Here is a 110,575-nt window from a genome sequence, read left to right as displayed (position 1 = left end):
CCACGGCCAAGCAATGCGCAGACCGCCACGCCGCACCTGGATCCCTTTCTCGACCCGTTGCCGATCCCGCCGATCGCGCGGCCGACCGTCCTGTCGCCGCCGCCGGGACGCCTGCCGGTCGCGGGCGAAGCGGGACGCGCCGAACATCAGCGCTTCGAAGAGTTTTATCCCGAAGTGCAGTACGAGATCCACGTGAAGGAGACGAAATACCGCTACCACAGCCAGTTGCCGGAGGAAACGGTATGGGCCTACAACGGCTCGATACCCGGACCGACCTTCATCGCCCGTGCCGGGGTGCCGGGGGTGGTGCGCTTTCGCAACGCGCTGCCGCAAACCCACGTGGGCTACGGCTCGCCCGAGATCAGCATCCACCTGCACAGCGGCCACGTCGGCCCGGCCTCGGACGGCTTCGCTTCCGACTACTACAGCGCCTACAAGGCGGGACCGACGCTGAGCCGTCCCGGCGCCTTCCTCGACTACCATTACCCGAACACTCCGCCCAACAAGGATGCGCGCGAAGTCACCGGCACCCTGTGGTACCACGACCACCGCGAGGACTACACGGCGGCCAATGTCTATCGCGGCCTGGCCGGCTTCTACCTGGGCTTCGACGATCTCGACACGGGTGACGAGACCACCGGCCTGAAGCTGCCGGCCGGCGTGGGACGCTACGACATTCCTCTGCTGCTGCAGGATAAGCGCTTTGATTCCGGCGGCAACCTGTTTTTCGACCAGCTCAGCCCGGAAGGCTTTTTGGGCAACCATTTTCTCGTCAACGGCAAGGTCCAGCCCTATTTCAAGGTCGAAGGCCGCAAATACCGTTTCCGCCTGCTGAACGGCAGCATGGCACGCTACTTCGAGATGGTGCTGGCCGATGCGGGCGACCGCGACCAGCCCTTCACCTTCATCGGCAGCGACGGCAACCTGCTCGAGCGTCCCTTGACGCTGAAGAAAATCCTGCTGGGGATGGCCGAACGGGCCGACATCATCGTCGACTTCTCGCGCTTCGCTCCCGGCACCAGGCTGTATCTGGTGAACCGGATGCTGCAGACCGATCCGCGCAGGCCCGAGCTGCAGCAGCTGCGCCCGGGCATCCGCATGCTGCGTTTCGAAGTGGGCGAAAAGACCGAGGACAGGAGCGTCATCCCCGCCTTCCTGCGCCCGCTCTCGCCCGCTCCCTTCAACGGCTCGACCAGGAGACGCTCGTGGGTATTCGAACGCACGAACGGGCAATGGGCGATCAACGGCAAGTTCTTCGACCATGACCGGATCGACGCGAAGCCCCGGCAGGACGTGGCCGAGATCTGGCGCCTGGAGACGAAAGGCGGCTGGGCGCATCCGATCCACGTCCACCTCGACGATTTCCGCATCCTGTCCTACAACGGCAAGCCGCCGCCGCCCGAGTGGGCCGGCCGTAAGGACACGATCTCGCTGCTGCCTGGCGTAACGGCGGAGATCCTGGTCGAGTTCCGCGACTTCAACGGCAGATACATGATGCACTGCCATCATCACATGCACGAAGACCATGCGATGATGATCCGCTTCGACATCCAGCCGCCCAACCCATGACGCAGGGGAGCCGACATGAACGCCAAACGCATGCTGTTGAAAACGACGCTGGCCGGCGCCCTGCTACCCGTCGCCACCGCGGCACAGGCGCGCCCGGCGCGCAGCGGACAGGCCGCCAGCGCCTTTCCGAACGCGGCGCTGCAAACCCACCAGGGCAGAACGATCCATTTCTACGATGACGCGGTGCGTGGAAACAGGGTCGTCGTCTTCAACATGATGTACACCAGTTGCCTGAACATCTGTCCGCCGAATACGGCCAACCTGATGCAGGTGCAGCGCCTGCTGGGCGAGCGGATGGGGCGCGACGTGTTCTTCTACTCGCTGACGCTGCAGCCCGAGATCGACCGCCCGCCGGCCCTGCAGGCCTATGCCAGGCGCTATGGCCTCGCGCCCGGCTGGACCCTGCTGACCGGGCAGCGCCGGGATGTCGACGCCATCCGCCGTACGCTGGGATTCTTCGATCCCGATCCCGCGGTCGATGCGGATCTCGCCCAGCACACGGGCATGGTCCGCATCGGCAACCAGGCACTCGATCGCTGGTCGATGATGCCCTCGCTGCTGTCGCCGGCAAAGCTGGCCAGGTCGATCGCCGAGCTTGCCGGATAAGGCCGGCCGCGCACGCGGGACGGCCCCGCGTGCGCATTAGCGTTCGCGCACCAGCTTGAACTCGACGGCGCGCTTGTTATAGTCAGCCACGGATTGCCGCACATAGCGCGTCAGCGCATCGCCACTCAAGGCGAAGGGATACAGGCCGGCCTCGACGCGCATCCTGGCGAAGGCGGGCTGCGCCCCGATGCCGTCGAAGGCGGCGACCCAGCGCCGGTAGTCGGCCTCCGGCACGTCCTTGCCCATGTAGACGCCGCGGATCACCGGCCACACGGCGTCAAAACCCTGCTCGCGCGCGGTGGGAACATTGGCCAGCGCGCCGGGGAGGCGGTGCTCCGACAGCACCGCCAGCACCCGCACCTTGCCCGAGCCGGCATTCAGCAGGGCTTCCGAGGTGTCGCCCGAGATGGCCTGCACATGGCCCGCATCCATCGCCACGAACTGCTCGCCGCCTCCCTCCAATGCCACGAAGCGCATCTTTCTCGGGTCGAAGCCGGCCTGGCGCACCAGCAGCGCCATCTTCATCCAGTCCTGGCTGCCGATGGTGCCCGACATGCCGATCAGCACCCGCTTCGGATCGCGCCTGATCGCATCGATCAGCTCGCGCAGCGTGCGGTAGGGGGAGTTGGCGGGCACGGCGACCATGCCGTAGTCGGTGGCGAAGGCCGCGACCCAGCGCACGTCGTCGACGCTGGCCTTGCCGAATTTTCCGCGCGCGAGGTTCAGCACCGAGCCGCCGGAAAACGCGACCAGGGTGTCGGCTTCGGCGCGGCGCTGCGACACCAGGGTATGCCAGGCCACGGCGCCGACGCCGCCCGGCAGGTAGCGCAGCGTCAGGTCCGCCGCGGGAAAAGCGTGTTGCCGCGTCTTGCCAGGCAGGTCGTGCACGGCGTGCTGCGCCAGCTTGCAGGTCAGGTCCATGGCGCCGCCCGGCTTGGAGGGCACCAGGCATTGCGCCTCGTTGGCTTGCATGGCGGCGGCTTGCAGGCAGGCCAGCGCCAGCATCGGCATCAGGAAGGGACGCAGGAGGGATCGCGGGATGTTCACGGTGCCATGATAGCCCCTGCCCCGCTCCGGCGCACGGCGCACCCGAAGCGTGCGTTGTACGGCTGTTTTGAAAGCTGATTGAAAGCTCCGCGCGCATATAGTTCGCGCTGATAAGAGCAATACACATCCGTGATAACGCTGCGTTTTGTAGTACGCCCGCCTGTCCTCGCAAGGGGAAGGCGCCGTCCCTGAGGAGAAGACAATGTTGACCGCCCTGGCCTATTCCATGATCGTCGTGTTCATGTTCCTGATCATGACCAAGCGCCTGCCGGCCCTGGTCGCGCTGATCGTCGTCCCGATCGCCTTCGGGCTGATCGGCGGCTTCGGCGCGGAACTCGGACCGATGATGCTTACCGGGATCAAGAACCTGGCGCCGACCGGCGTCATGCTGATGTTCGCCATCCTGTACTTCGGCGTCATGATCGACGCCGGCCTGTTCGATCCCGTCGTGCGCCGCATCCTGGCACTGGTGAAGGGCGACCCGATGAAGATCGTGGTCGGCACGGCGGCACTGGCGATGTGCATCTCGCTCGACGGCGACGGCGCCACCACCTACATGATCACGGTCGCCGCCATGCTGCCGCTGTACCAGCGCCTCGGCATGAGCCGCCTGATCCTCGCCTGCGTCATCATGCTGGCGGGCGGCGTGTTCAACATCCTGCCCTGGGGCGGCCCGACGGCGCGCGCCGCCAGTGCGCTCGGCGTGGACGTGGGCGAGATCTTCGTGCCGATGATCCTGCCGATGGCCGTCACCGCGGGCTGGGTCCTGTTCGTCGCCTACGTGCTGGGCAAGCGCGAACGCAAGCGCCTCGGCGTGCTGGAGCTCGATGCGCCGCAGGCTGCCAACGACAGCGTCCTCAATCCGGCGCTGGTCGAGGTGGAAGCCGCCGGCCAGAAGGACGGCACCACCGGCCAGTGGATTGCGCAGGCCGGCGCCGCGGGCGCACCTGTCGCCGGCATGGCTGCAACTGGCGGCTTCGTCGAGCGCCGCGCATCGGCCCCGGCGCCGCATGTGGCGGGCAGCATTTCCACGGGCGGCGTTGACGCCGGCATCAGCGCATCGAAATCGGCAACCGCACGTCCGAAACTGATCTGGGTGAACTTCGCCCTGACCGTTCTGCTCCTGGGCTTGCTGATCAAGGGCGCCCTACCCCTGCCGGCCCTGTTCATGATCTTCTTCGCGGTCGCCATCATGATCAACTATCCGAAGCTGGAAGACCAGAAGGAGCGCATCGCGGAACACGCCGCCAACGTGGTGCCGGTGGTCTCGCTGATCTTCGCGGCAGGTATTTTCGTCGGCATCCTGCAGGGTACGAAGATGGTGGACGCGATCGCCACCAGCGTCATCGCCGCCGTGCCGGCCTGGATGGGCCCCTACATGGCGATCGTCACCGGCGTGCTGAGCATCCCGTTCACCTTCTTCATCTCGAACGACGCGTTTTACTTCGGCGTGGTGCCGATCCTGGCCAAGGCGGCCGCCGTCTATGGCATCAGCGCCGCCGAAATCGGCCGCGCCTCGATCATCGGCCAGCCGGTGCACCTGCTCAGCCCATTGGTGGCCTCGACCTATCTGCTGGTCGGCATGTCGAAGATCGAGTTCGGCGATCACCAGCGCTATACGCTGATCTGGTCGATCTCGGCCTCGCTGGTCATGCTGGTCGCGGCGCTCGTGTTCGGCGTGATTCCTTTCGTGGGCGGCTGAACACCGCATCGTCCCATTCCGGGTGCTCGCCGAGCTTCTCGACGAGATAATCGATGAATACCCGGACCTTCGGCGGCAGGAAGCGGTTCTCCAGCCAGACCGCATACAGCCGGCCGCCGAAGCTTCCTTCCACCAGCCACTCCGGCAGCAGCCGCACGGCCTCGCCGCGGCGGATATCCTCTCCCACCACATAGCTCGGCAACAAGGCGATGCCGCCGCCGCGCAGCATCGCCAGGCGCAGCGCCGGGCTGCTGTTGGCACACAGCGCGCTGGCCACGTTCACGCTTTGCTTGATCCCTTCCCGTTCGAACTGCCACTGCGCCGGCGCGCCCGAGGTGCCGAAGGTCAGGCAGCGATGCTTGCCCAGGTCTGCGATATCGGCCGGGGTGCCGTGCTGTTCCAGGTAGGCGGGCGAGGCGGCCAGCACGTAGCGGATCGGCGCGATCGGCCGCGCGACCGCGCTTTGCAGGTCGATACGCGCCGCCATGCGCAGGGCGACGTCGATGTTTTCTTCGACCAGGTCGACATACCGGTCGGTCATCGACAGCACGACGCGGATGTCCGGATAGCGCGCCATGAAGTCGGGCAGCAGGCCGGCAAGATAGGTGTTGCCGAAGGCGAGCGAGGCGCTCACGCGCAGCACACCGCTCGGCCCCGACTGCAGGCCGGCTGCCGTGGCCTCCAGCGCGCGCGCTTCTTCCAGCATGCGCTGCGCGTTCTGGTAGATGGCGGCGCCGGCTTCGGTGAGGCCGAGCTTGCGCGTGGAGCGATTCAGGAGCTTGGCGTGCAGCGTCTTTTCCAGGCGCGCCACCTGCTTGCTGATGTTGGCCTTGGTCGTACCCATCTGGCGCGCGGCCTCGGAAAAGGATCCAAGCTCGACGACCCGGACGAAGGCCCATATGTCGGTGAAGTCGCGTGGCTGCATCTCGCTCATCGTATCGCCCCTGGAAACAATCTGTCATCGATTTGGTGGATTGTATCCCACCAGTATCCGGCCTACTCTGGACAGACCAATTACCGGAGAAACCGATGACGACGACGATCAGGCTGTCCGCCCCCGTGGCCCTTGGCGCAGGAACGCTTGCGCTGCCCCTGCTGTTCATTGCGATGTGGAGTTCGGGCTATGTGATGGGCAAGCTCGCCGTGCCCTATGCCGCGCCGTTCACGCTGCTGACCCTGCGCTTCGGCCTGGGCGCCGCCCTGCTCCTGTTGATCGCCCTCGCTTCGCGCGCACCCTGGCCCGGCAGCTGGAAAGCGCTTGGGCACCTGGTCGTGGTCGGCCTGTTGATCCAGGCGCTGCAGTTCTCGGGACTGTACACGGCGTTGAAGCTGGGCGTGTCGGCCGGCGAATCGGCCCTGATCGTCGGCACCATGCCGGTGTTCACGGCACTGGGCGCGGCGCTGATGCTGGGCGAGCGCACGGGCATAAAGCAGTGGCTCGGCATGGCGGGCGGCATGCTGGGCGTGCTGCTGGTGGTGTGGCCCAAACTCGGGCTTGGGGGCGCGGGCGTCGGTGCCTATGCCGCGGCGATCGTTGCGCTGATCGGCATCACGCTCGGGACCCTGTACCAGAAAAAATACTGCGCCGCGATGGACCTGCGCACCGGCGGCTTCGTGCAGCTGTTCGTCGCGACGCTGGTCGCGCTGCCGCTCTCGCTCGGCCTCGAAGGTTTCGACGTGCGCTGGACGCCGACAATGGTGTTCGCATCCGGCTGGCTCTCGATCGTGAATTCGATCGGCGCCACCAGCCTGCTGTTCATCTTGATACGCAAAGGTGAGGCGAGCAAGGTCGCCAGCCTGTTCTACCTGATTCCGGGCGTGACGGCGCTGCTGGCCTTTGCGGTGCTGGGCGAAACCCTGAACGCGCTGTCGCTGGCGGGCTTCGCCGCCACCGCCGGCGCGGTCTGGTTCTGCACCAGGGCGCGCTAGTTCGCCGCGCCGCGCGCCTTCTTCTGCTCTTCCCGGTACTCGTGATAACGCTCGATCCGCACGGCGCGGCGCAGGATCTTCGACTGCGGATCGAGCGTGTAGTCCGCGCCTTCAAGCGCACCGGCCGGCAGCTCGACGCTGCCGCGTCCGTCCTGCATCGGCACCGTCACGATCCTGCTGCCGACCCGCACCTCGACCGGCATCGGGAACGGCGTGTTCTTTTCCGTCTTCCAGGCCAGCTGCAGGGTATTGCCGCTGCGGGTGGCCTGCAGCTCGGGCAGCGCGGCCTGGTACAGGTAGACCTGGAAGAACCAGTCCAGGTCGCGGCCGCTGGCGCGCTTGACGATGGCGATGTATTCCGGCGTGGTGCCGTAGCGCGGAGACAATGCGCCCGGACGCGGCGTGTCGGTGCCGTAGACGATCTCGCGCACCGAACGGAAGAAGGCCTCGTCGCCGACCAGGCCGCGCAGCGTGTGCAGGATCAGCGCGCCCTTGTTGTAGATGTCCTGGCCGGGGCCGCCGCGCTTGGTGTCGTACACGTCTTCTTCGGTCTTCGGCTTGCCCGACACGACCGGCGCCTTGTTCTCGATGCTCGAGCGCAGCGCCATCAGCGATGCATAGTATTCCTGGTTCCCGTGCAGGTGCTGCACGTAGAGCGGCTGCATGTAGGTGCCGAAGCCTTCGTGCAGCCACATGTCGTCCCAATTGGCATTGGTGAGCTGGTTGCCGAACCACTCATGGGCGAATTCGTGCTGCAGCAGCTCGTCGTAGCCGTAGGCCGTCTTGGCGTACTTGTTGCCATAGGCGTTGACGGTCTGGTGCTCCATGCCTTTATGCGGCGTCTCGACCACGCCCATCTTTTCGTCGCCGAAGGGATAGGGGCCGATCACGCTCTCGAAGAAGTCCAGCATCTGCGGGAATTCGGCGAACAGCTCCTTTGCGCCCTTCTCGCTCTGCGGCAGGTACCACAGGTGTAGCGGGATCGTGTTGCCGTAACGGCTGCGATAGCTGCCGGTCAGTTCCTTGTAGGGGCCGACGTTGACCGAGATGCCGTAGGTGCTCGGGTTCTTCGTGCGCCAATGATAGGTACGCCAGCCATCGCGTTCGTCCATGCCCATCGCGATGCCATTGCCCGCGACGACCAGCGGCGCCGGCACGCTGATGTGCTCGTCGACGACCTTCGCCTTGCCGGTCGGGTGATCGATGCAGGGCCAGAACAGGTCGCAGCCTTCGCCTTGCACGGCGCTGGCCACCCAGGGCTGGCCATCGGGCGTCTGCGACCAGACGAAGCCGCCGTCCCAAGGGGCTTTCTTCGCCACGTGCGGCCGGCCCTGGTAGCGCACCCGCACTGCCACCTGCTTGCCCGGCGCGAGGACGCGCGGCAGAGTGATCGTCAGCTTGCCGTCCGGATTGCGCCAGTCGGCGGCGCCCAGCTTTTCGCCATCGACCTCGATTGCTTCGATCGCGAAATTGCGGTCCAGGTCCAGTTCGATGCGCTGCAGCGGCGCGCGGGTGCCGAAAGTCAGCAGCACGTCGCCGCGGATGCGCTTGTCGGCCGGTTCGATGCGCAGCTTGAGGTCGGCCTTTTCGAATTCGAGCGCCTGCTGTTCAAGGCTGCGTTCGGCGCCGCTGCCTTCGGTGTAGGGCGTCAGCGCTGGCTGGCTGGCACAGGCCGCCAGCAGGAGGGAGAGGCTGACGGTGGCGATTCTTTTCATGGTGTGCGCGGCCGGTATGTTGTGGGATGATCCCGCAGAATTTAGCACAGGGGCAACAATTACGCAGTATTGACGGGCCCGCAAAACGGCTGCGTAGGCTGTACGGGATGTCCTACACCAACGACAGTGAACATCTTATATTCGCCACCTGGTTACCCATCCATGATGACTCTTCCTACCATAAGGAGATGATCATGAAACGACTTCAAGGTATTCTCATCGGTAGCATGACGGCACTCGCCCTGACAGCATGCAGCAACATGGGGATGGGCGGCAGCGACACGAGCGGCAGCTCGGCTGCGGGAGCGGCAACAGGCGGTTCCGCGACGAGCGGCACCATGGAAGGCAGGTCGGGTTCCACTGGCGATGCCCGGACCGGTTCCGGCAGCCCGGGCACCACGGGTGCGTCGGGCCAAGGGGCCGGGGCGACCTCGACGACGCCGCCGACGACCACGGGGACCTCCCCAACGGGACAGTAGCATGAGGTTTTGCTGAGGCCTGGTCGCCCGGTGGACACTGCCGGGCGGCGTAATCACGCCTTTTTCAATCACTCCTTCGCGAGCAAGCTTATGCCGCACCGCCGGCAAGCTTCTCCAGCAGCAGCACATCGCTCGATTCGATGCACTCGGGTACCTGCTCGGACAGCCTTTGCAGATGCGGCGCTGCCAGATGCCTGTCGAGATCGGCCCGGCTCCGCCACTCCTCGGTAAACACGAAGCGGCGTGGATTGGCGATGTCGCGGTTCACCTGATAGCTGATGCACCCTTCCTCGCGCAGCGTCGTCTCGACAACGCTCCGGAAAAGTGTTTCCAGTTTCTCTTCAAAGCCGGGTTTGGCAACGAAAATAGCGACAACGGGCAAGGTCATAATGGTGGTCCCTTCAAGTGAGCACCCAACAAGATTATCACAGCGGTCAGCACGGATCGAACGGGACAGCCCGCAAAATGCCGGGCCCGCCAGCACGTTTCCCGCCTTCCTTCTATACTGGCCGCCCGCCGCGGCGCAGACCGCGGCTGACCTTCACGTTCCGAATACGAAAGATTTATGTCAGCCTTATTTACACCGTTCACACTGAAAGACGTCACCCTGCGCAACCGCATCGCGGTGCCGCCGATGTGCCAGTACACCGCCAACGATGGTTTCGTCAACGAATGGCACCAGACGCATTACGCCGGCATGGCCCGCGGCGGCGCCGGCCTGGTGATCGTGGAAGCGACCGCGGTCTCGCCGGAAGGCCGTATCACCCCTGGCTGCGCCGGCCTGTGGAATGATGCACAAGTCGAGGGCATGGCCCACATCGCCACCCGGATCAAGGCCGCCGGCGCCGTCGCCGGCATCCAGATCGGCCACGCCGGCCGCAAGGCCAGCGCCAACCGTCCCTGGGAAGGCGACGACCACATTCCATCGGAAGATGCCTACGGTTGGGACACCATCGCACCGTCGGCGATCGCCTTCGGCAAGAACCTGCCGAAAGTGCCGAAGGAAATGACCCTCGATGACATCGCGCGCGTCAAGGCCGATTTCGTCGACGCCGCCCGTCGTGCACGCGATGCCGGCTTCGAATGGCTCGAACTGCACTTTGCGCACGGTTACCTGGGCCAGAGCTTCTTTTCGCCGCACTCGAACAAGCGCACCGACCAGTACGGCGGCGATTTCACCGGCCGCAGCCGATTCCTGCTCGAGACCCTGGAAGCCGTGCGCGCAGTCTGGCCGGCGAACCTGCCGCTGACCGCGCGCCTCGGCGTCATCGAATACGACGGCAAGGACGAAGAGACCCTGAACGAGTCGATCGAACTGATTCGCATGATGCGCCAGCGCGGCCTCGACATGCTGAGCGTCAGCGTCAACTTCACCATTCCGGACGTGAATATTCCCTGGGGGCCGGCCTTCCTGGGTCCGGTGGCGAAGCGCGTGCGTGAACAGGCCGGCATTCCGGTCGCGTCGGCCTGGGGCTTCGACGGCCCGAACCTGGCGGAACGCGCCGTGGCCGAGGGACAGCTGGACCTGGTCATGGTAGGCCGCGCCCACCTGGCCAATCCGCACTACCCGCTGCAGGCAGCCACGGAGCTGGGCGTGGAGCGTCCGACCTGGGTGCTGCCGGCCTCGTACGCGCACTGGCTCGAGCGTTACAGCATGCAGAAGTAAGACCCGTGTCGGCCGGGAGGGATCACGATCCCGCCTGGCCGACACATCAGCGTAAAAAATGACGCATCTTTAATTTTGAAAGAACATCACATGGATTTGCTCGACAAACTGAAATGGCGCTATGCCACCAAGGCAATGGACCCGACGCGCAAGCTGCCGCAGGATAAGCTCGACCGCATCATCGAAGCCGCGCGCCTGGCGCCGACCTCGTCCGGCCTGCAGCCCTATGAAATCCTGATCGTGAACAATCCGGCGCTGCGCGCCCAGATCCGCAAGGTCGCCTGGAACCAGGCGCAGGTGGTCGACGCCTCGCACCTGCTGGTGTTCGCCGCCTGGGACGACTACACGCCCGAGCGCATCAACCACATGTTCGACCTCACCAACGAGGTGCGCGGTTTCCGCAACGAAGGCTGGGAAGCCTACCGCCAGCAACTGCTGTCGACCTACCCGGGCCGCGGCGCGCAGCTGAACTTCGAGCACGCTGCGCGCCAGGCCTACATCGGCTTCGGTGCGGCGATCATCGCGGCCGCCTTCGAGGAAGTCGATTGCACGCCGATGGAAGGCTTCGATCCGGCCGCCGTCGACCGCATCCTGAACCTGGGCGAGCGCGGCCTGCGCAGCGCGGTCATGCTGCCGCTGGGCTACCGCAAGGCCGAGCAGGATTGGCTGGTCGACCTGCCGAAGGTGCGCCGCCCGCTCGGGCAGTTCGTGAGCGAGATCGACTGATTGTAGTTCTGCCATAAGCGCTGGCCGGGATCGGCGGTGCGCACGCGCCGCGCCATGATCTCCGGCCGCATCCCGAGCACCAGCTCGAACCTGGTTCCGTCGACAAGCGTACGCCGGCGCCCGTCGCGGTACACTAGCGCTCGCATCCCAAGCACAACGCGACCACACCGGACAGGATCGATCTTGAACGACTTCATCGGCATCTACGACAACGCCCTCACGCCCCAGCAATGCGACGCCATCGCCGCGCGCTTCGACGCCAGCGACAAAGTCGTGCGCGGGCGTACCGGCAACGGCGTCGACACCAGCAAGAAGGACAGCTGGGACTTGACCATCGGCCCGCACAAGGAATGGCACGACGTCGGCAACCTCATGATGTCGGCCGTGGCGCAGCACCTGGCCGCCTACATCGACCAGTACCGCGCCCTGGTGCTGGGCGCGCTGGCGCCGATGGTGGCGCATCCGACAACCGGCGAGCCGGTGGCGCTGTCGCTGGATAACTTCGACGAATGCGGCCGGCCGCACCTGCCCGCCCTGCTGCAGTCGATGTACCGCTGCGGTGCGATCAACCTGCAGAAGTATTTGAAGGGGACGGGGGGCTACCACCACTGGCATTCGGAGATCTATCCGCAAAATGCCTCGTGCGAGACGCTGCACCGGGTGCTGCTGTTCCAGTTCTATTTGAACGACGTAGCCGAGGGTGGCGAGACCGAGTTCCTGTACCAGGGCCGCAAGGTGGAGGCGCGCAAGGGTCGCCTGATCATCGCGCCGGCCGGGTTCACGCATACGCACAAGGGGCATGTGCCGGTCAGTGGCGACAAGCTCATCGCCACCTCGTGGATTTTGTTCCGGCGCGCCGAAGAGTTGTTCGGCAAGGCGGGCTGAGGGACGGTTCGCACTGATCTGCCGCTTGGTGGGCACGGGGCGCCCACCCTACAGAAGGCGCGGACGGCGGCAGATGTAGGGTGGGCGCCCCGTGCCCACGCAGTACAGCCCAAAAGCACCACAAAAAAAGCGGCGCCTCGGCGCCGCTTCTTCGTCCAACACCTGAATTCAGGAGTTGTTCACCACCAGCCGCGTCCCGCCCGCCGCGCCGAAGCGCGTGCGGATCGAGGCTGCGATACCCTTCGCATCCAGGCCGACGGATGCCAGCAGCGCCGCCGGATCGCCCTGGTCGATGAACTTGTCCGGCAGGCCCAGGATCAGCAGCGGCTTGACGATACCGGCAGCAGCCATCGCCTCGGCCACAGCGGAACCGGCACCGCCCATGGTCGCGCCCTCTTCCACCGTCACCAGCACGTCGTGATCAAGAGCGAGCTGCTTGACCAGCTCGACGTCGAGCGGCTTCACGAAGCGCATGTTGGCGACCGTCGCGTTCAATTCGTTGGCCGCACCGACACTCGGCGCCACCATCGAACCGAAGGCCAGGATGGCGATCTTCTCGCCCTTCCTCTTGATTTCGCCCTTGCCGATCTCGATGGAAGTCAGCTCCTGCGCAATCGCCGCGCCGACGCCGGCGCCGCGCGGATAGCGCACCGCGGCCGGACCCGGATAGTGGTAAGCGGTGGTCAGCATCTGCCGGCACTCGTTCTCGTCCGACGGCGCCATCACGACCATGTTCGGGATGCAGCGCAAATACGGCAGGTCGTAGTTGCCGGCGTGGGTCGCGCCATCGGCGCCGACCAGGCCGGCCCTGTCGAGCGCGAAGGTCACGTCCAGGTTCTGCAGGGCCACGTCGTGGATCAGCTGGTCGTAGGCGCGCTGCAGGAAGGTCGAGTAGATCGCGACCACCGGCTTCAGGCCTTCGGTGGCAAGACCGGCGCCGAAGGTCACCGAGTGCTGCTCGGCGATGCCGACGTCGAAATAGCGCTCCGGGTATTGCGCGTGGAAGCGCACCATGCCCGAACCCTCGCGCATCGCCGGCGTGATGCCGACCAGGCGCGCATCGACTGCCGCCATGTCGCACAGCCAGTTGCCGAAGACTTCGGTGTAGGTGATTTTAGAAGGCGCGGTGGCCGGCTTGATGCCCTCGGTCGGATTGAACTTGCCGGTGCCGTGGTACAGGATAGGCTCGGCCTCGGCCAGCTTGTAGCCCTGCCCCTTCTTGGTCACCACGTGCAGGAACTGCGGGCCCTTGAGCTTCTTGATGTTTTCCAGGGTCGGGATCAGCGAGTCGAGGTCGTGGCCGTCGATCGGGCCGATGTAATTGAAGCCGAATTCCTCGAACATCGTGGCCGGGACCACCATGCCCTTCGCGTGCTCTTCCAGCTTGCGCGCCAGGCCCAGCACCGGGGCCGGCAGCACGGTCTTGCCGACGCTCTTGGCGGCGGCGTAGAACTGGCCGGACATCAAACGCGCCAGGTAGCGGTTCAGCGCGCCCACCGGCGGCGAGATCGACATGTCGTTGTCGTTCAGGACCACCAGCAGGTTGCAGTCTTCCTCGACGCCGGCATTGTTCAGGGCTTCGAAGGCCATACCGGCCGTCATCGAGCCGTCGCCGATCACGGCGATCGCGTGGCGGTGCTCGCCCTTGATCTTCGCGGCCGCGGCCATGCCGAGTGCCGCCGAGATCGAGGTCGACGAGTGGGCGGTGCCGAAGGTGTCGTATTCGCTTTCGTCGCGCTTCGGGAAGCCCGACAGGCCGTGCAGCTGGCGCAGCGTGTTCATGCGCTCGCGGCGGCCGGTCAGGATTTTATGGGAATAGGTCTGGTGGCCGACGTCCCAGACGATGCGGTCGTGCGGGGTCTCGAAGACATAGTGCAGCGCGATGGTCAGTTCCACCGTGCCCAGGTTCGAGGACAGGTGGCCGCCGGTTTTCGAGACCGAGTCGAGCAGGAACTGGCGCAGCTCGTTGGCGAGCGGGGTCAGTTGCGTGCGCGGCAGCTGGCGCAGGTCCGACGGGTCGTTGATGGTTTCTAGCAGTTTCATTTAGGCCTTCCGCTGCACGATCAGGTCCGCGAGTTCGCGCAGCCGCAGTGCTTGTTCTCCAAATGGCGCCAGCGCATGGTGTGCGTCGCGCCGCAATTGCTCCGCCAATGCCTTCGATTCCTCGAGGCCGAGGATCGACACATAGGTCGGCTTGTTGTCGGCCGCATCCTTGCCGGCGGTTTTACCCAGCGTGGCCGAATCGGCCGTCGCGTCGAGGATGTCGTCCACGACCTGGAAGGCCAGGCCGACCGCCTGCGAATACGCGCCCAGCGCCTCGCGTTCGGTCTCGCTCAAGTCCTTGCCGCACAGGGCGCCCAACAGCACCGAGGCGCGCAGCAGCGCACCGGTTTTCAATTGATGCATGCGCTCGAGCTGTTCGCGCGTCAGGGACAGGCCGACGCTGTCGAGGTCGATCGCCTGGCCGCCGCACATGCCGCTCGAACCGGCCGCTTGCGCCAGCAGGCGCAGCATGCCATTCAAACGCGCCGGGGGCAGCGACTCGGTCGAGGCCAGCACCTCGAAAGCCTGGGCCTGCAGCGCATCGCCGACCAGTAGCGCGGTTGCCTCGTCATAGGCGATGTGCACCGTCGGCTTGCCGCGGCGCAGTTCGTCGTCGTCCATGCAGGGCATGTCGTCGTGCACCAGCGAATAGGCGTGGATCATCTCCAGCGCGCAGGCGGCACGCGCCAGCGCGGCGGGATCGGCGTCGAACAGCGCGCCACTGGCGTACACCAGCAGCGGACGCACGCGCTTGCCGCCGCCGAGGACGGTGTAGCGCATCGCCTCGTGCAGCTTGGTCGGGACCAGGTGCGCGGCCGGGAGGAAATCCGACAGGGCATCCTCGACCTGGGCTTGCACGCCCGCCATCCATTGGCTGAAGGCGAGTTCCATCATTGCTCGCCGGCGCCGTCGGCGCTGAAGGGTTTGAGCATGTCGCCCTCGAGTACCTTGACCTGGGCTTCGACCTTTTCCAGCTGGGCCGCGCAATACTTCACCAGCTCGGAGCCGCGCGCATAGGCTGCGACCGAGGCTTCCAGCGGCAACTGGCCGCCTTCCATCTGGCTGACGAGCTGGGCCAGCTCGGCCATTGCTTCTTCAAAGGAGGCTGGGGCGGTCGTCGCTCCCGCGTTTGCATTGATTGCCATAATGTCTTCTTGTTGGGGCCGGCGATCCCGGCATGCGCATCGGGTGCGCCGCACGGGAGTTGAATCGCGTATTTTAAAACAATACACACCCTAGAGGTGGTCCGGCGCGATTGCCGAGTTCTCGTCTAGAGGGCTTCGTCGGACGCGCCACCGCCTTCACATCATGAAAACCATGCCATTTCGGCACCATCTGTGCCATTGCGCACCACAATCCCGCGACGGACCTCATCTGTAGAAGACGGCTGGGCTTGTTACCAGCTATAATCTCCGGTTCTGTCCGAAATACCGTATTTCCTCAGCATAAATACTGGTCTTTGGATTCTTTCTCTTCTTTGGCGGTGATTTTATAAGGGGGGTTGGGATGTCCGATCTGGCTACCCACGCCAAGCTGGCGCGCTCCTGCGCTCAGCTTCCGGTAAATGTATATTTTGACAATGATCTGCTACAGCGCGAGATCCAGCAGCTGTTCCAGAAGGGCCCGCGCTACGTCGGCCATGAGCTGATGGTGCCGGAACTCGGCGATTTCGCGACCCTGCCTGCCGAGAACGAAGGCCGCATGCTGGTGCGCAACGCCAACGGCATCGAGGTGCTGTCCAACGTCTGCCGCCATCGCCAGGCGCTGATGTTCAATGGCCGCGGCAACGCCAACACCATCGTCTGCCCGCTGCACCGCTGGACCTACGACCTGAAGGGCGAACTGATCGGTGCTCCGCACTTTGCGGAAACGCCCTGCCTGAACCTGTCCAAGTCAACGCTGCAAAGCTGGAACGGCCTGCTGTTCGAGCAGAACGGCTACGACGTGATGGACAAGCTCAAGCACATGTCGGTCTCGAAGGACCTCGATTTCTCGGGCTACCTGTTCGACCACGTCGAGATCCACGACGTCGACTACAACTGGAAGACCTTCATCGAGGTCTACCTGGAGGACTACCACGTCGAGCCCTTCCACCCGGGCCTGGGCAATTTCGTTTCCTGCGACGACCTGAAGTGGGAATTCGGCCGCGACTTCAGCGTGCAGACCGTGGGCGTGAACCGCGGCCTGCAGAAGGCCGGCTCGCCGACCTATAAGAAGTGGCAGGAAGCAGTCCTGAAGTTCAACGGCGGCAAGGAGCCCAAGCAAGGCGCGATCTGGCTGACCCTGTACCCGAACATCATGGTCGAGTGGTACCCGAACGTGCTGGTCGTGTCGACCCTGTGGCCGCTGGGCCCGCAGAAGACGCGTAACGTGGTCGAGTTCTACTATCCTGAAGAGATCGCCCTGTTCGAGCGCGAGCTGGTCGAGGCCGAGCGCGCCGCCTACATGGAAACCTGCATCGAGGACGACGAGATCGCCCAGCGCATGGATGCGGGCCGCAAGATCCTGGTGGAGCGCGGCGTCAACGAAGTCGGCCCCTACCAGTCGCCGATGGAAGACGGCATGCAGCACTTCCATGAGTGGTACCGCAGCAAGATCGAGTTGTAATACCTGCTGGCCGGCGCACGCGACCGTGCGCCGGCCCTCCTCTCCTGGCAAGCCCATGCCAAGCGCAAGTGCGCCGTCTGCTGTATCGTCTACCTGATTTCGTCTTCACAGGACCGTAATGCCTTCTCTCTGGATGCTGTTCGCCAGCTTCGCATTTGCCGCCATGGGCGCCGGCGTCAAGCTCGCTTCCGAGTTCTACACCACCTCCGAACTCCTCTTCTACCGCGGCCTGATCGGCTCCGTCATCCTGTTCGCCATCGTGCGCCACCAGGGCCACAGCTTCCGCACTCCCTTCCCGAAAGAGCATCTGTTTCGCAGCGCGGTCGGCGTGACTTCGCTCTGGCTCTGGTTCTTCGCGATCTCGAAGCTGCCGCTGGCCACCGCCATGACCCTGAACTACATGGCGCCGATCTGGATCGCGGCCGGCTTGTTCCTGGCCGGCTGGTGGTCGAAGACGAATACCGTCGAATGGCCGCTGATCGTCGCGGTGGGCGCCAGTTTCTTCGGCGTGACGCTCGTGCTGCAGCCCGCGATCGAATCGCACCAGTGGCTGGGCGGCCTGGCCGGCGTGTGCTCCTCGGTGATCTCGGCGATGGCCTATATGCAGGTGCGCAAATTGGGCCAGATGGGCGAGCCGGAATACCGGGTCGTCTTCTACTTCTCGCTCACGACCACGCTGGCGGGCCTGGGCGGCGTGCTGGCCGGCGACGGCGCCCCGACCGGCTTCCCTTTCCACGGCCATACTGTAGGCGGCGCCGTGCTGCTGCTCGGGATCGGCGCGGCCGCCCTGATGGCGCAGATGGCCATGACGCGCGCCTACCGCGTCGGCAAGGTGCTGGTAGTGGCAAACCTGCAGTACACCGGCATCGTGTTCTCCAGCCTGTGGGGCCTGGCCCTGTGGGGCGACCGCTTCGACTGGCACGTGTGGCTGGGGATCGGCGTGATTCTCGCCTCCGGCATCGCCGCGACGTTCTACAATACGAAGAGCACGCCGAAAGGCGCCGCCATCAAGAAGACCGATCCGATCGCCAGCGAACTGTGAGGAGCCCAGCATCATGTTCACGACCCTGATTTCCGCGACCGACCTGGCTGCACATATCTCCGATCCCAACTGGGTCGTCGTCGACTGCCGCCACGACCTGATGAACCTGTCCGCCGGCCGCGAAGCCTACAACGCCGGCCACCTGCCGGGCGCCGTGTTCGCGGACATGGAGACCGAGCTGTCGGGAGCGAAGCGCGATGAGGACGGCGTATTCCGCGGCCGCCATCCGCTGCCTTCCAAGGACGCGCTGGTCGAGACCCTGCGCCGCTGGGGCATCGACGACGATACGCAAGTCATCGCCTACGATGCCCACGGCGGCATGTACGCGGCGAGATTATGGTGGCTGCTGCGCTGGATCGGCCACGAGCCCTCGGCCGTGCTCGACGGCGGCCTGCCGGCCTGGCAGGCGCTGGGCCAGCCGGTGGTCACCGAGGTTCCGGTGAAGCCACTTGGTGCGATCACCCTGCAGGCGCCTTTCGTGCCGACCGTGACGGTGGCCGAGGTGCTGGAGAACATCGAAAGCGAACGCCGCACCGTGGTCGACGCGCGCGCGGCGGACCGCTTCCGCGGCGAGAACGAGACCATCGATCCGGTGGGCGGCCACATCCCCGGCGCGAAGAACCGCTTCTTCAAGGACAATCTGCACAACGACGGGCGCTTCAAGGCGCCGGAGCAGCTGCGCGAGGAGTTCGCTTCCGTGATCGATGATCCCGCAAACGCGATCATGCAATGCGGCTCGGGCGTGACGGCCTGCCACAACCTGCTGGCGCTGGAAGTGGCTGGCATGCCGGGCGCGGCCCTGTATCCGGGTTCATGGAGCGAGTGGACTGCGGACCCGGCACGGCCGGTGGCGAAAGGCGCCTGAGGCGGAAGAGGAATCATGGAACGCAATACCAAGCAGCGCACGGCCATCCAGCACTGCATCGCCGACGCCGGACGCCCGCTCTCCCCGCAGGAAATCCTGGAACACGCGCAAGGCGTGGTGCCGGGCATCGGCATGGCCACCATCTACCGCAACATCAAGGCCATGCTGGAAGCGGGCGACATCACGACCGTCTCGCTGCCGGGCGGCGGCGACCGCTACGAAGTGGCCGGCCACGGGCATCACCATCACTTTCACTGCCGCAGCTGCGACCGGGTGTATGAGGTGCATGCCTGCCCCGGAGACATGCAGAAGCTGACGCCCGAGGGCTTCGTCCTCGAATCGCACGAGCTGACCCTCTATGGGGTGTGCAGTCACTGCCGCTGAAGTTTAATTCGTTTGGCAAGATTCCTGGCTTGGCACGTCGGCCGCGATGAAAACGTGTGGAAAGCAACAATGAGAAGCATTTTACGTATCTGTTCAAGACCAGGGCTGGTAGCTATGTTGGCGCTGTCCCTTGCAGCCTGTTCGACACCAAAGGTTCAGCCAACGAAAGCGGGTGGGCGCTATTACCTCAACGATGGTCCACCAAAAGGCATCACGCAGGCGCAGATCGATGCAGTCAAGGAGCCAGTACCCAGGGCAGAGCGGCTTGTCTCCGGTACGCTCAAGCCTTATGTTGCTATGGGAAATAGCTACCGGCCGATGAACAAGTTAATGCCCTACCAGGCGCGTGGCATGGCAAGCTGGTACGGAACCCGTTACCACGGGGCGCCGACGGCAAGTGGTGAACTCTATGACGTGATGAAGCTCACGGCTGCGCATCCGATCCTTCCCATCCCCTCTTATGTCAGGGTGACCAACGTCGAGAACGGTCGAACCCTCATCGTTCGCGTGAACGACCGCGGCCCGTTCCTCTCTGACAGGATCATTGATCTATCGTACGCGGCCGCAGCCAAGCTCGGCTATGCGGCGAAAGGCAGTGCGTTGGTGGAGATCCAAGTCGTCCTGCCATAAAGGCCCTTGCGCCTTTGAGACACGCCCCGCCTGGGGCGTGAGTGTCACAACGCGCGGGTGTCAACCGTCTTCAGCTGGGATAGGGCACTCCTGCCCGTCGCAACGTGAAAGGATTGAACACCATGAATCGCGCAAACTGGTTTGCCGTCTCCCCCGAGGGCGCAAAGGCAATCGGCGTCCTGCATCACTATGTCGTCAACGACACGAAGCTGCCCAGCACGCTCATTCACCTTGTCTTCCTGCGTGTATCGCAGATCAACGGATGCGCGCATTGCATCGACATCCACACCCGCGACCTGATCAAGGAGGGGGTATCGGTCGACAAGGCCGTGCTGGTTCCGGTCTGGCACGAAGCCGCGCATCTGTTCACCGAGCAGGAGCGTGCCGCGCTGGCATGGTCGGAGGAAGTCACACGCGTGAGCGAAACGCACGCATCCGACGACGCCTACGCGGCCGCGCTGGCCGTGTTCGGCGAGAAGGACCTGGTGGACTTGACCTTGACCATTGCGGCCATGAACGCGATCAACCGGCTCGGTGTCAGCTTCCGCTTGAAGCCTCGCGCAAGGAGCTGAAAGCCAGTTTGGGCGTGATTTCATGTCTGCCGTGGTTGTTGGCGCACGCTACGATAGGTCTGCTGTCGGGCCCAGGAGCGGACATCCATAACCGTGAGATTTAGCTTAGGCCATGGATTTCCGCTGCTGTGCTGATCTACTCGGATGTTACATGGTCCACTTCAACATTAAGCTTGGCGAATGTCGGGAGTAGTTCTGACCGTTGACCTTGTAGCGATGCATTTCAGCGCGCAAGCCCAACTGCCAAGCACCTTTGTCATCAAGCTCCCACAACAGCTCAGGTCTCAGGAAGACTTCGGTACCGTTGGCGCCAGTACCGTTGACGAGCGACAGCAAATTGAAGTGAAACTTCTGACTGCCAACGGGGAGCGCGCTCGACATCAAGACGGAGCGCCAAAGCCACTTGCCATGATAGAAATTCGTGTTCCGGCGCAGTATGCCTGATTCAAAGTAAGCGAAGCCCGGTACCTTGAAGTTGAACGAGACACCATGGTTATAGGAACGGAAGTCAGCATAGCTAGCGCGCTCATAGCGGGCAATCAGCGAAATATCGCTGATTGGTCCGAAGGATAAGTCGCGACCACTTAATTTTCCAAGACTTAAACGTGGATTGAAAACCATCAGCTGCTGAAAACTGCTGTTCCCGGCGAACGAACCAGCGCCGGCCCCACCAACATTCTTGCCGTGGAATACTTCAGCGTCGACGTAGACGTCGCCGTACTTGAAACCGCCGAAATATTCGAACTGGTAGGTGGACAGGTGTTCGTTGTCAGTACCGGTGCCCAGCACCGGGTCGGCCTTGGCGTCCTTGGTATAAAGCGCACTGACGCTGGCCACCTGGAAGTCGGCTGCCGCGACCGTTCCTGCTCCGCCCAGCAGGCAGGCGGCGATTGCGGCGCACGCCGCATAACGCATCGTACTCATATTGTCTCCATTTTGGCTCGGCCTGTCGGCCGGCCTGTGTTGTGATGTCGATGGCCCGGGCTGCGATACAGTCCCGGGCAAAAACGATTACGCCGGCACAGCTTCCTGCACACCCCGGTCAAGCAAGGGATTCTCGCTCTGAGGCAGGTGAAGGGCAGCGTCGGCTGGAGCCGGGTCGCGCAACTGTTTATGCACGGTGCCGTCCTGCATCACCATGGCAATACGAGACGGCTCCGTCAGGATGCTCAGGTCCTGCAGGGGATCGCCATCGACCATCACTAGGTCAGCGAGGTAGCCGGGCTTGATCTGGCCGAGTTCATGGCCGCGCATCATGATCTCGCCGCCCAGCCGCGTTGCGGAAACCAGCGCTTCGGTCGGGGTCATGCCGATGTAGTCGACGAAATACTGCAGGTCGTTGGCATTGGTCCCGTGCGGCATCCAAGCGAATCCGTAGTCGCCGCCGGGCAGCACGCGAATGCCGCGCCTGTGCATCTTGCTCAGAGATTCGGAGGCGGCTTCCAGCTCCCGCTTGTAGCCCATCTTCTCGGCGACGGCAGGCGTGATGCCATATTCGGAGGCGTGGAAACTGGTCCGTACCAGCCAGCCGATGCCCGGGGCAACGAAGTGCTTGTCTTTATTGGCCTCCAACATGTCGAGCGCTTCTTCATCGGCGAAACTGGCATGGAACACCATTTCGATGCCATGGCGTACGCACTGCTTGACCGATTCGCTCGAGCGCGCGTGTGCTGCAACCCGTTTGCCGTAACGCCGAGCCTCGGTCGTGAGCATCGCGATTTCTTCCTCGGAGATGGGAGAAAGTTCTGCGGGAATACCGGCAATGTATTCACCCGACAGATTGATCTTCAAATGGTCGACGCCATATTTGCAGAACATGCGCACGGCCTTGCGCACCTCCTCCGGCCCGCTGACGATGTGCCCGAAGCTGAGCTCCTGGAACGGCAGGTGAGGCAGTGAGTTGTCGCCCAGCCCGCCGAGGGTCGTGATTTCCTGGCTGCCGGCCAGGTAGCGCGGGCCGACGCATTGTCCGGCGCTGATGGCATTACGCAGTACCACATCCAGGCGTGCCTTGGCGGCGGCGGCGCCGATGGCCGACGTCCATCCCATGTCGAGGTAACGCTTGGCGACTTCGACGCACCAGAGAATGTGCTCTTCGGGCGGCATCATCTGGATGGCAGCAAGCGTCGGCTGGTCATTCCAGGAAAAGTGTGTATGGGCTTCGGTCATGCCCGGCATCAGGAATTTTCCCTTGCCGTCGATAATCTGGTCCGCTTGTCCGCTGGTCTTGTTTGGAAAGCGTGCGACTTCGACGATGCGGTTTCCTTCTACGAGGACTTCGCCCTTGAATACCGCGCCACCGCTGCCATCGAAAATCGCAACGTTGGTGATTGCTGTCTTTTTCATGTCTGTCTCCTCGATTCCTCGAATGGCCCTAGTTGGCCGGACGTAAAAACTGATTCAGCTCCTGTGTGCATTCCATCGGCCGCTCAAAGGTGGTCCAGTGGCCGCAACCCGCGAGCACGGCTACCCGACTTCCAGCGATGCGCGCGGCCATGGCTTCGACGGCGGCTACCGGTGCAACCCCATCCTGATCTCCGGTGACGAGCAGCGTGGGCACTGCAATTTCCTCGACTGCAGCAGCCTGCGCACGGGCCAGTGCAATGCAGCTTTGCCCATACCCTTCCGGCGTCTGGCGCATCACGCTTTCACGTACCAGGGCCAGCACGGCAGGCTGGGTTTCCTTCGTTTCGCGCGAGGTGGCGCCGGCCACGATGGCATCGGCGATCTCCTGCATTGCGGCGCTGCCGCCAGTGGCAGCCTTGTCGGCGCGGGCCAGGATGCCGGGACGCCCCGCATTCGGGGGGCACAGGAGTGGCCCGAACAAGGCAAGCGACTTCACCAGCGACGGCTTACGGGTCGCGATGTGCTGGCAGACGATGGTGCCCATCGAATGGCCGAGGAAGACGGCTTCGCTCACATCCAGGTGGCGACACACGGTTTCCACTGCATCCACCATGTCCTTGATGCTGAGTTCCGCTGTGTAGCGAACGGAACGGCCGGAGCCCGGCAAATCGATGCGGATGATCCTGTGGCCCTGCAGGGCCGGCATCAGCGGCGTCCAGGTGTTGCTGGTGCCGCCCAAGCCGTGAACGCAGACGACGGCTGGACCTTCGCCTTCGACTTCGACGGCCAATCCTTCAATGAAGTGAGTACTCATGGCCGCTCCTTACGCGAACTTGTTTTCGATCGTGCCGATGCCGTCGATCTTGATCTTGACCACGTCCCCGGCGCCCAGGAAGCGCGGGGGCTTCATGCCAAGGCCAACGCCAGCCGGCGTGCCGGTCGCGATCACGTCGCCCGGGTAGAGGGTGATGCCGCGCGAGATGGTTTCGATCAGGGTCGGGATATCGAAGATCAGGTTTTCGGTCGGTCCGTCCTGGCGCAGCTCGCCGTTGACCCAGCAGCGTACGCGGGTGCGGGTACCGTCAAGCTGGTCGGCGGTGACGATCCACGGTCCCATCGGGCAGAAGGTGTCGAAGGATTTGCCCATGTCCCACTGCTGGTGGCGCATCTGGACGTCACGTGCGGTGATGTCGTTGACCACGGTATAGCCGAACACATGTTCCATTGCGCTGTCGCGGCTGATGTTCTTTCCGCCCTTGCCGATAACGACCGCCAGTTCGGCTTCATAGTCGATCTGCTCGGAGATCGCCGCGCCCGGCAGGCTGATGTCGTCGTAGGGGCCGACGACGCATTCCGGCACTTTGGTGAAGACGATCGGCCAGGATTCCGGGTTAGCGTCGTTGTCCTTGAACACCGAGGTCTGCAATTCCTTGGCGTGGGCATGGTAGTTGCGCCCGACGCACCAGAGATTACGGCGCGGCCGAGGCAACGGCGCTTCGAGCCGGACCGAGGCCAGCGGGAGTGCCGGACCCGCAGCCGCCGGCAGCGCTTCGCCTTTTTCCAGCAATTCGATCACGGCCAGGGCGCCGGTAACAGCCACGCTCTGCGGCAGGTTCAGCGGAGTGACCGACTGTTGATCATCACTGACGAGCCCGACAAAACGGCGACCGTCCAATTGGTATGTTGCGATTTGCATCTTTTCCTCCGAAGGGTGTTCTGCTCCGCCTCATGCGCAGCAGGGGACCGGGGAAAGTGTAGGAAGGGTGAGGAAAGAGCGCTTATCGCCGAATGAGCAGGCTTATCACTGTGTTCGGAGGCTTATCAATGCGTCTGATATATTTTCAATGAATGCCCGTCATTACCATCGGCACGACTAAAATCGAGCTACAAAATGACCGGAAAGACCGGCAAGGAGACATTCAATGGCAGAGGCATACGCATTCCGCGAAGGAGCGTTCGGCCAAGCAATTGTGCTGGAGGCCAGCAGCGATCTGGTCGCGCACTCGCATTCCGAATCGCAGATCGTTTTCTGGCTGGGCGGCGCCAAAGCAAAAGCGACCGTCGGGACCGAAACCGTACAGTACGACGAGAACACCGGCCTGGGCACGAACGCCAACGAATCGCATGACATGGTGTTGCTGGACGATAGCGGCCCGGCCGTCTTTCTGGTGTTCATGATCTCGCGAACATGGTTAAACGAGCGCCGCCGGGCAACCGGCAGGCCCTTTGTTTTCCCATCGTCCCGAATCCCGATCGACGCCGCCTTGCGGCAGGCATGCTGGCAGGTGCTCGACCTGATATTTTCGGGAAATGAAACGCAGAAAACGCTCGACGAACTGGTGGAACAACTCATCATTGCTGCCATCGACGCGGTCATTGCCGCACAGGCGGCCGATGCTAAGCGTCTTCTTCCTCCTCTGCTGGATCATCGCCTGCGGGCCGCAGTTGGGCTCATGCGCACGCACGTCAGCGAAAAATTCGCAATTGACGAAATCGCGGCGCGCGTCGGCCTGTCGCGGGCGCATCTCTTCACGCTATTTCGCGACCAGCTCAATACGACGCCGCAGGTATTCTGGAGTGCGGTCAGAGTGGAAGAAGCCATGCGCCGCCTCATTTGCGAACGCGAATCACTGACCGACGTCGCACTCGATCTCGGTTTCTCCGCGCCGAGCAACTTCTCGCGCTTTTTCAAGGAACACACGGGCGTGTCGCCCTCGACTTTCCGCAAGGCCGCCACGGGGGCCGTGCCGTCGACGGTAACCGGGCTGGCGGTATAGCGCGTTCGCACCTTGACCACAAGTGGTAAGCTGGCATGTCTGCTTTGGGTCGCAAGCGGACGCTACGATAGGTCTGCAACCGGCCAGAAGCGGCCGTTTACCGTACCTGATTTAATGATTTAGCCTTGATAGGAGTCTCGTGGAAACTCAACAGGAAGTGTGTGTCAGACTCGGCGTAGCAGCTGAGCCGCCAAGTGCAGGCGAGAAGCTTGGCATCGCACTCTTGACGAGTGGAGCGATCCCGATTAATGGGTTAAGGATTCGCGTTGAGGGAACGTGCAGGTGGTTTATCTGGGCTGGTGGGGAGGCGTCGGTCGATCCCGACTTTTATCAGTCGCTTCATGTCGAGCACATCGCTGAATACCTGCCATCGGTCGAGCCCTACTTGTCACTGCCGCCGGGGTACAGATTTCAGATCGCAGATGGGCACGAGGACGTTTGGTTCGATCCAGCACTCTTATCGGCAACATGAACGGCTGCAGTGGGTCGATGGCGGACGCTACAACAGGTCTCCAACCGGCCGAAAGCAGCCACCTCCCCCTCGTCAAACGTCTTGGCAACCTATCTTTGCCATCATCAGAAGCTCAAATCCATCCCGAGCTTCCTGCCAAGAGCAAAGGTCAGGAACACCAGGACCACGAGCGCCAGCACGAAGATGACGGCCACCTTGCCGGCCGCGCGCAGCACCTCCTGCCGCTCCTTCACCCTCCCCTTCTTCCCCTGGTCGTAATGCCACTTGATGGCAAAGAACATGCCGATGCCTAGCACGAGAACCTTGAACGTAACGGCGACTACGGGGAACCATTCCATGATCTTGAGTATTTCCAGGTGATTTGCCGGATGCGGATGAGAGATAGAGCGGCCATGCAACGATGGTCTTGCTGCTCGTTCTAAGGCATTCTACGCAAAAGCAAAATCCATACATGGAGACAAATTGTCCCAGTTGAAAACCATACAAGATCGCACTCTGCCCATCTGGTTGCCGCGATTGGCCGGCAACAAAGGGCCGCGTTTCCTGCAGATTGCGGATGCCCTGCAGGCGGCGGTGGCGGATGGATCGCTGAAACCGGGCGACCGCCTGCCTCCGCAGCGGCAGCTGGCGGCACAGCTGGACGTCGACCTGACGACGGTCACGCGCGCCTACGACGAAGCCAGGCGCCGCAACTTGCTGGAGGGCCGCGGCGCGCGAGGAACGTATGTCGCGGCGCCGAAAGTCGAGTTGAGCCCCATTCTCGACCTGAGCATGAATACCCCGCCACCGCCGGATGGCGTGGATTTCGACGACATGCTGAAACAAGGCCTGTCCCAGGTACTGATGCGGGCGGATAACGCATCGCTGATGACCTACCACCTGGGCGGGGGTTCCGACGCCGACCGCAAGGCTGGCGCCGCATGGCTCGCACCGATGTTCGGGCAGCTGGATCCCGGGCAGGTCCTTGTCTGTCCGGGTGCGCAAGCGGCGATCGCCGCCTTGATCCTGGCGCTGACGGAGCCTGGCGACGTGATCCTGGCCGAGCCGATGACGTATCCCGGCCTGCGTGCCGCGGCGACCCAGTTCGGCCGGCGCATTGTCGCGGTGGCAGCGGACGAGAATGGAATGGTGCCCGCGATGCTCGAGGAAGCGTGCCGCCGGCACCAGCCCGGGCTGGTCTACCTGAATCCGACCTTGCAGAACCCGACCGCCATCACCATGCCGGAAGGCCGGCGCAAGGAGCTCGCCGCCATCGCGCAGCGCTGCAAGGTGCGCATCGTCGAGGACGATCCCTACTGGCTCCTGGCCGATGCTCCCCCACCACCGATTGCCGCGCTTGCCCCGGAACAGGCGGTCTACATCTCGACCCTGTCGAAATGCCTGACGCCCGGCTTGCGTGTCGCCTTCGTGCTCCTGCGCGACCCGCAGGAACGCGAACGTTTCCTGGTCGCGCTCAGGTCGTTTGCGCTGATGGCCGCTCCCTTGAGCGCCGCACTGGCCACGCAGTGGATCCTCGACGGTTCGGCTGGCGGCTTATTGGCGGGCGTAGGCAAGGAAACGCGCCTGCGCCACCGGATGGCGCGGGACATCCTTGCGGGGAGGTATGGCGGCGCTGGCGACGGCCTGCACGTATGGCTCGCGTTGCCGGCGTACTGGCACTCCGCGCAGCTTGCGGGTGCCGCCGCCAGCTACGGCATCGCGGTCACGCCGGCGGAGGCATTCGCCACAACGGATGGCGAATCCGTGAATGCGATCCGGATCTCGCTGGGGAGTATCCAGGACCGTGGACGCCTGCAGGCGGGCCTTCAACGGCTCTCCGATCTGCTTGCGCGCAGGCCCGAGCCGTTCAGCGCCGCCGTGGTTTAACAGGTCTTGCAGAAGCGGTGATTGCGCCGGTGCGCCGCGATCAGCAGCACGCTGCTGCCCACCGCCAACGCCGTCTCCGCGCCCTGCCCGAAAGCCGGGCCGACGAACAGCACCGCCACCAGGAAGGCGCCCAGGCCTGCGAACCCCAGCAGCAGCGGCGCCGGATCGCGGTGCGCCAGCCAGCCGGGCACCAGCGCCAGCAGTACCGGTACGGTCACGCCCAGCAGCAGCGCGTCGTGCAGGCCGTGATGCTCACCGCCGAGTCCCAATAGCGGAAACACGGCCAGCAGCAGTGGCATCGCCAGGCAGTGCACCAGGCACAAAGCCGAGGCGGCGATGCCCGCGTAGTCGGCCAGGCGGATCAGCTTTTTCATCAGAAGACGAAGCGCACGCCTGCCGTGAGGTTACGGCCAGGCAGCGGCGCGGCCGCCTTGATGAAGGAAGTATGGCTGAAGGCCAGTTCGTCCGTCAGGTTGTTGATGCGCGCGTAGAGCTGGGCCGGCACGCCGCCGATGCGGGTCGTGTAGTGCGTGCCGAGGTTGATCATGGTGTAGCCGCCGGTCGGGCTTTCGAAGTCCGCGACCCGGTCCTGCGTGCCGACCCGCGACAGTTCAACCATGCCGTGCCAGGCCTGCCAGTCCGCGTTCAGGCGTACACCGATGCGGTGCGCCGGAATGCGCGGAATATGTCGATTACCCTCGCCGTCATCGAAGCGGGCGCGTACCAGATCGCCGAACAGGGTGACGTCGAACATCGGCGAGAGCTTCTGGCGCACCTCCCCTTCCAGGCCCGTGAAGACGGCGTCACGCTGGGCGTATTCGACCAGCTGGAAGCCTTCATGGCTGTCCAGCGTGTGGGCGTAAATGTAGTTATCGACGCGGTTGCGGTAGGCGCTCAGCGAGAAGGTCGTGTCACCGGCAAACTTGCGCAGCGTGAGATCGAGGTTGTTCGAGGTTTCCTTGCTCAGGTCCTGGTTGCCGATCTCGTAGGTCGCGGTGGCCAGGTGCACGCCGCCGGCGTACAGTTCCTCGGCGCTCGGCAGGCGGTGACTGCGTGCGACCGATGCGCGCAGCGAGTACTCGGGCGCGAACTTCCACACGGCGCCGGCGGCGAGCGAGGTGCCGCTGGATTTGCTGTCGCGCTGGGTGGGACTGTCGACGTCGACCTTCTGGCGCTCGTGGCGCAGGCCCGCTTCGAAGCGCCAGTCGCCCATCTTGTATTCCTCGGTGGCGAACAGCGCGTGCTTGGTGGTGACGGTCGGCGGCACGTAGGCCTCCTCGCCTTCGGTACTAAAATCGCGCCGCGTGGTCTGCAGGCCGAGCACGCCGCGCCAGCCGCCCACGGGTACGTGTTCGAGTTCGACACGCGCATCGTGCGCCTTGTTGAAGAAGCTGGTGGCGATGACGCCGTCTTCGAGTTCGTCGTGGCGGTAATCGGTGAAGGAGGCGCGCAGGCGGGCCTTGGTGAAACCGGCCAGCGGATTGCGGTACTCGCCGCGCACATCCCAGCGGTCGCTGTCGAGCTTTACCACCGGGACGTCTTCGGCGCCATGCTCATCATGCTCGTGCTCGTGCTCGTGGTCCTCGTGATCCTCGTGGCCGCCGCAATGCAGGTGGTCGCCGTGCGGGTGGCAGCTGCCGAATTCATGATTGTGGCCTGGGATGCCGTATTCGGTACGCTCCTTGGTATAGGCCGCGCCCAGGTAGCCGCGTGTGCCTATCCAGGAAAGGCCAACCGTGCCGGACTCGCTGTCCTTGAAACTGCCGCCCACCTTGCGGCCTTCGCTCCAGCCTTCGCCCACGCGGTAGGCATCGGCATTGCGTTTGACGCCTTCGATGTGGATGGCGACATTGCCGGCGCCGCCCGTGACTTCGACCGCGCCGGTCTTCTCGCGCGCCGCCGAGTTGGCGCGCAGTTCGGCGCTGCCTTCTACTGCTTTCTCCGGCATCGCGGTCGGGATCTTGCGGTCGAGGATGTTGACGACGCCGCCCACGGCGCCGCCGCCGTAGGCCAGCGCCGACGGGCCGCGCAGCACCTCGATGCGCTCGGCCAGGACCGGCTCGAAGCCGACGGCGTGGTCGGGGCTGATGGTCGAGGCGTCCTGGATCTCCGCGCCGTCCGACAGGATCTTGACGCGCGGGCCGTCCATGCCGCGGATCACCGGACGGCTGGCGCCGGCGCCGAAGTGGCTCGAGCTGATGCCGGGCTGGTTGGCCAGGGTCTCGCCCAGCGTCGATTCGCGGGCGCGCACCAGGGCGCCGCCGCCGAGCGAAGTCACCGGCGTGATCATGTCGTCGCCCAGCACGCCCAGCGCGCTGGCCGAGACCACCACCGTCGGGATGCTGTCCGGATCGGCATGCAGGCGCTCTGCCCCGCTCTGGGCGTAGGCGCCAGATTGTGCGCCGAAGGCAAGCAGGATCGCCAGGGCGAGCGGGGTACGGTGACAGGTCGGGTGGGACATGGACTGCTTCCTTTCAGATGATTGAGCGTGCGCAGGCGTCCGGATGGGCTCGCCTCTTTCGGTAATGATAAGTCATTATCATTAAAAGCTCAACCGGCGGCGTGAACGGGGCGCGGCCTCTCAATCGGTGCCGTGGAACAGGCCGGGATAATCGACGACGAGTCCTTCGTCGTCGACCGTCAGGTCGGCCATGAAGCCGCTGCCGAGGCTTTCGAAGCGGACCAGGTGCGGGCCGAGCCGGGTATAGGCCTGGCGCGCCGGTTCGACGGTCAAGGCAGGAAGATGAACCCAGGCCACGAGGATCTCCTGGCGCGAGGCGAGCGCGGCGCCCAGGCGCCGGATCGGCAGGGTGTTGGTGAAGCAGCTGGCGGTGAGGTCGATATCGATACAGCCGGCCAGCGCGGGAATGGATACGCCCTGCCCGTCCTGCCAATGGCCGGCGCCGTCGGCATGGAGTTCGAGGCGCGCGCCGCCGGCCACCTCGACGAGGGCATGACGCACGCGCCAGGCGCTGTCGCAACGGATGGTGTAGAACGCGCCGAAGTCGTCACCGATCACCGCGCCTTGCGCAAACAGGCCGGCGCCATCGCTGCGCAGCGTGAGGTGTTCGGTTCCGTTTCCGGCCTCGGGTATCCAGCGGCATGTCTCCATGCGCCGATGATACGCCGACTCGCTACGATCAGCGCGCCGTCAGGAACAGGACAATGATGACGCCGAGCCCGATCAGCAGCACCTGCGGAATCGATTCCTTGACGGTTGCGCGGCGCTGCATCTGCGGCATCAAATCGCTCACGGCGATGTAAATAAAACCCGAGGAAGCGAACACCAGCACGTAGGGAATCAGGCCGGTGACGCGGTCCAGCGTGTAGTAGCCAAGCAGGCCGCCCGCCACCGACAACAGGCTGCACAGCAGGTTGAAGATGTAGGCGCGCATGCGCGAGAAGCCGGCGTTCAGGAGGACGATGAAGTCGCCGATCTCGGTCGGGATCTCGTGGGCGACGATGGCGAGTGCCGTGACCAGGCCCAGCTCCGGGTTGGCGAGGAAGGCGGCCGCGATCAGGATCCCGTCCGTGAAGTTGTGCATGCCGTCGCCGACCAGGATCATCCAGCCCGATTTACCCGCCGCGTGCGCGTCGTGCCCGTGCGCGTGGTGGTGGCCGTCGCCCTCGTGGTGGTGCGAGTGGCGTAGCAGCGCCAGCTTCTCGAGCAGGAAGAAGGCGAACAGGCCCGCCAACAGGGTCGCGAACAGTTTATAGATGTCGGTCCCGGACGCGAAGGCTTCGGGCAGCGCGTGCAGGAACGAGGTCGAAAGCATGATGCCGACCGACAGGCTGACCAGCCGCTCCACCATTTTGGAGAGCAGCGTGAACGAAAATACCGCGGCGGCCGAGATGCTGACGACGCCGGCGATCAGGGTCGCCAGCAGGATGGATACGAGAATCGGGTCGATTTGAAGCCTCTTGTTCTGGACTTGCTTATGGCAAGCCGGGCATTGTACCGCTCCCGGCTTGCGAGCGCTTCAAATCAGACCACGCCGTGTTTGCGGAACCAGTCCAATGCGCGGCGCCAGCCATCCTTCGCATCGGCCTCGTTGAAGCTTGGACGGTAGTCCGCGTGGAAGGCGTGGCCCGCATCCGGATAGACCACGAACTCCGACTTGCTGTTGCCCTTGGCGAGTTCCGCCTTCATGCGGTTCACCGTATCGAGCGGGATGCCGGTGTCCTTGCCACCGTACAGGCCGAGCACCGGCGTCTTGAGGTTCTGTGCGATGTCGACCGGGTGCTTCGGCGAATTGGCCGTCGCGTCGCCCACCAGGCGGCCGTACCAGGCCACGCCGGCCTTCACTTTCGGGTTGTGCGCCGCGTACAGCCAGGTGATGCGCCCGCCCCAGCAGAAGCCCGTGATGCCGAGACGCTCGGTATCGCCGCCGCGCTGCGCGGCCCAGTTGACGACGGTGTCGAGGTCCGACATGACCTGCGCATCCGGGGTTTTACCCACGATGTCCTTCATCAGGTCGGCGATGTTGGGCACACTGCCGGCGTCGCCCGCGCGCACGAACAGATCGGGCGCCACGGCCATGTAACCCTGCTTGGCGAAGCGGCGCGCGACGTCCTTGATGTGTTCATGGACGCCGAAGATTTCGGAGATGACGAGGATGATCGGAGGATTGGTCTTGCCCTCGGGCTGGGCGCGGTAGACCGGCACTTCCTGGCCGTTGATGACGATCAGGTGGTCGCCTGTGGAGAGGCCGGTGATGTCGGTCTTGATCAGGGTTTGCGCTGCTACAGGCAGGGTCGCGGCAGCAAACCCGCTGCCGACGGCCGCTTTCAGGAACACGCGGCGATCGACGCCCTCTTCAAAGGTGCTGGCGCCCACCAGGCTGTCGCCGTCTTGTACGAGATCCTTCATGTGCATCCCTCCGGTGCTTGGTTGTAAGATTGGCTATCTTACAGCGACACGGAGGGATGCGCATGCGCGCGACGCTGCAGATTACGGCGTCAGGGTGAAGTTCACGCCGGTGGCGTTGGCGGTGGCGATGTTCACGCCATCGACTGACTTGGCCGTGTAGCCGGTGGCCGAGGCGTCGACGCGGTAGCTGCCGGCGCTGAGGCCTGCGCTGGCCGCGAAGCTCAAAGGCAGCGTCGCGCTGTAGACGGCGTACTGCGGCGCCGCGACCGGCAGGTTGGCGATGGTGTAGGCGCCGGTCGCCAGGTCCGCGCCCTGGTACTTGATGGTCACGGTCGGACCCGAGGCGAAGGACTGTTTGGCGGCGACGTAGGCTGCTTCGGTGGTGCTCGGCGGGGTCATGGTGACCGTGCCGCCGATCGAACCGGTGGTGCTGGCAGCCAGCGTGATCGGGGCGGCCGCGGTGCTCAGGGCCGTGTTGCTGGTGGTCGACGCGACCGGCACGGCACCGACGACGACGGCGGCGCTGTTGTTGGCGGTGATGACGACGTCGTAGTTGCCCGGTGCGAGGCGCGAGAGCAGGAATTCGCCGGTGCTCGCGTTCGGGGTAGTGGCACTGACGATGTTGCCGTTCTGCTGGGCCGAGACGGTCACGCCGTTGGCCAGCAGTGCCGGCGCGACGAAGCCGGAGATGCCGTTGATGGCGGCCGGGATCATTTTCACCACCGGCTTCAGGGCATAGGCGCTCTTGCCGCGTGCGACCACCGACTTGCAGGCGTCGAAGTCGATCACGACGTCCGACTTGGCGCCCGCTTCCACCGTGAAGTTACCCACCAGTTTGATGCCGCTCTGGAGCGCGCTGGGGGTCTCGAGCGCCTGCTCGGTCTTGGTCGCGCTCGGCACGACGGTGTTGGCGTTCGCGCCGCCGTCCAGCACCAGGCGGATCTGGTTGTACTGGCCGGCTTCGAGCGAGGTTTGGCCTAGGGTTTCGAGCACGCCGTTGGTGAGATCGAGCAGGTTGACCTTCTTCGGCGCGGCCAGGGTGATGTCGGTCCAGCCGGAATCGGTCTCGCTGGCGGTCGCGCTCTTGTTGACGCGGACCTTGGCGACGGTGACGTTGACGGCGTCGAAGCCGCAGGCCGGGGCGTCGGTCATGGCCACCGACAGGGTACCCAGGGTCGAGCTCGGCGTTGCCGCCGGCGTGCCGCCTCCGCCTCCTCCACCGCCGCCGCAGGCGCTCAGGCTTGCCGCGACGGCGAGGCCGCCAAGAATAAGAGGGGTACGGAGGGAAGTCGAACGCATGGAATACCTTTCAAAAAAGACTCGCCTAAACGGCGCTGAAAGGACAATAACATTCCATACGGCAACATTTGTGTTACACACCGTACACTGAAACGTTTCATTACAACTGAAACATCTTTACGTTGTCTTTACGCAACTTTACATTGCGTGGCATGCTTCAGTCCCCGGCCTTGACCGAGCCGAGTCCCTGCACCGACTTGTTGACCGTACGCGGCTTGCCGTAATAGGTGAGGCTGCCCATGCCCTGCACCTTCACGTCCAGCCGGTCCTTGGCATACACCTTGACGTCGCCGATGCCCTGGAAGCGGATGTCGACGTCGTTGGCGGCCAGGGCCTTGGTGTCGACTTCGCCCACGCCTTCGGCGCTCATCTTGAACAGCTTGACCTGGCCGTTGATCGCCATGCTGCCGGCGCCGCGGTAGTTGACGTCGAGGCGTTCGCCGCGCACGTTGTTCAGCTTGATTTCGCCCGCGCCTTCGGCGTTGAAGGCGCGCAGCTGGGGCATGGCGACGACGATGCGCTGGTCGCCGTTGACGTTGTTGATCTTCTTGTCGCGCATGCGCACGCGCAGCTCGCCGTTCACGACCTCGGTCGTTACTTCGTTGAGGAAGGCGTTGTCGCCGCGTACCAGCAGCGACTGCTTGGTGTTGCTGGCGTCGACGGTGACGCTGATCGGGCCCTGCACGCTGATCGAGGTAAACGGCGCGGCGTTGCGCACCTGGTCGGCGGCCGAAGCGGCGGTTGCGATGAGGGAGAGAGCGAGGACGAGTGGAAGACGGCGCATGATGATTTCCCTTTCTTATTGAAGTGAAATCATTCTAGATCGGGCATTGTCGCCAAGCACCTATTTTGCGACGAACTGCACGATTCGCCGGATGCGCCGCGCAGGCGCATCCGGTTAGCTGCCAGCGATCAGGCCTGCGTGCGCAGGTACTCCGCGATCGCTTCGCCGACTTGCGTCGTGTTGGCCGTGCCGCCCATGTCCGGCGTGCGCGGGCCTTCGGTGAGGCAGGTTTCCATGGCGCGCACGATGGCGTCGTGGGCCTGCGTGTATTTCGGATCGCCCTGCCCCAGGAACTCGAACATCATCGCGCCGGACCAGATCATCGCGATCGGATTGGCGATGTTCTTGCCGTAGATGTCGGGCGCGGAACCGTGGACCGGCTCGAACAGCGAAGGGAAAGTGCGGTCCGGATTCAGGTTGGCCGACGGCGCGATGCCGATCGTGCCGGCGCAGGCCGGGCCGAGGTCGGACAGGATGTCGCCGAACAGGTTCGAGGCGACGACCACGTCGAAGCGCTCGGGCGAGAGCACGAAGCGGGCAGCCAGGATGTCGACGTGGTACTTGTCCCACTTGACGTCGCCGTACTGCTCGCCCATGGCGGCCACGCGCTCGTCCCAGTAAGGCATCGAGATCGCGATGCCGTTCGACTTGGTGGCGGCGGTCAGGTGTTTCTTAGGACGGCGCTGGGCCAGGTCGAAGGCATACTTCAGGATACGGTCGGTGCCATGGCGCGTGAACACGGCTTCCTGCAGCACCAGTTCGCGCTCGGTGCCTTCGAACATGCGGCCGCCTACCGAGGAGTACTCGCCTTCGGTGTTTTCGCGCACCACATAGAAATCGATGTCGCCCGGCTTCTTGTTCGCCAGCGGGCACGGCACGCCCGGCATCAGGCGCACCGGACGCAGGTTCACGTACTGGTCGAACTCGCGGCGGAATTTCAAGAGCGAACCCCACAGCGAGATGTGGTCGGGCACCTTGTCGGGCCAGCCGACGGCGCCAAAGTAGATCGCCTCGAAGCCGGACAGCTGCTCCTTCCAGTCGTCCGGCATCATCTTGCCGTGCTGGAGGTAGTAGTCGCAATCGGCCCATTCGAAGGTCGTGAACTCGAGCTTGATGTCGAAGCGCTTGGCGGTCGCCTCCAGGGCGCGCAGGCCTTCCGGCATCACTTCCTTGCCGATGCCGTCACCGGCGATCACGGCGATCTTGTGGGTTTTCATGTCTCTCTCCTGGATAGGGATGGTAAGCGGATGAACGTCAGGATAACGCATTACGGAGCGTTTATAATCCTTGTTAGTGTGAAGCTAAAGGAAACGATCCGTGAATAATCTGCAGAACGAGGACTTGCACGTCTTCGCCACCGTGGTACGCAAGGGCAGCTTCGCGGCGGCGGCCGAGGAGCTCGGCATGTCGCCGGCCTACGTGAGCAAGCGCATCGGCGTATTGGAAGGCATCCTCGGCGTGCGCCTGTTCCAGCGCACCACGCGCCGCGTCGTCGTCACCCTCGAGGGCGAGCAGGTCTATGCGCGGGCCCAGGCCATCCTCGCGCAGCTGGACGACCTGGTCGACGAGCTGGCAGAGGGACGGCGCGAACCGAGCGGCCAGCTGCGCATCTGCAGCAGCTTCGGCTTCGGACGCAACCTGGTGGCGCCGGCGATCGCGCAACTGGCCGCAAGCTATCCCGGCCTGCAGATCCGCTTCGAAGTCTTCGACCGCCTGGTCGACATCGTCGCCGAAGGTTTCGATCTCGACGTGCGCGTGGGCGACGAGATCCCGCCGCAGCTGATCGCGCGGCGCCTGCGCACGAACGGCCGCATCCTGTGCGCCTCCCCCGCCTACCTGGCGCGCCACGGCACGCCGAGGAATTTGCAGGACCTGGCCGGCCACCAATGCCTGCCGATCAAGGAGCGCGATCACCCCTTCGGTGTCTGGCGCCTGCGCGGGAAAAACGGCGAGGAAACCGTCAAGGTGTCGGGCGCACTCTCGACCAACCATGGCGAGATCGCGCTGCGCTGGGCGCTCGACGGCGCCGGCATCGTGCTGCGCTCGCGCTGGGATGCGCAACCCTACCTCGATGCCGGCCAGCTCGTCGTCGTGCTGCCCGAGTACACGCAGGAGGCGAACGTGTGGGCGGTGTATCCGCAGCGCCTGGCGGGATCGGCCAGGCTGCGCGTCTGCGTGGAATTCCTTGAAGCGCAGCTGGCGTTGCCGCGCCAGGAAGGCTGAGCTTTGCGTATCCCGTGCGCGGCCAAACGCGGCGCCGGTTCATAGTGCTGTTTTAGCCGTCTTCGGTGAAGGAGGCCGCACATGGTCTCGAGTCAAACCGGATTCATTTTTGCCACCGGCATAGAAAACAGCATCCCGACCATCGAAGGCGGCCGGGTCCGCATGGACGAGATGGAAAAATGCGGCCACTACCGTCACTGGCGGCGCGACTTCGACCTGGTCGAAGAGATCGGCATCCGCTTCCTGCGCTACGGCCCGCCGCTGCACACCACCCTGCTCGGCGCGCGGCGCTACGACTGGTCGTTTGCCGACGAAGTCTTCCCCGAGCTGCATAAACGGAACCTGGTGGCCATCGTCGACCTCTGCCATTTCGGCCTCCCCGACTTCCTCGGCGACTTCCAGAATCCGGACTTCCCCGCCCTCTTCGCCGACTACGCGCGTGCCTTCGCCGAGCGCTATCCCTGGATCCAGCTCTACACCCCGGTCAACGAGATGTCGATCTGCGCGCTGTTTTCCGCCCTCTACGGCTGGTGGAACGAGCAGCTGCGCGACGACCGGGCCTTTGTGACGGCCTTAAAACACATCGTGAAAGCCAACCTGCTCGCCATGCGCGCCATCCTGCAGGTGCGCCCGGATGCGCTGTTCATCCAGAGCGAATCGTCCGAGTATTTTCACGCCCAGAACCCGAAGGCGATCGGCCCGGCGGAGACGATGAACGCGCGCCGCTTCCTGTCGCTCGACCTGAACTACGGCCGCCGCGTCGACTCCACCATGTACGAGTACCTGCTCGACAACGGCATGACGCGCGACGAGTACCACTTCTTCTTGAATAACAACCTGAAGCACCACTGCATGATGGGGAACGATTACTACCAGACCAACGAGCACCACGTGGCGGCCGACGGCACGACCAAGGCGTCCGGCGAGATCTTCGGCTACGCCGTCATCACGCACCAGTACTACAACCGCTACCGCCTGCCCGTGATGCACACCGAGACGAACCTGTGCCAGGGACCGTGCGGCGACGAGGCGGTGCGCTGGCTGAGAAAAGAATGGGCCAACGTGCTCCGCGTGCGTAACAACGGCGTGCCCATCGTCGGCTTCACCTGGTATTCGCTGACCGACCAGGTGGACTGGGACACGGGCCTGCGCGAGAACAATGGGCGCGTCAACGCCCTCGGCCTGGCGGATCTCGATCGCAATCTGCGTCCGGTCGGGCAGGCCTACCGCGAGCTGATCCGCGACTGGACCGAAGTCCTGCCGACCCAGAGCGTCTGCCTGCAGGTGCCGATCGCGCTGAGCCAGGACTATCCCGGCATCGACGCGTCGGTGCCGCCACCTGCGCAGGAATCGACTGCGGCCACCGGCGCGCCGAGGAATACCGAATAAGGAGAGCACCATGCGCTTCACCGACAAAGTCGTCATCGTCACCGGCGCCGCCAGCGGCATCGGCCTGGCGGCAAGCCTGCGTTTTGGCGCCGAGGGCGCGCACGTGGTGCTGGTGGACCGTGATGCGGGCGCCTTGCCGGCGGCATCCGGCAAGGTCGACGAACAGGGCGCGGGCGAGACGATGCAGGTGGAGTGCGACGTCAGCGCCGAGCAGAACGTCGCGCATGCGGTCGAACAGGTGATGGCGCGCTTCGGCCGGCTCGACGCCGTCGTCAACAACGCCGGCCTGATGATCTTCAAGCCGATCGAGGAACTCACCGGCAGCGACTGGATCCACGTACTGCAGGTGGATTTGCTGGGCGCCTTCTTCTTCACCAAGCAGGCCTTCCTGCACATGCGGCCCGGCGGCGCGATCGTCAACGTGTCCAGCGTCCATGCCTTGAAAACGGAGCCGAACGTGGCGCCCTACGCCGCCGCCAAGGCCGCGCTGCTGTCGCTGACCCGTTCGGCCGCGCTGGAAGGCCGGCCGAAGGGCATCCGGGTCAACGCCCTCCTTCCCGGCGCCATCGACACGCCGATGTTGTGGAACAACCCGCAGGTCAAATCCGGCGCCGAGCACATCGATCCGGCGGAGGTGGGCAAGCCCGAGGATGTCGCCGCCGCCATCGCCTTTCTGGCGTCCAGCGAAGCGGCCTTCATCCAGGGCGCTTCGCTACTGGTCGATGGCGGGCGGCTGTGCGAACTCTAGGCTTTATTTAACGCGGTACATCGCGCACAGCTTGTTGCCGTCCGGGTCGCGCACATAGGCCAGGTGCAGCGCGCCCATCGGGCCCTCGCGCAGGCCGGGCGGTTCTTCGATCGAGGTGCCGCCGTGGGCGACGGCGACATCGTGGAACTCCTTCACCTGTTCGGGCGAGCTGCACTTGAAGCCGACGGTGCCGCCGTTCGCACAGGTCGCAGCTTCGCCGTTGATCGGTTCCGTGATGCCGAGGGCGGCGCCGTCGTGGCGGTAGAACAGGCGATTGTGGCCGCTGGGCGCCTGGCCGCGGTACGGTTCCCCGGCGCCGAGCACGCCGAGGACGGCATCGTAGAAGCGCTTGGAACGTTCGAGGTCGTTCGAACCGATGACGATGTGACTGAACATGGGTAGGTCTCCTTGGCTTTTTTGGAGCTGACGAGTGTACCATCGAGCTGGACCATGATCGGGAGCCAAGCATGCATGCATTCAGGGAGTACACCGTTCTCGCCAACGGCATCCGCCAGCACGTGCTGGAGGCCGGCAGCGGCCCCGCCGTCCTGCTGTGCCACGGCTTTCCCGAACTGGGCTACTCGTGGCGCCACCAGATCCGCGCGCTCGCGGACGCCGGCTACCGCGCCATCGCACCCGACATGCGTGGCTACGGAGGCACCGAAGCGCCGGCCGCGATCGACCGCTACACCATCCTGCACCTGGTGGGCGACATGGTCGGTCTATTGGGCGCGCTGGAGATCGCGCAGGCCGACATCGTCGGCCACGACTGGGGCGCGCCCGTCGCCTGGACCGCGGCGCAGCTGCGGCCCGACCTGTTCACCAGCGTGCTGGGCATGTCGGTCCCCTTCGCCCCGCGTGGACCGATGAGCGGCCTCGACTCCCTGCGCCGCGCCGGCAAGCACGCCTACTACCAGCTCTACTTCCAGGAGCCCGGCGTGGCCGAGGCCGATTTTCACGCGGACATCGAGGCGACCATCCGCAGGATGATGTGGTCGCTGTCAGCCGGGCCATCCAGACCCTGGAACGGCATGGTCGGCCCCGAGGGCGCGCTCGCCGCGCTGGCCGAGCCGCCGGGTCCGATGGACTGGCTGAGCGCCGAGGAGCTGGCGGTGTACACGGCCGCCTTCCGCGATTCTAGCTTGAGCGGCGCCCTGAACTGGTACCGCAACATGGACCGCAACTGGGAACTGACGGCGCCATTTCAGCATGCGCGCATCCGCCAGCCGGCCTGGTTCCTCAGCGGCGAACGCGATCCGATCTATCCGGCGCTGAAGTCGCTGGTCGAGGCCCTGCCGCAGAACGTACCCGGCCACCTGGGCACGACCATCGTTCCCGGCGCCGGGCACTGGGTGCAGCAGGAAGCGCCGGAGGCCGTGAACCGGGTGCTGCTCGATTTCCTGGGGCGGGTGCAGCGTTAGGCGCCTGCCGGCCTGTCGGCCGCACAAGCCAGCATCGCATCCCCGATCGCGTGCTCGCCCTGCGCCTTCAATACTTCGCCGGCATGTCGCAGGTCACGCAGCTCCTTGTTCTGGCTGAGCTTTGATTTACCGGCCAGGCGCGTGATCTCGATCTCCAGCCCGACGATCTTCTCCAGCAGCCCGTCGATGAATTCCGGCGCGCTGTCGCCCATCTTCCAGGGCACCGGCTGCGTCGCCTCGTGGGTGCGCGTCAGGCGCGCCACCAGGCCGCGCACGAATCGTTCGTCGTCGCGGATCGTGACGCGGCCGTGGGCGTGGGCTACTACGTAGTTCCAGGTCGGCACCTGCCTGTGTGCTTCGTGCTTCGAGGGATACCAGTTGGGCGAGATATAGGCGTCGCCGGCGCGGAAGATGACCAGCACCTCGGCGCCGTCGGTGAGTTCCCGCCAGACCGGATTGGCACGCGCCACGTGGGCGCGCAGCGTACCTATTGCGCCTTCAGGGGCGAGCTCGAACGGCAGGTGGTTCGCATCCAGTCCGTCCGCGCCGTGCGTGACCAGGGTGCCGAAAGGATGCTGGCGGATCAGCTCGTGCAGCACCTCGGTGCGCGGCTCGTCGAAATGGGGTGGGATGTACATCGTGCGCTCCTCTGCTTCGCTGGCAGAAATCCGGAGCCTATTCTAATCGAGCTGCGGCAGGTGCCCGGTCTTGAGATAAAACGTGGCGCCCTGCTGCGCAGCGGCCAGCGCAGGATAGCGGCCGGCCGGCAGGCGGATCCAGGTACCGCGCGTGCAGGCCTGACCGTCGAGCACCAGCGCGCCTTCCAGCACCAGCAGCTCGGCGCCGTCGACCGCGTCCGGAAACAGCACGGTACCCGGCGCCACCTGCTGCAGGCACACCTGCTCGTGGACACTGGCATATAGCGGACAGACGGCGCGCTCGCCCTGGCGCCGCCAGGCGGCGGGATCGCGCGTGTCGATGCGCACCGGCTGCGTCTCGTCGCTTGCCATCTGGCGCAGCTTCACGAAGATGAGGGCACCTTCCCGGCTCGCCGGCGTGTGCGCGGAATCGGGCGGATTGCGCAGGTACCAGCCTTCGGGGAAGTCGCGGCTCTCGTCCGAGAACATCCCCGACAGCACCAGGATCTCTTCTCCGCCCGGGTGCGCATGGCGCGGGAACACCGAGCCGGGTGCATAGCGCACGATGCTGGTGGCACGCGCCTGCTCGGCGCCGATCCGGTCGAGCATGACGCGCTCGACGCCGGGCTGTGGCGACGCCACCCACGCGTACTGGTGCGGGGAGACGACGACGACACGCGAGAAATCGGCGTTGATCAGCATGAGGGTCCAGCGAAGCAGCGGAAACTCAAGCGAACTTGGTAGCCGGCGCGACGCGCTTTGCGGTGACTTTGACGACCGCCATTTTACCGCTGTCGCTCGACACCAGCGAATCGGCCCGCACTTGCGCCTTGTAGCTTTCGGCACTGGCATAGGTGGTGCCGACGACGGCCAGGGCGGCGACCAGGAACAGCGTTTCCATGTGTTTGAGGACGTTCATTTCAGGCTCCCTTCGGTTGGCTTGTTGGCCCTGCGCTTCAGTGCGTTCGGGCTTTCGATGGGAGTAGATTAGCAAGGGGTTTCGCGCGACTCCATCGGTGTGCGACGAAGTGCAAAAAACGCGTGATGAAGCGCGCGCAGCGACGATGCGCGTGCGCTCAGGAGCGTGCGGGAACACGCTCCCCGTCGAGGTACTGACGGTAGAAATCGATGAAGCTGCGCACCTTGGCCGGCACCTGTTTCGCGGCAGGGTACACGGCATGGATGCCCCCGGCCGGCAGCGACCACTCGGGCAGGACACGGACCAGGCGTCCCGTATCGATGGCGAGTTGCGCATTGAACTGGTCGAGGACAGTGATCCCGGCATCCTGCTCGAGCAGGCTGCGCAGCGCCGTCGGCGAATCGACCCGCAGGCGCGAAGCAACGTGGATCGTCGTCTGCCCGTCCACTGCCGAGAACTTCCAGGTCAGGGGCGCCGGCAGCAGCGTCAGCGCGATCCAGTCGAGCGCTTCCAGCTCCCGCGGCGTCGCCGGTATCCCGACGCGGCGCAGGTAGGCCGGCGAGGCGACCACGTACTGCTCGAACTGGCCGAGCTTGACGGCCCGGTGCGAGGAATCGCGCAGCCAGCCGAGACGGATCGTCAGATCGATGCCTTCGTCGATCAGGTCGACCACGCGGTCGCTCGTGCGCAGGTCGATGGCGAGATGCGGATGCTGCCGGGCGAAGCCGGCCAGTGCCGGCGCCAGGGACAGGCTGGCGTGGTCGACCGTCGTACTGATCCGCAGCGTGCCGGCGAGCCTGTCCTTGCCGGAGCTGGCGCGTTCGATGGCTTCGTCGAGTCCTTCCAGCAGGGGCCGGCACTCCTCGTACAAGGTCTGCCCTGCATCGGTCAGCACCACCTTGCGCGTCGTGCGGCTGAACAGGACCAGCCCGAGCCGGCTTTCGAGCCGGCCGATCTCGACGCTGACCTTGGCGGTGGCCACGCCCAGACGGTGCGCGGCGGCGGTGAAGCCGCCCGCTTGCGCAACCGCCTGGAAGACCAGCAAGTCGTTCAGATCGATTTTTCCCGGCAGTGCCACGGCAGCCCCATTCTTTAGAAAATCATAAAGCTGAATTATGGATTGATCCGTTTTTCTTCTCAATGCCAAGTGTGATGATGTCTCTCATCGGCACACAGATGTGCCGGCCATTTACCATCAGCAAAAGGAAATTGCATGAACATCGCACTCATCGGCGCCAGCGGCTACGTCGGATCCGCTTTATTGAAGGAAGCCGCAGCCCGCGGCCACATCGTCACGGCAATGGTTTCCAATCCGGCCCGCATTGCCGCCACCAGCGGCGTGCGCGCCGTGCAGGCGGACGTACTCGACCAGGACGCGCTGGCTGCGCAACTGCAGGGGCATGACGCCGTCATCAGCGCATTCAGCGGCCATGCGCAAGCTGAGGTGCGCGCCTATTATCTGAAGGGAATGGAGTCGATCGTCGCGGCGACCAGACAGGCAAGCGTGCCGCGTTTGCTGGTCGTGGGCGGCGCCGGCGGCCTGGAAGTGGCGCCGGGCGTACAACTGGTCGATACCCCGGAGTTTCCGGCCCAGTGGAAAGAGACTGCGGAAGGCGCGCGCCAACTGGTGAAGCGGCTACGCGAGGAAGCTGAGCTGAACTGGACGGTCCTGGCGCCGTCGGCCCATCTCGAGCCGGGCGAGCGTACCGGCCGCTTCCGCCTGGGGCAGGATGCCTTGCTGGTCGATGCGGCGGGCAAGAGTCATATTTCGCTCGAAGACTACGCCGTGGCCATGATCGACGAACTCGAACGGCCGGCGCACGCGCGCACCCGTTTTACGGTCGGTTACTGACGGGACTCAAGCGAACTTGGTGGCCGGCGCGATGCGCTTGGCGGTGACCTTCACGACCGCCATCTTGCCGCTGTCGCTCGACACCAGGGAGTCGGCCCGCACTTGCGCCTTGTAGCTTTCGGCGCTGGCGTAGGTGGTGCCGACGACGGCGAGGGCGGCGACCAGGAACAGCGTTTCCATGTGTTTGAGGACGTTCATTTCAGGCTCCCTTCGGTTGGCTTGTTGGCCCTGCGCTTCAGTGCGTTCGGGCTTTCGATGGGAGTAGATTAGCAAGCGGCCCTGCGCGGCTCCACCGGCGTGCGACGAAGTGCATAAAACCGGTGATGAAGCGCGCAAATCCGCGATATGAACGACGTTAGTCGCGTGCGCGGGGATGTTCGCAGCTGATCAGTGAATGACGGCGTCGCCGTAGGTGCGGCGCAGGCCCGGCTGGCGCAGCACGCGCTGGGCCGTGGCGAAGGGTATGCCTTGTTCGCTCAGCATGCGTGCCGCCACGTACATGCCGCGCGTGCGCAGGACGGCAATCGAGGCGTCGATCAGTTTGGCAGTGTCATAGTCGCGTCGGGGTTTCATGATGGTCTCCTGAACGGTATTGCGCGATCCAGACGGTGGCGCCGCCGCAATCGGCGTCATCCGCCGCATGCCGTATCACCCGAAAACCCTGCCCTTCCAGCAGGCCGCGGTACTCGTCCGCATCCAGCGACGCGTGATACAGCGCCTCTCCGCCATTATCGCTCCATACTTCTCCATATGTGCTGCCCGACGTGAACATCAAGAGCCCGCCGGGGTGCAACAGCCGAGCAAAGATGGGGAACATCGCGCGCTGGTCGGCAGGCGGCAGGTGGAACAGGCTGTGCCAGGCGATGACGGCGTCGAAGCGTTTGTCGAACGCGACGCTGCGCATATCGCCGACCAGCAGGGGCGTGTTGGGGAAGCGTTCGCGTGCGATGGCGATCATGGCGGCGCTGGCGTCGACGCCGATCACGTCGAACTGCCGCTCGATCAGGTAGCGCAGGATGGGTTCGCCGGTACCGCAGCCGAGGTCGAGGATGGATGCGCCGGGCGGCAAGGCCTCCATCACTGCGTCGAGATACGGCCGTTCGATCAGCGTGCGGACACGGTTGCTGTCGAACCACCCGGCGATGCGGTCGTAGACAGGGGCGACGCTGGAGGGGGAGTCATTGGCCATGACCGATGGTAGCACCGCGGCACCGGCCTCGTTTTACGGTAAGCTCGGGCATTCTCTTTCTGCCCCGGGTTCACGATGCCACTCTCCCCTTACCTCGACACTGCCCCGCAACTGGCCGAACGCAGCTACGTGCACGACTCGGCCCAGGTGATCGGCAGCGTACAGCTCGGCGCCGACAGTTCGGTGTGGTGCAACGCCGTGCTGCGTGCCGACGTCAACGACATCGTCATCGGGCGCTGCTCGAACGTCCAGGACTTCACGATGTGCCACGTGTCGCACAAGAGCAGCCAGAAGCCGCAGGGTTCACCGCTGAGCATCGGCGACTACGTCACCATCGGCCACGGCGTCATCCTGCACGGCTGCCGCATCGGCAACGAGTGCCTGATCGGCATGGGCAGCATCGTCATGGACGACGTGGTCGTGCAGGACCAGGTCATGCTCGGCGCCGGCAGCCTGGTCCCGCCGGGGAAGACGCTCGAGAGCGGCTTCCTGTACATGGGCCGGCCTGCCGAGAAAGTGCGGCCCCTCACTGCGGCGGAGATCGCGTACCTGCGCTATTCGGCCGAGCATTATGTGCGGGTTAAGGACAACTATCTCGGAACGCCGGGCTGAGAGTGTCGCAAGTTTGGTGGGCACGGGGCGCCCACCCTACGTCTGCAGCTACTGTAGGGTGGGCGCCCCGTGCCCACCAAAAGCGGGCGCTTAGTGCGCCGCCTCCCAATTCGGACCCACGCCCGTCTCGGCCACCAGCGGCACCTTCAGTTCGGCCACGCCGGCCATCAGCGCGGGCAGCTTGGTCTTGACCAGTTCCAGCTCGCTTTCCGGCACTTCCAGCACCAGTTCGTCGTGCACCTGCATCACCATGCGCGTGCCCAGCTTCTCGCTCTCGAGCCAGCCCTGCACCGCGATCATCGCCAGCTTGATCAGGTCGGCCGCGGTGCCCTGCATCGGCGCGTTGATCGCCGCACGCTCGGCACCGGCGCGGCGCGGGCCGTTCGGCGAGTTGATCTCGGGGAGCCACAGGCGGCGGCCGAACACGGTCTCGACGTAGCCCTTGGCCTTGGCCGCCAGGCGCGTCTCGTCCATGTACTGCTTGACGCCGGCGAAGCGGGCGAAATAGCGGTCGATGTAGTTGGCGGCGGCGGCGCGTTCGATCTGCAGGTTCTGGGCGAGACCAAAAGCGCTCATGCCGTAGATCAGGCCGAAGTTGATGACCTTGGCGTAGCGGCGCTGTTCGGAATCGACTTCGTCCGGGGCGACGCCGAAGATCTCGGCGGCGGTGGCGCGGTGAATGTCGACGCCTTCGGCGAAAGCGCGCAGCATCGCTTCGTCGCCCGAGATATGGGCCATGATGCGCAGCTCGATCTGCGAGTAGTCGGCCGAGACGATCACGCTGCCCGGCGGCGCCACGAAGGCTTCGCGGATGCGGCGCCCCTCTCCGGTACGTACCGGGATGTTCTGGAGGTTCGGATCGTTCGAGGCCAGGCGACCGGTGATCGCCACGGCCTGCGCGTAGTTGGTGTGCACGCGGCCCGTGTTCGGGTTCACCATTTTAGGGAGCTTGTCGGTATAGGTCGACTTCAGCTTGGCCAGGCCGCGGTGTTCGAGCAGCACTTTCGGCAGCGGGAAGTCCTCGGCCAGCTTTTGCAGCACTTCTTCGTCGGTCGACGGTGCGCCGGTGGCGGTCTTCTTGATGACCGGCAGGCCGAGCTTCACAAAAAAGATCTCGCCGATCTGCTTGGGCGAACCGAGGTTGAAGGGACCGCCGGCCATTTCATAGGCCTGGGCTTCGAGTTCGACGAGGCGCGCGCCGATTTCGCGCGACTGCGCTTCCAGCTTGGCCGCGTCGATCAGCACGCCGTTGCGCTCGATCTTCTGCAGCACGATCTGGGTCGGCAGCTCGATGTTTTTATAAATGAATTCCAGGCCCTTGTCGGCCTGGACGTGCGGCAGCATGGTCTGGTGCAGGCGCAGGGTGATGTCGGAATCCTCGGCCGCGTATTCGGTCGCGCGGTTCAGCTCCACCTGGTCGAAGCAGATCATGTTGGCGCCCTTGCCGCAGACGTCGACGAAGGGAATTGTCGTGTAGCCGAGGTGGCGCATCGCCATGGTGTCCATGTCGTGCGGCTTGTGCGATTCGAACACGTAGGACTGCAGCAGCGTGTCGTGCACGATGCCCTTTAACGTGACCCCATGGTTGTTAAAGATGTGCATGTCGTACTTCAGGTTCTGGCCCAGCTTTGGCTTGTCCGGGTTTTCCAGCCAGCCGCGCATGCGCTCCAGCACCTCTTCGCGCGGCAGCTGCTCGGGCACGCCGGCGTAGCGGTGCGCGACCGGGATGTAGGCGCCCTTGCCCGCTTCGACCGACAGCGAGATGCCGACCATCTGCGCGGTCATCGGGTCGAGCGAGGTCGTTTCGGTATCGACCGAAGTCAGTTCGGCGGCCTCCACCAGCGCCAGCCACTTGTCGAGCTGCTCCCAGGTCGTCACCAGTTCGTAGTCGCCCTTGATGATCGGCATGCCCGGCAGCGTGTCCTGGGACCCTTCCGGTGAATTCAGAACTTGGCCAATGGTCGCTGCGCCCGCGCTTTGCGTCAATTCGCGCAGCATGGTTTTAAAGCCGTAGCGCTGGAAGAAGTCGCGCAGGGCATCGGTGTCTTCCGGACGCGCGACCAGGGTTTCCTCGATCGAGACCACGTGGCCCATCAGGTCGCAGTCGGTTTTTACCGTGATCAGTTCGCGCCCGCGCGGCAGCCATTCCAGGGCCGAGCGCAGGTTTTCGCCGACGGCGCCGGTGATGCTGTGCGCGTTTTCGATCACGCCGTCGAGCGAGCCGTGCAATGCAAGCCACTTCAGGGCCGTCTTCGGGCCGCACTTGTTCACGCCCGGCACGTTGTCGACGGTGTCGCCGATCAGCGTGAGGTAATCGATGATGCGGTTCGGCGGCACGCCGAACTTGGTCAGCACGCCGGCTTCGTCGAGCTTTTCGTTGCTCATCGTATTGATGAGCATGACCTTGTCGTTGACCAGCTGCGCCAGGTCCTTGTCGCCGGTCGAGACGATGGTGTTCATGCCCTTGGCGGCGGCCTGCACGGCCAGGGTGCCGATCACGTCGTCCGCTTCCACCCCTTCGACCATCAGGATCGGCCAGCCCATGTGGCGCACCACCTCGTGGATGGGCTCGATCTGCTTGGAAAGATCGGGCGGCATCGAGGCGCGCGTCGCCTTGTACTCTGGGTACATATCGTCACGGAAGGTTTTACCTTTCGCATCGAAGACGCAGGCGATGTAGGCGGCCGGGTAATCGGCGCGCAGGCGACGCAGCATGTTGACCATGCCGTGCATCGCACCGGTCGGGTGGCCGTCGGGGCCACGCAGGTCAGGCAAGGCGTGGAAGGCGCGATAGAGGTAGCTGGAACCGTCGACGAGCAGCAGGGTATTTTGCATAGGAATGATGGGTGAAGCCGGCAATAAGCCAAATGAGGGGCCATTATCGCAGAATCCGGCATGGGAAAAACACAACAGGAGCCTTACTACTCAGTTCAATATGGGGACAGACGTCGTACTTTCCACCGGGAGGCACTGTGTTTGTTACAATGGTTCAAACGATATTAGGTGACCATCATGCCGCGCACATTTCCCCGCCTGACCCTGTCGATCGCCCTCCTCGCCTGCGCCGGCGCAGTGTACGCACAAACGGCCCAAACGGGACAGACCTCGCCGGCCCCGGCGCCGGCTGGCACCGGGCAAACCCAGACCGAACGCATCGAGCAGGAAGGTCCGGCGACGAACGTCGAACCGCGCCGCGGCACCCAGATCCGGGAAAAGCGCAGTAACGGACAGGTCACCGAAGTCGAAGTCCAGAGTGGCCCCAGCCGCTACACCCTGAAGCCAAACGTGCCTGCTGGTAATGCGGTGCCGGGCGATGCCCAGAGCAGCGCCTTCCGCGCGCCGCAATGGCAGGTGATGGAATTCGACCTCAACGGCAAGCGCAAAGCGGCTGCCGAGGCCGAGGCCGCCGCCGCTGCGGCTGCAGCCGGCACCACCGGGCCGGGCACGGCGACGGCCAGCGCGCTCGGGGTCAATGGTGCGCCAGTCGGCAAGGTACCGCCGGCAACCGTCCCGATGACGAAGCCGGCCGATATTCCGCCGCCACCGCCGCTGCCGCCGCAAACCTCGACCCGCTAATCAACCGCCCGGCGGGCGCTTGCGCCCGCACGCCCGGACTCTTACCCTTCAGACTTTCAAGCCCTCTCGCACCATGGCAGTTTTCACCGCGGTAACACTGGATGATCTCACCCAGTGGATGGAACAGTTTCCCCTCGGCCAAGCAGTGGCCCTTAAAGGCATTGCCTCCGGCATCGAAAACAGTAATTTCTTCCTGACGACCGAGCGCGGCGAATATGTCCTGACGGTATTCGAGAACCTGAATTTCGACCAGCTGCCCTTCTACCTGCAACTCATGCGTCACCTGGCCGAGCGCGGCATTCCGGTGCCGGCGCCAGTCGCCAACGCGCAGGGAGAACTGGTGGTGCCGCTGCGCGGCAAACCGGCCGCCATCGTCAGCAAGCTCGAGGGCGCCTCGCAGATGGATCCGCAGCCGGTGCACTGCGCGGATGTCGGCGCGATGCTGGCGCGCATGCACCTGGCCGCCGCCGACTTCCCGCTGCAGCAGCCGAATTTGCGTGGACTCGACTGGTGGCAGGCGACGATGCCGCAAGTGCTGTCGCATCTCACGCCCGAGAATGCCCAGCTCTTGCGAAGCGAAGTGGCTTTCCAGGCGGACTTCGCCGCCGGCGCCACCTATGCGCAACTGCCGCGCGGCCCGGTCCACGCCGACCTGTTCCGCAATAACGTGATGTTCGTCGGCGAAAAGCTGACGGGCTGCTTCGACTTTTATTTTGCCGGCGTCGATACCTGGCTGTTCGACCTGGCCGTGACCGTCAACGACTGGTGCATCGATCAGGGCAGCGGTGTGCTCGATACGGCGCGCGTGAATGCGCTGCTGGCCGCCTACCGTGCCGTGCGTCCATTCACGGCCGAGGAGGAAGCCGCCTGGCAGCCGATGCTGCGCGCCGCGGCGCTGCGCTTCTGGCTGTCGCGCCTGTACGATTTTTATGCACCACGTGAAGCCGAGCTGCTGACGCCGCACGATCCCACCCATTTCGAACGCATCCTGCGCGAGCGCATCGCCACGCCCGCACCGCGCCTGCTCCCTCAAGAATGAACAACATGCCCGCAATTACCGGCTGGAACTGGCTGAAGCAAGGTACCGGCCTGTTCCGCAAACAACCTGCCGCGCTGACGACCCTGCTGTTTGCCAACATCCTGTTCAGCCTGCTGATCGGCTCGGTGCCCCTGCTCGGCACACTGCTGGCCATCGTGCTGATTCCCTCGTTCTCGATGGCCTTCATGCAGGCCTGCCTGATGATCGAGAACGGCGAACGCGTCACGCCGGTGGTGCTGATGACGGGCTTCCGCAAGCCGGTGCTGGCGCAGTTGTGCAAGATCGGACTGATCTATCTCGTGGTGTCGGTGCTGCTGACCTTGCTGGCGCGCTTCGCGGTCGACCTCGACCAGCTCCGGCAAGTCGTGCAGCCGGCCGATCCGAAACAGGTGCCGGCAGTGGCGGGCTGGGAATTCGTCAAGATGTTCGCGCTGTCGGCCCTGAACGCGAGCGTGCTGATCGCATTGTCCTTCGCCGCGCCCCTGCTCTACTGGCAGGGCATGAAGCCGGGCAAGGCGATCTTCTACAGCTTCTTCGCCGTCCTCAAGAGCGCGCGCGTCTTCATCGTGATGCTGTTGAGCTGGTTCGGCCTGCTGCTGGCCTTTACCGTCGTGATCCAGCTCATCATGGGCGGCTCGATGTTCGGCAGGGTGCTGGTGATGTGGCTGCTGTTCCTGTTCGTGCTGCTGCTGCAGTGCGCGATGTATGCGGGGTATCGGCAGATCTTCGGGAAGCCGGTGCAGGCGGGTGCGGGGCGCGTCAATCTCGACAAGTGATGGTAACGCATGGTGGGCACGGGGCGCCCACCCTACAGTAGGGTGGGCGCCCCGTGCCCACCATATCCCCAATTCAGTTGTAGGGTGGGCGCCCCGTGCCCACCATGCATCCATCGTCAGCGGCTGACTCGCTCCAGCTTCGCCACCGACAAATCCAGCACCTTCATCCCCGCCGCGCCGAAATTGATCTGCGCGCGCGCCGCCCCTGCCCCGCCTTCGATATTCACGATCACGCCTTCGCCGAACTTGGCGTGCGCCACCGCTTCGCCGATGCGCCAGCCGGAGCCGCCGCCCGACTTCTGGGTGATCTGCTGGGCGATCTTGTTGTCGCTGCCGGCATTGCGGAAGGCGGCGTCGTCCCAGGCCGTCGTCGATTTCTTGTTGGCGAACCAGTTACTTTGCACGCGCGGCGACAGCCACTTGAGCGATTCCTCGGGCAGCTCGTCGAAGAAGCGCGACTTCATGTTGAAGCGGGTCTGGCCGTGCAGCATGCGCTGCTGGGTAAAGCTCATGTAGAGACGCTTGCGGGCGCGCGTGATCGCCACGTACATCAGGCGCCGTTCCTCGTCCACGCCATCGGCCTCGCGCGAGCTGGTTTCGTGCGGGAACAAGCCCTCTTCGAGTCCGGTAATAAAGACCGCGTCGAATTCCAGGCCCTTGGCCGAGTGCACCGTCATCAGCTGCATCGCGTCCTGGCCCGCCTGGGCCTGTGCATCGCCCGCTTCCAGCGAAGCGTGGGCAAGGAAAGCGGACAGCGGCGACATGACTTGCGGCAGCGGCGTGTCGGCATCCATGATCTCGATGCCGTCCTGGTAGACGACCGCATCGCCCGCCTGCGCCTGAGACGGCGGACCCAGGTGGGCCGGGGCGCCCTGTCCAAAACCTTCTTCCTGCACGAACTGGGTCGCCGCGTTGACCATCTGCTCGAGGTTTTCGATGCGGTCGGCGCCTTCCTTTTCGTTGGCGTAGTGCGTGAGCAGGTTGCTGCGCTCGAGCACGACGCGCACCATTTCCGGCAGCGCCAATTGCTGGGTCTCGAAGCGCGCGCCCTCGATCAGTTTCACGAAACCGCCGAGCGAGGTCCCGGCCTTGCCGGTCATGTAGGGCACGGCCGCGTACAGCGAAATGCCGTAGGTGTCGGCCGCCATTTGAAGCTGCTCGATCGAGCGCACGCCGATGCCGCGGGTCGGGAAATTCACGACGCGCAGGAAGGCCGAATCGTTGTGCGGATTGTCCATCAGCTGCAGATAGGCAATCGCATGCTTGACCTCGGCACGCTGGAAGTAGCGCAGGCCGCCGTACACGGTATAGGGGATGCCGGCCGCGAACAGCGCGTGCTCGATGACGCGGCTTTGCGCGTTCGAGCGGTAGAGGATGGCGATTTCCTTGCGCTCCAGGCCTTCGGCCATCAGGCTTTTCGCTTCCTCGATGATCCATTGCGCCTCTTCGAGATCCGAGGAGGCCTCGTAGATGCGCACCGGCTCGCCCTGCCCCGCGTCCGTGCGCAGGTTTTTACCAAGACGCTTTTGGTTGTTGGCGATCAGGTAGTTGGCGCTGTCGAGGATGTGGCCGTGCGAGCGGTAGTTCTGCTCCAGCTTGATCAGGTTCTTGACCTGGAAGTCGCGCTCGAAAGCCGACATGTTGCCGACGTTGGCGCCGCGGAAGGCATAGATGCTCTGGTCGTCGTCGCCGACGGCGAAGATGGCACCGCCGACCTGCTCGCCATAGCCGGCCAGCAGTTTCAGCAGGTTATATTGCAGATCATTGGTATCCTGGAACTCGTCGACCAGCACGTGCTTGAAACGCATCTGGTAATGCTGACGCAGCGGCGCATTGCGCGACAGCAGCTCATAGGCGCGCAGCAGCAGTTCGGCGAAATCGACCACGCCCTCTTTCTGGCATTGCTGGTCGTAGAGCTCGTAGAGCTCGACCATCTTGCGCTCGATCGGATCGTAGGCCTCCAATTGGCCGGCGCGCAGGCCCTGGTCCTTCGCGTTGTTGATGAAGTACATCAGGTTCTTGGCCGGATATTTTTCATCGTCGACATTGGCTGCCTTCAGCAGGCGCTTGATCATCGACAGCTGATCCTGCGAGTCGAGGATCTGAAAGGATTGCGGCAGTGCGGCGTCGCGGTAATGCGTACGCAGCAGGCGATTGCACAGGCCGTGGAAGGTGCCGATCCACATGCCGCGCGTGTTCACGGGAAGCATGGTGGACAGACGGGTCAGCATCTCCTTCGCCGCCTTGTTGGTAAAGGTCACCGCCATGATGCCGGCCGGGCTCACTTGCCCGGTCTGGAGCAGCCAGGCAATACGGGTCGTCAGCACGCGGGTCTTGCCCGAACCGGCGCCGGCGAGGATCAGCGCGCTTTGGTTGGGCAGCGTAACGGCTGCCAATTGTTCGGGATTAAGGTTGTGAAGGAGATTCATGCGGTCATTATAGCGCCGGGATCTACTGTATGCCCATCCAGTCTCGCTACAACACTGAAGAGCTGTGACAGGAAATTTCAAAGCAGGCCCAAGATTGAAAGATTATTTCATTTACGGCGTATTTGTCAGGCGCCTGATGGGCACGCGGACGTTCTTGTTGCGACGCTGCCATATCCTCGAATTCGTCAATTTCGCATGCGCAAAGCATGAGCATTTTCCAGCCAAAAATTTACAACACCACTCCATCTTCCAATATCTTCATTTAACTCAGCAGTAATGAGCGACATCTCTCCCGCGCGCCACCTGTTCAGAAATTCGCTTAACTTAACGACAAATACGCGTGCATGCGCGTGCCCCTCTGTCGCTGTTACTAAAGGAGAAACCTATGCTGAACCGAGTCGTGACTGTCGCCGCACTGGCTGTCGGCGGACTGATGCTGTCGAAGCAAATGAAAAAGAGCCGCACCCAGAATGGCGACTCGTCGATCATCGAAGCGATCGAAGTCAACGTGCCTCTGCGCACCGCCTACAACCAGTTCACCCAGTTCGAAGATTTCCCGCAGTTCATGAAGAGCGTGAAGGAAATCCGCCAGCTCGACGACAAGCGCCTGCACTGGAAGGCGAACGTCGCCGGCGAGGACAAGGAATGGGATGCGGAAATCACCGAGCAGATCCCTGATAAACGCATCGCCTGGCGCAGCATCGGCGGCGTGCAGAATGCCGGCGTGGTGACCTTCCACAAAATCTCGGACAACGTCACCCGCGTGACCCTGCAGATGGATTACCAGCCCGACGGCGCGCTGGAAGCCATCGGCGACGCCTTCGGCGCGGTCCGCATGGAAACCCGTGCCAACCTGCAGAACTACAAGGAAATGCTGGAGAAGCGCGGTTCCGAAACCGGTTCGTGGCGCGGCAAGATCGACCAGCACTAAGCGCTTGTACCATTGAAAAAGCCCGCGGGCCGCTTATGGCCTGCGGGCTTTCTTTGTATCGAATGCCGTTTCTTACCAGACGCGGCAGCGCTTTACCGCGGCCATCGGCTGGCCCGGCTTGCAGGAAAATGCCTTCTCGAACTCCGGCATGTTGACGACAACGCCGTTGACCCGGTACTTGCCCGGCGAGTGAGGATCGGTCATGGCGGTCACACGCAGGTTTTCCGGGCGATCATTTTCGCAGGCCCATTGCGCGTAGCCGACAAAGAAACGCTGTTCCGGGCTCAAGCCGTCACGCGGAGCCTGCGCCTGCTGCGGCATGCTCGCCATCTGCGTCTTCCACGCCATCCAGCCCAGGATCAGGCCGCCCAGGTCGGCCACGTCCTCGCCCAGGGTCAGCTTGCTGTTGATCTTGATGTCGTCCACCACCGTGTAGCCCGCGTACTGGTCGACGATGCACTGGGCGCGGTCGGTGAATTCCTTCGCGTCCTTCTTGGTCCACCAGTCTTTCAGGTTCCCCTTCGCATCGAACTGGCGCCCCTCGTCGTCAAAAGCGTGGGTCAGCTCGTGGCCGATGGTGCCGCCCGTGTTGCCATAGCCCGGCGCATCGTCCATCTTCGGATCGAACAGCGGCGGCTGCAGCACGCCGGCCGGGAAGTTGATGTCGTTCATCTGCGGATTGAAATAGGCGTTCACCGTCGGCGGCGTCATCAGCCACTCGCTGCGGTCGAGCGGCTTGCCGATCTTGGCCAGTTGTCTCCGGTTTTCGAATTGCGTGCCGCGGATCGCATTGCCGGTGAAGTCGTTCGGACGTACCTCGAAGGCCGAATAGTCGCGCCAGGTATCCGGATAGCCGATCTTGTTGACGATCGCGTCGAGCTTTTCGTGGGCGCGCTTCTTGGTGTCGGGACTCATCCAGGCGAGCGAATCGATGTCCTTGGCCATCGCCTCCTCGACCTGGCGCGTCATGTGCAGCGACTTCGCCTTCAGCTCGGGAGAAAACGCGCGGCTGACGAATTCCTGGCCCAGCGCTTCGCCCAGCTGCGCATCGACCAGTTGCACGCAGCGCTTCCAGCGTGGCGGCTGCTTCTCGACGCCGCGCAGGGTCTGACTGAAGAAGGCGAAGTGCGGCTGGTCGAATTGCGGCGCCAGCACCGGCGACAATTCCTTCATTACGTGCCAGCGCAGATAGGTCTTGATCGCAGCGAGATCGTTGCTGCGCAGCTGTTTGCCGAACGCCTTCATGAACTTCGGCTCGGTGACATTGAACGTTTTGAGACCCGGCTGGCCGACGGCGGCCAGATACGTCTTCCAGTCGAAGCCGGGCGTCATCGCCTGCAGGCCCTTCAGGTCGGTCTTGTGGAACAGTTTATAGGGGTCGCGCTTGTCGACGCGGGTCAGCGAGGCCTGGGCTAGCGCGGTTTCCAAACGCATCACGGTCGCGGCCGAACGTTTTGCGGTTTCCGGCGATTCGCCGATCAGCCCGAACATGGTACGGATATGGGCTTCGTACTTGTCGCGGATGTCTTTCGAACGCTTGTCCGTTTTGAGGTAATAGTCGCGGTCCGGCAAGCCGAGTCCGCCGCCGCTGGCAAAGGCGATCACACGGGTCGAATCGCCGAAGTCCTGGTTCGAGCTGAAGCCGAAGAAGAAGGCTTCGCTCGAGAGCGCCAGCTGCAGCCCGGCCAGCACGCGCGGCAGTTCGCGGGTGGAAGCCATGCCTTCGATCTGGTTCAGGAAAGGCGCCAGCGGCTCGGCGCCGCGCTTGGCGATCGCGCCCTCGTCCATGCAGGCGCCGAAATAGTCGCCGATCTTCTGCTGGGTGCTGCTCCGCCCTTCCTTCTGCTTCGCCAGCCCGTCGAGGATGCCCCACAGGTAGCGCTGGTTGTCCTGCGCCAGCTTGCTGTACACCGACCAGCGCGCCTGGTCGGCGGGCACTGGATTGTTCTTCATCCAGCCGCCGCAGGCATACTGGTAGAAATCGACGCAGGGGTCGGCGCTCTTGTCCATCGCGCTAACGTCCAGGCCGGGCGTGTAGGGGAAAGTCGTGGCAGGGCGTTCCGGTTCGGTGGTCTGGGCGCTGGCGAAGGCGGCGCTGCACAGGAGCGTGCTGGCGAGAGCGAGACGGGTAAGCTGGTGCATGGATGGGTTCCGCAAGAGGTGATTCTCCATGCTGACATACAAGTATTGCTAAAGCAACATTAGCATATCCATGAGCAGCGCATGCTGCCCTTCCGATATTGTTTCCCTCCGGAAACCTGTCCTGTACACTAGAGCCAACGATGCCAAGAATTATCAGGCTAGTCTGCAGTGCTTACATACATCTGAGCGCAAGCTCGTCAACATGGAGCGTGAACATGGGCGAATGGTCAGAATATTTCGAAGACTTCCCGGAAGAAGATCCGGCTAATTATCTTGGAGGAAAATTCGATCCGCGAGGAGCTGCTACTCAGCGTGAAGCTCAGCAAAAAGCTGTGCGAAAGCTTAAACATGAGCAGCAGTTACTTGACGCCGAGATTGCTGCTATTGTTCAAAAGCATAAGACGCCAGGCTAAGAACGGTAAATGATGAGAAACCAATTTACAGCGGGGCTTTTTCTAGCGATCGCTTTAACAGGATGTAATCAGTCACCTGGCCCTCTCGAGGGGACCTGGAAAGCGGAGGGGATCGTCCCGATGACGATTACATTCCGTCCTGGGGAAACCGAAACAATGGGTGTTATCGAGCAGGTCGATTACACAACAAAAGGAAACGTCGTCAAAGTCACTTATAAAGACGGGATGATGAAGGGCTCATCTATCCCGTTCACGCTTGTGGACCACAACACAGCAACAAACCCTATGTACACGCTACGTCGCGTTCGATAACGGAAATTCGACAATAGTCAGGGTCAGGGCTGACGTTAGTTTTAAGGACTATGAAAGACAGACATAATCAGGTGTCCGGCGACAGAACCGGCGTCCACTCACCTGTTGTACGTAAACCTCGCAACCGAGAAGCGACTCATGAGCAAATTTCTTATTTCCTTCCCAGCGAGTGCGATGAACGTTCCCGCCGAGGACATGCCCGCTGTCGGTGAGGCGTCCCGTGCGGTGATCCGCGAGGCAAAGGCTGCCGGCGTCTACGTCTTCGCCGGCGGCATCAACGCCGAAGTCGCGCCCGCCATGGTCGCAGCGGACGGCAGCTGCACAGACGAGACCTACCGCGAAACACGAGAGCTCGATGGCGGCTTTTGCGTGCTCGAGCTTCCGTCCAGGGACGTGGCCGTACAATGGGCCGCCAAGCTCGCCGCAGCCTGCCGCTGCGCGCAAGAGCTGCGCGAGTTCTACTACGATCCTGAAAGCTGACCTGGATGCCGGACCTGATCCGTTTTACTGCCCTCTTCGCCCTCACCGCCCTCGCCGAAATCATCGGCTGCTACCTGCCCTGGCTGGTACTGAAGCAAGGCAAATCCATCTGGCTGCTGCTGCCGGCAGCCGCCTCGCTGGCCCTGTTCGCCTGGCTGCTGACCCTGCACCCAACCGCCGCCGGCCGCACCTATGCGGCCTACGGCGGGATGTACATCGCGGTGGCCCTGCTGTGGCTGCGTTTCGTGGACGGCATCCACCTCAGCCGCTGGGACGCGGCGGGTGCGGCGCTGGCGCTGGCCGGGATGGCCGTGATCGCGCTGCAGCCGCGCTAATCAAGACTCAGTCGCCCGGCCCTTCTCCCGGCATCGTGTCAGCCATCAGGCGTAATTCTTCCGGCGTCAGTTCTTCCGGTTTCTTGTTGGCCAGGGCATCGAAGGAGTCCGACGCGGACTGCTTGTTCTGCTCCTGCTGCGACTGCTGAGACTGCTGCGGCTGGGCAGCCTTGTCATCCTGCTGCGGCCCCTGCCGCGACTGGGTATTGTCGTTTGTCATGCTGTCCTCCTTGGGCATCGGTTCGATGCCCAAGTCTGGCACAGCGGCGATTTACAAGGCGCCCCGCTCCCCCGATCAGCGGCCGGGTCCGCCGCCGCCGAAACCGCCGGGGCCAGGGCCCATGCCTGGCCCCATCCCCGGACCGCCCGGACGCATCGGCCGCTGGGCATTGTTGCCGAAGCTGCCGAATCGATAGCTCAGGCCGACGGTGAAGGTACGGCCATTGTTGCGGCGGATGCTGTACTGACGCAGGAGGTCGTTCTCGGTAATCGTCTCGATCTTCGACGAATCGAACAGGTCATTCACATTCAGCACGAACGACAGCGCCGGCGTCAGGTTGTGGCGGTAGGTGAAATCGGCCGTGCGGGTCGGCTGCCGATAACCCTCGCCGAACAGGGTCTTGCCCTGGGCGTTGAGCATCAGCTGGAAGGTGTTGTTGCGGTCGTACTGGTAGCCGATGCGGGCGCGGCCGCTGAGCGAGGTCGCGGTGCGCTTGTCCGCGCTGGCGCTGCCGAGCACGTCCTGTTCGGAATAGGCGAGATTGCCGCTGGCATTGACGCTCAGCTTGTCGGTGACCTTGCCGCCGAAGTTGAATTCGAGGCCGCCCGAATTGCTGCTGCCGGCGTTTTCCTTCGTCGTCAGCAGGACGTTGTTCGCGATGAAGACGCGGCGCTCGTTGATCAGGTCGGTATCGCGGCGCGCGTACAGGCGGACGGTCGTATCCACCTTGCCCAGCTTGGTCTCGAGGCCGAGTTCGAGCGAGTCGGAATCGCTCGGGCGCAGGTCTGGGTTGCCCGAGGACACGTTGAACTCGTCCACGTAGACCACGAAGGGATTCAGGTCGCCAGCGCCGGGACGGCGGATGCGGTGCGCGTAGTTCAGGCGCAGCGTGGTGTCGTCGGACAGGCCGTAGGTAACAAAAGCGCTCGGAATCGCGTCCAGGTAGTTGCTGCCGGCGCGGATATTGGTCGTCGCCTGGAACATGTCGACGTCCGTGTACTCGGCGCGCAGGCCGCCCTGCACGCTCCAGTCGCGATTGATGCGCCACTGGTAGGAGGCGTACAAGGCCGCCGTCGTCTCGTCGAGTTCGAAGCGGTTGGTGCGGCCCGTGTTGACACGCTCGGCCCAGGTCGCTTCGTCGATATCGAGATAGGCGTTGTCGAACACGCTGCTGGTGCGCGCCAGTTTGTAGCCGGTGCGGAAGGTGCCGTTCTCTCCCGGCAGCTCGTAATCGCCGGTGAAATCGACGATGCGGTTGTCGAATGCATTGTTCTGGCGGGTCAGCGCGTTCTGGGCGGTGACGGGGCGCACCGTGTAGGCGGTGGCGTTACGCAGGTCGCCCTCGTTGCTGGCGCCGGATACGCGCAGGTCCATCTTGAAGTTTTCGCCCTGCGTATCGCCCTTATGGTCGAAGCGGGTCGACAGGCTGTAGTTGCGGTTGCGGCCCTTGCGCGTGGACTGGCGCAGGTAATCGCTGTCGGTCACGCCTGCGAAATTCGCGCCCTGGTAGCGTTCGTTCGAGACGGTATCGCTGTCGGTGCCGGATGCCATCACGCTGGCCGCGATTACATCCTTTTCTCCGAGGTTGTAGCTGACCGTGCCGGTCATGCCGACGGTATCGTTCTCGGTCTCGCTGTTCGAGACCGAGGTGCTGCGCGCAATGGCGCCGCTGGCCGGGTCGATCCGTTCGCGCACCGTCTCGCCGCTCGACTCGCGCTTGTCGCGGCGGCCGAACACGCCGCCCTGCACGCTCATGCGCCCGGTCGTGTAGCTGCCGAAGCTGTTGACGTTGAAACGGCCCTCGGTGCCGGCGTTCGCGTTCACCGAGGCGAAACCGCCCGGCGTGCGTTCGCGCCGCATCACCAGGTTCAGGATCGGACCGCCGCCGCCTTCGTTGCCGAACTGCGCGCCGGGATTGGTGATGACCTCGACCGATTCCAGGTCCGCTGCCGGCAGCGCATTGATCGCGGCCGCACGGTTATCGCCCTGCATCATGGCCGAGGGCTTGCCGTCGATATAGACCTGGACATTGCTCTTGCCGCGCAGGGTCACGCCGCCATCGGCATCGACCGCGACCGAGGGCACCTTGTTCAGGGTGTCGGCCACGGTGTCGTTCGAGCTGGCCGGGTCGGCTTTCACATCGTAAACCTGGCGGTCGATGCGGTTGGCGTTGCGCTTGGTGGTGACGGTGACGGTGGCAGGGCCGTCCGTGCTCGCCTGGTTTTGTGCGGCAGCCGGGGCAGTTGCCGGCGGCGTCTGGCTGGTCTCCTGGGCGGCGGCCGAGACGCAGGCCAGCAGCGCGCCGAGCGCGATCGCGGTTTTCACAAAGGGACGGGAGTCAGGGAGAGCGGAATGAGCGTGGGGAGGCATGAAGAGAGCGTCGGCAATGCAGAGTTTGGTCGACTGCAATTGTCGCATGGGAGGATCATCAAAATTTCTTAACAAGCGTAAAGATTTGGTAACGTCTTGTTTCAGCTAGCTCACGCGCGCGGGTAGAATTCACCTGCCCTTCTTTCGTCAACGCTTAACAAGGAATGCAATGCCGACTCACCGCCCTCTCGTCAAAACCGTCCTCTCCACGCTGCTGGCTGCCGCACTCTCGATGCCGGCCATCGCCGCCGAGCCCGCCTGGGTCACGAAAAGCAACGACAACGCCAAGGTGCTGCTGAAGGTGCTGGCGAAGTACTCGCCCGAAAGCGCCAGCACCCTGGGCGTGGACGGCTACGACGAGCAGATCACGGACATGTCGCGCGACCAGTTCGAAGCCAGCAACCGCGACCTGCGCGCGGCGATCGCCGACCTGCAGAAGCGCATGCGCGCGGAAACCGATTCGAAGGTGAAGCAGGACCTGCAGATCCTGATCGACAAGGCCCAGGACAACATCCAGACCAGCACCCTGCAGCGCAAGTACTTCATGCCCTTCGACGATCTCACCAGCATGATCTTCGGCGTGGTGCGCTCCACGCTCGACCCGCGCATCCCGAAAGCGCGCCAGCAGACCCTGCTCGTCCGACTCGACAAGTACGCCGGCCTGGCCAAGGGCTATCGCCCGATCACGGAACTGGCGCACGAGCGCTTGCAGGAACGCCTGAAGGCGAACAAGAACCTGCTCGGCCCGTACAAGGGCGAGCTCGAACAGGCGCTGAACGACGGCCCGACCCTGCTGAAGGGCATGCGCGAGCTGCTGGCGAAAAGCGAGCTGCAAGGCTGGGAAAGCCGCTTCGACGCGCTGGAGAAGCAGCTGACCGCCTACAACGCGCGCCTGAAGACCGAGATGCTGCCACGTGCCCGCGCGGACCACCGCCTGCCGCCGGAAGTGTATGCCGACAACCTCAAGAACTTCGGCGTCGATATCAAGCCGCAGGAGATGATCTCGAAGGCCCTGACCTCGTTCGCGGAAATCCGCAATCAGATGCAGATCACGGCGAACCTGATCGCGAAGGAGCGCGGCTTCAAGGATGCCGACTACCGCGCCGTGATGGCGGAACTGAAAAAGCAGCAGATCCCGCTCGACCAGGTCATGCCGCTCTACGCCGAGCGCCTGGCGGCCCTGGAAGCGGCGGTGCGCCAGCAGCAGGTCGTTACCCTCCCGTCGCGCAAGGCGGTGATCCGCCTGGCGACGATGGCCGAGAACGCGGCCAGCCCGGCGCCGCACATGAGCCCTCCGCGCCTGATCGGCAATACGGGCGAATACGGCGAGTTCGTGCTCACCACCGGGATGCCGCCGGACGCCAGCGGCAAGCGCCTGGTGTTCGACGATTTTACCCACCAGTCGGGCACCTGGTCGATCACGGCGCACGAGGCGCGTCCGGGCCACGAGCTGCAGTTCGCGAAGATGATCGAGACCGGCGTTTCGACCGCACGCGCGGTGTTTGCGTTTAATAGCGTCAACGTCGAAGGCTGGGCCCTGTATGCGGAAGCGGAAATGCAGCCCTACGAGCCGCTCGACGGCCAGCTGTTCGCGCTGCAGGCACGCGCCATGCGCGCGGCGCGCGCCTTCCTCGACCCGATGGTCAACCTGGGAGAAATCACCCCGGACGGCGTGAAGAACTTCCTGATGCGCGACGTCGGTCTGTCGGAAGGCATGGCGACCCAGGAGATGCAGCGCTACACCTTCCGCGCGCCGGGCCAGGCGACTTCTTACTTCTACGGCTACCAGCGACTGATGGAAACGCGCCAGGCGGCCGAGGTGGCGCTGCGCGGCAAGTTCGATCGCCAGAAGTTCAACGACTTCGTGCTGGCCCAAGGCTTGGTGCCGCCGAAACTGCTGCGCAAGGCGGTGATGGAAGAGTTCGTGCCGGCGCAGCAGAAATAAACATGTTTGCCGGCGGATTTCCATCCGTTGGCGGTAGCGTAACGTAGGGTGGGCTCTCCGAGCCCACGCGGTCCACCGCATGAAAACACGCGGCCTCGATCAACGTTGCCGTTTTGCCGGCCGTGATACCGCGTGGGCACGGAGTGCCCACCCTACATTAACTGCGCTTCGGCGCCTGATGCGCCACGCCGCTGGCGACGGCCTCGTCGATGATCCCGCGCGTGGCGCGGTCCGCATCCTTCTGCTGGGCTTCCATCCGCTCGCCCAGCGCTTCCATCTTCTTGCCGATTGCTTCCATCGGCTTGCCGGCTTCTTCCATCTTCTTGCCGATGGCTTCCATCTTCGCCTTGTTCAGGGTGACGGCGGCCATCGCCATCTGATTGCCGTAGGCGCCCATGGCCTCGCCGTGGCGGCCCATTTCCTTGCCGTGCTGTTCCATCTCGGCGCCGGTCTGTTCCATCGGCGCCCAGGCCTGGCGCACGCGCGCCAAGGTCGCGGCGTCCTGCACGATGTATTCCTTGCCGTCCTTGCGGAACCAGAAGAATTCGCCCTGCACGCTGCCCTTGAGGGCTTCCAGCTGCTCGCTGCTCACGTTATTGCCGGTCATGCTCATGCGCGAATCGGCGCGCACCAGGGCGTAGGGCTCGCCGGTCTCGAGGCGGTGGATGCTGCGCACCTTGTGCAAGCCTGCGGACGCCGGCTCGGCGTGTACGGCCAGCAGCGGCGCGGCGCAGGCGGCAGCGGCGGCGCTCAGCAGGAGGGCGTGCTTGATGCGGCGGGAAGAGAAAGGAAAGCGGGCTGGCATGGTGGTCTCCACAAGTCGATTGACGATGGAGCCACTGTAGGAGAACCGAAAGCCGCCTGCCCGCTTCATGCGACGAACCGTCGCTTTCGCGGAACAGGCGACAAAAAAGCAGACTTAGTACACCACGACCGAGCGGATCGACTCGCCCGACTTCATCAGGTCGAAACCTTCGTTGATACGTTCGAGCGGCAGGTGGTGGGTGATCAGGTCGTCGATGTTGATCTTGTTTTCCATGTACCAGTCGACGATCTTCGGCACGTCGGTGCGGCCGCGTGCGCCCCCAAAAGCGGAGCCCTTCCATTCGCGGCCGGTCACCAGCTGGAACGGACGGGTCGAGATCTCGGCGCCGGCTTCGGCCACGCCGATGATGATCGACTGCCCCCAGCCCTTGTGGCAGCACTCGAGCGCCTGGCGCATGGTGTTGACATTGCCGATGCACTCGAAGGAGTAGTCGGCGCCGCCGTCGGTGATCTGGACGATCGTGTCCACCACGTTCTGCACTTCCTTCGGATTGACGAAGTGGGTCATGCCGAACTTGCGCGCCATGGCTTCGCGCGCAGGGTTGAGGTCGACGCCGATGATTTTATCGGCACCCACCATCTTGGCCGCCTGGATCACGTTCAGGCCGATGCCGCCCAGGCCGAACACGACGACATTCGCGCCCGCTTCCACCTTGGCGGTGAAGATCACGGCGCCGATGCCGGTGGTGACGCCGCAGCCGATGTAGCAGATCTTGTCGAAGGGGGCATCGTTGCGGACTTTCGCCAGCGCGATTTCCGGCACCACGATGTAGTTCGAGAAGGTCGAGGTCCCCATGTAGTGGTAGATCGGCTTGCCGTCGAGCGAAAAACGGGAAGTCGCATCGGGCATCAGGCCGCGACCTTGCGTGGAGCGGATCGCCTGGCACAGGTTGGTCTTCTGCGACAGGCAGAATTTGCACTGGCGGCATTCCGGCGTGTAGAGCGGAATGACGTGATCGTCCTTCTTGAGGCTGGTGACGCCCGGGCCGACGTCGACGACGACACCCGCGCCTTCATGGCCGAGGATCGCCGGGAACAGGCCTTCCGGGTCGGCGCCGGACAGGGTGTAGTAATCGGTGTGGCAAATGCCGGTGGCCTTGACTTCGACCAGGACCTCGCCGGCCTTCGGGCCTTCGAGCTCGACTTCTTCGATCGTCAGCGGCTGACCCGCCTTCCATGCAATCGCTGCCTTCGTTTTCATGAATCGTTCCTGTTACTTGGGATGGATTTGCCATCATACCAAGAGCAGGAAAACAACGTCGCCTATGCACCCTGCAAAAATGCTGCACATGCACAAGGGTGGGGGCCAAAAATATACCACCAAACAAACGATGCATACGGTTTTCAACTGTGCACGTGTGCAACATTGCAACACGGCTGAGCACGATTGATTTGTCAATTGCACATACATACATTCTCTGCCTACACTGGCTCAGCCGTTTCGACGGCAAAAATCGTTTTATAAAAAACGTGCACGCGAGCAAAGAATCGCGGCATTTCGATAGGCTTTTATACGGAGAAGTAAAAAAATGATTCAACGTACTTCGAGCAAGATCCTTAGCCTGTGCCTGACCGCTGCGGCGGCCAGCATCCTGTGCAATTCCGCCATGGCGGTAGAGCCGGATACCACCCGTGTCATCGTTGCATTCAAGCCGGGCGCGAAAGCGGCCATGAAAGGCGTCGTCGCCGCTGCCAAGGGCGCGGTCAAGCACGAAATCTTCGGCGCGAACGCGATGGCCATCGAAGTGCCCCGTGCAGCCCTCAAGGGCCTGGAAAACAACCCGAACGTCGAATACATCGAAGAAGACGCCAAGCGCTATCCGCTGGCGCTGACCTCGCCGTCGACCGGCACCCCGTACACCAGCGGCCAGCTGGTCCCGTACGGCATCAAGATGGTCCAGGCCGACCAGCTGAGCGACTCGCTCGCCGCCAACCGCAAGGTGTGCATCATCGACTCGGGTATCGACCGCAACCACGAAGACCTGTCGGGCAACAACCTGACCGGCGAATACGACAGCGGCACCGGCTGGTGGTACACCGACGAAAACCACCACGGCACCCACGTCGCCGGCACCATCGCCGCGATCAACAACAGCGGCGTCGGCGTGGTCGGCGTCAATCCGAACAAGCAGCTCAAGATCCACATCGTCAAGGTCTTCGGTCCGGACGCCTGGGCTTATTCGTCGACCCTGTCCTCGGCCGCCAACAAGTGCAAGGCCGCCGGCGCCAACGTGATCTCGATGTCGCTGGGCGGTTCGCTCTCGAACAACACCGAGAAGAACACCTTCGCCTCGCTGGAAGCCGCCGGCATCCTCTCCATCGCCGCCGCCGGTAACGACGGCAACACCCGCCAGTCCTACCCTGCCGGCTACGCCAGCGTGGTTTCGGTTGCCGCGATCGACGAGAACAAGCAGTGGGCCACCTTCTCGCAGTACAACAGCAAGGTCGAGCTGGCAGGTCCCGGCGTCTCGGTGCTGTCGACCGTGCCGACGGGCAGCGGCCAGGAAGCGGTCCTGACGGTCGGTTCGAGCACCTACGCGCCGGGCGCGATGGAAGGCTCGCCGGTCAAGACCGCGACCGCACCGCTGGCCGACTTCGGCATCGGCGACGCCGTCAACTCGGCCGTCTCGGGCAAGGTCTGCCTGATCGCACGCGGCACCGTGGACTTCGCGACCAAGGTCTCGAACTGCCAGGCCAGCGGCGGCGTCGGCGCCGTGGTGTACAACAACGTGGCAGGTGCATTCGGCGGCACGCTGGGCACCACCGTGACCAACATCCCGTCGGTCACCGCCACCGACGTCGAAGGCGCGGCGATGAAGGGCCAGCTGGGCCAGAGCGCCACCGTCGGCATCAAGGCATCGAACTACGCCTACTTCGACGGCACCTCGATGGCAACCCCGCACGTGTCGGCCGTCGCCGCCCTGGTGTGGAGCTACTTCCCGACCTGTACCGCCGTCCAGATCCGCAGCTCGCTCGGCAAGAGCGCGCAAGACCTGGGCACCGCCGGCCGCGACACCAAGTACGGCTATGGCCTGGTGCAAGCCAAGGCTGCCTACGACCGCATCAAGTCGCTGGGCTGCGGTAACTGAACTGGTGGCAGCGCCAGCCTGAAAGAGGACGCTTCGGCGTCCTTTTTTCGTTGCGCGCCCGCCGTCCGCGGCCGGTGGCGCATATACAAAGCGTTTACTACGTGCCCCCCTCTTTTTAGAAAATCTTTACGCCCGCGCATCTACACTTTCTTGCATCGCAGCATATGGATGCAAGGAGCCGACGATGCCTGCCGTACCCAGCAACACGCATGACGATCCAGCCCGCGGAGTGCGGCCATGATCGTCACCGTCGTCAACCACGCCCTGCCCTTGTTCCGGGGCGTACTGGCAGAAAACCTGGCGCTGTTGCGCGTGCGCGGCGGGCACCGGGTGTTGTTGCTCGACGCCACGCCCGAGCAAGGCAGCCGGCTCTGGGCCGGGCAACGGCAGCGCGCCGGCCTGCCACCCAGCTTCGCCACTCACGCCGCCTACGGGCTCGGGTTTGCGCAGGAACTGGAAGCACTGCGCCGGCGCGGCGCCGACATCGTCATTGACAGCGACAGCTGCAGCTGCAGCTGCAGCGGCCAGGAATGCCGCCATGCGCTGCTTGCGGCGCAGGTTGCGCTGGTGCCTTTTGCGCCGCGCCACGCCAACGTCGGCGCCAACTACGGCCTGATCGCCCGGCTCAACAGCGCGCGCATGTTCAACCCTGGCCTGTGCGTGCTGTTCGTCACGGCCGCTGGCGACCACGACCCGCCGCCGCAGGAGCTGGACGCCCTGCGCGTGTATGCCGGCGAAGTCATGGCCGGCAGCCTGGCCGACACCATTGTCCACTTGCCGGCGCTGCTGCCGGGAGTCGCATTCCCCGGGCATTGCGCCAGCGATATCGAAAGCAGTACCGGGGCCGCCGAGATGGCGGCCCTGTACGGCGAGGTCTACCGGACCGCTACGCCGTTCCCGCCGCCCGGTCCGGGCGGCGGGCGCAGCGGCCGGTTCTTACAAAAATAGGAAATCAAGCACATCATGAATCGTTCCATCCGCACCCTGCTCGCTCCCGTGGTTCTCATTGCGATGGCGGCGCCGCTGCACGCCCAGGAAGCGCCGGCCGGGCACGCCTTCAGCGGCAACCTGGCGCTCACGTCCGACTACCGCTACCGCGGCATCTCCCAGACCCGCCTGCAGCCGGCCCTGCAGGGCGGTGCCGACTACACGCACGGCCCGACCGGGCTGTATGCCGGCACCTGGCTGTCCACCATCAAATGGACCAAGGACGCGGGCGGCGGCGGCGACATCGAGCTGGACCTGTATGCCGGCAAGCGCGGCCAGGCCGGCGCCGGCCTCAGCTACGACGTGGGCGTGCTCGGCTACGTCTATCCCGCCAACGGCCTGAACCACGTGCCCGGCTTCGCCGACGCCAACACCGCCGAGATCTACGGCCAGCTCGGCTACGGGCCCGCCTATGCCAAGTACTCGCTGGCGCTGACCAACCTGTTCGGCTTCGTCGACAGCCGCCGCAGCGGCTACCTGGACCTCGGTGCCAACCTCGACCTGGGAGACGGCCTGACCCTGAACCTGCATGCGGGGCGCCAGGAAGTGCGCAACAACGATGCGGCAAGCTACACCGGCTACAAGCTCGGCATCACCAAGGACGCCGGCTTTGCCAGCCTTGCGCTCGCATTCGTCGGCACGGATGCCGGCCGCAGCGCCTATGCCTCGCCCGCCAACGGCAAGTTCCTCGGCAAGAAGGCGCTCGTCGTCAGCGTCAGCAAGACTTTCTGATCAACCGGGCACATGGAGATACTCATGGATATCGTCTACCTCGGCGCGATCGCCTTGTTTTCCGTCCTGATCTGGGGCATGGCAAGCGCTTGCGCGCAACTGGGAGAGCGTAAATGACGCCCTTCTACCTGATCGGCGCGCTCGTTTCCGGCGCCCTGCTGGCCTACCTGCTGTACGCCATGTTCAACGCGGAGGACCTGTGATGGACATCCAGTCGCTGGCGCTTCCGGCGCTGTTCCTCGCGATCCTGCTGGCCTCGTCTTGGCCGCTCGGCATCCTGCTGGCCCGCGTGGCCGAAGGCGGCCGCGTGCGCGGCTTCGGCTGGCTGCAGCGGATCGAGTCAAGCCTGTACCGCGCCGCCAGCATCGCGCCCGAGCAGGGCATGGGTTGGAAGGCCTATGCCCTGGCGCTGCTCGCCTTCAATGCCCTGGGCACGCTCGCCGTTTATGCCTTGCAGCGTGTCCAAGCCTGGCTGCCGCTCAATCCCCAGGCACTCGGCAACGTCAGTCCGGACTCGGCCTTCAATACCGCCGTCAGCTTCGTCAGCAACACCAACTGGCAGGGCTACGGCGGCGAGCAGACCATGAGCTACCTGACCCAGATGCTGGCCCTGACCTGCCAGAACTTCTTTTCGGCCGCCACTGGCATCGCCGTCGTGTTCGCGCTGATTCGCGGCTTCTCGGCAAAATCCGCCCAGTCGATCGGCAACTTCTGGGCCGACCTGGTGCGCAGCACCCTGTACGTGCTGCTGCCGCTGTCGCTGGTATTCTCGGCCTTCCTCATGGGACAGGGCGTGATCCAGAACTTCTCCGGCTACCAGCAGGTGCAGCTGCTCGATCCGGTTACCTACACCCAGCCGAAAAGCGGCGCCGATGGCCAGCCGCTGGTCGATGCCCAGGGCCAGCCGGTCACGGAAAGCGTCACCGCCGCCACGCAGACCATCGCGATGGGTCCGGTCGCCTCGCAGGAAGCGATCAAGCTGCTGGGTACCAACGGCGGCGGCTTCTTCAACGCCAACTCGGCCCATCCCTATGAAAATCCGACGCCCTTGTCGAACCTGTTCCAGATGGTGGCGATCTTCCTGATCCCGGCCGCGCTGTGCTTCGCCTTCGGCCGCCTGGTCGGCGACCGGCGCCAGGGCTGGGCGGTGCTGGCGGCCATGACGGTGCTGTTCGCCGTCATGACCGCCGGCGTGATGGTCTCCGAGCACCAGGCGAACCCGGCGCTGCAGGCCATGGGTGTTGACCAGCAGGCCGGTCCCCTGCAAGCGGGCGGCAACATGGAAGGCAAGGAAACCCGCTTCGGCATCGACGCCTCGGCGCTGTTCGCCGCCGTCACCACGGCCGCGTCGTGCGGCGCGGTCAACGCGATGCACGATTCGTTCACGCCGCTGGGCGGCGCGGTGCCGCTGCTGCTGATGCAGTTCGGCGAGGTGGTCTTCGGCGGCGTCGGCTCCGGCCTGTACGGCATGCTGCTGTTCGCGATCATGGCGGTGTTCATCGCCGGCCTGATGATCGGCCGCACCCCCGAATACCTGGGCAAGAAGATCCAGGCCTACGAGATCAAGATGACGTCCGTCGCGATTCTGGTCACGCCGTTGCTGGTGTTGGCAGGCACCTCGATCGCCGTGATGGCGGACGCGGGCAGGCTCGGTCTCGCCAATCCGGGAGCACACGGCTTCTCGGAGATCCTGTACGCGTTCAGCTCGGCCGCCAACAACAATGGCAGCGCCTTCGCCGGCCTGTCCGCGAATACGCCCTTCTACAACACGATGCTGGCGATCGCCATGTGGTTCGGCCGCTTCGCCGTGATCGTGCCGGTACTGGCGATCGCCGGGTCGTTGGCGGGCAAGCAGCGCCTGCCGGCCAACGCCGGGACCATGCCCACGCATGGACCGATGTTCGTCGGCCTGCTGGTGGGCGTGGTAGTGCTGGTCGGCGTGCTGAACTACGTGCCGGCGCTGGCGCTCGGCCCCGTCGCCGAACACCTGCAGCTGTTCGGAAAATAAACAAGGGTGGGCCCCAGCCCGCCGCAATAGTCCAACCCTGGAGTACCTCATGTCTCAACTTCATTCGGCAGCCGCGCAGCCGCCGGCCGCCGCGCCGGCCACAGGCAAGCGCCTGTCCATGTTCGATACCGGCCTGCTCGGTCCCGCGCTGGCGGACGCGTTCAGGAAACTCGGGCCGCGCACCCAGCTGCGCAGTCCCGTCATGTTCGTGGTCTGGGTCGGCAGCATCGTGACCACCCTGCTGTACGTGCAGGCATTGTTCGGGACCGGCGAGGCACCGTCCGGCTTCATCCTGGCCGTCGCCGTCTGGCTCTGGTTCACGGTGCTGTTCGCGAATTTCGCGGAAGCGCTGGCCGAGGGCCGCAGCAAGGCGCAGGCGGCGTCGCTGCGCGGCCTGAAGCAAAGCGTGATGGCCAAGAAACTGTCCACCCCCAGGCACGGCACGCCCTGGCTGCCCTGCCCGGCAACCGACCTACGCAAGGGCAACCATCTCCTGATCGAGGCCGGCGATGTGGTGCCGATCGACGGCGAAGTGGTCGAAGGCGTCGCCTCGGTCGACGAAAGCGCGATCACCGGCGAGTCTGCCCCGGTCATCCGCGAATCGGGCGGAGATTTCTCGGCCGTCACCGGCGGCACCCGCGTGCTTTCGGACTGGCTGGTGGTGAAGGTCACCGCCAACCCGGGCGAAACCTTCCTCGACCGCATGATTGCGATGGTCGAAGGCGCCAAGCGCAAGAAGACGCCCAACGAGATCGCGCTGACCATCCTGCTGGTGGCCCTGAGCATCGTGTTCCTGGTGGTGACGGTGGCGCTGCTGCCGTTCTCGCTGTATTCGGTGCAAGCCGCGCAAGCCGGCGCACCGGTCACGATCACGGTCCTGATCGCCTTGCTTGTATGCCTGATCCCCACGACCATCGGCGGCCTGCTGTCGGCGATCGGCGTGGCGGGGATGAGCCGCATGATGGGCGCGAACGTGATCGCCACGTCCGGCCGTGCGGTGGAAGCGGCCGGCGACGTCGACGTGCTCCTGCTCGACAAGACCGGCACCATCACGCTGGGCAACCGCCAGGCATCGGCCTTTCTGCCGGCTCCCGGCGTGAGCGAGCGCGAGCTGGCCGACGTCGCGCAGCTCGCTTCGCTGGCGGACGAGACGCCGGAAGGACGCAGCATCGTGGTGCTGGCTAAGCAGCGCTTCGACATCCGCCAGCGCGAGCTGGAGAACCTGCAGGCCACCTTCCTTCCGTTCTCGGCGAACACCCGCATGAGCGGCGTGGATGCCGGCGAACGCCAGATCCGCAAGGGCGCCGCCGACGCGGTGCGGCGCCACGTCGAGGCGCTCGGCATGCCCTTCCCTCCCGCGGTCATGCGTATCGTCGACGACGCCTCGCGCCGCGGCAGCACGCCGCTGGTGGTGGCCGACGGCGCGCGCGTGCTCGGCGTAGTCGAGCTCAAGGACATCGTCAAGGGCGGCATCAAGGAACGTTTCGCCCAGCTGCGGCAGATGGGCATCAAGACAGTGATGATCACCGGCGACAACAAGCTGACCGCCGCCGCCATCGCCGCCGAGGCCGGGGTGGACGACTTCCTGGCTGAAGCGACACCCGAGGACAAGCTCAAGCTGATCCGCAGCTACCAGGACCAGGGCCGGCTGGTGGCGATGACCGGCGACGGCACCAACGACGCGCCGGCGCTGGCCCAGGCCGACGTGGCGGTGGCAATGAACTCCGGCACCCAGGCGGCCAAGGAAGCGGGCAACATGGTCGACCTCGACTCGAACCCGACCAAGCTGCTGGAAATCGTCGAGATCGGCAAGCAGATGCTGATGACGCGCGGCTCCCTGACCACTTTCTCGATCGCCAACGACGTGGCCAAGTATTTCGCGATCATCCCGGCCGCCTTCGTCGGCACCTACCCGCAGCTGGCGGCACTCGACATCATGCACCTGGCCAGCCCGTCCTCGGCCATCATGTCGGCCCTGATCTTCAATGCGCTGATCATCGTGTTCCTGATCCCGCTGGCGCTGCGCGGCGTGCGCTACCGCCCGATCGGCGCCACCGCGCTGCTGCGCCGGAACCTGCTGGTTTACGGCATTGGCGGTATCATCTTGCCGTTCATCGGCATCAAACTGATCGACGTGGTGCTGGCGTCGCTCAAGCTCGTCTGAATCCGTCTGAACAAGGAATCCATCATGCCATCCATCATCCGTCCCGCGCTGGTCGTATTCGGCGCCCTGAGCCTGCTGTGCGGGGTGCTGTACCCGGCGGCCGTCACCGGCATCGGCCGCGCCGTCTTTGCGCACCAGGCAAACGGCGGCCTGGTCGAGGCCGGCGGCAAGACCGTCGGCGCGACGCTGATCGGGCAGCCGTTTTCGAACCCCGGCTACTTTTGGGGCCGGCCGTCCGCCACCGCGCCCATGGCGAACAACGGCGCCGGTTCGGCTGGCTCGAACCAGGGGCCGACCAATCCGGCGCTGGCAGACGCCGTGCGCGCGCGGATCGACGCGCTGAAACAGGCCGACCCGGACAACCGTGCCGCGGTGCCGGTCGACCTCGTCACGGCCTCGGCCAGCGGCCTCGATCCGGACATCAGCCTGGCCGCGGCCTACTACCAGGCCGGGCGCGTGGCGGCGGCGCGCCGCCTGCCGCAACAGGAAGTACGCGCGCTAATCGACGCCAATGGCCAGCAGCCGCTGTTCGGCGTGCTGGGCGAACCGCGCGTGAACGTGCTGGCGCTGAACCGCGCGCTGGACGCCCGTTCGCCGCTGGTCCGGTGAAAGGGGCTGAATGAACTTTCCCGGCGACGAACAGCGGCGCGACCCGGACGCCTTGCTCGCTCAGGTGCAGGAGCAGGAGCGCCGCGCCGCGCGCGGCAAGCTGCGGATTTATTTTGGTGCGTCGGCCGGCGTGGGCAAGACCTACGCCATGCTGTCGGCCGCGCGCCAGCTCGCCGCCGGCGACAAGCCGCTGGTCGGCATTGTCGAGACGCACGGCCGGGCCGAGACCGAGGCATTGCTGGACGGGCTCGATGTCCTGCCGCGCAAGCGCATCGGTTACCGCGGCAAGACGCTGAGCGAATTCGACATCGACGCCGCACTCGGGCGGCGGCCGCGGCTGGTGCTGGTCGACGAACTGGCCCATACGAACGTGCCCGGCTCGCGCCATCCGAAGCGCTGGCAGGACATCGAGGAACTGCTCGCCGCCGGCATCGACGTGTTCACCACAGTCAACGTACAGCACCTCGAGAGCCTGAACGACGTCGTCGGCGGCATCACCGGCATCCGCGTCGGCGAGACCGTCCCCGATACCGTGTTCGACGCAGCCGACGAGGTGGTGCTGGTGGACCTGCCGGCGGACGAACTGCTGGCCCGGCTCAGGCAGGGCAAGGTGTACCAACCGGCGCAGGCCGAACGGGCCGGCCGGAATTTCTTCCGCAAGGGGAACCTGATCGCGCTGCGCGAACTGGCCCTGCGGCGCACTGCCGAACGCATCGGCGACGACGTGCGCGCCTACCGCGTCGAAAAATCGATCGGCGCGGTCTGGGGCAGCGGGACGGCGCTACTTGCCTGCGTCGGGCCCGGCCCCGAGGCCGAAGGCGTGGTGCGCGGCGCGGCGCGGCTGGCCGGGCAGCTGGGCGCCAGCTGGCACGCGGTGTACGTCGAGACCCCGGCCTTGCAGCGGCTGGCCGCGCAGCGGCGCGAGCGCATCCTGCGCGTGCTCAAGCTGGCCGGCGATCTCGGTGCGACGACCGATGTGTTGCCTGGCAACGCCGTGGAAGATGCCGTCGTGACCTACGCGCGCAGCCACAACCTGCCCAGGATCGCACTTGGCCGCCGCGGCAACGCGCCGTGGCGCCTGCCGCGCAGTGTCCGGATCGCACGCCTGGCTCCCGACATCGACCTGATCGAGGTGGCCGCGGCGCACGACGCGCCGGCCGGCGACGCGCCGCGTTTCCCGTTTCCGTTCGCCCAGCCTGGCGTGCCGGGCCTGTCCGGCAGGCGCGCCGCCCTCGCGCACGGCGCCGCCGCACTGGCCAGCATCGGCATGGCATTGCTTGCCACGCCGGCCATCGGCTACCTGGACCTGGCCAACATCGCGATGCTGTTCCTGCTGGTCGTGTTGCTGGTAGCGGTGCGTCTCGGACGTGGGCCCTCGGTGACCGCCACCTGCGTCGGCATCGCTTGTTTCGATTTCTTCTTCGTGCCGCCCCGCTTCACGTTTGCGGTGTCGGATTTCCAGTACCTGGTGACCTTCGGCGTGATGCTCGCGGTCGGCCTGATCACCGGGCACCTGACGGCCGGCCTGCGTTTCCAGGCCCATGTCGCGGCGCGCCGCGAGAGCAGGACGCGCGCGCTCTACGAGTTCGCGCGCGCATTATCCGGGGTGTTGCAGACGGAGCAGATCACGGAAGCTACCCGCGCCGCCATCGGCCAGACCTTCGGCGCGCGCACGGCATTGTTGGTACCCGACGGCGAGGGCCATGTGCGCCCGACCGGCGCCGATGGCGATGCGGACCTCGCGGATCTGGATGTCGGCATCGCCCAATGGGCTTTCGATCACCGCGCCAGCGCCGGCAGGGGAAGCGATACCTTGCCGGGCAGCCCGGTCTTTTACATGCCGCTGGTCGCGCCGATGGGCACCCGGGGCGTGCTGGCGGTCGAAGCTGAGGACGCGCGCTTCCTGCTGGTGCCGGAACAGCGCCAGCAGCTCGACACGTTCGCGGCGCTGGCGGCCATCGCGCTCGAACGGGTGCACTACATCGAGGTTGCACAGGACGCCCTGGTCGACATGGAGTCCGAGCGTTTGCGTAATTCCCTGCTGGCGGCGCTGTCGCATGACTTGCGCACGCCCTTGACGGCGCTGATGGCGCAGGCCGAATGGCTGGCGCATTCGACACCGCCACTCTCGGCCGCGCAGCGCGGCATGGCCGATGCGCTGCGCCGGGAAACCGTGCGCTTGAGCATGCTGGTGACGAACCTGCTGGACATGGCGCGCATCGAGAGCGGCGCGGTCAAGCTCAACCTGCAATGGCAGCCGATCGAGGAAGTCATCGGCAGCGCCCTGCGTGCGAGCCAGGCGGCCATCACCGATCATCTCGTGCTGACCCAGGTGCCGGCCGATTTGCCGCTAATCAGGTTCGATGCCGTGCTGATCGAACGGGTACTCTCCAACCTGCTGGAAAACGCGGGAAAATACACCCCGCGAGGAAGCACGATTACCATCGCGGCCGAGGCGCGCGGCGCCTGGATGAAGGTTTCGGTCAGCGATAACGGTCCCGGCCTGCCGCCGGGCCGGGAAGAAGCGCTGTTCGAGAAGTTCATGCGTGGCGAACGCGAATCGGCCAAGCCCGGCGTCGGCCTTGGTCTGGCGATCTGCCGTGCGATCGTCGGCGCACATGGTGGGACCATCCAGTGCGCGCGCCGGCACGGCGGCGGCGCCACGTTTGTTTTTTCCCTGCCGCTGGGAACGCCGCCGGAAATGCCGAGGCTCGATGAAGAGCCGGAAATGAAGGAAGAGAATGAGTGAGTTTGCCGGTACTGCCGTCCTGGTAGAAGACGAGCCGCACATCCGCCGCTTCGTGCGGGCGGCGCTGGAACAGGAAGGATGGCAGGTCCATGAGGCCGCGACGCTCAAGCGCGGCCTGACGGAAGCGGCCACCCGCAAGCCCGACATCGTCATCCTCGACCTCGGCTTGCCCGACGGCGACGGCATCGGCTTGATCGGAGAGCTGCGGAAATGGTCGGCGGTGCCGGTGATCGTGCTGTCGGCGCGCACCAGCGAGGACGAGAAAATCCGTGCGCTCGACTACGGTGCGGACGACTACCTGACCAAGCCCTTCGGCGTCGGCGAACTGCTGGCACGGGTGCGCGCGGCGCGGCGCCGCCAGCGGGTCCCGCTGGCGGGCGCGGACGGGCAAATCCGCTTCGGCGACGTGACGGTCGACCTGCAGAACCGGCGCGTGACGAAGGCCGGCCAGACAGTGCGCCTGACGCCAACCGAACACCGGCTGCTGGCGGCGCTGGTCGGCAATGCCGGCAAGGTCATGACGACGCCCCAGCTCCTGCGCACGGTATGGGGGCCGAACCAGGCGGAGAACGCGCATTACCTGCGTGTCTACATGGGCCACCTTCGTCACAAGCTGGAAGACAACCCCGCCCAGCCGCGCTTCATGCTGACCGAAACCGGTGTCGGTTATCGGTTCCAGCCGGGGTGACTATGCTGTGTGCCGTCAAATCTCCACTTGGGTCCCGAGCTCGATAACGCGGTTTGGCGGCAGCTTGAAGTAGTCGGCGGCATCGCGTGCGTTCCGCGCCATCGACGCGTACAGGCTCTCGCGCCAAGCCGCCATTCCCGCCCCCGGAGTGGAGATGATGTTCTGCCTGGCGACAAAATACGAGGTTTCCATCGGCTCGAAGACGAATCCCTGGCCGGCACACGCGGACAGGTCGTGCGGCACATTGCGTTCGTCGACAAAGCCGTACGACAGGTAGACCTGGTAGCACTGGTGCCCGAGCGGCTCGATCCTGATGCGTTCATCCGCCCGGACGGTCGGGATGCCCAGCGAAAGCACGGTCAGGAACACGACCCGTTCGTGCAGCACCTTGTTATGCGTCAGATTGTGCAACATGGCATGCGGCACACCGTCGCCTTCCGCACGAAAGAACACGGCGGTGCCGGGCACGCGCTGCGGCGGGCTGCCGAACAAACTGACCAGGAAATCCGGCAACGGGATCAGGTGATGCTGCAAGTTCTCGTAGACGAGCTGCTTGCCTTTACGCCAGGTCAGCATCAAGGTCACGAGCACCGCGCTGATGGCAAGCGTGAACCAGCCGCCGCTGACGATCTTCAGGCTTGTCGAGGCAAACAGGGTCACGTCGAAAACCAGGAAGAAGCCCGTCGCCGCGGCAGCCGCCAGCAGCGGGAAGCTCCAGCCGTAATACACGACGAAGAAGGTCAGCAAGGTCGTGGTCAGCATGGTCGCCGTCGCGGCGATGCCATAGGCCGAGGCGAGATTGGTCGACGAGCCGAAGGCCACTACCGCAAACACGACGGCGGCAAACTGGAGCCAGTTGATGAGCGGGATATAAATCTGCCCTTTTTCCTGGCTGGAGGTCTGCACGATCTTCATCCGGGGCAGGAAGCCCAGCGAGATCGCTTGCTGGGCTACCGAGAATGCACCGGAAATCGTCGCTTGCGATGCGACGACCGCGGCGATGGTGGCCAGGACGACGAGCGGATAGACACTCCATGCGCCGAGCTGGTTGAAGAACGGGTTGGCCGCCGCTGCAGGATTCGACAGCAGCATGGCGCCCTGGCCGAGATAGTTCAGCGCCAACGCAGGGAACACGATCGAGAACCAGGCCAGCCTGACCGGCTTGCGGCCGAAATGTCCCATGTCCGCATACAGGGCCTCGGCCCCGGTCAGCGCCAGCACGACCGCGCCGAGCGCCACAAAAGCGAACCAGCCGTTCTGACGCAGGAAGCCGACTGCGTGAAGGGGGTTAAGCGCGGCAAGGATAGCCGGGTTCTGCACGATGTTCACGACGCCCATCGCGGCCAGGGTCGCGAACCAGACGAGCACGATGGGTCCGAACCACTTGCCGATGCCGCCTGTCCCCCGGCGCTGGGCCAAGTACAGGACCGTCAGCACGGCTAACGTGATCGGGACGACATACGGCTTGACCGCCGGTGTAGCCACTTCCAGGCCCTCGATGGAAGACAGCACGGTGATCGCGGGCGTGATCACGCCATCCCCGAAAAACAGGCCGGCGCCGACCATCCCCAGCAACATGACGGGGTAGTAAAGACGGGCATGCTGGCCCACCGACTTCAAGGCCAGTGCCGTGAGGGCCATGATCCCGCCTTCGCCTCCGTTGTCGGCCCGGAGCACCAGGGTGACGTACTTGAGCGAGATGACGACGATCAGGCACCACAGGATCAGGGATACGACACCGGTGATGTTGGACGCGGTAACGGCGATCCCGTGGGCCGGCGCGAATACCTCCTTCATGGTGTACAGCGGGCTGGTACCGATATCGCCGTAGACCACGCCGATTGCGCCGAGCGTCAACGCGGCGACGTTTGTGGTTCCGGATGTTTCTTTGCTCACATTGCTCTCTAGATTAGTAGACTGAGCAATATTGTAACCATGGTATTGTATGTACAGGGCGCGCGGCAGGGTTCAGTCGGGATTCTTCGACGGCTGCATCGTCAGCCCGATCAGGCGCGCGACCACCGAAGCAAGGTACATCAGGCCGACGAACATCTCGATGCTGGCCAGCGCGCGCGCGTGCACGGTCAGGGGGATGACGTCGCCGATGCCGGTGGAGGACAGCAGCGCGAAGCTGAGGTAATTCAGCTCGGTCCAGGTGCGCGGCAGTTCGCTGTTGACGGCCGCGGCGAAGGAGTGCGGCGCCAGCGCCTGCACCACCAGGTAGAGGTGCGTGAAACCCCAGGCCAGCAAGGTGAAGGTGGCGCCGGCGGCATACAGCTCGTCGGTGGTGACGTGGCGGTCGGCCATCATGTAGGCGATCAGGCTGCCGGCCGCGTAGAAGTAGAACAGCGCTTCGAGGGCGGACGCCCAGGCCTGCAGCACGGGCAGGTTGAGGAACATCTGGGCCGACAGCAGCGCGATGATGGGCACGGCCATGGCCACGCTGAGCCAGGTGTGGCCCGGCGTGCGCCGCACCATGCGGATGGTGAAGGTGAGGATCACGATGCCGAAGGCATTGAAGGCGATGTGGCCATAGTGGGTGCGTTCGAGGAAGGGATACAGCAGCATCCCCAGCAGCTGGGCCAGCAGCAGGATGGCGGAGGGGTGGCGGCGGGTACGGACGAGCAGGCGAAGCAGGCGCATCGGTTTCTCTTGGATGGAAGTGCGATGGCGCTATTGTAGGCAGAAGCGCGGCGGCGGCGTGCACGCGCCGTGCCGGCATGAAAAAACCCGCCACGCGGGCGGGTTTGGATGGAGCGAGGTGGCTTAGGCGGCGATGCTTTCGATGACGCCCATCTCCTCGGACGACATCAGGCGGTCGATATCGACCAGGATGATCATGCGCTCATCGACCGTGCCCAGGCCGACCAGGTAGTCGGTGTTGAGGGCGCCGCCCATGTCCGGGGCCGGCTTGATCTGGTCGGCGGTCAGCGAGATCACGTCGGACACCGAATCGACCACCATGCCCACCACGCGGTCCTGGATGTTCAGGATGATCACGACGGTGAACTGGTTATAGGTCGGCTCGCCCAGCTTGAACTTGATGCGCATGTCGACGATCGGCACGATGGTGCCGCGCAGGTTGACCACGCCCTTGACGTGTTCCGGCGCGCTGGCGATGCGGGTGACCGATTCGTAGCCGCGGATTTCCTGAACTTTCAGGATCTTGATGCCGTATTCCTCGTTGCCGAGTTTAAAGGCGAGTGCTTCGAGCACGCCATCGTTCATCAACGTGTTGTCCATGGTAGTGAGTGGAGCAGAAAAGTGAATACCGGGATTCTATATTTTTTCCGCACGGCAATAAATAGGGGAAAGCCCCGATTCGGGTTTTACACGCCCTAGTGTCTCTCCCCTGCAACGAGATTCACGGACGCGCCGCGCCGTGAAACAGCTTGGCGAAACGCCGCGCGGCGCTTTCCGGAGCGGCGTCGCCATACACGCCGGTAATCGCCGCCACCATGTCCGCCCCGCGCGCCACCAGCGGCGCGGCATGCTCCGGCGTCATGCCGCCGATGACGACCAGCGGCAAGCGCAGTTCCGTACGCGCGGTGTCCAGTATCGACGGCGCCGTGACGAAATCATATTTTTTCACGGGCGAAGGATAGAAGCCGCCAAAGGCGGCGTAGCTGGCGCCGGCTTCCTGGGCCGCATGCGCCAGCGCCAGCTGGCCGTAGCAGGAGACGCCGACGATCTTCCCGGCCCCCAGCAGCCGCCGCGCCAGCGCCGGCCCGGCGTCCGTCCCGCCCAGGTGCACGCCATCGGCGTCGAGGCGCATGCACAGGTCGAGGTGATCGTTGACGATCAGCCGGCGGCCATAACGGCGGCACAGCGCCAGCAAGGCGCCGGCCTGTTCCAGGCGCAGGGCGCCGTCCGCCTCCTTGTGCCGGTACTGGACCAGCACGGCGCCGCCGCGCAGGCCGGATTCGGTGGCGGCCAGCAGCCGGTCGGTGTCGTCCCAGTTCGGGGTAACGAGGTATAAGCCGCGCATGCGGGCTCCTTACAGTGTCGGTTGGAGAAAGCGGCGCGGGATGCGCTGCCCGGGTGCGATCGCGAAGGATTGCGCCAGCGCCGCATGGCAATAGGCTTGGGCCGCGCCGAGGGCGGCGAACATGCCCTCCCCCAGCGCCAGGCGGCCAGCGAGCGCCGCCGCCAGCGTGCAGCCGCTGCCGTGATACGCGCCGGGCAGGCGCGGCCAGCGCCAGCGCCGTACCAGCTCGCCGCCGCGGTACCAGCGGTTGACGACGAATTGGCCGTCGCCATGGCCGCCCGTGATCAACAAGTGCGGACAGGAGACGCTGCCGAGGTGACACGCCTCCGGCTCGTTCGGCAGCGCGATCGTCGCCAGCGCCAGCAACTCGGCCAGGCTCTCGACCGGATCGCCGGCACCGAGCGCGTCCCCGCGTCCGCTCGCCAGTACCGGGTCGAGCACGATCGGCAGATCCGGATCGATGGCGCGCAGGCGGCGCAGCAGGCCGGCGATTGCCTGGGCGTTGGCGCGATTGCCCGGAATGCCGATCTTGACAGCGCCGATGCTGCAGCAGTCGATCAGGGCTTCGGCCTGGCGCAGCACCAGCTCGGCATCGACCGGGCGCACGGCATGCACGCGGTTGTTGTCCTGCACCGTCAGCGCGGTCGCCACCGGCAGCGCGTGCGCGCCCTGGGCGGCGATCGCCAGCACGTCGGCCGCCAGGCCCGCGCCGCCGCCCGGATCGAGGCCGGCGAAGACCAGGACCGAGGGCACGCTCACGCGATGCGCCCTTCGAGCGGCGAAGACGGCGCGGCCGCGAAGCGCTTCGGCATGCGCCCGGCGAGGAAGGCTTCACGACCGGCCTGGACCGCCAGCTTCATCGCCCGCGCCATGCGCACCGGCTCGCGCGCATGGGCGATCGCGGAATTCATCAGCACGCCGTCGCAGCCGAGTTCCATGGCGATCGCCGCATCCGACGCGGTGCCGACGCCGGCATCGACCAGTACCGGCACCCTGGCCTGCTCGATGATCAAGCCCAGGTTCCACGGATTGAGGATGCCCATGCCGGAGCCGATCAGCGACGCGAGCGGCATCACGGCGACGCAGCCGATGTCCTGCAGGATGCGCGCCTGCACCGGATCGTCGCTGCAGTAGACCATCACGTCGAAGCCGTCGCGCACCAGCCTTTCAGCCGCCTTGAGCGTCTCCGGCATGTGCGGGAACAGCGTGGTTTCGTCGCCCAGCACTTCGAGCTTGACCAGCTTGTGCCCGTCGAGCAGTTCGCGCGCCATCTGCAGGGTGTAGACGGCATCCTTCGCGTTGTAGCAGCCGGCCGTATTCGGCAGGATGGTGAAGTCTTTTGGCGGCAGTACGTCGAGCAGGCTGGGCGCGTGCGGGTCCTGGCCGATGTTCACGCGCCGGATCGCCACCGTCACGATCTCGGCGCCGGCCGCCAGCGTGGCTTCCCGGGTTTCGTCAAGGCTGCGGTACTTGCCGCTGCCGACCAGCAGGCGCGAGCGATATGGTGTGCCCGCGATGGTAAGTAAGTCGTCGTTCATCTTGTCCTTTCAGCCGCCGCCGATGGCGCGCACGATGTCCACGCGGTCGCGCTGCGCCAGCAGCCGTCCGCTCCATTCCTGGCGCCGCACCACCTCGCGGTTGACGGCCAGCGCCACGGCCTGCCCTTCGATGCCGAGCGCGCGCACCAGGTCGTCGAGCGACTGGTCGGCAGGCAGGCGGTAGGGTTCGCCATTGAGTTCGATCTCAGTTTCAAGCGCGACCATGTTCATACCTCGCGGTACAGCTGTGCGCCGCCGCGCACGAACTCGATCGCCTTTTCCTGCATGCCCTGGGCCGCATAGGCGCGCACCTCCTGGGTGATCTTCATCGAGCAGAAATGCGGGCCGCACATCGAGCAGAAATGCGCGACCTTGGCCGACTCCTTCGGTAGCGTCTCGTCGTGGAAGGCGCGTGCCTTGTCGGGGTCGAGGCCGAGGTTGAACTGGTCTTCCCAGCGGAATTCGAAGCGCGCCTTGGACAGGGCGTTGTCGCGGATCTGGGCGCCCGGATGCCCCTTGGCCAGGTCGGCCGCATGGGCCGCGATCTTGTAGGTGATGATCCCTTCTTTCACATCCGCCTTGTCGGGCAGGCCGAGGTGCTCCTTCGGCGTCACGTAGCACAGCATGGCGGTGCCGTACCAGCCGATGTGGGCGGCGCCGATGCCGGAGGTGATGTGGTCGTAGCCGGGCGCGATGTCGGTGGTCAGGGGACCGAGCGTGTAGAACGGCGCCTCATCGCAGCCATCGAGCTGCAGGCGCATGTTCTCGCGGATCAGGTGCAGCGGCACGTGGCCCGGTCCTTCGATCATGGTCTGCACGTCGTGCTTCCACGCGACTTGCGTGAGTTCGCCCAGGGTCGCCAGTTCGGCCAGCTGGGCTTCGTCGTTGGCATCGTAGATCGAGCCGGGACGCAGGCCGTCGCCCAGGCTGAAGGCGACATCGTAGGCCTTCATGATGGCGCAGATCTCTTCGAAGTGCGTGTACAGGAAGGATTCCCGGTGATGCGCCAGGCACCATTTCGCCATGATCGAGCCGCCGCGCGACACGATGCCCGTCAAGCGCTTCGCGGTCATCGGCACGTAGGCCAGGCGCACGCCGGCGTGGATCGTGAAATAGTCGACGCCCTGCTCCGCCTGTTCGATCAGGGTGTCGCGGTAGATCTCCCAGGTCAGGTCCTCGGCCTTGCCGTTCACCTTTTCCAGCGCCTGGTAGAGCGGCACGGTGCCGATCGGGACCGGGCTGTTCCGCACGATCCATTCGCGCGTTTCGTGGATGTGCTTCCCGGTCGAGAGATCCATCACGTTGTCGGCGCCCCAGCGGATCGCCCAGGTCATCTTTTCCACTTCCTCGCCGATCGAGGACGTGACCGCCGAGTTGCCGATATTCGCGTTGATTTTTACCAGGAAGTTGCGGCCGATGATCATCGGCTCGCTTTCCGGGTGGTTGATGTTGGCCGGGATGATGGCGCGTCCGCGCGCCACCTCCTCGCGCACGAATTCGGGCGTGATCTCGGGAGGGATGGCAGCGCCAAAGGATTGGCCCGGATGCTGGCGCCCCAGCAGTTCCGCAGTACGCCGGCCCATCTCGCCGCCTTCCCTGAGCGAAGCCAGGTATTCCTTGCGGCGCAGGTTTTCGCGCAGGGCCACGAATTCCATTTCCGGCGTAACGATGCCCTGGCGCGCGTAGTGCATCTGGGTGACATTGGCCCCGCTTTTCGCGCGGCGCGGTTTTCTCGTCAATTCGAAGCGCAAGCGATCGAGCCCCGGGTCCGCCAGGCGCTGTGCGCCGTAGCTGGAACTCGGGCCAGGCAGCTCCTCGGTGTCCCCGCGCTCGGCGATCCAGCCGCGGCGCAAGGCCGGCAAGCCGCGCCGGATGTCGATCCGCGCGCCCGGATCGGTATAGGGTCCGGAGGTGTCGTAGACGAAGATTGGCGGATTGGGCTCGCCGCCGAAGCTGCTGGGGGTGTCGCTTTGCGCGATGGATCGCATCGGCACCCGGATGTCGGGGCGGCTGCCTTCGATGAAGACCTTGGTCGAATTCGGGAAGGGTGCGATGGCGGCCGTGTCCACGGTTGCGGTGGCGGCGTCAAACTCTAGTCGTGCATTCATGTGGCTCCTTTGGGCAGGAGCCAGCAAAGGAGTCGGAGGCAGTCGTCAAGCACGCACATGCTCAGTGCGGCCCGCGGCAATCTCGAAGCTTCCCTTCGCTGGCATTATCCAGATCAGGTTCAGAGGGTATTTCTCACCCGCGCACCGTCAGTGCGCAGGACCCCTAGCGATTTGCTGCCATTTCGGCAACGGGCGGATTATAGCCCAGATATCAGAGCATGGGCGGCTCCTCGTTCAATGGCAGCAACTGCAGCTCGGCGCCCACCAGCCGCACCTCGACGAAGGGCGTCTGCGCCGGTGCGATGTCCTGGGTCACGCGCGGTCCGTGCTCGACCGCCACCTCCAGCTGCACGCTCGCCGCCTGCACCGGAATATCGACCGAATCGGCGCGCGAGATCGTCCAGTCGGTGCTGACGCCGGCACGCCGGAACACCTCCTTGCCGTCGACCCGCACGCTGACCGTATCGTTCTGGAAGCCCTCGCCCAGCCTCACCCGTAAATTCATGACTCCGTTCCTCCAAAAACTAACGCAAAGCTGATCGTGATTGCTTGAACCTGCCTGCTGCTGGATTCCTGCTTCACCGGGGCCGGTTTCGCACCGTGCTTGCGCACAGCGCCAGCGCCTGCCCCTCCACAGGCCGCTACGGTAGAACTTACCGCCTTATTCTGCAAATTCACTGCCGCATTGACGTCGCGGTCGTGGACCGCCCCGCAGTCCGGGCACGTCCACTGCCTGGCACCCAGGTCCAGCCGGTCGAGCAGATGGCCGCAGATTGAACATGTCTTGCTACTCGGGTACCAGCGGTCGACCGCCACCACCCGACCGCCGCGCCAGGTCGCCTTGTAGGTCAACTGGCGGCGCAATTCATACCAGCCCATGCCTGCTATCGCACGGGCTAGGTGCCGGTTGCCCAACATGCCGCGCACGTTCAGGTCCTCAATGCCGATGGTGTGGAAGCGGCGCGCGATGCTGCTGGTGAGCTGGTGCAAGCCATCGCGGCGCAGGTTACCGATCCTGGCGTGCAGACGCGCCAACTTCAGTTTCGCTTTGGTCCGGTTGCGCGACCCCTTGACTTTGCGCGAGAGCGAGCGCGACAGCCGGCGCAGCCGCTCCAGCAGGGTTCGCAGCGCTTTCGGGCCGGTCCACACTTCGCCGTTGGACAGGGTAGCCAGCGCCGACACCCCGAGGTCGACCCCTACCGCGCCTTGGTTTTCGGCGGGCGGCAAGTGTAACGCTTCTGCGGTATCGACGGTAATGCTGACATCCCACCGATCGGCACGGCGTGAGAGCGTGGCCGAGACGATCCGGCCGGCAAAGCGCAAGGGTTCCCGCATGCGCACCCAGCCCAGCTTCGGGATCTGGATGCGCTTGGCATTGATCCGAAATTGGTCGTTGGTCAAACTGAAACGGTCGTGCTGTCCCTTCTTGCGGAACTTCGGGTGCCGCGCCCGGCGCTCGAAGAAATTCTTGAATGCTTTGCCGAGCTGGACGATCGCCATCTGCGGGGCGTTCTTCGTCACCTCTAGCATCCAGGGAAACTGCTCCCGTTTGATCGCGTTGAGCCGACGGCGCAGCGCCAGCTGGGAAGGCGCCGGCAGGGCCGGATTGGCCTTGCGCGCTTCGTATTGGCGCTGCCACTCGGCCAACGCCCAGTTGTAGGCAAAGCGCGCGACACCGGCCGCGCGCGCCAGGTAGGTCGCCTGGGCGTTGTTGGGGTCGAGACGAATACGGTGCGCGATTAGCACTGCGCCTCCTGGACAGCCTGGAGCATCCCGCCGATCACTTTCTTGTTGAACTGTGAAGAACCCTTATTCTCGATCGTTGCAGCGCGATGGGCAGACGACATCTTCCCATTGTTATGACGGCGACGTCCTCGCTGACGTTCTCGAGCCCGGTTGGATCGAGTTGCGACATGATCTTCTCCTCGGAATCCCCGCTTTGGACGCGCGGGTATCCGTGTTTGACCGCAGCAAGGGGCCGGACGATTCGTCGAGGCCGCCTGTATTCACAGGGGTTCGGGAAGCGATTAGAGGCAAATCAAGGAAGTTGACCGGGAGGGCGCCGCCAGGGCCGTGTTGCGCCGCAGCGGCCGGGATAGGCTGGCCTTGCAAGGTGACCTATAATGGTTTCTTTCGCACATTCAAACGCCATCACATCATGGAATTAGCCAAGTCTTTCGAGCCCGCCGACATCGAGCAATACTGGCGCGCCGAGTGGGAACAGCGCGGTTACTTCGCCGCCACCCTCGACGCCGACAAACCATCGTTCAGCATCCAGCTGCCGCCGCCGAACGTGACGGGCACGCTGCACATGGGCCATGCCTTCAACCAGACCGTGATGGACGGCCTGACGCGCTACTACCGCATGCGCGGCTATAACACCGCCTGGGTCCCGGGCACCGACCACGCCGGCATCGCGACCCAGATCGTGGTCGAGCGCCAGCTCGACGCCCAGAAGATCTCGCGCCACGACCTCGGCCGCGACGCATTCATCGAAAAGGTCTGGGAGTGGAAGGAAAAGTCGGGCAACACGATCACCGGCCAGATGCGCCGCCTGGGCGCCTCGCCCGACTGGCAGCGCGAATACTTCACGATGGACGAGACGCGCTCGAAAGTCGTCGCCGAAGTCTTCGTGCGCCTGTACGAACAGGGCCTGATCTACCGCGGCAAGCGCCTGGTCAACTGGGACCCGGTGCTGGGCACCGCCGTGTCCGACCTGGAAGTCGATTCGGTCGAGGAAGACGGCTCGATGTGGTACATCCGCTACCCGCTCGCGGACGGCTCCGGCTCGCTGACGGTGGCCACGACGCGCCCTGAAACCATGCTGGGCGACGTCGCCGTGGCGGTCGATCCGACCGACGAGCGCTACACGCACCTGCACGGCAAGCTGCTCAAGCTGCCGCTGACGGACCGCGAAATCCCGATCATCGCGGACTCGTATGTCGATAAAGAGTTCGGCACCGGCTGCGTGAAGATCACCCCGGCGCACGACTTCAACGACTACGCCGTCGGCCAGCGCGCGGGCCTGGCGCCGATCACGATCATGACGCTGGACGCCAAGATCAACGAGAACGCCCCGGCCCAGTACCAGGGCATGGACCGCTTCGCCGCGCGCAAGCAGATCGTGGCCGACCTGGAGGCCCAAGGCTTCCTCGAACAGATCAAGCCCCATAAACTGATGGTGCCGCGCGGCGACCGTACCGGTGTCGTCATCGAGCCGATGCTGACCGACCAGTGGTTCGTCGCCATGACCAAACCGGCACCGGAAGGCACTTTCAATCCCGGTAAATCGATCACCGAAGTGGCGCTGGAAAAGGTCGCCAATGGCGAGATCAAGTTCGTGCCCGAGAACTGGAGCACGACCTACAACCAGTGGCTCGGCAACATCCAGGACTGGTGCATCTCGCGCCAGCTGTGGTGGGGCCACCGCATCCCGGCCTGGTTCGACGAAGCCGGCAACATCATCGTCGCCCGCGACGAAGAGGAAGCGAAAGCCAAGGCTGCCGCGCAGGGCATCACCGGCGCGCTGCGCCGCGACGAGGACGTGCTCGACACCTGGTTCTCGTCCGCGCTCGTCCCCTTCTCGACCATGGGCTGGCCGGAAGAGACGCCGGACATGAAGATGTTCCTGCCCTCCTCGGTGCTGGTGACCGGCTTCGACATCATCTTCTTCTGGGTCGCGCGCATGGTCATGATGACCGCGCACTTCACCAACAAGGTCCCGTTCGAGACCGTGTACGTGCACGGCCTGGTGCGCGATTCGCAGGGCCAGAAGATGTCCAAGTCGAAGGGCAACACGCTCGACCCGATCGACCTGATCGACGGTATCGACGTCGAGTCGCTGGTGGCCAAGCGCACCGCGGGCCTGATGGACCCGCGCGCCGCCGAGAAGATCGCCAAGGCGACCCGCAAGGAATTCCCGAACGGGATCCCGGCCTTCGGCACCGACGCCGTGCGCTTCACCATGGCCAGCTACGCCTCCCTGGGCCGCAACATCAACTTCGACCTGGGCCGCGCCGAGGGTTACCGCAACTTCTGCAACAAGCTGTGGAATGCGACCCGCTTCGTGATGATGAACACGGAAGGCAAGGACTGCGGCCAGCCTGACCCGGCCGACCTGTCCCCGGCCGACCGCTGGATCATTTCGCTGATGAACCGCGTCGAGCTGGAAGTGGCGAAGGGCTTTGCCGACTACCGCTTCGACAACATCGCCTCCGCCATCTATAAATTCGTCTGGGACGAATACTGCGACTGGTACCTGGAAGTGGCCAAGGTCTCGGTCCAGCAAGGCACCGAGGCGCAGCAGCGCGCCACCCGCCACACGCTCCTGCGCGTGCTGGAAGTGATCCTGCGCCTGGCGCATCCGGTCATCCCGTTCGTGACCGAGGCCCTGTGGCAGGCGATCGCGCCGCTGGCCGGCAAGACCGGTGACTCCATCATGCTGCAGCCCTACCCGGTCGCGAATGAGGCCCTGATCAACGAGGGCGCCGAAGCCTGGATGGCGCAGCTGAAGGACCTGACCAACGCCACCCGCAACCTGCGCGGCGAAATGAAGCTGTCGCCATCGGTGCGCGTGCCGCTGATCGTCGAGCCGGGCAGCGAGGAAGACCGCGCCAACATGGCCGGCTTTGCGCCCTTCATCCAGTCGCTGGGTAAACTCGCCGAGGTGCAGATCGTCGACGCGCTGCCGGAATCGCCCGCCGCCGTCTCGATCGTCGGCACGACCAAGCTGATGCTGAAGGTCGAGATCGACGTCAAGGCCGAACGCGAGCGCCTCTCGAAAGAGATCGCACGCCTGGAAGGCGAGATCGCCAAGGCCAATGGCAAGCTGTCGAGCGAGAGTTTTGTCGCACGCGCGCCGGCCGCCGTGGTGGCGCAGGAGAAGGAACGCGTGGCGAACTTCTCGGCGACGCTGGCGAAGATGCAGGAACAGCTCGGCAAACTGGCCTGAATGGCCTGATCCGAAACGCGGCTCCGGCCGCGTTTTTTTATCCCTGTAGTGAAAGAGGCAGCATGATCCGCGACCACATGTATGTGCTGGCAGTCCACGACCTCGAACGCTCCGCCGCCTTCTACCGCGAGGCCCTGGGCTTCACCGTGCACGAGATGGGCGATCCGGGCTGGCGCATGTTCGTGCGCGATGGCTGCCGCATCATGGCGGGCGAATGCCGCGACGCGATGCCGGTGGCCGACACCGGCTTTCACTCCTACTTCGCTTATCTGGTGGTGGACGATGCCGACGCCGAATATGCGCGCGTGCTGGCGGCCGGCGCCGAGATCGTCAAGCCGCTCAAGGACGAGCCCTGGGACATGCGCGAATTCGGCCTGCGCACGGTCGACGGCCACCGCATCATGATCGGTCACGAACTGCCGGGCGTCTGAAACATCCGGCAACGCTTTTCTTGCCTGATGAGCTGCAGGGTTTGCTACACTGCGCCCAGCGACACCACAACAATGGAGACCCTACCATGCGACCACTGATCAAAGCCGGCCTGATGGCCACCCTGCTGGCCGCCAGCGCTACCGCCCTGGCCCAGAACAACTCGCCGGTCGGCGTCTGGAAGACCATCGACGACGAAACCGGCAAGCCGAAGGCCCTGGTTCGCATCACCGAGGAAAACGGCGCCCTGCAAGGCAAGATCGAGAAGCTGTTCCGCGGCCCGAACGAAGACCAGAACCCGGTCTGCAGCAAGTGCACGGACTCGCGCAAGAACCAGCCGATGGTCGGCATGACGATCGTCTCGGGCCTGAAAAAGGACGGCAACGAATACACTGGCGGCGAAATCCTCGACCCGGGAGCGGGCAAGGTCTACAAGAGCAAGGCCACGCTGCGCGACGGCGGCCAGAAGCTGGAAGTGCGCGGCTACATCGGCGCGCCGATGTTCGGCCGCTCGCAGGTCTGGCAGCGCGAACAGTAATCTGCGTTTGCCCCACACAAGCGGCCCGCGCGGCCGCTTTTTTTATCTTTATTATTGATGACGCTCTACCAAAGCTACCTCTTCCTCGCCCTGGCCATCGTGGTCGAGGTGATCGGCACCACGGCCCTGAAGGCGACCGAGAATTTCACGCGCCTGGGGCCGAGCGTGCTGACCGTGGCCTGCTACGCCGCCTCCTTCTATCTGCTGACCTTCAGCCTGAAGGTGCTGCCGACCGGGATCGCGTATGCGATCTGGTCGGGCGTGGGGATCGTCCTGATTTCGATCGTGAGCTGGATCGTCTACAAGCAAAGCCTCGACCTGGCCGCCTTGATCGGGCTGGGCCTGATCATCGCCGGCGTGCTGGTGATTAACCTGTTCTCGAAGAGCGTCGGCCACTAACCGATCGGGATCACCTTCGTCATCCTGATCGTCAGCTGCTGCTCGTTGCCGTCGGTGCTCCAGCGCTGGCGCGCTTCCAGGGTATTGTCGTCGATGCGGCGCCAGGTGAACTGGGTCGGTGCCTGCACCGGCGCGAAGGTGGCGTGCGCGGCGCCGATTTCCGAGGCGCGCCAGGTGAATTCGCCCCAGCTCGACAGCACTTCGCCGTCCAGGAAGGAAATCGTGCTGCCGTCGCTGTGCTCGGTAAAGCCCGCGTCGCTGAAGCGGCGCGAGCGGAAGGTACGCTGGTCGGGCCGGTCGTACTGCTCATAGAAGGCCTTGCCGTCCGAACTCTGCCCCTGCCAACGGCCCTCGAGAAATTGAAGCTTGCCGAAATCGTCCAGGCTGAACATACGACTCTCTCCTTGTTGCCGGCCATGCCGGATCTAACGGGGCGCGCGGCGGCGGTCGCGCGTTCTTTGCTGGGACGGCGAGCACAAGACACGCAGCGCCACCGTACGCGGCACGCCGACGAGCTGCATGAACTCGAGCGCAGGCGACATCCCGTCGGTCCTGAGCATCTTGAGGGCATCCTCGACGCGCGCGGCCAGGTAGGCGTTCGCGCGCGGATCGGACTGGGCGCTTCCCGACATTAAATAGCCTCGCTACATCCACCACTCACGCGCATCCTAGCAAAGGGGGATGGATGTGGCGCGCGCTTGCTGAACAGAAACAACGAAGCTTCGAACTATCCCACTAAGCGGTAACGCTGTGATTTTGACTGCACGATGAGGTCTTCGTAGGGTGGCGAATAGGCTAGGCGCGGAAGGTGTTCGGCTAGCCACCTGCGTGATTTTTCGACAACCATCTGGGCGCGGCCCGGGGCAGATATGCTCATCGGTTTCACGTCGTCAGGATACTCATGATAAAGATCCGCGAAGTACGGGACCAGTTCTTGCAGCACCGGTGTACCTGCGGTACAGATGCATGCTGCTGCAAACAATGAAATCCCGAGCACCGCGGTCATGTCGATATTGCTCGCCAGCGCTGCCCTCGGATCGGAGACAAATACATTCAGGAGATGATAAACGGATGACACCTTGCCCACGTCCGCCGGGAAGATTGCTTCTACGGGCTCCGGCACCGGCAACTTTTCGAGGATGTCCAGAATATTCCAGGCGGGCGGACTAGCATAGGCGGCGGTCTCGTACAATCTCCTGTGCCACCGCGGAAAGTGCAGCTCGCTACCCGGCAATTCATCAAACACGTAATCGGGCCCGAACAATAATTCGATCATCTCCATAAAGCGGTGGAACGGGTGCGCGGTGCCATCCGAATAGAGCTTGCTATGTTCGAGGATGCTCCTGAAATGATTGAAGTACGGCACCGACAGCAATACCGGCAGCAATTGAATACGGATCACTGCCTGCCCGAGCGCGCGGGCATCGTCGATCCAGCGCAGGTAGCCGCCCTCCTTGCCCGGCCAGCGATCCAGTAGTTCACGGTAAAGCGCAAGCACGCCATGCACTAGCAAGGACATCGCCTCTCCCTGCATACCCTGCGATAAATTCCACTCGAACTCAGTGCTTTCGCCATGCTTGGTCCGGGTGACCGCAGTTTGGAATCGGTGCACTTCCGCCGCCAGTTCAACCGGCCCATCAAAACCTTCTATGCGAATCGGTTCGAGATTGCGTGGTCTATCCGGTAGCGGCGGTATTGGCCCGTCCCCACCACCACCGTCGCCGCCATCGCCGCCGGCCCCACCGACATACGCGCGTCGGACGAACTCGGCGACTTCTTCCGGCGTCGCGAACGACACTTCGGTTTCTCCCACATATAGGCTCGCTTGGAAGCTACCGCGCGATGCCGCCATGGCGACCGCCAAGTTGCCAATGGCCTCCGGTTGGAAACCGGGCGGTGCAAAGAACAGGCAAGGGTTCTCGTTACAGACAAGCTCCGTTGCAGCAGTCCGCGGCGGGCGCCGTACGGCGATCGCCAAGCCTGCGCGCAGGTCGATTGCCTCGAAATGCCACCTGTTCATGTGCGACTCCGTCCGGTATGACTCACTGTGCGTACCGATACGCCCAATTCGCGTAATGCAACTTCGGCTTTCCGGCGGCGATGACTCCATAGTAGATCTTCGAGACGCGGTACCGGATTCCCCCCAGCCAGACGGGTCATGGTGAGTCCATCGGTAGCAGCATCGTGGGCAGAGATCCGCACCTCCTGAAGATCCTGAGCTTTGAACGACTGGTATTTCAGCACTTCGATGTAGTCTTCGTCACTACGTACCGCGTCGCTAACATGGGCACTGGTCCAGCGCCGGTCGGAGGGGCCGATGGTGCTGACCGCTTTAATGGTCGCGATGGCAGCCAGATCCCGGTGCCAGCTGCCGCTCCACGATTTGGCGATCGCTTGGCGCAAAGCGCTCTGCCCCTTCATTGGCGTCGACATGATTTGCTCAAGCACTGGGGAACGGACCAGATCATAGGAGTTGCGATCCAAGATAAGGTGATCTGCCCCTGCTTCAGGTCGTTTCAGGATCAGGCACATGTCGCCGTAAAACCGTACGCCAGCACCATTGACCTCAACCGCTCCAAAGTACATATCCGCAGGACAAGCAGGCGCGATTAGGGGCAAGCTGCTGTCCACCAATGTGCGGCGCCCTGGGACCCGATGTTTTGTTGAACCATCGGTCCTGAGCCTGATCGTGTCCAGGTCATAGCAATTCTTGTACGGCCGGCTGTCGCCGTTCTTGCTGGCCTCGCAGAATGCCGGAACATGGACTGAAGAGATGTTGAAGGCGATGCGTGCTCCACTGGTCGCACTTGCCTTGATATCTTCCGGGCCGAGACCGGCAATGATGCGCGTTACCGTGTCGGCGTTTGCACGCAAATAACCGATATCGGCGCCAGTACGGCGCCGTACCTGGGCATGCAGGCGTTGGACTTTATCGGTCCATGTCTGTGCATCTGGCTTGGGCGCTTTCGGCGTGTAGCGAGGTCGGGACTTCTTTTTCATTAAGTTCCTTTCGTGCAGTCATTCGCTGGTGCCTGGGGCGCCTGTGCCTGTAGCGCCTGTGCCTCTGGGGCCTGCTCCTGCCGCATTTGCTCGACGGTCTGATCGTCCTTTTTTCGCTTCGGACTGTCCAGGTTGGTTCCCGCAAAAATCGCTATGCCAACGACACCGACGACAAAGCCGGCAAACTGGCAGTACATTCCTGCCCTGCGCCAGCGGTTGATCCTCCGACGCGCCTGCTTTCCGCGCAATTTGCCAACGCCCGGTGGAAAGCTGTCCCGATATGTCCAGTCCCAGTCCTGGTAACTCTTATAAAAATGCTCCCATCCGACCATATTGACGATTCCGCCGAACATGCATACGGCAAGACCTCCCCACCCTAGCCACATGCTCCACATATGCTGCACGCTTGCAAGCTCGGGCCTGAACGTGACAGTAAATGCAAACAAGGCCGCCGCAGTGGTCAGAATCGTCTTTTGCCATTCGAGCCGATATGTATTCGCAGTTGCAATGTCGCGATGAATGGCATCAATCGTCGGCTGGTCTGACATGACTCGACTTTTCGTATCAAATAAATATTATACGATCGGTGATTCATGCAAAGTAGGTATTTTTTGGGGATCGTTTGCGCGCTACAAAGCTGCAAGGTCGACCAGGTCGGAGACACGGGCGAGGACGCAGCTCAGCCCTTCGATAGAGGCCGCAGGATGGCCAGGATCACGAGCGCGAACACCGCGCTCAGCACAGCCGTCGCCTCGCGCCCCATGCCGGCGGCAATGCCGACCGCGGCCGTGAGCCAGACGCTGGCCGCCGTGGTCAGGCCGCGGATGTCGCCCTTGTTATTCTGCTTGAGGATGGCGCCGGCGCCGAGGAAGCCGATGCCGGCCGTGACGCCTTGCAACACGCGCGACAGGTCTTCGATCTTCATGCCGGCCTGTAAGGGGATCAGTACGAACAGGGCCGAGCCCAGCGAGACCAGCATGTGGGTGCGCAGGCCGGCCGAGGCGCCGACCGATTCCCGTTCATAGCCGAGGATGCCGCCCAGCACGATCGCGACCAGCATGCGCACGGCCAGCCGGGTCAGCGATTCGACGTCGCCCAGGTCCGAGAATTCCGCCTGTACTGTTGCCCAGCTCTGTTGCCACCACATGCCGCTCTCCTGAAAAGTCCGGAGAATAATGGCAGATCGGCAATTTCGATGTCGCCACGCTCAGCCGGGCTTGGGGCGGTGCCGCGCGAGGTGCCGGTCGAGCGCATTGGCGAATTGCTGGCGGTCGGACTGGCTGAAGGCAGCCGGGCCGCCGGTGTCGACGCCCCCGCTGCGCAGTTCTTCCATGAAGGCGCGCATCGTCAGCTGCTGGGCGATGGTGTCTTTCGTATAAAAATCGCCGCGCGGATTCAACGCGTAGCCGCCCTTCTCCAGCACCTGGGCGGCGAGCGGGATGTCGCCTGTGACGACCAGGTCGCCCTGGTTCAGGCGCGCGACGATTTCGGCATCGGCGACGTCGGCGCCGCTCGGCACCTGCACCGCACGGATGAACTTCGAGCCGGGCACGCGCAGCAGCTGATTGGCCACCAGCGTGACCTGGATCTGCGTGCGCTCGGCAACCCGATACAGGATGTCCTTGATGACGGCGGGACAGGCGTCGGCGTCGACCCAGATCTGCATCAGCGCAGATTGTCCCAGAGGTCGCCCGTCGGGCTGATGCGCGGGGCGGCGACGCCGAAGTGCTGGTACGCCGCCGGGGTGGCAATGCGGCCGCGCGGAGTACGCTGCAGGTAACCCTGCTGGATCAGGTAGGGTTCCAGTACGTCTTCGATGGTGTCGGCCGCTTCGCCGATCGCCGCCGCCAGGTTGCCGATGCCGACCGGGCCGCCGTTGAATTTGAAGAGCACGGCTTCCAGCAGTTTACGGTCCATGACGTCGAAGCCGACCGAGTCGACGTCGAGCATTTTCAGGGCGCGGTCCGCCATCTCTTTCGTGATCTCGCCGGTGCCCTTCACTTCCGCGTAGTCGCGCACACGGCGCAGCAGGCGGTTGGCGATACGCGGCGTGCCGCGCGCGCGCATGGCGACTTCGCGCGCGCCGTCTTCCTTGATCGGCGCTTCGAGCAGGGCCGCGCTGCGGGTGACGATCTTGGTCAGCTCCTCGACGTTATAAAACTCGAGGCGGGCGACGATGCCGAAGCGGTCGCGCAGCGGATTGGTCAGCATGCCGGCGCGCGTGGTGGCGCCGACCAGGGTGAACGGCTGCAGGTCGAGTTTCACGGAACGCGCGGCCGGACCCTCGCCGATCACGATGTCGATCTGGTAATCCTCGAGTGCCGGGTACAGGATCTCCTCGACCACCGGAGACAAACGGTGGATCTCGTCGATGAACAGCACGTCGTTTGGCTCGAGGTTGGTGAGAATGGCCGCCAGGTCGCCCGGACGCTCGAGCACCGGGCCCGAAGTCTGGCGCAGGTTCACGCCCATCTCGCGCGCGATGATGTGGGCCAGCGTGGTTTTACCCAGGCCCGGCGGACCGAACAGCAGCGTGTGGTCCAGCGCCTCGCGCCGTTTTCTCGCGGCGTGGATGAAGATCTCGAGCTGGTCGCGGATCTTTTCCTGGCCGACGTATTCGTCGAGCTGCTTCGGGCGCAAGGCGCGCTCGATCGCCTCCTCGTTGGGCGAGGCCGGCGCGGAATCGATCACGCGCTGCTCGGTGAAGTTGTCGGTCTGGATGCTCATTGTTTATCTCGGTGGTACAGGTGCTGCAGGTGTCTTAGGCCTTGGACAAGGCCTTCAGCGCAAACTTGATACCGTCGGAAACGGTCGAGCCGGCCGGCAGGTTCTTGGTCGCCAGCAGGGCTTCCTTGTCAGAATACCCCAAAGCCAGCAGCGCGTTGAGCACGTCCGACTGGGTATCGTCGCGCGGGGCGCCGCCGACCACGCCGATGTCGGCGCCGATCTTGCCCTTCAGCTCCAACAGCAGGCGCTCGGCCGTCTTCTTGCCGATGCCGGGGATTTTGACCAGGCGACCGGATTCCTGCAGGGTCACCGCCTGCGACAGGTCGGCCACCGTCATGCCGGACAAAATCGCCAGGGCAGTACGTGCGCCGACGCCGGTGATCTTGATCAGCTGGCGAAACAGCGCGCGCTCGCTGGCCGTGCCGAAGCCGAACAGCAGATGCGCATCCTCGCGGATCGCCTGGTGGGTGAACAGCACCACCTTTTCGCCCGTGTGCGGCAGGTTGTAATAGGTGCTCATCGGCACGTCGACTTCGTAGCCGACGCCGTTGCAATCGACCAGCAGTTGCGGCGGCGTTTTTTCGAGCAGGATTCCGGAGATGCGACCGATCATGGTTGACCTTTCTTTTTTTAGACGAGACGGCCGTTCTTCATGCGCAGCACGGCCTTCTGCGGGCTGAGCACGTTCAACAGCGCCAGCGTGTCGTGGCTGTGGGCGTGGCAGATGGCGACACCGAGCGCATCGGCCGCATCGCTGCCGGGCAAGCCCGGGAGTTTCAACAGGCGCGCGACCATGTCCTGCACCTGGGGTTTCGCGGCCTTGCCGGTACCGACGACGGATTGCTTGATCTGGGTCGGCGAGTATTCCGCGACATCGAGATCGGCCCCGACCAGCGCACTGATCGCGGCGCCACGCGCCTGGCCGAGCAGCAGCGTCGACTGCGGATTGACGTTTACAAACACTTTTTCGATGGCCGCACAGCTCGGCTGGTAGGTCGCGACGACTTCGCGCACGCCGTCGAGGATGATCTTCAGGCGCGGCGGCAGCGCTCCTTCCAGTCCGGTCTTGATGGTGCCCGAGGCGATGTAGCGCAGTTTGCTGCCGTGTTTTTCAATAACTCCAAAGCCGGTGGTGCGCAGGCCTGGATCGATGCCGAGGATAATCATTATCGAATGTTATACCGGCCAGCAACGTTCGTGGGAAAAATACTGTGTAAAAACACAGTTCGGTTGGGATTTGTGCAACCGTTTGATGTAGGGTGGACGGCTTGCCGTCCACGCGTTCACCATCACATGCAAATTGCGATTCGATTATCACACGCGCGTTGAACGCGTGGACGGGGGACCCGCCACCCTACCGATTAATGGCGGAAATGACGGGTGCCGGTGTACAGCATAACGACGCCGCGCTCGTCCGCCGCGTCGATCACTTCCTGGTCACGCATCGAGCCGCCCGGGTGGATCACGCAGGTCGCGCCCGCATCGACGACGACGTCGAGACCGTCGCGGAACGGGAAGAAGGCATCCGACGCCACGGCCGAACCGCTCAGGGACAGGCCGGCGTTCTGCGCCTTGATCGAAGCGATGCGGGCCGAGTCGATGCGGCTCATCTGCCCTGCCCCGACGCCCAGCGTCATGCCGTTACCGCAGAACACGATCGCATTCGACTTCACGAATTTCGCAACGCGCCAGGCGAACATCAGGTCTTGCAGCTGCTGCTGGGTCGGCTGTTTCTTCGACACCACGCGCAGGTCCTGGACACCGACGTTCTTCGCGTCCGGCGCCTGCACCAGCAAGCCGCCGCCGACGCGCTTGACGTCGTACGGGTTCTGGCCATTGCCGAGCGCAATTTCCAGCAGGCGCACGTTCTGCTTGGCCGCCATGATCTGGCGTGCTTCGGCGGTAAAGGACGGCGCGATCAGCACTTCGACGAACAGTTTCGCCAGCGCCTCGGCAGCGCGGCCGTCGACTTCGACGTTGAAAGCGATGATGCCGCCGAAAGCCGAGGTCGGATCGGTCTGCAGGGCGCGGGTGTAGGCATCCAGCGCATCGGCGCCGATGGCCACGCCGCAAGGATTGGCGTGCTTGACGATCACGCAGCCGGCCGGATGCTGGAAGCCGCCCAGCGACTTCACGCATTCCCAGGCCGCGTCGGCGTCGGCGATGTTGTTGTACGACAGTTCCTTGCCCTGCAGCTGGCTATAGTTGGCCAGCGCCCCGTCGACAGCGGCGATGTCGCGGTAGAACGCGGCGCCCTGGTGCGGGTTCTCGCCATAGCGCATGTCCTGCACCTTCTCGAAGGCCATGTTGATGGTCTGCGGATACTGCGAGCGGGTGGCGTGGGCCTTGTCTTCGCCCAGGCTGGTCAGATAGTTGGTGATGGCGCCGTCGTATTGCGCAGTGTGGCTGAACACTTTCTTCGCCAGGCGGAACTTGGTGTCGTAGCTCACCGCGCCGGCGGCTTCGCCGGTGCCTTTCATCTCGGCCAACACGACGCCGTAATCGCTCGGGTCGCAGATCACGACCACGTCGCGGTGGTTCTTGGCGGCCGAGCGCAGCATGGTCGGGCCGCCGATATCGATGTTTTCGATCGCGTCTTCGAGCGAGCAGTCATCCTTGGCGACCGTCGCCTGGAAGGGGTACAGGTTGACCACGACCATGTCGATCTGGGGAATGCCGTGCTCTTCCAGCTTGGACACGTGTTCCGGGAAATCGCGGCGTGCAAGGATGCCGCCGTGCACTTTCGGGTGCAGGGTCTTGACGCGGCCGTCGAGCATTTCCGGGAAGCCCGTGTAATCGGCCACTTCGGTGACCGGCACGCCATTGTCCTGCAGGAGTTTGGCGGTACCTCCGGTAGACAGGATGTTCACGCCGAGGGCAGACAGGGCGCGCGCAAAGTCGAGCACGCCGGTCTTGTCGGAGACGGAAATGAGAGCTTGTTTGATCATGGGGTGGCCACTGGTTGATGAGAATTCTGGTCGGAATTCCGGCGCCTTACTGGCCGCCACGCGGCCACGCGTGCCGGTATAGCTTAGAGCAGCCCGTGCTCTTGCAGTTTCTTGCGCAAGGTATTGCGGTTGATGCCCAGCATCTGGGCTGCGTGCGACTGGTTGCCGTCGGCGCGCGTCATCACCACTTCGAGGATAGGCCGTTCCACAGTCATGACCATCATGTCGTAGATATTCGTCGGCTTCTGCTCGCCCAGGTCATTGAAATAGTCCTCGAGGCTCTTCTGGACAACTTCCTGGATACTTTCTTTGCTCATGTCTGCTGCTTCATCCTGGTTAGTGATTGCGCCGCCGCTTGTAGCAACGGTGTCCCCAAATCGTTTTTGTTGTTTTGAGCGTCTAACAAAACCCTCATGGCAGCGTTGCACCGTCTCGCCGTACTAGCGTACTGTCTTCGACGATGCGCCTTGCCCTGAGGGCTTTGTTAGACGCTCTAGTTTTTTATGCCGCGATTGCTTCTTCAACAGGCAAGGCGGGCCGGTATTGTAACCGCTCGCCATGACGAAGTTGCGATTCGAAAAAATTATCGACTGCCGCCAGCTGCTCGGCGGTCGTTTCCAGCAGGTTCATCTTCTGGCGGAATTCCTCGCCGCCCGGCAAGTCCTCGACGTACCAGCCGATGTGCTTGCGCGCGCTGCGCACGCCGATGTAGTCGCCATAGAAGGCGTAGTGGGCCGGCAGGTGTTCATTCATGAGAAGCCGCACTTCTTCCACCAGCGGCGCCGGCAGGTGCTCGCCGGTGCGCAGGTAATGGTCGATTTCACGGCAGATCCAGGGGCGCCCTTGCGCCGCACGGCCGATCATGACAGCGTCCGCGCCCGTGTAGTCGAGCACAAATTTCGCCTTTTCCGGACTCGTGATGTCGCCGTTGGCAACGACTGGGATGCCCACCGCCGCCTTCACGGCGCGGATCGTGTCGTATTCGGCGTCGCCCTTGTAGCCGTCGGCGCGCGTGCGGCCGTGCAGGGTCAGCATCTGGATGCCGGCCTCTTCGGCCATGCGCGCGATGCGCAGCGCATTCTTGTTCTGGCGGTCCCAGCCGGTGCGGAATTTCAGGGTCACCGGCACGTCCACGGCCTGGACCACGGAGTGCAGGATGCGCTCGACCAGGTCTTCGTGCTGCAGCAAGGCCGAACCGCACCAGCTGTTGCACACCTTTTTCACGGGGCAGCCCATGTTGATGTCGATGATCTGGGCGCCGCGCTCGACGTTATGGCGGGCGCAATCGGCCAGGTCTTGCGGGTCGGCACCGGCGATCTGCACCGCCTTCGGTTCCATCTCGCCTTCGTGATCGGTGCGGCGGCTGGTCTTTTCGCTGGCCCACAGGCGCGGATTCGAGGCCGCCATCTCGGACACGGCATAGCCTGCCCCGAGCTGCTTGCACAGCTGACGGAACGGACGGTCGGTCACGCCGGCCATGGGGGCGACGAAGACGTTATTGCGCAGTGTATAAGGACCGATTTGCACAGCGGGAACAGGGAGACAGTGGACGGGAACCCGCTATTTTACCTGAACTGCTGCTCAATTTACGGGCAATATTTTTTCGAAACTGTCGCGAACGAGACAATCAGGTGTAGACAAAAGGAAAAGAAATGCATTAGGGATTACTCAGCCGGCATATTTCGAACTGGCCTGTAGGGTGGAGTCCTGACTCCACGCGTTTGCGCTACCTTAGATGTCATCGAGTACTGCGGGACGGAGATGATCCACCTCGCCCCAGCTCACCAGTTCGAGCTTGCCATCTCGCACGATGAAACGGTTGACGCTGGCATTGAGCACCTTGAAGTCGCGCGGCGTTTCCAGCGGCAAGCCGAGCGCCGCGCGGTAGATGCATTCGAGCACGCCGCCGTGGGCCACGATGGCGAGCGATTTGCCCGGGTTGTCCTCGGCCCAGCCCAGTACGGCAGTGGTAACGCGGTCGTAGAACTCGCGAAAGGTTTCGCCCCGATTCTGCCCCGGCGGCAAAGGCGCGTCGACCTCGCGCGCCTGCCAGGCGGCAAACTCCTGCGGATAGCGCGTGGCGATGTCGGCGTACAGCAAGCCTTCGAAGCCGCCATAGCAGCGCTCGCGCAGGCGTCCATCTATATAGAGTGGCAGGCCGGTCACGTCGCCGACGGCTTTGGCGGTCTGGCTGGCGCGCGCCAGGTCGCTCGAGACGAGCACGTCGAAGTGCTCATGGGCCAGGCTCGCAGCCAGGGCGCGCGCCTGGCGCTGTCCTTCTTCGTTGAGGTCGATATCCAGGTGCCCTTGCAGGCGGCGCTCGGCGTTCCAGGCGGTTTCGCCATGACGGATCAGCACGATCCGGGTGGGGGTGTCGTTGTGCATGCGATATACGAAAGCGCCCGGATGGCCGGGCGCTGGAATCAGGAAGAAAGCGTGGGCGCGATCTCGGGGTTGAGCGAATAGACGCCGAAGATCTGGGCTTCGTCGAGGATGTGGCCGGTCAGCGCCTCGCGCGCTTCGGCGCAGGTGAAATGCCCCTCGAGCGGGAACTGCGGAATGTCGAGCGCGTAAATTGTAAACACATAGGTGTGGACACGCTCGTCGTTCCAGGGCGGGCATGGTCCGTCGTAGCCGAAGTAGTTGCCGGCCATGTCGGGATCGGCCGCAAACCAGCCGGTGTAGTCGTTGATACCCTGGCGCAACTGATGCTCGGTGCCGTTCTTGACCAGGAAGGAGACGTTCGGACCGCCCTTGCCGCCGGGCGTGACCATGTCCGAGAACTGCCCTTCGGCGATCGACTTCAGGCTGGGCGGAATGTCGACCAGCGCCCAGTGATAAAAGTCGGCGCGCTTGAGCGACTCGGGCACGCTCCGGCCCTCCTTGTTGACGTCGGTGCCGTCGGTGGGGGCATCGCCATCCACGCACAGGATCACCAGCGACTGGGTGCCGGCGGGCACTTCGTCCCAGGCCAGGTGGGGATTGCGGTTGCTCGACAGGCGCACGTGCGATGCCGGGTCGATGACCGCGAACGCACATTCGGGCGGAATCAGGCCGCCTTCGGTAAACGAATCACTCCAGATCTTCATTTTCGACTCCACGGGGCCTCCATACTATTGACCGCACGTGGCGGCGGGGGTTTCAACGCGAAACAACGACCGGATCAACACGCAGCCAAATGGTGACTGGACCGTCGTTGGTGAGACTGACTTTCATGTCGGCGCCAAATTGACCGGTCTCAACTTTGCCATGGCGCTCACGCGCCTGGCGCACGAAATAATCGAACAGGCGGCGCCCTTCGTCGGGACTGGCCGCCGGCGAGAACGAGGGACGCGTCCCCGAGCGGGTGTCGGCCGCCAGCGTGAACTGGGGCACCAGCAGCAAGGCACCGCCGATATCCGTCACGCTGCGGTTCATCTTGCCGGCCTCGTCGGAAAACACCCGGTAGCCCAGCAATTTCGCCAGCAAAGCGTCGGCTTCGCGCTCGGTGTCGCCCTTTTCGGCGCAGACCAGCACCATCAGGCCGGCGTCGATGGCACCGACCGTGGCGCCGTCGACTACGACGCCGGCCTGGCTGACGCGTTGCAGCAGGCCGATCATGCGTTGAAGGTCACGCGGGCGAACTTGCGCTTGCCAACCTGCATCACGAACTCGCCGGCCTCGACCTTCAGGTTCTTGTCGCTCACCACGTCGCCGTCGATGCGCACGCCGCCCTGGTCGACCATGCGCATGGCCTCACTGGTCGAGGCGCACAGGCCGGCCGCCTTCAGCAGCTGGGCCACGCCCAGCGGCGCACCCGAGACCGCCACTTCCGGCACGTCGTCCGGAATGCCGCCCTTCGAGCGGTTGACGAAGTCGGCCAGCGCATCGTCGGCCGCCTGGGCCGAATGGAAGCGGGTGACGATTTCCTTGCCCAGCGCCACTTTCGCGTCGCGCGGATTGGCGCCGGCCTCGACCGCCGCCTTCAGGCTGGCGATGTCTTCCAGCGAGCGGAAGGACAGCAGCTCGAAATAACGCCACATCATGGTGTCCGAGATACTCATCAGCTTGGCAAACATGGTGTTCGGCGCTTCGGTGATACCGATGTAGTTGTTCTTGGACTTCGACATCTTCTCGACGCCGTCCAGGCCTTCGAGCAGCGGCATCGTCAGAATGCACTGCGGCTCTTGCCCGTAGTCCTTCTGCAGTTCGCGTCCAACCAGCAAGTTAAATTTCTGGTCCGTTCCACCTAGCTCAAGGTCTGCTTTCAAAGCGACCGAATCGTAGCCTTGCATCAAGGGATAAAGGAACTCATGCACGGCAATTGGAGTCCCACTCTTGTAGCGCTTGGTGAAATCGTCGCGTTCCATCATGCGGGCGACGGTGTAGCGCGAGGCCAATTGAATCATGCCGCGCGCGCCGAGCGGGTCGCACCACTCGGAGTTGTAGCGCATTTCGGTGCGCGCTTCGTCGAGTACGAGGGCCGCCTGGCGGAAATAGGTCATGGCGTTTTCCTCGACCTGCTCGCGGGTGAGGGGCGGGCGCGTGACGTTGCGGCCCGACGGATCGCCAATCATCGAGGTGAAGTCGCCGATCAGGAAGATCACCTGGTGGCCGAGGTTCTGGAGCTGGCGCAGCTTGTTCAGCACCACGGTGTGGCCCAGGTGCAGGTCGGGCGCGGTCGGGTCCAGGCCGAGCTTGATACGCAGCGGTACGCTGGTCTTTTCCGAGCGCACCAGCTTCTGTGCGAATTCGCTTTCGATGAGCAGTTCGTCGACGCCGCGTTTGGTGATGGCGAGCGCTTCCTGGACCTTATCCGACAACTGCAATTGGTCCTTGGAAACGGAGTTGTTATTACTACAAGACGCGGAGTCTGTCATAAATTCTTTGTAGGAGTTTGGCTAAAACGGTTGTAGGACCGCATATTTTGGTACAATGCTCGATCCCATCAATCTTGCCGCAAGAAAACTTTTCAAAACAACAAGAAAAATAGTGGTCCGAAGTTCAAGCGGTAAATTTTAACTGATTGCATGAACCCTATACATAAAATCACCGGCAAACTAGCCAATACGAGTCGCAAGACCCGTATCGTCGGCGCCGGCGCCCTGGCCCTCGCACTGTGCGCATTCGGCGCAGTTGCAACGGCTCCGGTCGTCCAGGACGACAGCGATGTGCAAGTCGTTTCCGTCGCCGAGAACCTGGCTCTGCCTAACCTCTCCGAGCAAATCGCCGCCCTCCAGCAGGACGAGCAGCAATTCATCCACGAAGAGCGTGTCCGTTCAGGCGACTCGATCGGCACCATGCTCTCCCGCCTCGGCGTCAACGATGCACAGGCGCAGAACTTCATCCGCTCGGATAAACTCGCCCGCCGCATCCTGTCCCTGAAAAACGGCAAGCGCCTGCAGGCCGAGACCGACGAGAATGGCCAGCTGCTGTCGCTGCGCGCCACCCTCACCGACAAGAATAGCGCTCCGACCACGCTCACCATCGCACGCCACGGCGACGGCTTCAAGGCTTCCGAAGCCCCTGCCAAGCTCGAGCGCCGCGTCGAAATGCGTTCGCGCGAAATCGTCAACTCCTCGCTCTACGCAGCCACCGACGCCAACGTCGACGGCGGCTCGATCCCGGATTCGGTGGTCGGCGAAATCGTCAAGATGTTCTCGACCAACATCGACTTCCGCGGCGACCTGAAGCGCGGCGACCGTTTCAACGTCGTCTACGAAACCTTCTGGCTCGACGGCGAACTGGTCAAGACCGGCCGCATCCTGGCAGGCGAATTCATCAACCGCGGCACCAGCTACCAGGCCGTGTGGTTCGAAGACCCGGTCACCAAGCAGGGCGGCTACTACAGCCTGGACGGCAAGTCGCTGAAAAAAGCCTTCCTCAAGTCGCCGCTGGAATTCTCGCGCGTCTCGTCGGGCTTCGCCAACCGCGTGCACCCGATCTCGGGCCAGTGGAAAGCCCATAAAGGCATCGACTACGCAGCGCCAACCGGCACCCCGATCCGCGCCGCCGGCGACGGCGTCGTCGATTTCGCCGGCGTGTCGAATGGCTATGGCAACATGGTCGTCCTGAAGCACTGGTCGAACTACAGCACCGCCTACGCCCACATGAGCCGTATCAATGGCCTGCGCAAGGGTGCGAAGGTCAGCCAGGGCCAGGTCATCGGCTTCGTCGGCTCGACCGGCTGGTCGACCGGCGCTCACCTGCACTACGAGTTCCGCGTCGCCAACGTCGCGCGCGACCCGAGCGGCCTGAAGGACCTGATGGCTGCGCCGCTGAGCAAGGGCGAACTGGCCCGCTTCCGCATGGCTGCCGCCGAGATGAACCACCGCTTCTCGCTGCTGACCCCAGGCGGCAACGCCATGGCTGCCCGCTAAGCATCCACAGCCCCCCCCCTACAAACGCCTTCCGCTGCTTCAGTGCACGGAAGGCGTTTTTACTTGGGGGCGCCATCCTTTATGATGAGCCTATGATGAATTCTTCCCTCTATATCGGCCTGATGTCGGGCACCAGCCTGGACGGCGTGGACGGCGTGCTGGCCGACTTCGCCGATGGCGCGATCCGCACCCTGGAGGCCGCCTTTGTCCCCTTCCCTGCCGCGCTGCGCGCCGAGCTGATGGCGCTGCAAGCCAACGGCGCCAACGAAATCGAACGCGAGGCGATCGCCGCCAATGGCCTGGCGCGCGCCTATGCCGAGTGTGTCGCCATGCTCAAGGACCAAGCGCCGGGTCCGGTGGCGGCCGTTGCCGTCCACGGCCAGACCGTGCGCCACCGGCCGGAGCTCGGCTTCACGCGCCAGACCAACAATCCCGCGCTGCTGGCAGAACTGGCGGGCATCGACGTCATTGCCGACTTCCGCAGCCGCGACATCGCCGCCGGCGGCCAGGGTGCGCCGCTGGTGCCGGCCTTTCACGCGGCCGCCTTCGGCACGCCGGGCACGACGCGGGTGGTGGTGAATATCGGCGGTATCGGCAACATCAGCGTCCTGCATGCCGATGGCCGCGTCACCGGCTACGACACGGGTCCGGGCAATGTCCTGCTCGACGGCTGGATCGGGCGCCACCAGGGCAAGGAATACGATGCCGACGGCGCCTGGGGCGCGAGCGGCAACGTGGCGCCGGACTTGCTGGCGACCTTGCTGGAAGAACCGTATTTCCACCAGCCGGCGCCGAAAAGCACCGGACGCGACCTGTTCCACATGGAATGGCTGGATGCGCGCCTGGCAGGTTTGACGGAGCTGGCCGCGCAGGACGTGCAGGCCACACTGACAGCGTTGACCGCCGAATCCATCGCGCGCGCCATCCTCGACGAACAAGTAAAGGTCGACGCCGTCTATGTCTGCGGCGGGGGCGCCTACAACGGCACCCTGCTGCGCATGCTGGCCGGCGCGCTGGGCGGGTCGATACCCGTCGAGTCCACCGCGGCGCTCGGCATCGCCTCAAACCGGGTCGAAGCCCTGGCTTTCGCCTGGCTCGGCTACCGCTTTACCAGACGCCAGCCGGGCAACATGCCGGCCGTCACGGGTGCGCAGGGACCGCGCATCCTGGGGGCGCTCTACCCTGCGTGATGGTTTCGTAGGGGTGAGCGAGGCCAATGGCCTCGCTCACGGTTTCATCGGGCTTCGCCCACGCGGGATCACGGCATAATTTGCCGCGCTCTCGCTCTCCGCACGCGAACGAGTGGGTGCATCGCCGCGTCAATGCGCACGGTGAAACCGCGTGGGCGGAGCCCACCCTACGTCATGCAGGTAATCCGGCAAGAACCGTCGCCGAAAAAACAAATCCGGGCAGTGCCCGGATCTGGTGACGACGCCCGGACCAGCCGGGCTGTGCTTCAGTTTACGCCGAGAACGACGAACCGCAGCCGCAGGTGCTGGTCGCGTTCGGGTTCTTGATGACGAACTGGGCGCCTTCGAGGTCGTCCTTATAGTCGATTTCGGCACCGACCAGGTACTGGTAGCTCATCGAGTCGATCAGCAGCTGCACGCCGTTCTTCTCCATGGTGGTGTCGTCTTCGTTGACGATTTCGTCGAAGGTAAAGCCGTACTGGAAGCCCGAGCAGCCGCCGCCCTGCACGAAGACGCGCAGTTTCAGGTCGGGATTGCCCTCTTCTTCGATCAGCTGCGCCACTTTTTCAGCGGCGCTGTCGGTGAAGACGATGGGGGTCGGGATGGTGTCAAAGTCTACAACTTCGGCCACTGCAGTCATGGGATAAACTCCTGATTGGATTCAAATTTATTCCATTATAGACGGTTCGCGCCGGTCATGCCTGCGAGGCCTCCGCCACTGCCAGGTGGAACACGGGTTCGCCCGCCGGCTGGTGCGTGAGCTTGCCGGTAACCAGGGCGCCGCCGTGCATCTCGAGCAGCTTGTAATGGACATCCCCATGAATGCGGCCTTTCGGCTGTAATTCAAGTAGTTCCGTCGAATAAACCGATCCGGCGATGAACCCGTTCACCACCAGGTTGGCACAGCGTACTTCCCCCTCGATGCGGGCGTGCTCGGAGACGATCAGCACGCTGTCCACGCCTTCGCTGGCGATCACGTTGCCGTGTACCTCGCCATCGATGCGCAAGCCGCCACTGAAGCACAGGTCGCCCTCGATCCGGGCGGCAATGCCGATCAGGCTGTCAATTTCGCTTTTTGCGTTGCGACCGAACATGGTGGCACCCCTGTGAGATAGATGATGTGATCGGAAGAAACCGATCAGCGCATCGGTCAATTTACCGTTCTCAACAGTTGCCGCCTTGATCTAGCTCTTGTCAGCTAGTGCACGACGGCAATGCAACAGGGGTACTTTTTCGACAGCTTAGGGCAGCAAGGCGATCTGCTGCAGGCCGGTCGTTTCTTCCAGGCCGAACATCAGGTTCATGCACTGCACGGCCTGGCCGGACGCGCCCTTCACCAGGTTGTCCTGCACCACCAGGATGACGACGGTGTTGCCGCCATCCGGACGATGCAGCGCCAGGCGCAGCATGTTCGAGCCGCGCGTCGAGCGGGTTTCCGGGTGCGAGCCGAAGGGCATGACGTCGACGAACGGCGAATCCTTGTACGTTTCCTCGAACAGGGCCTGCAGCTGCTCGTCGGTGACTTCCTTGGTCAGGCGCGCGTACAGGGTCGCGTGCATGCCGCGGATCATCGGCACCAGGTGCGGGGTGAAGATCAGGCCGACCTTCTGCTCGGTGAAGCGCTGCAGCTGGGCCGAGGTCTCCGGGGTGTGGCGGTGGCCGGCGACGCCGTAGGCTTTGAAATTGTCGCTCGCTTCCGAGAACAGCGTGCCGATCTCGGCCTTGCGGCCGGCGCCGGAGACGCCCGATTTCGCGTCGGCGATCAGGCTGCCGGCGTCGATCATGCCGGCCTTCAGCAGCGGCACGAAGCCCAGCTGCATCGTGGTCGGGTAGCAGCCCGGGTTGGCGATCAGGCGCGCCCCCTTGATGTCCTCGCGGTTCAGTTCCGGCAGGCCATACACGGCTTCCTCGATCAGGTCGGCGGCCGTGTGCTCGATCTTGTACCACTTTTCGAAGGCCGCGCGGTCCTTCAGGCGGAAGTCGGCGGCCAGGTCGATGACCTTCACGCCGGCCGCCAGCAGGGCCGGGGCTTGCGCCATGGCGACGCCGTGCGGGGTGGCGAAGAACACCACGTCGCACTGGGTCAGGTCGGCCTTGTCGGGCGCCGAGAAGGCCAGGTCCACGCGGCCGCGCAGAGACGGGAACATGTCGGCCACCGGCAGGCCGTCTTCCTTGCGTGAAGTGATCGCGGTCAGCTCCACGCCGGGGTGGGCGGCCAACAGCCGCAGCAATTCCACGCCCGTGTAACCGGTTCCGCCAACGATGCCAACTTTGATCATGTTCTTTCCTTTAAATGTGTAAATGGTACAACGAGGTGCAATTTTAACAGGCAGACCGATTCAGGGTGCCGCCGTGCCCGCATTGGAGCATGCAAAGGATATTTGCCTGCTGGCTTGATAATGCAAATATTGCATGCCGAAGAGCACGGTGATGCCAATACCGCCAGACGGCGTCGTCCTGCGTATAATTTTCGTATGAACAACATTACAAGAAGACGGCCATGCTGACGATCGGCGAACTGTCCCGCCAGACGGGCGCCAGCGTGCGTTCGTTGCGCCACTACGAACAATCGGGTTTGCTGGCCTCGCAACGCGGCGAGAACGGCTACCGTTACTTCGATCCCAGGGCGGTCGAATTCGTCGGCCGCATCCGTACCCTGTTGCGCAACGGTTTTACGCTGGAGGAGATCCGGCCGGTGGTGTCGATGCTGGCGCCCGAACCGCCCGACATGCGCGCCATCTGCGCCGACGTCATTGCGCTCTACGGCGACAAGCTGGGTGAGCTCGACGAGCGCATCGCGGCGCTGCAGGCCATCCGCGACAGCGCCGCCGCCCGCCTCGCTTTTCTGGAGGAACAGCGCCGCCAGGGCGGACCGGATTGATTACCGGCCGGGCCGGTCGAGCGCGGCCGGGATAGGATGGGCCGGCAGCTCCGCATCCCAGGTGATCGACAGGATGCACCAGCGCTTGCCGTCGTTCAGCAGCTGGACGGCATTCACGCCACGCACGCGCACCGGACCGTCGGGGCGGTCGCGCGTTTCATAGGTGCTCCAGACGTGGGCGACGTGGCCGAAGGACGCAATCTGCTGCGCCACTTCGCGCTCGTAGAAGCCACGCTGCCCCAGCAGGCGATCGTTCAGCGCGGCAAACTGGGACTGGCTTTGCGGCACGGCGAGGAACTGCTCGCCGCGGTGGGTGGTCGGGGTGACGATGGCGCCGGGCGCGAACAGCGTCGTCATCCGGTCCCAGTCCTTGCGCCCGCCTGCCGGACCCGAGACGATCTCGTAGAGGGCGCGCACCAGCGTGTCGGGCGCGGCGCTGGCCGGGTCGGCGGCGCCCGTGCCGCAGGCGGGACTGGCGCCGAGCGGATTGCCTTGCACGGCAACCGACATCGGCAAGGGTTCCGCGGCGTGGGCCAGATTGAATGCCAGCAGGCTGGCGGCGATGAGGGTTTTCAGTGTCATGTCGGTTCCTTTGAATGAAGTGCGCCAGTGGCGCGGTACCGACATGCTGAAGGCTGACACTAATGGCAGAGTCAAGCGATGGGGGCGAAAAAAGGACGAAAAAAAAGCCGCCCGAAGGCTAATGCCAGTCAGTTAAGCTGACTGGCATTTTTCATTGGAAACTTGGATCTGGGCTGTTTAACGACGCGCGGATACGAGCGCGCTCGGCGCTCCGGCAGCAGATAGACGCGTGCTTGCTCATGCAGC

The 110,575-nt window shown here is 64.2% G+C and carries 113 protein-coding genes and 1 riboswitch (1 of these 114 cut by a window edge); of the genes, 47 read left to right on the top strand and 66 right to left on the bottom strand.

The genetic code is table 11. The features are described from left to right. Positions 1–1,569, top strand: the 3' portion of a protein-coding gene (locus C2862_RS13680) for a multicopper oxidase family protein (protein WP_229467425.1). It extends 105 nt beyond the left edge of the window; 1,569 of the gene's 1,674 nt are visible here — the last part of the coding sequence; its start codon lies beyond the left edge, outside the window; the stop codon is at positions 1,567–1,569. Between the two features lie 15 nt (positions 1,570–1,584). Further along, a complete protein-coding gene (locus C2862_RS13675) occupies positions 1,585–2,175 on the top strand; it encodes an SCO family protein (RefSeq protein WP_136220683.1) in 591 nt (196 codons plus the stop codon). Positions 2,176–2,211: 36 nt separating this feature from the next. On the opposite strand, the gene C2862_RS13670 is transcribed toward C2862_RS13675, so the two are convergent. Continuing rightward, positions 2,212–3,186, bottom strand: coding sequence for a tripartite tricarboxylate transporter substrate binding protein (locus C2862_RS13670; protein ID WP_210735992.1), 975 nt, complete (start codon positions 3,184–3,186; stop codon positions 2,212–2,214). 238 nt (positions 3,187–3,424) lie between these two features. Between C2862_RS13670 and C2862_RS13665 the strand changes: the two genes are divergently transcribed. Beyond that, positions 3,425–4,924: a CitMHS family transporter gene (locus tag C2862_RS13665; protein WP_136220682.1), complete on the top strand. Its 1,500-nt coding sequence runs from the start codon at positions 3,425–3,427 to the stop codon at positions 4,922–4,924. Here C2862_RS13665 and C2862_RS13660 read toward each other — a convergent pair. Continuing rightward, the gene (locus tag C2862_RS13660) at positions 4,872–5,858 is read right to left on the bottom strand and encodes a LysR family transcriptional regulator (protein ID WP_136220681.1); all 987 of its coding nucleotides are present in this window, start codon (positions 5,856–5,858) and stop codon (positions 4,872–4,874) included. The genes C2862_RS13665 and C2862_RS13660 overlap by 53 nt on opposite strands. Positions 5,859–5,953: 95 nt before the next feature. Between C2862_RS13660 and C2862_RS13655 the strand changes: the two genes are divergently transcribed. Then, positions 5,954–6,853 carry a DMT family transporter gene (locus tag C2862_RS13655; protein WP_136220680.1) on the top strand — a complete coding sequence of 300 codons (900 nt, stop codon included), beginning with the start codon at positions 5,954–5,956 and terminating at the stop codon, positions 6,851–6,853. Here the strand turns inward: C2862_RS13655 and C2862_RS13650 are convergent. Continuing rightward, on the bottom strand, positions 6,850–8,568 hold the full coding sequence (locus C2862_RS13650; RefSeq protein ID WP_136220679.1) for a M1 family metallopeptidase: 1,719 nt from the start codon (positions 8,566–8,568) through the stop codon (positions 6,850–6,852). The two genes, C2862_RS13655 and C2862_RS13650, sit on opposite strands and share 4 nt — an antisense overlap. A 194-nt stretch (positions 8,569–8,762) precedes the next feature. Here C2862_RS13650 and C2862_RS13645 point away from each other — a divergent pair, with 194 nt between their 5' ends. Continuing rightward, the gene (locus tag C2862_RS13645; protein WP_136220678.1) at positions 8,763–9,047 is read left to right on the top strand and encodes a hypothetical protein; all 285 of its coding nucleotides are present in this window, start codon (positions 8,763–8,765) and stop codon (positions 9,045–9,047) included. Between the two features lie 88 nt (positions 9,048–9,135). Here C2862_RS13645 and C2862_RS13640 read toward each other — a convergent pair whose 3' ends face one another. Next, entirely contained in the window at positions 9,136–9,435 is a 300-nt protein-coding gene (locus C2862_RS13640) for a putative quinol monooxygenase (RefSeq protein WP_136220677.1), read from the bottom strand. Between the two features lie 177 nt (positions 9,436–9,612). Between C2862_RS13640 and C2862_RS13635 the strand changes: the two genes are divergently transcribed. The 3 genes from C2862_RS13635 to C2862_RS13625 all read left to right on the top strand — a co-directional run bounded on the left by C2862_RS13635 (position 9,613) and on the right by C2862_RS13625 (position 12,324). After that, positions 9,613–10,713 carry an NADH:flavin oxidoreductase/NADH oxidase gene (locus tag C2862_RS13635; protein WP_136220676.1) on the top strand — a complete coding sequence of 367 codons (1,101 nt, stop codon included), beginning with the start codon at positions 9,613–9,615 and terminating at the stop codon, positions 10,711–10,713. 90 nt (positions 10,714–10,803) lie between these two features. Then, entirely contained in the window at positions 10,804–11,439 is a 636-nt protein-coding gene (locus C2862_RS13630; protein ID WP_136220675.1) for an NAD(P)H-dependent oxidoreductase, read from the top strand. Between the two features lie 183 nt (positions 11,440–11,622). Next, positions 11,623–12,324 (top strand): 2OG-Fe(II) oxygenase, encoded by a 702-nt coding sequence (locus tag C2862_RS13625; protein WP_136220674.1) that lies wholly within the window; start codon positions 11,623–11,625, stop codon positions 12,322–12,324. A 168-nt stretch (positions 12,325–12,492) separates the two neighbouring features. On the opposite strand, the gene dxs is transcribed toward C2862_RS13625, so the two are convergent. From dxs to C2862_RS13610, 3 genes are read right to left on the bottom strand one after another with little or no spacing between them, the layout of a single operon-like run. Then, positions 12,493–14,367 (bottom strand): 1-deoxy-D-xylulose-5-phosphate synthase, encoded by a 1,875-nt coding sequence (dxs, locus tag C2862_RS13620; RefSeq protein WP_136220673.1) that lies wholly within the window; start codon positions 14,365–14,367, stop codon positions 12,493–12,495. After that, the gene (locus C2862_RS13615; protein WP_136220814.1) at positions 14,368–15,258 is read right to left on the bottom strand and encodes a polyprenyl synthetase family protein; all 891 of its coding nucleotides are present in this window, start codon (positions 15,256–15,258) and stop codon (positions 14,368–14,370) included. Further along, a complete protein-coding gene (locus tag C2862_RS13610; RefSeq protein ID WP_136220672.1) occupies positions 15,258–15,512 on the bottom strand; it encodes an exodeoxyribonuclease VII small subunit in 255 nt (84 codons plus the stop codon). The genes C2862_RS13615 and C2862_RS13610 overlap by 1 nt, the downstream gene beginning before the upstream one ends. 361 nt (positions 15,513–15,873) lie before the next feature. On the opposite strand from C2862_RS13610, the gene C2862_RS13605 reads away from it, so the two are divergent. From C2862_RS13605 to C2862_RS13580, 6 genes are all read left to right on the top strand, one after another. Beyond that, positions 15,874–16,974: an aromatic ring-hydroxylating dioxygenase subunit alpha gene (locus tag C2862_RS13605; RefSeq protein WP_136220671.1), complete on the top strand. Its 1,101-nt coding sequence runs from the start codon at positions 15,874–15,876 to the stop codon at positions 16,972–16,974. A gap of 118 nt (positions 16,975–17,092) precedes the next feature. Beyond that, positions 17,093–18,016 (top strand): DMT family transporter, encoded by a 924-nt coding sequence (locus C2862_RS13600; protein WP_136220670.1) that lies wholly within the window; start codon positions 17,093–17,095, stop codon positions 18,014–18,016. Between the two features lie 13 nt (positions 18,017–18,029). Next, on the top strand, positions 18,030–18,881 hold the full coding sequence (locus C2862_RS13595) for a sulfurtransferase (RefSeq protein WP_136220669.1): 852 nt from the start codon (positions 18,030–18,032) through the stop codon (positions 18,879–18,881). Positions 18,882–18,896: 15 nt separating this feature from the next. Next, a complete protein-coding gene (locus C2862_RS13590) occupies positions 18,897–19,265 on the top strand; it encodes a Fur family transcriptional regulator (protein WP_136220668.1) in 369 nt (122 codons plus the stop codon). A 69-nt stretch (positions 19,266–19,334) separates the two neighbouring features. Then, positions 19,335–19,895: a septal ring lytic transglycosylase RlpA family protein gene (locus tag C2862_RS25980; RefSeq protein ID WP_136220667.1), complete on the top strand. Its 561-nt coding sequence runs from the start codon at positions 19,335–19,337 to the stop codon at positions 19,893–19,895. A 122-nt stretch (positions 19,896–20,017) separates the two neighbouring features. Next, positions 20,018–20,467, top strand: coding sequence for a carboxymuconolactone decarboxylase family protein (locus C2862_RS13580; protein WP_136220666.1), 450 nt, complete (start codon positions 20,018–20,020; stop codon positions 20,465–20,467). 147 nt (positions 20,468–20,614) lie between these two features. On the opposite strand, the gene C2862_RS13575 is transcribed toward C2862_RS13580, so the two are convergent. From C2862_RS13575 to C2862_RS13560, 4 genes are all read right to left on the bottom strand, one after another. Further along, positions 20,615–21,391: a hypothetical protein gene (locus tag C2862_RS13575; RefSeq protein WP_136220665.1), complete on the bottom strand. Its 777-nt coding sequence runs from the start codon at positions 21,389–21,391 to the stop codon at positions 20,615–20,617. An 87-nt stretch (positions 21,392–21,478) separates the two neighbouring features. After that, a complete protein-coding gene (locus C2862_RS13570; protein WP_136220664.1) occupies positions 21,479–22,813 on the bottom strand; it encodes an amidohydrolase family protein in 1,335 nt (444 codons plus the stop codon). A gap of 28 nt (positions 22,814–22,841) precedes the next feature. Then, a complete protein-coding gene (locus tag C2862_RS13565; RefSeq protein WP_136220663.1) occupies positions 22,842–23,627 on the bottom strand; it encodes an alpha/beta fold hydrolase in 786 nt (261 codons plus the stop codon). 9 nt (positions 23,628–23,636) lie between these two features. Beyond that, complete coding sequence (locus C2862_RS13560) at positions 23,637–24,509, bottom strand: fumarylacetoacetate hydrolase family protein (protein ID WP_136220662.1); 873 nt, start codon at positions 24,507–24,509, stop codon at positions 23,637–23,639. Positions 24,510–24,735: 226 nt separating this feature from the next. Between C2862_RS13560 and C2862_RS13555 the strand changes: the two genes are divergently transcribed. Then, positions 24,736–25,590, top strand: a complete 855-nt coding sequence (locus C2862_RS13555; RefSeq protein ID WP_136220661.1) for a helix-turn-helix domain-containing protein — start codon at positions 24,736–24,738, stop codon at positions 25,588–25,590. A gap of 576 nt (positions 25,591–26,166) precedes the next feature. On the opposite strand, the gene C2862_RS13545 is transcribed toward C2862_RS13555, so the two are convergent. Next, complete coding sequence (locus C2862_RS13545) at positions 26,167–26,400, bottom strand: hypothetical protein (RefSeq protein ID WP_136220659.1); 234 nt, start codon at positions 26,398–26,400, stop codon at positions 26,167–26,169. 142 nt (positions 26,401–26,542) lie between these two features. Here C2862_RS13545 and C2862_RS13540 point away from each other — a divergent pair, with 142 nt between their 5' ends. After that, the gene (locus tag C2862_RS13540) at positions 26,543–27,928 is read left to right on the top strand and encodes a PLP-dependent aminotransferase family protein (protein ID WP_136220813.1); all 1,386 of its coding nucleotides are present in this window, start codon (positions 26,543–26,545) and stop codon (positions 27,926–27,928) included. Here C2862_RS13540 and C2862_RS13535 read toward each other — a convergent pair. From C2862_RS13535 to C2862_RS13520, 4 genes are all read right to left on the bottom strand, one after another. Further along, complete coding sequence (locus tag C2862_RS13535; RefSeq protein WP_168710060.1) at positions 27,925–28,302, bottom strand: MerC domain-containing protein; 378 nt, start codon at positions 28,300–28,302, stop codon at positions 27,925–27,927. The genes C2862_RS13540 and C2862_RS13535 overlap by 4 nt on opposite strands. Then, complete coding sequence (locus C2862_RS13530; RefSeq protein WP_136220657.1) at positions 28,302–30,389, bottom strand: TonB-dependent receptor domain-containing protein; 2,088 nt, start codon at positions 30,387–30,389, stop codon at positions 28,302–28,304. Before C2862_RS13530 ends, C2862_RS13535 begins: the two co-directional genes overlap by 1 nt. Before the next feature lie 120 nt (positions 30,390–30,509). After that, positions 30,510–31,040 carry a putative glycolipid-binding domain-containing protein gene (locus C2862_RS13525; RefSeq protein ID WP_136220656.1) on the bottom strand — a complete coding sequence of 177 codons (531 nt, stop codon included), beginning with the start codon at positions 31,038–31,040 and terminating at the stop codon, positions 30,510–30,512. Positions 31,041–31,068: 28 nt separating this feature from the next. Then, positions 31,069–31,740: a ZIP family metal transporter gene (locus C2862_RS13520; protein WP_229467424.1), complete on the bottom strand. Its 672-nt coding sequence runs from the start codon at positions 31,738–31,740 to the stop codon at positions 31,069–31,071. On the opposite strand from C2862_RS13520, the gene C2862_RS25735 reads away from it, so the two are divergent. Next, on the top strand, positions 31,703–31,843 hold the full coding sequence (locus C2862_RS25735) for a hypothetical protein (RefSeq protein ID WP_229467437.1): 141 nt from the start codon (positions 31,703–31,705) through the stop codon (positions 31,841–31,843). The genes C2862_RS13520 and C2862_RS25735 overlap by 38 nt on opposite strands. A gap of 70 nt (positions 31,844–31,913) precedes the next feature. Here C2862_RS25735 and C2862_RS13515 read toward each other — a convergent pair whose 3' ends face one another. The 4 genes from C2862_RS13515 to C2862_RS13500 all read right to left on the bottom strand — a co-directional run bounded on the left by C2862_RS13515 (position 31,914) and on the right by C2862_RS13500 (position 36,098). Beyond that, positions 31,914–32,798, bottom strand: a complete 885-nt coding sequence (locus C2862_RS13515) for a dienelactone hydrolase family protein (protein ID WP_136220654.1) — start codon at positions 32,796–32,798, stop codon at positions 31,914–31,916. An 81-nt stretch (positions 32,799–32,879) separates the two neighbouring features. Next, positions 32,880–34,097, bottom strand: coding sequence for a DUF4382 domain-containing protein (locus C2862_RS13510; protein WP_136220653.1), 1,218 nt, complete (start codon positions 34,095–34,097; stop codon positions 32,880–32,882). 157 nt (positions 34,098–34,254) lie between these two features. Then, on the bottom strand, positions 34,255–34,881 hold the full coding sequence (locus tag C2862_RS13505; protein ID WP_136220652.1) for a head GIN domain-containing protein: 627 nt from the start codon (positions 34,879–34,881) through the stop codon (positions 34,255–34,257). A gap of 128 nt (positions 34,882–35,009) precedes the next feature. Beyond that, positions 35,010–36,098 (bottom strand): tartrate dehydrogenase, encoded by a 1,089-nt coding sequence (locus tag C2862_RS13500; protein ID WP_136220651.1) that lies wholly within the window; start codon positions 36,096–36,098, stop codon positions 35,010–35,012. A gap of 100 nt (positions 36,099–36,198) precedes the next feature. Between C2862_RS13500 and C2862_RS13495 the strand changes: the two genes are divergently transcribed. The 3 genes from C2862_RS13495 (at position 36,199) to C2862_RS13485 (ending at position 39,241) form a co-directional block, all read left to right on the top strand. After that, a complete protein-coding gene (locus C2862_RS13495; protein ID WP_136220650.1) occupies positions 36,199–37,104 on the top strand; it encodes a LysR substrate-binding domain-containing protein in 906 nt (301 codons plus the stop codon). Positions 37,105–37,185: 81 nt separating this feature from the next. Next, positions 37,186–38,493 carry a family 1 glycosylhydrolase gene (locus C2862_RS13490; RefSeq protein WP_136220649.1) on the top strand — a complete coding sequence of 436 codons (1,308 nt, stop codon included), beginning with the start codon at positions 37,186–37,188 and terminating at the stop codon, positions 38,491–38,493. 10 nt (positions 38,494–38,503) lie between these two features. Then, a complete protein-coding gene (locus C2862_RS13485) occupies positions 38,504–39,241 on the top strand; it encodes an SDR family NAD(P)-dependent oxidoreductase (protein ID WP_136220648.1) in 738 nt (245 codons plus the stop codon). A 3-nt stretch (positions 39,242–39,244) separates the two neighbouring features. Here C2862_RS13485 and C2862_RS13480 read toward each other — a convergent pair whose 3' ends face one another. After that, positions 39,245–39,637: a VOC family protein gene (locus C2862_RS13480; protein WP_136220647.1), complete on the bottom strand. Its 393-nt coding sequence runs from the start codon at positions 39,635–39,637 to the stop codon at positions 39,245–39,247. Positions 39,638–39,708: 71 nt separating this feature from the next. Here C2862_RS13480 and C2862_RS13475 point away from each other — a divergent pair, with 71 nt between their 5' ends. After that, positions 39,709–40,662 (top strand): alpha/beta fold hydrolase, encoded by a 954-nt coding sequence (locus tag C2862_RS13475; protein ID WP_136220646.1) that lies wholly within the window; start codon positions 39,709–39,711, stop codon positions 40,660–40,662. On the opposite strand, the gene C2862_RS13470 is transcribed toward C2862_RS13475, so the two are convergent. The 4 genes from C2862_RS13470 to C2862_RS13455 all read right to left on the bottom strand — a co-directional run bounded on the left by C2862_RS13470 (position 40,659) and on the right by C2862_RS13455 (position 43,297). Then, positions 40,659–41,300 carry an FMN-binding negative transcriptional regulator gene (locus C2862_RS13470; RefSeq protein WP_136220645.1) on the bottom strand — a complete coding sequence of 214 codons (642 nt, stop codon included), beginning with the start codon at positions 41,298–41,300 and terminating at the stop codon, positions 40,659–40,661. The two genes, C2862_RS13475 and C2862_RS13470, sit on opposite strands and share 4 nt — an antisense overlap. 42 nt (positions 41,301–41,342) lie before the next feature. Continuing rightward, complete coding sequence (locus C2862_RS13465) at positions 41,343–42,002, bottom strand: cupin domain-containing protein (protein WP_136220644.1); 660 nt, start codon at positions 42,000–42,002, stop codon at positions 41,343–41,345. Between the two features lie 25 nt (positions 42,003–42,027). Next, complete coding sequence (locus tag C2862_RS13460) at positions 42,028–42,219, bottom strand: hypothetical protein (RefSeq protein ID WP_136220643.1); 192 nt, start codon at positions 42,217–42,219, stop codon at positions 42,028–42,030. A gap of 157 nt (positions 42,220–42,376) precedes the next feature. Continuing rightward, on the bottom strand, positions 42,377–43,297 hold the full coding sequence (locus tag C2862_RS13455; protein ID WP_136220642.1) for a LysR family transcriptional regulator: 921 nt from the start codon (positions 43,295–43,297) through the stop codon (positions 42,377–42,379). A 135-nt stretch (positions 43,298–43,432) separates the two neighbouring features. Between C2862_RS13455 and C2862_RS13450 the strand changes: the two genes are divergently transcribed. Beyond that, positions 43,433–44,071 (top strand): NAD(P)-dependent oxidoreductase, encoded by a 639-nt coding sequence (locus C2862_RS13450; protein ID WP_136220641.1) that lies wholly within the window; start codon positions 43,433–43,435, stop codon positions 44,069–44,071. Positions 44,072–44,077: 6 nt separating this feature from the next. On the opposite strand, the gene C2862_RS13445 is transcribed toward C2862_RS13450, so the two are convergent. From C2862_RS13445 to C2862_RS13435, 3 genes are all read right to left on the bottom strand, one after another. Further along, positions 44,078–44,269, bottom strand: coding sequence for a hypothetical protein (locus C2862_RS13445; protein WP_136220640.1), 192 nt, complete (start codon positions 44,267–44,269; stop codon positions 44,078–44,080). 189 nt (positions 44,270–44,458) lie between these two features. Then, the gene (locus C2862_RS13440) at positions 44,459–44,644 is read right to left on the bottom strand and encodes a hypothetical protein (protein ID WP_136220639.1); all 186 of its coding nucleotides are present in this window, start codon (positions 44,642–44,644) and stop codon (positions 44,459–44,461) included. Continuing rightward, positions 44,622–45,260, bottom strand: a complete 639-nt coding sequence (locus C2862_RS13435; protein WP_136220638.1) for a trans-aconitate 2-methyltransferase — start codon at positions 45,258–45,260, stop codon at positions 44,622–44,624. The genes C2862_RS13440 and C2862_RS13435 overlap by 23 nt, the downstream gene beginning before the upstream one ends. 75 nt (positions 45,261–45,335) lie before the next feature. On the opposite strand from C2862_RS13435, the gene C2862_RS13430 reads away from it, so the two are divergent. Further along, positions 45,336–45,872: a gamma carbonic anhydrase family protein gene (locus C2862_RS13430; protein WP_136220637.1), complete on the top strand. Its 537-nt coding sequence runs from the start codon at positions 45,336–45,338 to the stop codon at positions 45,870–45,872. Between the two features lie 90 nt (positions 45,873–45,962). Here C2862_RS13430 and polA read toward each other — a convergent pair whose 3' ends face one another. Then, a complete protein-coding gene (gene polA, locus C2862_RS13425) occupies positions 45,963–48,707 on the bottom strand; it encodes a DNA polymerase I (protein ID WP_136220636.1) in 2,745 nt (914 codons plus the stop codon). 177 nt (positions 48,708–48,884) lie between these two features. Between polA and C2862_RS13420 the strand changes: the two genes are divergently transcribed. The 3 genes from C2862_RS13420 to C2862_RS13410 all read left to right on the top strand — a co-directional run bounded on the left by C2862_RS13420 (position 48,885) and on the right by C2862_RS13410 (position 51,263). Further along, the gene (locus tag C2862_RS13420; RefSeq protein ID WP_210735981.1) at positions 48,885–49,448 is read left to right on the top strand and encodes a hypothetical protein; all 564 of its coding nucleotides are present in this window, start codon (positions 48,885–48,887) and stop codon (positions 49,446–49,448) included. Positions 49,449–49,521: 73 nt separating this feature from the next. Next, on the top strand, positions 49,522–50,487 hold the full coding sequence (locus C2862_RS13415; RefSeq protein ID WP_136220635.1) for a homoserine kinase: 966 nt from the start codon (positions 49,522–49,524) through the stop codon (positions 50,485–50,487). Between the two features lie 5 nt (positions 50,488–50,492). Then, positions 50,493–51,263 (top strand): BPSS1780 family membrane protein, encoded by a 771-nt coding sequence (locus tag C2862_RS13410; RefSeq protein ID WP_229467423.1) that lies wholly within the window; start codon positions 50,493–50,495, stop codon positions 51,261–51,263. 116 nt (positions 51,264–51,379) lie between these two features. Here the strand turns inward: C2862_RS13410 and C2862_RS13405 are convergent, their stop codons facing one another. Then, positions 51,380–53,692, bottom strand: a complete 2,313-nt coding sequence (locus C2862_RS13405; protein ID WP_136220633.1) for a UvrD-helicase domain-containing protein — start codon at positions 53,690–53,692, stop codon at positions 51,380–51,382. Positions 53,693–54,077: 385 nt separating this feature from the next. Here C2862_RS13405 and C2862_RS13400 point away from each other — a divergent pair, with 385 nt between their 5' ends. Further along, positions 54,078–54,623 carry an SRPBCC family protein gene (locus tag C2862_RS13400; RefSeq protein WP_136220632.1) on the top strand — a complete coding sequence of 182 codons (546 nt, stop codon included), beginning with the start codon at positions 54,078–54,080 and terminating at the stop codon, positions 54,621–54,623. Positions 54,624–54,695: 72 nt separating this feature from the next. Here C2862_RS13400 and C2862_RS13395 read toward each other — a convergent pair whose 3' ends face one another. Then, positions 54,696–56,765: a M13 family metallopeptidase gene (locus tag C2862_RS13395; RefSeq protein ID WP_136220631.1), complete on the bottom strand. Its 2,070-nt coding sequence runs from the start codon at positions 56,763–56,765 to the stop codon at positions 54,696–54,698. A gap of 215 nt (positions 56,766–56,980) precedes the next feature. On the opposite strand from C2862_RS13395, the gene C2862_RS13390 reads away from it, so the two are divergent. From C2862_RS13390 to C2862_RS13375, 3 genes are all read left to right on the top strand, one after another. Further along, entirely contained in the window at positions 56,981–57,178 is a 198-nt protein-coding gene (locus C2862_RS13390) for a hypothetical protein (protein ID WP_136220630.1), read from the top strand. A gap of 450 nt (positions 57,179–57,628) precedes the next feature. Beyond that, positions 57,629–57,970, top strand: a complete 342-nt coding sequence (locus C2862_RS13380) for a YciI family protein (RefSeq protein WP_229467422.1) — start codon at positions 57,629–57,631, stop codon at positions 57,968–57,970. A 5-nt stretch (positions 57,971–57,975) separates the two neighbouring features. Further along, positions 57,976–58,305 (top strand): YnfA family protein, encoded by a 330-nt coding sequence (locus tag C2862_RS13375; RefSeq protein ID WP_136220629.1) that lies wholly within the window; start codon positions 57,976–57,978, stop codon positions 58,303–58,305. Between the two features lie 7 nt (positions 58,306–58,312). Here the strand turns inward: C2862_RS13375 and C2862_RS13370 are convergent, their stop codons facing one another. Together C2862_RS13370 and C2862_RS13365 are read right to left on the bottom strand one after the other, a co-directional pair. Then, a complete protein-coding gene (locus C2862_RS13370; RefSeq protein WP_136220628.1) occupies positions 58,313–58,525 on the bottom strand; it encodes a hypothetical protein in 213 nt (70 codons plus the stop codon). 75 nt (positions 58,526–58,600) lie between these two features. Continuing rightward, positions 58,601–60,850 (bottom strand): TonB-dependent receptor domain-containing protein, encoded by a 2,250-nt coding sequence (locus C2862_RS13365; protein ID WP_229467421.1) that lies wholly within the window; start codon positions 60,848–60,850, stop codon positions 58,601–58,603. Between the two features lie 214 nt (positions 60,851–61,064). On the opposite strand from C2862_RS13365, the gene C2862_RS13360 reads away from it, so the two are divergent. After that, complete coding sequence (locus C2862_RS13360) at positions 61,065–62,840, top strand: DUF885 domain-containing protein (RefSeq protein WP_136220627.1); 1,776 nt, start codon at positions 61,065–61,067, stop codon at positions 62,838–62,840. A 157-nt stretch (positions 62,841–62,997) separates the two neighbouring features. On the opposite strand, the gene C2862_RS13355 is transcribed toward C2862_RS13360, so the two are convergent. Continuing rightward, positions 62,998–63,645, bottom strand: coding sequence for a hypothetical protein (locus C2862_RS13355; RefSeq protein ID WP_136220626.1), 648 nt, complete (start codon positions 63,643–63,645; stop codon positions 62,998–63,000). 114 nt (positions 63,646–63,759) lie between these two features. After that, complete coding sequence (locus C2862_RS13350) at positions 63,760–64,866, bottom strand: S-(hydroxymethyl)glutathione dehydrogenase/class III alcohol dehydrogenase (protein ID WP_136220625.1); 1,107 nt, start codon at positions 64,864–64,866, stop codon at positions 63,760–63,762. Between the two features lie 328 nt (positions 64,867–65,194). Here C2862_RS13350 and C2862_RS13345 point away from each other — a divergent pair, with 328 nt between their 5' ends. The 9 genes from C2862_RS13345 to kdpE all read left to right on the top strand — a co-directional run bounded on the left by C2862_RS13345 (position 65,195) and on the right by kdpE (position 76,691). Beyond that, positions 65,195–66,754, top strand: a complete 1,560-nt coding sequence (locus C2862_RS13345) for a S8 family serine peptidase (protein ID WP_229467420.1) — start codon at positions 65,195–65,197, stop codon at positions 66,752–66,754. Between the two features lie 237 nt (positions 66,755–66,991). After that, complete coding sequence (locus C2862_RS13340) at positions 66,992–67,702, top strand: hypothetical protein (protein WP_136220624.1); 711 nt, start codon at positions 66,992–66,994, stop codon at positions 67,700–67,702. Positions 67,703–67,717: 15 nt separating this feature from the next. Then, positions 67,718–68,473, top strand: a complete 756-nt coding sequence (locus C2862_RS13335) for a TorF family putative porin (RefSeq protein ID WP_136220623.1) — start codon at positions 67,718–67,720, stop codon at positions 68,471–68,473. Positions 68,474–68,586: 113 nt separating this feature from the next. Beyond that, positions 68,587–68,676 (top strand): K(+)-transporting ATPase subunit F, encoded by a 90-nt coding sequence (gene kdpF, locus C2862_RS13330; protein WP_136220622.1) that lies wholly within the window; start codon positions 68,587–68,589, stop codon positions 68,674–68,676. Beyond that, entirely contained in the window at positions 68,676–70,481 is a 1,806-nt protein-coding gene (gene kdpA, locus C2862_RS13325; protein WP_136220621.1) for a potassium-transporting ATPase subunit KdpA, read from the top strand. Before kdpF ends, kdpA begins: the two co-directional genes overlap by 1 nt. A 118-nt stretch (positions 70,482–70,599) precedes the next feature. Further along, positions 70,600–72,645, top strand: a complete 2,046-nt coding sequence (gene kdpB, locus C2862_RS13320; protein WP_229467431.1) for a potassium-transporting ATPase subunit KdpB — start codon at positions 70,600–70,602, stop codon at positions 72,643–72,645. A gap of 24 nt (positions 72,646–72,669) precedes the next feature. Beyond that, complete coding sequence (gene kdpC / locus C2862_RS13315; RefSeq protein WP_136220619.1) at positions 72,670–73,254, top strand: potassium-transporting ATPase subunit KdpC; 585 nt, start codon at positions 72,670–72,672, stop codon at positions 73,252–73,254. 10 nt (positions 73,255–73,264) lie between these two features. Beyond that, on the top strand, positions 73,265–76,003 hold the full coding sequence (locus C2862_RS13310; protein WP_136220618.1) for a DUF4118 domain-containing protein: 2,739 nt from the start codon (positions 73,265–73,267) through the stop codon (positions 76,001–76,003). Further along, a complete protein-coding gene (gene kdpE / locus C2862_RS13305; protein WP_136220617.1) occupies positions 75,996–76,691 on the top strand; it encodes a two-component system response regulator KdpE in 696 nt (231 codons plus the stop codon). Before C2862_RS13310 ends, kdpE begins: the two co-directional genes overlap by 8 nt. Before the next feature lie 15 nt (positions 76,692–76,706). On the opposite strand, the gene C2862_RS13300 is transcribed toward kdpE, so the two are convergent. The 10 genes from C2862_RS13300 to C2862_RS13255 form a co-directional block, all read right to left on the bottom strand. Next, on the bottom strand, positions 76,707–78,587 hold the full coding sequence (locus tag C2862_RS13300) for a potassium transporter Kup (RefSeq protein WP_136220616.1): 1,881 nt from the start codon (positions 78,585–78,587) through the stop codon (positions 76,707–76,709). A 72-nt stretch (positions 78,588–78,659) separates the two neighbouring features. Further along, the gene (locus tag C2862_RS13295; RefSeq protein WP_136220615.1) at positions 78,660–79,334 is read right to left on the bottom strand and encodes an ion channel; all 675 of its coding nucleotides are present in this window, start codon (positions 79,332–79,334) and stop codon (positions 78,660–78,662) included. Between the two features lie 123 nt (positions 79,335–79,457). Then, the gene (locus C2862_RS13290) at positions 79,458–79,934 is read right to left on the bottom strand and encodes a chemotaxis protein CheW (RefSeq protein ID WP_229467419.1); all 477 of its coding nucleotides are present in this window, start codon (positions 79,932–79,934) and stop codon (positions 79,458–79,460) included. Between the two features lie 121 nt (positions 79,935–80,055). Next, entirely contained in the window at positions 80,056–80,679 is a 624-nt protein-coding gene (gene thiE / locus C2862_RS13285) for a thiamine phosphate synthase (RefSeq protein ID WP_136220614.1), read from the bottom strand. A 9-nt stretch (positions 80,680–80,688) separates the two neighbouring features. Further along, complete coding sequence (locus C2862_RS13280; RefSeq protein ID WP_136220613.1) at positions 80,689–81,438, bottom strand: hydroxymethylpyrimidine/phosphomethylpyrimidine kinase; 750 nt, start codon at positions 81,436–81,438, stop codon at positions 80,689–80,691. Continuing rightward, on the bottom strand, positions 81,435–82,217 hold the full coding sequence (locus C2862_RS13275) for a thiazole synthase (RefSeq protein WP_136220612.1): 783 nt from the start codon (positions 82,215–82,217) through the stop codon (positions 81,435–81,437). The genes C2862_RS13280 and C2862_RS13275 overlap by 4 nt, the downstream gene beginning before the upstream one ends. A gap of 9 nt (positions 82,218–82,226) precedes the next feature. Beyond that, positions 82,227–82,442 (bottom strand): sulfur carrier protein ThiS, encoded by a 216-nt coding sequence (gene thiS, locus C2862_RS13270; protein WP_136220611.1) that lies wholly within the window; start codon positions 82,440–82,442, stop codon positions 82,227–82,229. Between the two features lie 2 nt (positions 82,443–82,444). Continuing rightward, complete coding sequence (gene thiC / locus C2862_RS13265; RefSeq protein WP_136220610.1) at positions 82,445–84,325, bottom strand: phosphomethylpyrimidine synthase ThiC; 1,881 nt, start codon at positions 84,323–84,325, stop codon at positions 82,445–82,447. Positions 84,326–84,398: 73 nt separating this feature from the next. Next, positions 84,399–84,500: riboswitch (TPP riboswitch) on the bottom strand. Positions 84,501–84,536: 36 nt separating this feature from the next. Continuing rightward, entirely contained in the window at positions 84,537–84,830 is a 294-nt protein-coding gene (locus C2862_RS13260; RefSeq protein ID WP_136220609.1) for a hypothetical protein, read from the bottom strand. Further along, positions 84,827–86,071, bottom strand: a complete 1,245-nt coding sequence (locus tag C2862_RS13255) for an RNA-guided endonuclease TnpB family protein (protein ID WP_136220608.1) — start codon at positions 86,069–86,071, stop codon at positions 84,827–84,829. The genes C2862_RS13260 and C2862_RS13255 overlap by 4 nt, the downstream gene beginning before the upstream one ends. Before the next feature lie 412 nt (positions 86,072–86,483). On the opposite strand from C2862_RS13255, the gene C2862_RS13250 reads away from it, so the two are divergent. The 4 genes from C2862_RS13250 to C2862_RS13235 all read left to right on the top strand — a co-directional run bounded on the left by C2862_RS13250 (position 86,484) and on the right by C2862_RS13235 (position 90,642). Next, positions 86,484–89,276, top strand: a complete 2,793-nt coding sequence (locus C2862_RS13250; RefSeq protein WP_136220607.1) for a valine--tRNA ligase — start codon at positions 86,484–86,486, stop codon at positions 89,274–89,276. Between the two features lie 62 nt (positions 89,277–89,338). After that, positions 89,339–89,707 (top strand): glyoxalase/bleomycin resistance/extradiol dioxygenase family protein, encoded by a 369-nt coding sequence (locus C2862_RS13245; RefSeq protein ID WP_136220606.1) that lies wholly within the window; start codon positions 89,339–89,341, stop codon positions 89,705–89,707. Positions 89,708–89,793: 86 nt separating this feature from the next. After that, positions 89,794–90,243 carry a DUF2147 domain-containing protein gene (locus tag C2862_RS13240; RefSeq protein WP_136220605.1) on the top strand — a complete coding sequence of 150 codons (450 nt, stop codon included), beginning with the start codon at positions 89,794–89,796 and terminating at the stop codon, positions 90,241–90,243. 57 nt (positions 90,244–90,300) lie between these two features. Further along, a complete protein-coding gene (locus tag C2862_RS13235; RefSeq protein WP_136220604.1) occupies positions 90,301–90,642 on the top strand; it encodes an SMR family transporter in 342 nt (113 codons plus the stop codon). On the opposite strand, the gene C2862_RS13230 is transcribed toward C2862_RS13235, so the two are convergent. The 17 genes from C2862_RS13230 to tyrS all read right to left on the bottom strand — a co-directional run bounded on the left by C2862_RS13230 (position 90,639) and on the right by tyrS (position 104,176). Continuing rightward, positions 90,639–91,034: a hypothetical protein gene (locus tag C2862_RS13230; RefSeq protein ID WP_136220603.1), complete on the bottom strand. Its 396-nt coding sequence runs from the start codon at positions 91,032–91,034 to the stop codon at positions 90,639–90,641. The genes C2862_RS13235 and C2862_RS13230 overlap by 4 nt on opposite strands. A 33-nt stretch (positions 91,035–91,067) precedes the next feature. Beyond that, entirely contained in the window at positions 91,068–91,274 is a 207-nt protein-coding gene (locus tag C2862_RS13225) for a hypothetical protein (protein ID WP_136220602.1), read from the bottom strand. 95 nt (positions 91,275–91,369) lie between these two features. Continuing rightward, the gene (locus tag C2862_RS13220) at positions 91,370–92,662 is read right to left on the bottom strand and encodes a hypothetical protein (protein WP_136220601.1); all 1,293 of its coding nucleotides are present in this window, start codon (positions 92,660–92,662) and stop codon (positions 91,370–91,372) included. Further along, on the bottom strand, positions 92,659–93,642 hold the full coding sequence (locus tag C2862_RS13215; protein WP_136220600.1) for a hypothetical protein: 984 nt from the start codon (positions 93,640–93,642) through the stop codon (positions 92,659–92,661). The genes C2862_RS13220 and C2862_RS13215 overlap by 4 nt, the downstream gene beginning before the upstream one ends. Next, positions 93,642–94,190 (bottom strand): hypothetical protein, encoded by a 549-nt coding sequence (locus C2862_RS13210; RefSeq protein WP_136220599.1) that lies wholly within the window; start codon positions 94,188–94,190, stop codon positions 93,642–93,644. The genes C2862_RS13215 and C2862_RS13210 overlap by 1 nt, the downstream gene beginning before the upstream one ends. Positions 94,191–94,321: 131 nt before the next feature. Next, positions 94,322–94,789: an MgtC/SapB family protein gene (locus C2862_RS13205; protein ID WP_136220598.1), complete on the bottom strand. Its 468-nt coding sequence runs from the start codon at positions 94,787–94,789 to the stop codon at positions 94,322–94,324. 60 nt (positions 94,790–94,849) lie between these two features. Beyond that, on the bottom strand, positions 94,850–95,308 hold the full coding sequence (locus tag C2862_RS13200; protein WP_136220597.1) for a YaiI/YqxD family protein: 459 nt from the start codon (positions 95,306–95,308) through the stop codon (positions 94,850–94,852). Continuing rightward, a complete protein-coding gene (gene ruvB, locus C2862_RS13195; RefSeq protein ID WP_136220596.1) occupies positions 95,308–96,369 on the bottom strand; it encodes a Holliday junction branch migration DNA helicase RuvB in 1,062 nt (353 codons plus the stop codon). Before ruvB ends, C2862_RS13200 begins: the two co-directional genes overlap by 1 nt. A gap of 34 nt (positions 96,370–96,403) precedes the next feature. Next, complete coding sequence (ruvA, locus tag C2862_RS13190; protein WP_136220595.1) at positions 96,404–96,982, bottom strand: Holliday junction branch migration protein RuvA; 579 nt, start codon at positions 96,980–96,982, stop codon at positions 96,404–96,406. 17 nt (positions 96,983–96,999) lie between these two features. Beyond that, positions 97,000–97,536: a crossover junction endodeoxyribonuclease RuvC gene (gene ruvC, locus C2862_RS13185; RefSeq protein WP_136220594.1), complete on the bottom strand. Its 537-nt coding sequence runs from the start codon at positions 97,534–97,536 to the stop codon at positions 97,000–97,002. Positions 97,537–97,730: 194 nt separating this feature from the next. Then, entirely contained in the window at positions 97,731–99,317 is a 1,587-nt protein-coding gene (purH, locus tag C2862_RS13180; RefSeq protein ID WP_136220593.1) for a bifunctional phosphoribosylaminoimidazolecarboxamide formyltransferase/IMP cyclohydrolase, read from the bottom strand. An 83-nt stretch (positions 99,318–99,400) separates the two neighbouring features. After that, the gene (locus C2862_RS13175; RefSeq protein ID WP_136220592.1) at positions 99,401–99,634 is read right to left on the bottom strand and encodes a helix-turn-helix domain-containing protein; all 234 of its coding nucleotides are present in this window, start codon (positions 99,632–99,634) and stop codon (positions 99,401–99,403) included. Between the two features lie 184 nt (positions 99,635–99,818). Then, positions 99,819–100,844 carry a tRNA dihydrouridine synthase DusB gene (gene dusB / locus C2862_RS13170; RefSeq protein WP_136220591.1) on the bottom strand — a complete coding sequence of 342 codons (1,026 nt, stop codon included), beginning with the start codon at positions 100,842–100,844 and terminating at the stop codon, positions 99,819–99,821. A 204-nt stretch (positions 100,845–101,048) separates the two neighbouring features. Further along, a complete protein-coding gene (locus C2862_RS13165; protein WP_136220590.1) occupies positions 101,049–101,702 on the bottom strand; it encodes a histidine phosphatase family protein in 654 nt (217 codons plus the stop codon). A gap of 38 nt (positions 101,703–101,740) precedes the next feature. After that, a complete protein-coding gene (locus C2862_RS13160) occupies positions 101,741–102,406 on the bottom strand; it encodes a YbhB/YbcL family Raf kinase inhibitor-like protein (protein WP_136220589.1) in 666 nt (221 codons plus the stop codon). Between the two features lie 52 nt (positions 102,407–102,458). After that, positions 102,459–102,917 carry a D-aminoacyl-tRNA deacylase gene (gene dtd, locus C2862_RS13155; protein ID WP_136220588.1) on the bottom strand — a complete coding sequence of 153 codons (459 nt, stop codon included), beginning with the start codon at positions 102,915–102,917 and terminating at the stop codon, positions 102,459–102,461. Beyond that, positions 102,914–104,176, bottom strand: coding sequence for a tyrosine--tRNA ligase (gene tyrS, locus C2862_RS13150; protein ID WP_136220587.1), 1,263 nt, complete (start codon positions 104,174–104,176; stop codon positions 102,914–102,916). The genes dtd and tyrS overlap by 4 nt, the downstream gene beginning before the upstream one ends. Positions 104,177–104,326: 150 nt before the next feature. Between tyrS and C2862_RS13145 the strand changes: the two genes are divergently transcribed. Together C2862_RS13145 and C2862_RS13140 are read left to right on the top strand one after the other, a co-directional pair. Continuing rightward, positions 104,327–105,676, top strand: coding sequence for a peptidoglycan DD-metalloendopeptidase family protein (locus C2862_RS13145; RefSeq protein WP_136220586.1), 1,350 nt, complete (start codon positions 104,327–104,329; stop codon positions 105,674–105,676). A gap of 92 nt (positions 105,677–105,768) precedes the next feature. Continuing rightward, positions 105,769–106,866, top strand: a complete 1,098-nt coding sequence (locus C2862_RS13140) for an anhydro-N-acetylmuramic acid kinase (RefSeq protein WP_136220585.1) — start codon at positions 105,769–105,771, stop codon at positions 106,864–106,866. Positions 106,867–107,137: 271 nt separating this feature from the next. Here C2862_RS13140 and erpA read toward each other — a convergent pair whose 3' ends face one another. The 3 genes from erpA to argC all read right to left on the bottom strand — a co-directional run bounded on the left by erpA (position 107,138) and on the right by argC (position 109,145). Continuing rightward, positions 107,138–107,506, bottom strand: coding sequence for an iron-sulfur cluster insertion protein ErpA (gene erpA, locus C2862_RS13135; protein ID WP_136220584.1), 369 nt, complete (start codon positions 107,504–107,506; stop codon positions 107,138–107,140). A 55-nt stretch (positions 107,507–107,561) separates the two neighbouring features. Further along, positions 107,562–107,960 (bottom strand): polymer-forming cytoskeletal protein, encoded by a 399-nt coding sequence (locus tag C2862_RS13130; RefSeq protein ID WP_136220583.1) that lies wholly within the window; start codon positions 107,958–107,960, stop codon positions 107,562–107,564. Between the two features lie 147 nt (positions 107,961–108,107). Then, entirely contained in the window at positions 108,108–109,145 is a 1,038-nt protein-coding gene (gene argC / locus C2862_RS13125) for an N-acetyl-gamma-glutamyl-phosphate reductase (RefSeq protein WP_136220582.1), read from the bottom strand. A 221-nt stretch (positions 109,146–109,366) separates the two neighbouring features. Between argC and C2862_RS13120 the strand changes: the two genes are divergently transcribed. Continuing rightward, on the top strand, positions 109,367–109,747 hold the full coding sequence (locus tag C2862_RS13120; RefSeq protein ID WP_136220581.1) for a MerR family transcriptional regulator: 381 nt from the start codon (positions 109,367–109,369) through the stop codon (positions 109,745–109,747). On the opposite strand, the gene C2862_RS13115 is transcribed toward C2862_RS13120, so the two are convergent. Next, entirely contained in the window at positions 109,748–110,329 is a 582-nt protein-coding gene (locus tag C2862_RS13115; protein WP_136220580.1) for a hypothetical protein, read from the bottom strand. Positions 110,330–110,575 lie beyond the last annotated feature (246 nt).

Source organism: Massilia sp. Mn16-1_5 (assembly GCF_004798585.1).
GTDB lineage: Bacteria > Pseudomonadota > Gammaproteobacteria > Burkholderiales > Burkholderiaceae_D > Telluria.
This window is presented reverse-complemented; position numbering and strand designations above follow the sequence as displayed.

Excerpts from the sequence above, each read along its gene's own strand:
- C2862_RS13675 (WP_136220683.1), top strand. The coding sequence starts at position 1,585 with ATGAACGCCAAACGCATGCTGTTGAAAACGACGCTGGCCGGCGCCCTG.
- C2862_RS13370 (WP_136220628.1), bottom strand. The coding sequence starts at position 58,525 with ATGACAAACGACAATACCCAGTCGCGGCAGGGGCCGCAGCAGGATGAC.
- C2862_RS13205 (WP_136220598.1), bottom strand. The coding sequence starts at position 94,789 with ATGTGGTGGCAACAGAGCTGGGCAACAGTACAGGCGGAATTCTCGGAC.
- C2862_RS13485 (WP_136220648.1), top strand. The coding sequence starts at position 38,504 with ATGCGCTTCACCGACAAAGTCGTCATCGTCACCGGCGCCGCCAGCGGC.
- C2862_RS13615 (WP_136220814.1), bottom strand. The coding sequence starts at position 15,258 with ATGGAACTCGCCTTCAGCCAATGGATGGCGGGCGTGCAAGCCCAGGTC.
- C2862_RS13590 (WP_136220668.1), top strand. The coding sequence starts at position 18,897 with ATGGAACGCAATACCAAGCAGCGCACGGCCATCCAGCACTGCATCGCC.
- C2862_RS13310 (WP_136220618.1), top strand. The coding sequence starts at position 73,265 with ATGAACTTTCCCGGCGACGAACAGCGGCGCGACCCGGACGCCTTGCTC.
- C2862_RS13520 (WP_229467424.1), bottom strand. The coding sequence starts at position 31,740 with ATGGTGGAGCGGCTGGTCAGCCTGTCGGTCGGCATCATGCTTTCGACC.
- C2862_RS13670 (WP_210735992.1), bottom strand. The coding sequence starts at position 3,186 with ATGCCGATGCTGGCGCTGGCCTGCCTGCAAGCCGCCGCCATGCAAGCC.
- C2862_RS13460 (WP_136220643.1), bottom strand. The coding sequence starts at position 42,219 with ATGAACGTCCTCAAACACATGGAAACGCTGTTCCTGGTCGCCGCCCTG.
- C2862_RS25735 (WP_229467437.1), top strand. The coding sequence starts at position 31,703 with ATGATGCCGACCGACAGGCTGACCAGCCGCTCCACCATTTTGGAGAGC.
- C2862_RS13435 (WP_136220638.1), bottom strand. The coding sequence starts at position 45,260 with ATGGCCAATGACTCCCCCTCCAGCGTCGCCCCTGTCTACGACCGCATC.
- C2862_RS13145 (WP_136220586.1), top strand. The coding sequence starts at position 104,327 with ATGAACCCTATACATAAAATCACCGGCAAACTAGCCAATACGAGTCGC.
- polA (WP_136220636.1), bottom strand. The coding sequence starts at position 48,707 with ATGCAAAATACCCTGCTGCTCGTCGACGGTTCCAGCTACCTCTATCGC.
- C2862_RS13405 (WP_136220633.1), bottom strand. The coding sequence starts at position 53,692 with ATGAATCTCCTTCACAACCTTAATCCCGAACAATTGGCAGCCGTTACG.
- C2862_RS13225 (WP_136220602.1), bottom strand. The coding sequence starts at position 91,274 with ATGTCGGGAAGCGCCCAGTCCGATCCGCGCGCGAACGCCTACCTGGCC.
- C2862_RS13250 (WP_136220607.1), top strand. The coding sequence starts at position 86,484 with ATGGAATTAGCCAAGTCTTTCGAGCCCGCCGACATCGAGCAATACTGG.
- kdpF (WP_136220622.1), top strand. The coding sequence starts at position 68,587 with ATGACGCCCTTCTACCTGATCGGCGCGCTCGTTTCCGGCGCCCTGCTG.
- kdpA (WP_136220621.1), top strand. The coding sequence starts at position 68,676 with ATGGACATCCAGTCGCTGGCGCTTCCGGCGCTGTTCCTCGCGATCCTG.
- C2862_RS13395 (WP_136220631.1), bottom strand. The coding sequence starts at position 56,765 with ATGCACCAGCTTACCCGTCTCGCTCTCGCCAGCACGCTCCTGTGCAGC.
- C2862_RS13220 (WP_136220601.1), bottom strand. The coding sequence starts at position 92,662 with ATGAACAGGTGGCATTTCGAGGCAATCGACCTGCGCGCAGGCTTGGCG.
- C2862_RS13595 (WP_136220669.1), top strand. The coding sequence starts at position 18,030 with ATGTTCACGACCCTGATTTCCGCGACCGACCTGGCTGCACATATCTCC.
- C2862_RS13390 (WP_136220630.1), top strand. The coding sequence starts at position 56,981 with ATGGGCGAATGGTCAGAATATTTCGAAGACTTCCCGGAAGAAGATCCG.
- C2862_RS13560 (WP_136220662.1), bottom strand. The coding sequence starts at position 24,509 with ATGCAAATCGCAACATACCAATTGGACGGTCGCCGTTTTGTCGGGCTC.
- C2862_RS13230 (WP_136220603.1), bottom strand. The coding sequence starts at position 91,034 with ATGTTCAGCCTGGACGATTTCGGCAAGCTTCAATTTCTCGAGGGCCGT.
- ruvB (WP_136220596.1), bottom strand. The coding sequence starts at position 96,369 with ATGAGCATCCAGACCGACAACTTCACCGAGCAGCGCGTGATCGATTCC.
- C2862_RS13610 (WP_136220672.1), bottom strand. The coding sequence starts at position 15,512 with ATGGCAATCAATGCAAACGCGGGAGCGACGACCGCCCCAGCCTCCTTT.
- erpA (WP_136220584.1), bottom strand. The coding sequence starts at position 107,506 with ATGACTGCAGTGGCCGAAGTTGTAGACTTTGACACCATCCCGACCCCC.
- dtd (WP_136220588.1), bottom strand. The coding sequence starts at position 102,917 with ATGATCGGCCTGCTGCAACGCGTCAGCCAGGCCGGCGTCGTAGTCGAC.
- C2862_RS13295 (WP_136220615.1), bottom strand. The coding sequence starts at position 79,334 with ATGCGCCTGCTTCGCCTGCTCGTCCGTACCCGCCGCCACCCCTCCGCC.
- C2862_RS13640 (WP_136220677.1), bottom strand. The coding sequence starts at position 9,435 with ATGACCTTGCCCGTTGTCGCTATTTTCGTTGCCAAACCCGGCTTTGAA.
- C2862_RS13570 (WP_136220664.1), bottom strand. The coding sequence starts at position 22,813 with ATGAAAAAGACAGCAATCACCAACGTTGCGATTTTCGATGGCAGCGGT.
- C2862_RS13260 (WP_136220609.1), bottom strand. The coding sequence starts at position 84,830 with ATGAATTTACGGGTGAGGCTGGGCGAGGGCTTCCAGAACGATACGGTC.
- thiS (WP_136220611.1), bottom strand. The coding sequence starts at position 82,442 with ATGGTCGCGCTTGAAACTGAGATCGAACTCAATGGCGAACCCTACCGC.
- C2862_RS13360 (WP_136220627.1), top strand. The coding sequence starts at position 61,065 with ATGCCGACTCACCGCCCTCTCGTCAAAACCGTCCTCTCCACGCTGCTG.
- C2862_RS13240 (WP_136220605.1), top strand. The coding sequence starts at position 89,794 with ATGCGACCACTGATCAAAGCCGGCCTGATGGCCACCCTGCTGGCCGCC.
- kdpC (WP_136220619.1), top strand. The coding sequence starts at position 72,670 with ATGCCATCCATCATCCGTCCCGCGCTGGTCGTATTCGGCGCCCTGAGC.
- C2862_RS13635 (WP_136220676.1), top strand. The coding sequence starts at position 9,613 with ATGTCAGCCTTATTTACACCGTTCACACTGAAAGACGTCACCCTGCGC.
- C2862_RS13530 (WP_136220657.1), bottom strand. The coding sequence starts at position 30,389 with ATGTCCCACCCGACCTGTCACCGTACCCCGCTCGCCCTGGCGATCCTG.
- C2862_RS13465 (WP_136220644.1), bottom strand. The coding sequence starts at position 42,002 with ATGCTGATCAACGCCGATTTCTCGCGTGTCGTCGTCGTCTCCCCGCAC.
- C2862_RS25980 (WP_136220667.1), top strand. The coding sequence starts at position 19,335 with ATGAGAAGCATTTTACGTATCTGTTCAAGACCAGGGCTGGTAGCTATG.
- C2862_RS13575 (WP_136220665.1), bottom strand. The coding sequence starts at position 21,391 with ATGAGTACGATGCGTTATGCGGCGTGCGCCGCAATCGCCGCCTGCCTG.
- C2862_RS13505 (WP_136220652.1), bottom strand. The coding sequence starts at position 34,881 with ATGCGCCGTCTTCCACTCGTCCTCGCTCTCTCCCTCATCGCAACCGCC.
- ruvC (WP_136220594.1), bottom strand. The coding sequence starts at position 97,536 with ATGATTATCCTCGGCATCGATCCAGGCCTGCGCACCACCGGCTTTGGA.
- C2862_RS13490 (WP_136220649.1), top strand. The coding sequence starts at position 37,186 with ATGGTCTCGAGTCAAACCGGATTCATTTTTGCCACCGGCATAGAAAAC.
- argC (WP_136220582.1), bottom strand. The coding sequence starts at position 109,145 with ATGATCAAAGTTGGCATCGTTGGCGGAACCGGTTACACGGGCGTGGAA.
- C2862_RS13650 (WP_136220679.1), bottom strand. The coding sequence starts at position 8,568 with ATGAAAAGAATCGCCACCGTCAGCCTCTCCCTCCTGCTGGCGGCCTGT.
- C2862_RS13655 (WP_136220680.1), top strand. The coding sequence starts at position 5,954 with ATGACGACGACGATCAGGCTGTCCGCCCCCGTGGCCCTTGGCGCAGGA.
- C2862_RS13525 (WP_136220656.1), bottom strand. The coding sequence starts at position 31,040 with ATGGAGACATGCCGCTGGATACCCGAGGCCGGAAACGGAACCGAACAC.
- thiC (WP_136220610.1), bottom strand. The coding sequence starts at position 84,325 with ATGAATGCACGACTAGAGTTTGACGCCGCCACCGCAACCGTGGACACG.
- purH (WP_136220593.1), bottom strand. The coding sequence starts at position 99,317 with ATGATCAAACAAGCTCTCATTTCCGTCTCCGACAAGACCGGCGTGCTC.
- C2862_RS13440 (WP_136220639.1), bottom strand. The coding sequence starts at position 44,644 with ATGAAACCCCGACGCGACTATGACACTGCCAAACTGATCGACGCCTCG.
- C2862_RS13545 (WP_136220659.1), bottom strand. The coding sequence starts at position 26,400 with ATGGAATGGTTCCCCGTAGTCGCCGTTACGTTCAAGGTTCTCGTGCTA.
- C2862_RS13555 (WP_136220661.1), top strand. The coding sequence starts at position 24,736 with ATGGCAGAGGCATACGCATTCCGCGAAGGAGCGTTCGGCCAAGCAATT.
- kdpB (WP_229467431.1), top strand. The coding sequence starts at position 70,600 with ATGTTCGATACCGGCCTGCTCGGTCCCGCGCTGGCGGACGCGTTCAGG.
- C2862_RS13420 (WP_210735981.1), top strand. The coding sequence starts at position 48,885 with ATGCCGCGCACATTTCCCCGCCTGACCCTGTCGATCGCCCTCCTCGCC.
- C2862_RS13290 (WP_229467419.1), bottom strand. The coding sequence starts at position 79,934 with ATGGACAACACGTTGATGAACGATGGCGTGCTCGAAGCACTCGCCTTT.
- C2862_RS13500 (WP_136220651.1), bottom strand. The coding sequence starts at position 36,098 with ATGAAAACCCACAAGATCGCCGTGATCGCCGGTGACGGCATCGGCAAG.
- C2862_RS13210 (WP_136220599.1), bottom strand. The coding sequence starts at position 94,190 with ATGTCAGACCAGCCGACGATTGATGCCATTCATCGCGACATTGCAACT.
- ruvA (WP_136220595.1), bottom strand. The coding sequence starts at position 96,982 with ATGATCGGTCGCATCTCCGGAATCCTGCTCGAAAAAACGCCGCCGCAA.
- C2862_RS13340 (WP_136220624.1), top strand. The coding sequence starts at position 66,992 with ATGATCGTCACCGTCGTCAACCACGCCCTGCCCTTGTTCCGGGGCGTA.
- dxs (WP_136220673.1), bottom strand. The coding sequence starts at position 14,367 with ATGAAACTGCTAGAAACCATCAACGACCCGTCGGACCTGCGCCAGCTG.
- C2862_RS13660 (WP_136220681.1), bottom strand. The coding sequence starts at position 5,858 with ATGAGCGAGATGCAGCCACGCGACTTCACCGACATATGGGCCTTCGTC.
- C2862_RS13140 (WP_136220585.1), top strand. The coding sequence starts at position 105,769 with ATGATGAATTCTTCCCTCTATATCGGCCTGATGTCGGGCACCAGCCTG.
- C2862_RS13445 (WP_136220640.1), bottom strand. The coding sequence starts at position 44,269 with ATGAACGTCCTCAAACACATGGAAACGCTGTTCCTGGTCGCCGCCCTC.
- C2862_RS13120 (WP_136220581.1), top strand. The coding sequence starts at position 109,367 with ATGCTGACGATCGGCGAACTGTCCCGCCAGACGGGCGCCAGCGTGCGT.
- C2862_RS13245 (WP_136220606.1), top strand. The coding sequence starts at position 89,339 with ATGATCCGCGACCACATGTATGTGCTGGCAGTCCACGACCTCGAACGC.
- C2862_RS13470 (WP_136220645.1), bottom strand. The coding sequence starts at position 41,300 with ATGTACATCCCACCCCATTTCGACGAGCCGCGCACCGAGGTGCTGCAC.
- kdpE (WP_136220617.1), top strand. The coding sequence starts at position 75,996 with ATGAGTGAGTTTGCCGGTACTGCCGTCCTGGTAGAAGACGAGCCGCAC.
- thiE (WP_136220614.1), bottom strand. The coding sequence starts at position 80,679 with ATGCGCGGCTTATACCTCGTTACCCCGAACTGGGACGACACCGACCGG.
- C2862_RS13130 (WP_136220583.1), bottom strand. The coding sequence starts at position 107,960 with ATGTTCGGTCGCAACGCAAAAAGCGAAATTGACAGCCTGATCGGCATT.
- C2862_RS13415 (WP_136220635.1), top strand. The coding sequence starts at position 49,522 with ATGGCAGTTTTCACCGCGGTAACACTGGATGATCTCACCCAGTGGATG.
- C2862_RS13665 (WP_136220682.1), top strand. The coding sequence starts at position 3,425 with ATGTTGACCGCCCTGGCCTATTCCATGATCGTCGTGTTCATGTTCCTG.
- C2862_RS13335 (WP_136220623.1), top strand. The coding sequence starts at position 67,718 with ATGAATCGTTCCATCCGCACCCTGCTCGCTCCCGTGGTTCTCATTGCG.
- C2862_RS13200 (WP_136220597.1), bottom strand. The coding sequence starts at position 95,308 with ATGCAGATCTGGGTCGACGCCGACGCCTGTCCCGCCGTCATCAAGGAC.
- C2862_RS13235 (WP_136220604.1), top strand. The coding sequence starts at position 90,301 with ATGACGCTCTACCAAAGCTACCTCTTCCTCGCCCTGGCCATCGTGGTC.
- C2862_RS13345 (WP_229467420.1), top strand. The coding sequence starts at position 65,195 with ATGATTCAACGTACTTCGAGCAAGATCCTTAGCCTGTGCCTGACCGCT.
- C2862_RS13600 (WP_136220670.1), top strand. The coding sequence starts at position 17,093 with ATGCCTTCTCTCTGGATGCTGTTCGCCAGCTTCGCATTTGCCGCCATG.
- C2862_RS13115 (WP_136220580.1), bottom strand. The coding sequence starts at position 110,329 with ATGACACTGAAAACCCTCATCGCCGCCAGCCTGCTGGCATTCAATCTG.
- C2862_RS13160 (WP_136220589.1), bottom strand. The coding sequence starts at position 102,406 with ATGAAGATCTGGAGTGATTCGTTTACCGAAGGCGGCCTGATTCCGCCC.
- C2862_RS13165 (WP_136220590.1), bottom strand. The coding sequence starts at position 101,702 with ATGCACAACGACACCCCCACCCGGATCGTGCTGATCCGTCATGGCGAA.
- C2862_RS13510 (WP_136220653.1), bottom strand. The coding sequence starts at position 34,097 with ATGCGTTCGACTTCCCTCCGTACCCCTCTTATTCTTGGCGGCCTCGCC.
- C2862_RS13605 (WP_136220671.1), top strand. The coding sequence starts at position 15,874 with ATGTCCGATCTGGCTACCCACGCCAAGCTGGCGCGCTCCTGCGCTCAG.
- tyrS (WP_136220587.1), bottom strand. The coding sequence starts at position 104,176 with ATGACAGACTCCGCGTCTTGTAGTAATAACAACTCCGTTTCCAAGGAC.
- C2862_RS13630 (WP_136220675.1), top strand. The coding sequence starts at position 10,804 with ATGGATTTGCTCGACAAACTGAAATGGCGCTATGCCACCAAGGCAATG.
- C2862_RS13580 (WP_136220666.1), top strand. The coding sequence starts at position 20,018 with ATGAATCGCGCAAACTGGTTTGCCGTCTCCCCCGAGGGCGCAAAGGCA.
- C2862_RS13215 (WP_136220600.1), bottom strand. The coding sequence starts at position 93,642 with ATGAAAAAGAAGTCCCGACCTCGCTACACGCCGAAAGCGCCCAAGCCA.
- C2862_RS13175 (WP_136220592.1), bottom strand. The coding sequence starts at position 99,634 with ATGAGCAAAGAAAGTATCCAGGAAGTTGTCCAGAAGAGCCTCGAGGAC.
- C2862_RS13350 (WP_136220625.1), bottom strand. The coding sequence starts at position 64,866 with ATGAAAACGAAGGCAGCGATTGCATGGAAGGCGGGTCAGCCGCTGACG.
- C2862_RS13450 (WP_136220641.1), top strand. The coding sequence starts at position 43,433 with ATGAACATCGCACTCATCGGCGCCAGCGGCTACGTCGGATCCGCTTTA.
- C2862_RS13275 (WP_136220612.1), bottom strand. The coding sequence starts at position 82,217 with ATGAACGACGACTTACTTACCATCGCGGGCACACCATATCGCTCGCGC.
- C2862_RS13430 (WP_136220637.1), top strand. The coding sequence starts at position 45,336 with ATGCCACTCTCCCCTTACCTCGACACTGCCCCGCAACTGGCCGAACGC.
- C2862_RS13565 (WP_136220663.1), bottom strand. The coding sequence starts at position 23,627 with ATGAGTACTCACTTCATTGAAGGATTGGCCGTCGAAGTCGAAGGCGAA.
- C2862_RS13515 (WP_136220654.1), bottom strand. The coding sequence starts at position 32,798 with ATGAAGGATCTCGTACAAGACGGCGACAGCCTGGTGGGCGCCAGCACC.
- C2862_RS13400 (WP_136220632.1), top strand. The coding sequence starts at position 54,078 with ATGCTGAACCGAGTCGTGACTGTCGCCGCACTGGCTGTCGGCGGACTG.
- C2862_RS13375 (WP_136220629.1), top strand. The coding sequence starts at position 57,976 with ATGCCGGACCTGATCCGTTTTACTGCCCTCTTCGCCCTCACCGCCCTC.
- C2862_RS13355 (WP_136220626.1), bottom strand. The coding sequence starts at position 63,645 with ATGCCAGCCCGCTTTCCTTTCTCTTCCCGCCGCATCAAGCACGCCCTC.
- C2862_RS13380 (WP_229467422.1), top strand. The coding sequence starts at position 57,629 with ATGAGCAAATTTCTTATTTCCTTCCCAGCGAGTGCGATGAACGTTCCC.
- C2862_RS13480 (WP_136220647.1), bottom strand. The coding sequence starts at position 39,637 with ATGTTCAGTCACATCGTCATCGGTTCGAACGACCTCGAACGTTCCAAG.
- C2862_RS13475 (WP_136220646.1), top strand. The coding sequence starts at position 39,709 with ATGCATGCATTCAGGGAGTACACCGTTCTCGCCAACGGCATCCGCCAG.
- C2862_RS13535 (WP_168710060.1), bottom strand. The coding sequence starts at position 28,302 with ATGAAAAAGCTGATCCGCCTGGCCGACTACGCGGGCATCGCCGCCTCG.
- C2862_RS13410 (WP_229467423.1), top strand. The coding sequence starts at position 50,493 with ATGCCCGCAATTACCGGCTGGAACTGGCTGAAGCAAGGTACCGGCCTG.
- C2862_RS13645 (WP_136220678.1), top strand. The coding sequence starts at position 8,763 with ATGAAACGACTTCAAGGTATTCTCATCGGTAGCATGACGGCACTCGCC.